Below are 100854 nucleotides of genomic sequence, written 5' to 3' on the forward strand. Positions count from 1 at the left end.
GCGCTACCAGCACGGTCATGCCGGCAGCCAGGAAGTTGATGGCGACACCGGAAATCAGCTGGTTGCCCCGGAACGTGATCGAGGCAAGCCCGTGCAGGCCAGACAGCGCCAAGGACGATGCGATGCCGGCCAGCAGGCCCAGCCATACCGACCCGGTGACCGCGGCAACGGCGGCCGAAAAGAATGCCGCCATCAGCATCTTGCCTTCCAGTCCGATGTCGAAAATGCCAGCGCGTTCCGAATACAAGCCGGCCAGGCAGGCCAGCAGCAGCGGTGTGGCCAGGCGAATGGTCGAGTCCAGAACCTGGACGATCGTCAGGAACAACTCCATCAGTTCGCCTCCTTCCGCAGGGCCAGGAACAGCTTTTCAAGCGGCATACGGACCATGTTGTCCAGCGCCCCGGTGAACAGGATCACCAATGCCTGGATCACCACAATCAGTTCGCGCGGGATCGAGGTCCACAGCGCCAGTTCAGCGCCCCCCTGATAGAGGAAGCCAAACAGGATGGCCGCGAGGAATACGCCGAACGGGTGCGAGCGGCCCATCAGGGCCACCGCGATGCCGATGAAGCCCGCGCCCTCGGTCGAGTTCAGAACCAGCCGCTCGGCCTCACCCATGACGTTGTTGATTGCCATCAGGCCCGCCAGAGCGCCCGAAATCAGCATCGCCACGATGGTGATGCGCACCGGCGAGATACCGGCATAGACCGCACCGGTTTCCGAATGCCCATAAGCCCGAATTTCATAGCCCAGGCGAGTGCGCCAGATCAGCGCCCAGACTACGATGCAGGCGATGACCGCGATGATCAGCGAGATGTTGGCCGGAGCCGCCTTGGAGAAGTTGATCGCGATCGGGGCCAGCATCTCGTGCAGGGTGGGCAGATGTACCGCCTCGGCAAAGCGGGCGGTCGCCGGGTCCTGCGAGCCGGCCGGTCGCATCACGTTGACCAGCATGTAGTTCAGCAGCGCCGCAGCGATGAAGTTGAACATGATCGTGGTGATCACGATATGGCTGCCGCGCTTGGCCTGTAGATAGGCCGGTATCGCAGCCCAAGCCGCGCCGAACAGCATGCCGGCGGCCATCGCAGCCAGCAGAGCGATGCTCCAATGCGGCCACGGCACATAGAGGCACACCATGGCTACGCCCAGTCCGCCCAACATGGCCTGACCCTCGCCACCTATGTTGAACAAACGCGCGTGAAAGGCCACTGCAACCGCAAGACCGGTGAACATGAAGTTGGTGGCATAATACAGGGTATAACCCCAGCCATAGGTCGACCCCAGCGCGCCGGTGACCATCAGGTTCACCGCCTCGACCGGGTTTTCGCCAATGGCCAGAATGACCAGTGTCGACAGGATTGCGGCCAGGATCAGACTGATGAGCGGGATCAGAATGACGTCGGCCCATTTGGGCATCTTATCCATGTTACGCGGCCTCCCCCGCAACACCGGCCATCAACAGGCCCAGTTCTTTTTCATCCGTTTCATGGGGCAGACGCTCGCCCATGATATGTCCGTCGAACATCACTGCAATCCGGTCGGACAGAGAGAAGATCTCTTCCAACTCGACCGAGACCAGCAGGATCGCCTTGCCCTGATCGCGCAGGGCGACGATCTGCTTGTGAATGAACTCGATCGCGCCGATGTCCACGCCGCGGGTCGGCTGGCCCACCAACAGCAAATCGGGGTTCCGCTCGATTTCGCGTGCAACCACGATCTTCTGCTGGTTTCCACCCGAAAAGTTCTTGGCCGACAGCCAGCCATTAGGCGGACGCACGTCGAATTTCTCGATCTTGCGTTCTGTGTCGGCGCGCAGTGCGGCGTTGTTCATGAAAATCCCGCGCTGATAGGCGGGGTCGCGGTGATAGCCGAAGGCCACGTTTTCCCAGGCGTGGAAGTCCATGATCAGACCTTCGCGTTGCCGGTCTTCGGGCACATGGGCGATGCCTTGGGCGCGCCGGGCCTGACCGTCGGCCTCGGGTCCGCTGAGCGCCAGAGGCGTACCATTCAGTTTGATCACGCCTGATCCCGGGCGCATCCCGCCCAACACTTCGAGCAGCTCGGACTGCCCGTTGCCGGCGACGCCTGCGATGCCCACGATCTCGCCCGCGCGGACGGTCAGGTCGATACCTTTGACGCGCTCGACGCCCGCCGAATCCGTCACCCGCAGGTTCTCGATTTCCAATATGGGCTTGCCGGGTTTGGCCGGCACCTTGTCGACGCGCAACAGAACCTTGCGCCCGACCATCAGCTCGGCCAACTCCTCGGGGTTGGTCTCGGCGGTCTTGACCGTGGCAGTCATCTGGCCGCGGCGCATCACCGACACGGTGTCGGTGGCTTCCATGATCTCGCGCAGCTTGTGGGTGATCAGGATGATGGTCTTCCCTTCGGCGCGCAGCCGGTCGAGGATGCGGAACAGCTGGTCGGCCTCGGCCGGGGTCAGCACCCCGGTGGGTTCGTCCAAAATCAGTATCTCCGCCTTGCGATACAGCGCCTTGAGGATTTCGACCCGCTGCTGCATTCCCACGCCGATCTCGTCGATGCGCTTGTCGGGGTCCACGAACAGCTCGTATTCTTCCTCGAGCTCTTTCAGCTCTTTCCGAGCCTTGGCCAGCGAGGGGGCCAGCAGCCCGCCATCTTCCGCGCCCAGAACGATGTTTTCCAGAACGGTGAAATTCTCGACCAACTTGAAATGCTGAAAGACCATGCCGATGCCCGCGGCGATCGCGGCCTGGCTGTCGGGGATGTCGGTCTTTTTACCGTTGATCCAGATTTCACCTTTGTCGGCCTTGTAGAAGCCGTACAGAATGCTCATCAGCGTGGACTTGCCCGCACCGTTTTCACCGATGATCCCGTGGATCGTGCCAGGGGCGACGCTGATCGAGATGTCCTTGTTCGCTTGGACTGGCCCAAAGGCTTTGGAAATCCCTTTGAGCTCGATGGCGGGGACTGTCATGTCTTGTCCTCGATTGCCGTAGAAGCTGCGCTGATTTCGCAATCATTCGGTCGTGGCGAAACAGCGGCATGAGTGGATGCGGGACGGGAGGTTTCCCCCGCCCCGCGCGATATCAGAACTGCAGTGCCGGGCAGCTGTCGTTCTCGTAGTAGCTGACGACGGTGACATTGCCGTCGATGATGTCGCGGCGCGCCTTTTCGACGGCGGCTTTCATCTCGTCGCTTACCAGCGAGGCGTTGTTTTCATCCATGGCAACGCCGACACCGTCCTGTGCCAGACCCATGGTGAACTTGCCGGTCTCGACATCTTCGCCTGCTTTCATGGCGTCATAAACGGCCACATCCACGCGCTTGAGCATCGAGGTCAGGACCTTGCCCGGGTGCAGGTGGTTCTGGTTGCTGTCCACGCCGATCGACAGGATGCCTTCGTCGGCCGCGGTCTGCAGAACACCGACGCCGGTACCGCCTGCGGCGGCGTAGATCACGTCAGCGCCTTGGCTGATCTGAGCTTTGGTCAGCTCAGAGCCCTTCACCGGGTCGTTCCATGCGGCCGGGGTGGTGCCGGTCATGTTGGCGACGACGTTGATGTCAGGGTTTACGGCCTTTGCGCCCTGGGCGTAGCCGCAACCAAAGTGCCGGATCAGCGGAATGTCCATGCCGCCGATGAAGCCGACGGTACCCGACTTGGATGCCATCGCGGCCATCATGCCGACCAGGTACGAGCCTTCATGCTCGGCGAACGAGACCTGGCGGATGTTCGGCGCGTCCAGCCAGCTGACGTCGACGGCGACGAACTTGGTGTCGGGATAGTCAGGTGCGACGGCGGCCAGCGGATCAGCCATGGCAAAGCCCATGGTGATGATCGGGTTTGCACCGGCTTCAGCGAAACGACGCAGGGCTTGTTCGCGCTGCGCTTCCGACTGCAGCTCGATTTCGCGATAAGACTTGCCGGTCTGGTCGGCCCAGCGCTTGGCGCCGTTATGGGCTGCTTCGTTGAACGATTTGTCGAACTTGCCGCCCAGATCGAAGATGATCGCTGGTTCGGCCAGCGCCGCTCCTGCGGTCAGTGCAAACGCGGCGGCCGCGCCCATCAAGGATTTCATCAGGGTCATCATATACTCCCGTTGTTTTTTATGGCTTCGGGGCAGGGGCTTTTGCCCAGCCCCGCTCAGAGCGAGCAGAACTGCTGTGATAGCGGCAATTAAGGCCGTCTGAAACAGCCATGGTCAACCGCTTTTTGACCATTTGGTCTCAGAAATGCCCGGCTTTCGTCAGGGTAGCGCGCGCTCCATCAAGATTGCATCTACTTTGTCAGCCTTGCCGCGTCGGTAATATCCCGGCCGAAGACCGCAGCGCGCATAGCCGCAACTTTGGTAGAGTGCAATGGCGGCCGCGTTGTCCGATGCCACCTCAAGAAACGCCCGGCGCGCACCCAGATCGCGAGCCCTGTCGTGCCATGCCTGCATGCAGACGCGGCCCAGACCCTGCCGCTGGTGATCGGGGTGCGTCGCGATGGTCAGCAGCTCGGCCTCGTCGCCGATGACCTGGATCAGGGCAAATGCTGTTTTGTTTCCAACGACATGGGTGAATCGGTTGGCAAGCAGCTCAGCGAATTCATCGGCGGTCCAGGGGCGGGACTGGGTGAAAGCTGCGCCGTGGGTCTCGGCCATTTCCTGTGGGGTCATGGGTCCAGAAAAGGCGGCGGCGTATCGCGCGACGGGGCGGCGTCTGCTGCACGAACGTACAGGGGGGCAGGGGGATCTGACACAAGGTCAACACGTCCAGAAGCAATCCGGGCGATGGCCCGGACGACTGCATTCGCATCGTCGCACAAAAACAGGGCGCCAAGTGATTCTGCCTCTTCCTGCGTCATCAGTTGCGGCGTCCCGTCGGGCGCTTGCACATAAACTTGGTCGCGGGGGGCTGGAATGGCTGGGATCTGCCCTTCGGGTGCCAAGGCCGCCAAGGCTTCAAGGCCCGAAACGCCGATTGCCGGCTTGTTCAATCCAAGCGCCAGCCCTCGGGCGGCAGAGACCGAGATGCGAATTCCTGTGAAATTGCCCGGACCCGTCCCGACACCGATCGCGTCGATATCCGCCCAAGAAACCCCGCCTTCTGCCAGGATGTCCTGAAGCAGAGGCATCAGGCGTTCTGCCTGGCCTCGGGTCATGGTTTCGGCGCGGCTCAAGACGATGTCTGGCCCGCGCAGCAAAGCGGCCGCGCAATGCGCGGCCGATGTGTCAAATGCCAGAATTGTCTGATCAGACTGCAACAGGGCGAACCTCGGTCACCTCGGGGATGTAATGACGCAGCAGGTTCTCGATCCCCATCTTCAGGGTCAGCGTTGAGGACGGGCACCCAGCGCAGGCGCCTTGCATATGCAGGTAGACGACGCCGCGGTCAAAGCCGTGGAAGGTGATGTCACCGCCGTCCTGCGCCACGGCGGGGCGCACGCGGCTGTCCAGCAATTCCTTGATCTGGTTTACGATTTCCGAGTCCTCACCCGAATGTTCAGCATGGCCGGACGCGGTTTCCACCCCGGCTCCCATCACCGGCTGGCCGGATTGGTAGTGCTCCATCACGGCGCCCAGGATGGCGGGTTTGATGTGGTCCCACTGCACGCCGTCGTCTTTGGTGACGGTCACGAAGTCATTGCCGAAGAAAACTCCGGTCACACCGCTGACCGCAAAGATGCGCTGCGCCAGCGGCGAGTTCTGCGCGGCTTCGGCAGTCGGGAAATCCGCTGTACCGGCCTCGAGCACGGTCTGACCGGGCAGGAATTTCAGCGTGGCCGGGTTGGGCGTGGATTCGGTCTGGATGAACATGGCGCGCTCCGTATCAGTTGGCTCTGATATGCGCGTCAGTGGCCGGGAAGTCAAGATTTGGAACGGTTCTAAATAGCTGCGGCCTGTCGGATTGCCATGTCCAGCCGGTCATCGCCCCAATAAAGCTCCTCATCCACGACAAAACTGGGGGCGCCGAAGATCCCCAGCGATTTGGCGCGGGCAACCTGTTCAAACAGAGAACTCTTGATGTCAGCGTCCGCGGTCCGGTCGATCATGTCCTCGGGGAGGCCGGCGGCGGACAGGGCGCTGCGAAGAACAGGCTCTTCGGAAATGTTCAGGCCTTGGCCAAACTGCGCGGCGAAAACGGCGCGGGAAAACGCAGCGCGCGCTTCACCCTGAGGGATGGCGAGCGCAAGGCGTGCGGCCTTCAGGCCGTTTTGCGGAAACTCGGCAGGTCGGGTCAGGGGCAGGTCACGCTGCCGGCAAAGCCGTTCCATGTCGCGCCACATGTACAGCCCCTTGGCCGGATAGATGTTGAACGGCGAGGTTATCCACCCCTGCTCGGCAAAAATGGGACCCAGAAGGAATGGCTGCCAGTCCACCTGCACGCCGCAGGCTGCCGCGTCCCGTTCGACCCGCATGGCGCTGAGGTAGGAATAGGTCGAGGCGAAATCGAACCAGAAGTGCAGGGTGGCGGGCATCAGGTGATCTCTTCGAGCTTCTCCTTGCTCAGGTCGCCCGGAACGATGGTGATCGGAATCGGCAAGCTGCCGGAATTCCGCGTCAACTGAGTGACCAGTGGACCCGGGCCCTTCTTGTCGGTACCCGCACCCAGAACAAGGACGCCGATCTCGGGATCCGAGCGGACATGCTCGATGATCTGCGGAACGGGCTCACCCTCGCGGATCGCCAGTTCCGGCTCGATCCCCTGCTTGTCGCGCATCCACTTTGCAAATACCTCGAAATGCGCATGGATACGCTCGCGGGCTTCTTCCCGCATCACTTCGGCCACGCCGATCCAGTGATTGAACTCGTCCGGAGGAATGACCGAGAGGATGGTCACCCCCCCGCCCGTATGCGCAGCACGCATCGCGGCGAAACGCATGGCGTTCAGGCACTCGCGGCTATCGTCAAGAACTACAAGGAACTTGCGCATGAATGTCCTCTCCGGTTTTCGGGATCATGCCCGAGCATTCGGTGTCTGGCAACTCGGGCCGCGACGGGCCTTCGCTTATTGGTTGCTGGCCGCCCAGTCCCAGTAGAGCGCGCGCGTGCGGCGCGTGATAGGGCCAATCTGATATTGCGTGTCGTCCAGTGCGGTCACGGGCGTGACCTTGTTCATGTTGCCGGACATGAACACTTCGTCGGCGTCGTGGAAATCGTCGAAGGTCAGAACAGTTTCGTGAACCGTCACACCGTCGCGCCGCAGATTGTCGATGTGCCGCGCACGGGTGATGCCTGCAAGGAAGGTGCCGTTCGGTGCCGGAGTAAACACCTCGCCATCCTTGGCCATGAAGATGTTGGCCGTTGCGGTTTCTGCCACGTTGCCCATGGCATCGGTCACCAATGCGTTTGAGAACCCCTTGGATCGTGCTTCCGCCAGCATTCGGGCGTTGTTTGGATAAAGGCACCCGGCCTTGGCGTTGACAACCGCGCTTTCCAGAACCGGGCGGCGGAAGCGGGTGGTCGTCAGCGTGACCGAGGCCGCCTCGGGCGCCATCGGGATTTCTTCGAGGCAGATGGCAAAGCCTGTGCTGTCACCCTGCGGCACGATCGCCGTCGCGTCTCCGTCGATCCCCCAGTACATAGGGCGAATGTAGACGGCGGCCTCGGTCGGGTAAGCTTCAAGACCTTCGCGGATCAGTTCGACCATCTGTTCGGTGGTCACGGTCGGAGTGAGCATCAGCGCCTCGGCCGAGCGGTTCACCCGGTCGCAATGCGCGGCCAGATCCGGGGTCATGCCATCAAATCGGCGGGCTCCGTCAAACACTGACGAACCCAACCAGGCCCCGTGGTCCGCAGCCCGCATGATCGGGGCATCGCTATCGTGCCATTTGCCATCGAAATAAGTGCGGATATTCTTGCCGACTGCCATTTTGCCCTCCGTCAATTCCGCCGAACCGTAGGAGCGCGCGCGCCTGAGGTCCAGCAGATTATCCCGTCGCCATAGGCAACACGTCGCGCTTGACCATTGCGCGCAGGGCGAAGTTGGAGCGCAGGTTGCGGATGCCGGGAATCTGCATCAGCCGATTTTCCAGAAACGCGTCAAAGGCGGTCAGGTCACGCGCCACGACACGCAGCAGGATGTCGCGCGAGCCGGTCATTAGGTAACACTCCATCACCTCATCGCATCGCAGGATGGCGCGTTCGAAGGCGTCGACGGCGTTGCGGTCCTGTTTCTCCAGTTCAACAGACACGAAAATCGTGACCCCAAAGCCCAGTTTCTCGGGGTCGACCTGCGCCGAATATCCGGTGATCACCCCGTCGCGGCGCAGGCGGTCCAGGCGTCGCGCGCAGGGCGTCGGCGACAGGCCAACCTTTTCGGCCAGGTCCAGAACGGTCATGCGCCCGTCCTGCTGCAGCGCGCGCACGATCTTGCGGTCGATCTGGTCCATGGAGAGAATCCCTAAAATGATCGGCTCAGATTACTATTATCTCCAAGAGAGATAAGTTGGCCAGCATGTATTGGCGAAAATCGCTCGGTCGGATGTGGCAGAATCCATCTGTCTTTCCGGAGGAGCAAAATGGAACTAACCACGATTGACGCGCCAGATCACGAGCGTGTGGTCGAATTCAAAGACGCCGCCAGCGGGCTTTCGGGCTTTGTGGCGATCCACTCCACGCAATTGGGGCCGGCAGCGGGCGGCGTGCGGATGCGCACCTATGGCCACCCGTCCGAAGCGCTGGACGATGCGCTGCGCCTGTCGCGGGGCATGACCTACAAGAACGCCGCGGCCGATCTGCCGCTGGGCGGGGGCAAGGCCGTGATCATCGGCGACCCGAGCGCGGACAAGACGCCCGGGCTGCTGCAAGCCTTTGGCCGCGTGGTCCAAAGCCTCGGCGGCCAGTACTGGACGGCCGAGGACATGGGGATGACCCCGGCCGACATGGCCCAGATCGGCACCGAAACCGAGTATGTCGCCGGTCTGCCCGATGGACCGTTCGCCAGCGGCGACCCGTCGCCCATCACTGCCCGCGGGATCTTCAACGCCATCCGCGTCACCGCGCGGCACCGGTTCGGGGCCGACGACCTGAGCGGCAAGACCGTCTCGGTGCAGGGGCTGGGCCATGTGGGCGAACATCTGTGCGCGCTGTTGCACGACGCCGGGGCGAAACTGGTGATCACCGACATCGATGCGGGCCAGACCGCCCGGCTGGCGGACCGGTTCGCGGCGCAGGCCGTCGCGCCCGATGCGATCTATGCGGCCCAGGCGGATATTTTCGCGCCCTGCGCCATCGGCGGCATCCTGAACGAAACCAGCATTCCGCTGCTGAAGGTCGGCGCGGTGGCCGGAGGGGCCAACAACCAATTGGCGACCGATGCCGACGCGCAGCGCCTGCATGACCGCGGCATCCTCTATGCTCCGGATTTCGTGGCCAATGGCGGCGGGATCGTGAACGTCGCGACCGAGATCCTGAAGATCAAGGATCGCGAAGCTTGGGTCGGTCAGCGGCTTGAGGCGCTGGAGCGGACGATGGACCGCATCCTGACCCGCGCCAAGGTCGATGGCGTCAGCCCCCATGCGGTGGCCGAATCCATCGTCGAGGAAAAACTGCACCCGCAGGCCGCCTGACCTGTAACGCAAAACGCCGCCCCTTGCCGGGGGCGGCGCTGCAGTTTCTGTCTGGTGCTCAGGCGCGGCCGGCGCCCACCATCCCCACGATTTCGTAGGTGCGGCTGAGGATCGGAGCCGCGATTTCCCGCGCCCGTTCCGCGCCACGGTCCAGGATCCTGTCGATCTCGGCCTGATCGCCCATCAGTCGCGCCATCTCGGTCGAGATCGGCGACAGCTTTGCGACCGCCAGATCGGCCAGCATCGGCTTGAATTCACCGAACTGCTTGCCCCCGACCTCGGCCAGAACCTGCTCGACCGTCTGATCGCTGAGCGCGGCATAGATGTTGACCAGGTTGCGCGCCTCGGGGCGGTCTTCCAACCCGTCCACCTCCGAGGGCAGGGCGTCGGGGTCGGTCTTGGCCTTGCGGATCTTCTTGGCGATGGTGTCGGCATCGTCGGTCATGTTGATCCGGCTCATATCGGACGGGTCCGACTTGGACATCTTCTTGGCCCCGTCGCGCAGGCTCATCACGCGGGTCGCCGCGCCCTCGATCACCGGCTCGGTGATCGGGAAGAAATCGACGCCATAGTCGTGGTTGAACTTGATGGCGATGTCGCGGGTCAGCTCAAGATGCTGTTTCTGGTCGTCGCCCACCGGGACATGGGTCGCGTGATAGACCAGAATGTCGGCGGCCATCAGCGAGGGATAGGCGAAAAGGCCCAGCGAGGCGTTCTGCTGGTTCTTGCCCGCCTTGTCCTTCCACTGGGTCATGCGCTGCATCCAGCCCATGCGCGCAACACAGTTGAAGATCCAGGCCAGTTGCGCGTGCTCGGGCACCTGTGACTGGTTGAACAGGATCGACTGCTCCGGGTCGATGCCGGCGGCGATGAAGCCCGCGCACAGCTCGCGCGTGGAATGCGCCAGTTCTTTGGGGTCCTGCCAGACGGTGACCGCGTGAAGATCGACCATGCAGTACACGGTCTCCATCTCCGGCCCCTGCATATCCACAAAACGCTTGAGCGCACCAAGGTAGTTGCCAAGATGCAGGTTTCCCGAGGGCTGAATGCCGGAAAACACGCGCGGCGTGAACTTGGTTTCGGTCATGGAAGGGAACTCCCGTCTGGAAAAATAAGCCTCCGTCGCTTACCCATGAGGCAAAGGGACGTCAACAGCCGCGAAAGGCCCGCCCAATGAGCAGCGAGCATTACACACCCCCCGTGAACCCCCTGCCGCCCGTGGTGGTGGCGCTGGTCTTGTTCATCATGGGGATCGAACTGGCCTTCACCCTCGGCACGCGCGGCCTGGTCGGCGGACCGGGCGCGGTGGGATGGCGGCTAGAGGCGATTCAGCGCTATTCCTTCTCGGCCGACATCTTCGACTGGATGGTGATGAACGGGCGTTGGCCGGTCGAGCATGTGATCCGGTTCTTCACCTACCCCTTCGTGTCAGGCAGCTTTACCCAGGCGCTTTTTGTCTGCGTCTTTGTTTTGGCGATGGGCAAGATGGTGGGTGAGGTCTTTGGCGGTTTTGCGATGCTGGTGATCTTTGTGCTGTCCGGCGTGGGCGGGGCGCTGGCCTATGCGGTGCTGCTGGACCCGCGCTATCCGCTGGTCGGGGGCTTCCCGCCGGTCTACGGCCTGATCGGCGCGTTCACCTGGCTGCTATGGCGCAGGCTGTCGCTGGTCGGAGAGAACCAGGCGCGGGCGTTCCAGTTGATCGCGGTGCTGATGGGTATCCAACTGTTGTTCGGGCTGATCTTCGGCGGCACCTCGGATTGGGTGGCCGATCTGGGTGGGTTCGCGACCGGGTTCGGGCTGTCGTTTTTCGTGGCGCCGGGCGGATGGGCGCGGCTGGTGGGGCGTATTCGGCGGGACTGAGGTGGTCAGGACCTTCGCAGGGCGGACCGGAACTCGGACAGGCGGAATGCGCCCAGCAGGTGGCCCAGAAGGAAGTAAGATACCGCGGCGACCACGATCAGGCCCAGCAAGGCCAGATAGCGCCAGCCCGGAACCTCGAACGTCCAACCGAACAGCTGCATCGCCGCGATCAGCAACACGCCCATTCCTATTGAGGCGGCCAATATCCTGGGCGCGCGGCGCTTGAAACGGTCGTCGAAACGGGCTTCGTCGCCCATGCGCCGGGCGCCCAGTGCCAATTGCGCCACCATGCCCCACCCGGCGGCCGAGGCCGCGATGGCCGGGGCGATCCAGCCGACGATCGGGTACAGCCCAAAGGCCAGAACAGCGTTGATGACCATCGCCACCACGGCATACCGGAAGGGCGAGCGGGTATCCTCACGCGCGAAGAACAGCGGTTGCAGCAGCTTTTGCAGCATGAAAGCCGGCAGTCCGATGCCATAGACCGCCACGGCCAGAGCGGTGGCAGCCGTGTCTTCGGGTGTGAACTGTCCACGCTCGAACAGGACCGAGACCAGTGGCGCGGGGATAAGCACGAAGGCCACGGTTGCCGGAATAGTCAGCAGTAGGGTGAACTCTCCGGCGCGGGAAAAGGCGTTGCGCGCGCCATCGCCGTCCCCCGCGCGCAGGCGGCGCGACAGGTCGGGCAACAGCACGATGCCAACGGCGATGCCGACCACGCCCAGCGGCAGCTGATACAGCCGGTCGGCGGCAAAGAGCCAGCTGATGGCCTTTTCGGTCTTTGACGCGACCAGTTGCCCAACAACGAGATTGACCTGCGTCACACCCATGGCAAGTGCCGCCGGTACCGCGATCCGAACCATGTTGCGCATTTCAGGGCTGAGCTTCGGCCGGCCGAACCGGATGCGAATTCCGGCGCGTTCGGTGGCGACCCAAACCAGCGCCAGTTGAGCGACCCCGGCAATGGGTATGACGGCGATGAGCAAACGGATGACCTCGCCACCGGTTGCCGCGCCTACGATCAGTGCCGTGCAGGCGAAGATGTTCAGCAGGACCGGCGCCGCCGCCGCGGCGGCAAAGCGGCCTGTGGCATTGAGAACCCCGGAAAACAGCGCGGCCAGGGACATGAACAGAATGTAGGGAAAGACGACATATCCGTAGTCGACCGCCAGATCGAAACGTTCGTCGCCATAAAACCCCTCGGCAGTCAGCCAGACCAGCCCCGGCATGAAGACCATGGCCAGCCCGACCAGCGCCAGAACGGCCGCCGCCAGCAGGTTGAACGCGTCCTGCGCAAACCCCTGCGCGTCTTCGCCCCCTTCCAACCGTTTCGAGAACATCGGAACGAAGGCCGCATTGAAAGCGCCCTCGGCGAAGAACCGGCGGAACATGTTGGGCAGGCGGAAGGCTGCGACAAAAGCATCCATGACCGGCCCCGGCCCGATATAGGCTGTCAGCAGAATTTCCCGCAGAAAGCCTAGAATACGGCTGGCAAGGGTCCAGAACCCGACCGTGAACAGGCCCGAGAACAGGCGGATCTGCTTCATGAGGCCGCCCGCTCGGCGCCTTCGGTGATCGCGGTGCGCAGCTTGGCTTCCAGCGTTCTCTGCTTGGCCTCCGAGTGGTATTTGAGCCCGAACATGTCCTTGACGTAGAACGTATCCACCACCTGCTCGCCATAGGTCGCGATCACGGCATTGGCGATATAGACATTGGCGGCGGCAAGGGTCCGGGCCAGATCATAGAGCAGGCCCGGCCGGTCGCGGGTATCGACTTCGATGATCGTGTAGATCTCGGACCCTTCATTGTCGAAGGTGATGTGCGTCGGGACGTTGAACGCCTTTTCCCGCTTCTTGATCTTGTCGCGGGACCTGAGCGCCTCGCGGGCCACCACTTCGCCCTTGAGGGTGCGGTGGATCATCTGGGTCAGGCGCGGCAGACGCGACAACTCGAACGGGTGTCCGTCAGCGTCCTGAATCCAGAACGCGTCGGTCACGTAGCCGTCCTTGGTGGTATAGCTGCGGGCATCAACCACGTTTGCGCCCACGAGCGCCAGTGCGCCGGCGATGCGGGCAAAGATACCTGGGTGGTCGGCCATCGCGAAGCAGGCGCGGGTGGCGTCGCGATCCTCGTCTGGTTGCAGGCGGATCTCCATCGCGCCGGGGTCACCGTCGGCTTCCAGTGCGCGCAACATCTCAGCGAATTCGACATGGGTCGAGAGGTTGAGCCCCTGCCAATACGGATCATAGTGCCGCCCGGTTTCCGTCTTGAGATCGGCCTTGGACCAGGCAGACAACGCGTCACGCAGCGCTTTCTTGGCCTCGGCGCCACGATTGGCACGGTTGAGGTCCTCCATGCCGGTTTCCAGCGCGCGCTTGGTTTCCGCATGCAAGGCCCGTAGCAGGGTGGCCTTCCAGTTGTTCCAGGTGTTCGGCCCAACGCCGCGGATGTCGCAGACTGTCAGGACAGTCAGCAGATCCAGCCGTTTGACGGTCTGAACCGCCTTGGCAAAGTCGCGCACCGTGCGTGGGTCCGAGATGTCGCGCTTCTGTGCCATGTCCGACATCAGCAGGTGATAGCGCACCAGCCATTCGACGGTTTCGCATTCTTTCTTGTTCAGCCCCAGCCGAGGCGCGACCGTCCGTGCGATCTTGGCCCCCAGGATCGAGTGATCCTCGGGGCGGCCCTTGGCGATGTCGTGCAACAGCAAAGCGACGTAAAGCACACGCCGGTTCACTCCGCCCTCGAGGATCGACGAAGCCAGCGGCAGCGCTTCGACAAGTTCGCCCCGTTCTATCTGCGCCAGGTTGATGATGCACTGGATCGTGTGCTCGTCCACCGTGTAGCTGTGGTACATATTGAACTGCATCATCGCCACGATGGGCTCGAACTCGGGGATGAAGGCCGACAGAACGCCCAACTCGTTCATGCGGCGCAGCGCGCGTTCGGGATTGCCGTGTTTCAGCATCAGATCCAGAAAGATGCGCCTCGCCTCTTTGTCGTTGCGCATTTCGTCATCGATCAGGTGCAGGTTGGCCGTGACTAGTCGCATTGCATCGGGATGGATCAGCATACCCGTGCGCAGACCTTCATCGAACAGACGCAGTAGATTCAGCTTGTCGGACAGAAAGCTTTTTGGTTCGGCCACATCCAGCCGGCCATGAACAACCTTATAGCCCGCCTTGACCCGTGGCTTGCGGCTGAAGATGCGTTCCAGCAACGGCGCGTTTTTCATATGTGCTGCTTCAAGCTTGGTCAGGAAGATCCGTGTCAGCTCGCCCACTTGAGTGGCTTCTCGGAAATAGCGCTGCATGAAGATTTCGACGGCCCGGCGGCCCGCTCGGTCTTCGTAACCCATCCGGTCGGCCACCTCGACCTGCAGATCAAAGGTCAGCTGTTCGGTTGCGCGCCGTGTCACCAGATGAAGATGCGAACGTACGGCCCAAAGGAAGTCTTCGGCCTGCACGAACGTGTTGAATTCGTCTTGGGTGAACAGCCCCAGCGGGACAAGTTCAGCCACGTCGTGAACGCCGTAGATGTATTTGGCGATCCAATACAGCGACTGCAGGTCACGAAGGCCGCCTTTGCCTTCTTTCACGTTCGGTTCGACCATGTAACGCTCGCCCTGCTTGTGGTGGCGTTCGTCGCGTTCATGCAGTTTGGCTTCGATGAATTCGCGTTCGGTTCCTTTGAACAGCTCGGATTTCAGCCGGCTTTCCAGCTCATCGGCCAGGTCCCGATCACCGGCCAGATAGCGCTGTTCCAGCATCGCTGTCCGGATCGTGAAATCCTCGTCTCCCAGACGCAGGCAATCACGGATCGTGCGCGAGGAATGCCCGACTTTCAGCCGCAGATCCCAGAGAATGTACAGCATCGACTCGATCACGCTCTCGGCCCAGGCCGTGATCTTGTAGGGAGTCAGAAACAGCAGATCGACATCCGAAAACGGCGCCATCTCGCCGCGCCCATAGCCGCCCACCGCCAAAACCGCCATCTTCTCGCCCTGGGTCGGGTTGGCCAATGGATGCAGATGCTGTCCGGCCACAGTCATCGCGGCGCAGACCAGCCCATCGGTCAGATAGGTGTAGGACCGCGTTAACGGCCGGGCGTCGAAGGGCCGGGCGGCGAACGCCTCCTCGATGGCCTGACGCCCAGATTTCTGAGCATCCCGCAGAATCCGGACGGCCTCGTTTCGGGCTGCGGCCGTTTCCGGAATGTCTTTCAGGGCCTTCGACAGCAGCGCGTTGACCTTTTCGCCATCGAAGATTTCGCTGGCGTCGCAGATCAATGCGCCAGCCGGCGCGGGGATCGTCACAAGCTGATCAGAAACCGGCGCCAGAGAAGCTTTGCGGGGCAGGGTCAATCACAACTACCTGTTTGTTCTGGATCGTGGCCACGGCCAGACCTCGTTCATTCGTACCGTTCGGGCGCAGACGGAAAATTCCGCCAACACCTTGGAACCCGGCATTCTGGGTCAGGGCCGCAGCGGAAAGGGCATTGGACTTGCCTTGGCTGGCCAGAGCGCCGATGGCAGCGATGCCGTCATAGGCCAGGCCGCTGATCGGATGCGGTGCCTCGCCATAGGTCGCGTTGTAGCGCACGCGATAGGCCTGGGCCTTGGCGGGGTCGGGCAAGGCAAACCACCCGCCCTGCACGCCCGGTAGTTCCAGCGTCTGGGCCGGAATATCCCAGCGGGTCAGGCCAATATATTGCACGGTTGCCGGAGAGACACCGGTCTCGGGCAGCAACTGGCTGAAGAGCGGCAGCGCACCGGCGGTCGTGGCGGTCAAAAAGAGTGAATCCGCCCCCGTCGAGTCCACAGTTGCCTTGATTGCAGGGATGGCGTCGATCACACCCTGCTGAGATCGATCAAAACCGACCACACCCGCATTCGCCACTCGGCTGTTGCCAAGGGCGTTCGAGATTGCCGCCTGGCCCAATTGGCCTGCCGCATCATTGCTGTGCACGATGACTGTGCTTTTCTTTCCCTGTTTGCCGGCGTAGCTGACAAGCCGGTTAGCCGTGTTGTCGAAGGTCGGGCCAAGGACAAACACGTTTCCGCCGGCAATGCTTGTATTGTTCGAGAAGGACAGAACGTTCACATTCTTGCTCAGAACCGCAAGGCCCGCAGCATTTGCAGCCTGCGCGTAGACCGGCCCCAGAATGACCTTTGCGCCGTCGGCAACGGCCTGCTGCGCAACTGCGGCTGCCGTGTTCGGATTGCCGGCAGTGTCATAGACGCGAAGATCGATCTTGACGTTGTTCAGATCGGCCATGGCCAGCCGGGCAGCGTTCTCAAGGCTTTGCGCCAACGCGGCGTCGCCCGATTTGGGCACCAGCAGGGCTACGGGGATCGGCTCTGATGTATCTATCGACGGTCCGCGCCCGGTGGCGCCGGGTTCGCAGGCGGCCAAAAATGCCGCCGCGGTCAGGCCGATGGCGATTTTCGCCAGTTTGCGAACGGGCTTGCAAACGGTAAACATCTAAATGAAAACTCCCTGATCCGGCGGCAAAGAACGCTGCTGTTCTATCACGCCGCGATAATAAACGTCACGCTGCGAGGGTCCAGCTTTGAATTTCCAAAAGGTAAGATTGGCTGGGGGGCTGTATTTTGTTGCCACTCCGATCGGAACGGCGCGCGACATTACGCTCAGGGCGCTGGACGTTCTGGCCTCGGCGGATGTGATTGCGGCGGAAGATACACGCAGCCTGCGCAGACTGATGGAGATTCACGGTGTACCCCTCGAAGGGCGGCGCATCCTGGCCTATCACGACCACAGCGGCACGGCTGCGCGTGAAAAACTGATTGCCGAACTGTCAAAGGGCAAGTCCGTGGCCTACGCGTCCGAGGCCGGCATGCCCCTGATCGCCGATCCGGGATACGACCTGGGCAAACAGGCGGCCGAGGCCGGATTCACCGTGACCTGCGCGCCGGGACCCTCGGCGGCGCTGACCGCCCTGACGCTTGCCGGGTTGCCGACCGATGCCTTCTTCTTTGCAGGGTTCCTACCGAATGCGGCCGGCGCGCGCCGGTCGCGGATCGACGCGCTGCGGGACATTCCGGGGACACTTGTGTTTTACGAATCCCCCAAACGCCTGGCGGCGTGCCTGGCGGACCTGGCGCAGGTTCTGGGCGGTGATCGGCAGGCGGCCATGTGCCGGGAACTGACCAAGAAGTTCGAGGAAGTCCGGCGGGGTAGCCTGGCAGAGCTGTCCGAACAGTATCGAGATGCCACTGTGAAGGGCGAGATCGTCTTGCTGGTGGACCGTGCCCATTCACAAGCCGTTAACGATTCAGATGTAGAAGAAGCGTTGCGACAGGCTCTGGAAACGCACTCGGTCCGGGATGCGGCAGATCTGGTGTCCAGGATGTATGATTTGCCAAGGCGGCCGATTTACCAGAAGGCCTTGCAACTGGGAAAGGGATGACATGGCGCGACGGTCGGTCCAAGGCTCGGTTTCCTATCACGCCGGGCAGGCGGCCGAGCACAGCGTCGCTGCCGACTACGAAAGCCGAGGGTTCAAGGTCTGTCACAGGCGCTGGCGCGGCGCCGGGGGCGAGATCGACCTGATCGTTCGGGATGCGCAGGGCCTTGTTTTCGTCGAGGTCAAGAAAAGCCAAAGCTTTGACACTGCCGCCGCGCGGATCAGCAAGCGTCAGATCGACAGAATATATGCCTCGGCGGCGCAGTATTTGGCGCAGGAACCGGGCGGGCAGCTGACCAATGTCCGGTTCGATGCGGCGCTGGTGGATGCAACAGGCGCAGTGCAAATCGTCGAAAACGCCTTTGGTCAGGGCTGATCGCCATTGAACACCCGTCCCCGCTGGGCCATGTATCTGGCGTGACTACGAGGGACACGCCATGAAAATCGCCTTTCAGATGGACCCGATCGGGGCCGTGGACATCAATGCCGACAGCTCGTTCCGGCTGGCCGAAGAAGCCCAGGCCCGTGGGCACCAGCTGTTTTACTACGGACCTGATCAACTGGCCTATCAAGAGGGGCGCATCACCGCCCGCGGTCACGACATGACGGTGCAACGGGTTGCGGAGCAGCCGGCGGTTCTGGGACCTGAGCGCGAGGTTGATCTGGCGGATTTCGATGTCGTCTGGCTGCGGCAGGACCCGCCGTTCGACATGCACTATATCACCTCGACGCACCTGCTGGATCGGTTGCGCGGACAGGCGCTGGTGGTGAATGATCCGTTCTGGGTGCGCAACTACCCGGAAAAATTGCTGGTTCTGGATTTTCCCGACCTGACACCGCCCACCACGATCGCCCGCGATCTGCGGACCATCAAGGCGTTCAAGGAAAAGCATGGAGACATCATCCTCAAGCCGCTCTATGGCAACGGCGGGGCCGGCGTGTTCCGGCTGGATGCCGATGACCGCAACCTGACCTCGTTGCACGAGCTGTTCACGGGCTTCTCGCGAGAGCCGCTGATCGTTCAGAAATTCCTGCCGGATGTGCGCAACGGCGACAAACGGGTGATCCTGGTCGATGGCGAGCCGGTCGGTGCGATCAACCGCGTTCCGGCCGAGGGTGAGACCCGGTCGAACATGCATGTGGGCGGCCGTCCCGAAAAGATCGGGCTGACCGACCGCGATCTTGAAATCTGCGCGGCCATCGGCCCACTGCTGAAGGAAAAGGGCCAGATCTTTGTGGGTATCGACGTGATCGGAGATTATCTGACAGAAATCAACGTGACCTCGCCCACCGGAATCCAGGAATTGGAGCGGTTCAACGGTACAAATATTGCCGAAAAGATCTGGCAGGCGATCGAGGCCAAGGTCTAAGCCGAAACTCGCGCGCTGATCCTGTAGCTCAGCGCCTCGGCCACATGCGGGCGGCGCACATCGGGCGCGCCCTCGAGATCGGCAATGGTGCGGGCCACGCGCAGGATGCGGTGGTAAGCCCGTGCCGACAGGCCGAACCGCTCGGCCGCCTTGACCAGCAGGTCCTTGCCCTCGGCATCTGGTGCGGCGACCTCTTCCAGCAGATTGCCCTCGATATCGGCGTTCTGGCGAATCCCGGGCGTGTTCTGAAAGCGCCGGGCCTGAACACCGCGCGCCTGTTGCACCCGCGCGGCGACGGTGGCCGAGCTGTCGCCGGATGGCGGCAGGTCAAGGTCGGTAAAGCCCACGGGCGGCACTTCGATCCGCAGGTCGAACCGGTCCATCAGCGGCCCCGAGATGCGGCCCAGATAGTCCTCGCCGCAGACGGTTGCGCGCGAGCAGGCGCGGGACGGGTCGCTGAGATATCCGCATTTGCAGGGGTTCGCCGCCGCCACCAACATGAACCGGCAGGGGTATTTTACATGGGCGTTGGCGCGGGCGACCATGACTTCGCCGGTCTCGATGGGCTGGCGCAGGGTTTCCAGAACCGTGCGTGGAAATTCGGGGAATTCGTCCATGAACAGGACGCCGTTGTGGGCCAGGGAAATCTCGCCGGGTTTCGCGCCTTTTCCGCCGCCCACGATCGCCGCCATCGACGCCGTATGATGCGGTTCGCGGAACGGGCGGGTCCGGCTGATGCCGCCTTCGTCCAGCATGCCGCACAGCGATTGGATCATCGAGGTCTCGAGCGCTTCGGTGGGCGTCAGCGGCGGCAGAATGCCGGGCAAGCGGGCGGCGAGCATGGATTTGCCCGATCCCGGCGTGCCGATCATGATCATGTGGTGACGGCCGGCCGCTGCGATTTCCAATGCGCGTTTTGCCCGTTCCTGCCCTTTTACGTCGCGCAGATCGCGGGTCGAGGGCTCCAACCTGACCTCGCCGGGCTGGGCGACCGGCAGGGGCGACTGGCCGGTGAAATGGCGCACGACGTCGGCCAGGGACGCGGCCCCGATCACCTGGGTCGCGTCGACCCAGGCCGCCTCGGCACCTGACACGCGCGGACACAGCAGCGTGCGGCCCTCGGCCGCGGCGGTCATCGCGGCGGGCAGGGCGCCGGCCACGGGCACCAATGAGCCGTCCAGCGAAAGCTCGCCCAGAGCCATGGTGGCTTCGGCGGCGTCGGCGGGCAGGATGTCGATGGCACAGAGCAGGGCCAGCGCGATCGGCAGGTCGAAATGGCTTCCCTCCTTGGGCAGGTCAGCGGGCGACAGGTTGATCGTGATACGTTTGGAGGGCAGCGCAATGGCCATCGCGCTGAGCGCACTGCGCACGCGTTCGCGGGCCTCGGACACGGCCTTGTCCGGCAGGCCGACGATTGAAAAGGCGGGCAGCCCGGGAGAGACGGCGCATTGCACCTCGACCGGGCGGGCCTCGACCCCCTGAAAAGCAACGGTATGAGCGCGGGCGACCATGGCGATCCTGTTCTTGGTTAATAGGACCTTGCTGCCATGGCGTCGGTTTAGGAATGGTTAACGGTCACACCGCTTGCCGGATCATTTGCGTGAATTTCGGCCACGCTCCGGGGTCGGCCACGGTTTTGTCGCGGCAGAAGGTGTTGCAGAAGCCCCATCGTTTGCCATCCAGCTCCAGAAATGCGGTCACCGGCTTGCCGGAATAGGGGCAGCGGTCATTGACCGAAGGCCCCGCCTCAACCGCGCGGGCCGTCGAGGCTCCGCCGACCGGCCAAGGCTCGGCGTCGAGCGGCTGGTCATAGGGGAAAGGGTCGTGGTCGACAGTCAGCCCCATCGCGCGCCATTGCCGAACTGCCGGGTCCGACAACAATTCCATGCAGTAGTCGTGGTTCTGCACGGATACGGGCAGACCGTAGCCGATGATCCGGGCCGCGATCGGCGTATAGAACACATCGGCCAGCGAATAGCTGCCGAACAACGGGCCGGACGTCGTGCCCGAGATCTTGCGCGCATGCGCCCACAAGGTCTCGATCCGGGTCAGATCGGCGCGGGTTTCGGCGGACGCCTCGAACCCTTTCCAGCGGTGTTTGAGTTGCATGGGGCAGGCCGACCGCAGCGCATGGAACCCGGCGACCATCTCGGCACACAGCCAACGGGCGGTTGCGCGGGCGGCGGCGTCCTGCGGCCAAAGCTCCGCATCGGGGTGGCGTTCAGCCAGCGTCTCGGCCATGGCGAGGCTTTCGCCGACCACCGTGCCTTCGGGCAGGCGTAGCGCGGGGACCAGACGGGCCGGGGCCAGCGGCTGCATGTCCCGGGCCATCGTGCCCGAATACAGGCCGATCATGTGGGTCGTGTAGGGCAGGCCGAATTTTTCCAGCATCAGCCAGCCGCGCATGGACCAACTGGAAAACAGGCGGTCCCCGATGAAAAGGTCATATGTCATGGCCCGAGGATGGCCGAACTTCTGGAATCAGTAAAACGCCGATTTGTGCGTGTTGCGTTCACGGAAGATGATTGATCCGGCCGGTCGACCAAGTTCTGCCGTCAAAGGCCAGCTCGGTCACCGACAGGTTGTCGATGCGATGGGCAAAGGTCCGTTGCGCGTCCAGGTCAAGGGCGCGCTGTACCTGGGTCAGGATTACGCCGAAATGGGCCACGATCACCAGATCGGCGCCTGTGTGCATACCGATCAACCCGTCGATCGCCGCGTCGACCCGCGCGCGGACCGCGTTCCAGCTTTCGCCGTTGGGCGGGCGCACGTCGCCGGGGCTGTCCCAATAGGCAAAGGCCAGTTCGGGGTCTTCGGCCTCGATCTCGGCGAATGCGCGCATCTCCCACGTGCCGAAATGGATCTCGCGCAGGTCGGGATGGTGCGGCAGCCGGCGGCGCGTGCCCTGAATGGCCGTGGCCGTATCCGCGGCGCGCGACAGGTCCGACGAAATGACCAGCGCATCATGCGGCAGGTGGTCATGCAGGCGCGCGAGGGCCGCGTGGTCGCTCAGGTCGGCGGGAATATCGGACCATCCCACCATCGTTTTGGCATGGGTCGGGCCGTGGCGGACAAGGTGCAACCGGGTCACGGCAACTGGCCTTTCAAAACCTGCGGTAGTCCCGCGATGACCTGAACCACAAGGCCGGCTTGGGCGGCGAGGGCGATGTTCAACCGCCCCTGCGCCTCGCGGAACTTGCGGGCCAGCGCATTGTCGGGGACGATACCGTGCCCCACTTCGTTCGAGACGATAATGACCTGCGCGGGGCAGGTCCGTAGCGCGGCCAGAAGGGCGGCCTGTTCCTGTTCAAGATCGCTGTCGGCCAGCAGGTGATTGCTGAGCCACATCGTGGCGCAATCGATAAGACAGACCTGATCCCGGCTCAGCCCCGCCAGCGCCGGGCGCAGATCCATCGGGGCTTCGATCGTGGCCCAGCCGTCGCCTCTTTGGTCCACATGGCGCCTGATTTTTAGGCGCATCTCATCATCAAACACTTGTGATGTTGCCAGATAGACGCGGGTTTTTCCTGTTGAAACAACGAATTGCTCGGCAAATGCAGATTTTCCCGATGCCGCGCCTCCCAGCACAAAGGTTAAATCGGGATGCATTTTTTACTACCTTTACAGTGATCCACCCGGTGCGCCCTTGCGTATCGACCATACGTCGGCAAGGCAAGACCGGCGGCGCCTACGACAGATGGGAGAGCTGCATGGCACTGGATAACCCGAACGACTTCTCGATGTCACGGCAGGCTATGAAAGCCGAATTGCTGGATGCGGAAACCGAATTGCGCCTGGCCTATGCCTGGCGAGACGAGCGCGACGAACAGGCCCTTCACCGGTTGATAACGGCCTATATGCGTCTGGCCATTTCAATGGCGGCCAAGTTCAAACGCTACGGCGCGCCGATGAATGACCTGATCCAAGAGGCCGGGCTGGGCCTGATGAAGGCCGCTGACAAATTCGACCCGGATCGCGGAGTCCGCTTTTCGACCTATGCGGTGTGGTGGATCAAGGCCAGCATTCAGGATTACGTGATGCGCAACTGGTCGATGGTACGGACCGGTTCGACATCGTCCCAGAAATCCCTTTTCTTCAACATGCGTCGCGTGCAGGCCCGCCTGGAGCGCGAAGCCGCGACCGATGGCGTTGAATTGGACCGCCATCAACTGCACCAGATGATTGCGGCCGAGATCGGTGTGCCGCTGCGCGATGTGGAAATGATGCACGGCCGGTTGGCCGGCTCAGACTTTTCCCTGAACGCCGTTCAATCGGCTGACGAGGATGGTCGCGAGTGGATCGACGCGTTGGAGGATGATCGCGAGCAAGCTGCGGAAACTGTCGAGAACAGCCACGATACCCGCCAATTGCGCGAATGGTTGATCACGGCGATGCAGGCGCTCAACGATCGGGAACGGTTCATCGTGCGCGAGCGCAAGCTGCGTGAGCCGGCGCGCACATTGGAAAGCCTGGGTCAGGAACTGGGTTTGTCCAAGGAACGCGTGCGACAGCTTGAGGCAGCGGCGTTCGTGAAGATGCGCAAGAACCTTGAAGCTCAATCGCGCGAGGTGCAACACTTCTTCGCATGAGACATCTTGCGATTCTGACGACGGCCGTGCTGTCGCTGACACTTTTGACCCGGCCAGTTCTGGCCGGGGACCTTATCCCCGACGATATATTGGCACAGATGAGGGACGCCGATGTCGTGATCCTTGGCGAAATTCACGACAACCCCCTACATCACCTGGTCCAGACCGAAGCGATTGCGGACATCGATCCGTCTGCAATGGTCTGGGAAATGGTGACCGAGGAAGGGGCTCAGAGACTGGCGCAGACTGCCGCCTCGAACCCCGAGGAGCTGTCACGCATCCTGAGATGGGCCGAAACGGGATGGCCGCCGCTCAGCATGTATTACCCTGTTTTCCAAGCATCAGAGGCTCCGGTATACGGAGCGATGGTGCCACGCGCGGCTGCGCGTGCGGCGATGGAACGGGGTGCCGCAACGACTCTGGGCGCGGATGCGGCGCGATATGGGTTGAACATTCCGTTGGCTCCCGAGGATCAAGCGGCGCGCGAGGCCGAGCAATTGGCAGCGCATTGCAACGCACTTCCCGCCGAGGCCTTGCCGCAACTGGTGGCGATCCAGCGTCTGCGCGATGCTGTTCTGACCCGGGCCATTCTGCGTGCAATTGATGAAACCGGCGGTCCGGTGGCGGTGATTACCGGAAACGGGCATGCGCGCAAGGATCAGGGCATTCCGACCTTTCTGTCGCGCCTGCGTCCGGGCCTGAAGGTCTTTGTTCTCGGTCAGGCCGAAGACGGTGTCGTGACCGGTGAATTTGACGCGGTGATTGACAGCCCCGCGGCCGAACGCGAAGACCCTTGCAAGGCCTTCGAGTCCCAGAATTAAGCGCTGGAACTCGGGGCATGGGTTGCATAGTGTCGAGGCCGAGCACGACCGGGAAGGGCTGAACATGCTGGCATCCAAACGGATCCTCCTGATCCTTGGCGGTGGGATCGCGGCCTACAAATCGCTGGATCTGATCCGAAGGTTGAAGGAGCGCGGGGCGGCAGTGACCCCGGTCCTGACCCGCGCTGCCGAAGAATTCGTGACCCCTTTGTCCGTGTCTGCACTTGCCGGTGAAAAAGCTTATCGTGATCTGTTCGACCTGACGGACGAGGCCGAGATGGGACATATCCAGCTGTCACGTTCGGCTGATCTGATCGTCGTGGCCCCGGCGACTGCGGATTTGATGGGAAAGATGGCCGGGGGTCTGGCCAATGATCTGGCATCGACCCTGTTGATGGCCACGGATACCCCTGTTTTATGTGCGCCGGCGATGAACGTGCGGATGTGGAACCATCCGGCAACTCGCCGGAACCACAAGCAGTTGATCGCGGACGGCGTCCGGTTTGTCGGACCCAATGACGGTGACATGGCTTGTGGCGAGTTCGGCCCCGGCCGCATGTCAGAACCTCTCGAAATCGTGGCGGCGGTCGAGTCTGCCTTGTCGGATGGCCCACTGAAGGGTAAGCGGATTCTCGTGACGTCGGGGCCGACGCATGAGCCGATTGATCCGGTTCGGTACATCGCAAACCGATCCTCGGGGGCGCAGGGGACGGCGATTGCCAACGCTTTGGCGGCCCTGGGGGCCGAAGTCGTTTTCGTAACCGGCCCCGCGGATGTGCCACCACCCCAGGGCGTCCAGGTTGTGCAGGTTGAGACTGCTCAACAAATGTCGGATGCGGTGGACGCGGCTCTGCCGGTGGATGCGGGCGTGTTTGCCGCAGCCGTGGCCGATTGGCGGGTAGACGGGGCATCAGACCGCAAGTTGAAGAAAAGCCGCGACGGAATGCCTGCACTGCAATTTGCCGAAAACCCGGACATCCTCAAACGGATTTCGCATCTGGAGACCGGCCGACCTAGCTTGGTCGTGGGTTTCGCCGCCGAGACGGATGATGTGATCGCCCACGCAACCGCCAAGCGGGCGCGCAAAGGGTGCGATTGGATTCTGGCCAATGATGTCAGTCCGGTGACCGGCATCATGGGTGGGGCCGAAAATGCGGTCGTGCTGATATCGGATGCGGGTGCCGAGGAGTGGCCGCGCATGGGCAAGGACGCAGTGGCCGTACGGCTGGCGGAAAAGATCGCGGCCGCGCTGGCGCTGTGATGCGGTTGTTTGACAGAAGATGAAGGTTGGGATGCGCTGATGGTGGCAATCCGGGTGATCCGAGAAGACGGGGCCGATCCGGCCATTGCATTGCCGTCCTATGAAACGGCCGGGGCAGCCGGCGCGGATGTGCGGGCCAACCTGCCTGATCGAGGATCGATCACCCTTCAACCCGGTGAGCGCGCCTTGGTTCCGACCGGCCTGCGGGTAGAGATTCCGGATGGATATGAGATCCAGGTGCGTCCGCGCTCGGGACTTGCGTTGAAACACGGGATCACGCTGCCGAACGCACCGGGCACGATCGACAGCGACTATCGCGGTCCCTTGGGGGTGATCGTGCTGAATGCGGGTCAGGAAGCCTTTGAAATCGGACATGGCGACAGAATTGCGCAGCTTGTCGTGGCCCCGGTGATCCAGGCGCGGTTCGAGATGGCGGACAGCCTGCAGGAATCGCAGCGCGGTTCCGGTGGGTTCGGATCCACGGGGCGCGCCTGATGGTTCTGGTACTGGCACTGGCAGCGGGGCTGTGGGGGCTTGGCTACCTCGCTGGTGCCTCGCGTACTGCCCGTTGGGTGTCGGTTTTGGTGTTGCTGGCAGGTGTGGTTCTGTCTCATCTGGTTTTGCCCGACGGGAACCCACTGCGCGAGGCCACAGGCGGCTCGGCCGCGATGTGGCTGATCCTGGGTGGCTTCGTTCTGCTGGCCATGGGTTATGGCGCTGTGGTGAAAGCCCTGAGGCGCCGGGCCAATCCACCGTCGGATATTCGACCGCACAGCCCATCTGACCAGTTCAGCGAAGCCGAACTGGAGCGCTATGCCCGTCACATCGTCCTGCGCGAGCTTGGTGGACCCGGGCAGAAACGGATGAAGACCGCTCGTGTATTGGTGATCGGGGCAGGTGGATTGGGCGCACCGGCGCTGCAGTACCTTGCCGCCGCCGGCGTGGGCACGATTGGCGTCATTGATGATGACGTCGTCGAGAATGCCAATCTGCAGCGGCAGGTCATCCACCGGGATGCAGACATCGGAATGCCCAAAGTCTTTTCTGCGCAGCAAGCAATGGAGGCGCAGAACCCCAATGTCATCGTTCGCCCCTATCACCGCCGCCTGACGGACGACATCGCGGCCGACCTGTTCGCGGATTATGACCTTATCCTCGACGGCACCGACAATTTCGAAACCCGGTATCTGACCAACCGCACCGCGGTGGCTTTGGGCAAGCCCCTGATCTCAGGCGCGCTGTCCCAATGGGAAGGCCAACTGAGCGTGTTTGACCCCGCCAACAACGCTCCCTGCTACCAATGCATTTTTCCCGAAGCGCCTGCGCCGGGTCTGGCGCCCTCCTGCGCCGAGGCCGGGGTGGTCGGGCCACTGCCGGGCGTGGTGGGGTCGATGATGGCGGTCGAGGCGGTCAAGGTAGTCACGGGGGCAGGTCAGGCCTTGCGTGGCGAGATGCTGATCTATGACGCGCTTTATGGCGAAAGCCGCAAGATCACCCTGTCCCGGCGGGACGATTGCCCGGTTTGCGGGCAACCCGTTTGATCGCGGCCACTGGACGAGCTTGCCCGGCATTCCTAGCTTGACGCTTGAAGGAGACCCCAATGACCAATCCGATCCTGTCCGACTGGACGACCCCGTTCGAAATCGCGCCCTTTGCCGAAATCTCGGATGACGATTTTGCCCCGGCACTGGAAGCTGCTCTGCAGGCCCATGCCGACGAGATCGACAGCATCGCGACGAATACCCAGCCCGCGAGTTTTGCCAACACGATCGAAGCGCTGGAAGCGGCGGGCGAGGCCTTGAACAAGGTTCTGTCGGTGTTTTTCACGGTCGCTGGCGCTGACAGCAACCCGGAGCGCGAAGCGTTGCAACGGGAGTTTTCGCCCAAGCTTGCAGCCCATTTCGCCGCGATTTCCTCGAACAAGGCGCTGTTCCAGCGTGTGGACGACCTTTGGGCGAAACGAGATACGCTGGATCTGACCGAGGAACAGGATCGGGTTTTGATGCTCACCCATCGCGGGTTCGTCCGCTCGGGTGCGGCGCTGCACGGTGCGGAAGATGCCCGGATGCAGGAGATCAAGGCGCGTCTGGCGTCATTGGGCACCGCGTTCACGCAAAACCTGCTGGCGGACGAGCGTGGCTGGTTCATGGAGCTGACTGAAGATGACCTGGCGGGACTGCCGGGTTTCGTGGTTGATGCGGCACACGCGGCCGGTCGGGAAAAAGGGGCCAAGGGGCCGGTTGTCACGCTGTCGCGGTCTCTGATCGTGCCGTTCCTGCAGTTCTCGCCACGTCGTGACCTGCGGGAAAAGGCTTACCGTGCCTGGGCGTCACGCGGGGCAAACGGAGGCGAGACCGACAACCGAGCGATTGCCGCCGAAATCCTTCAGCTACGCGAGGAACGGGCCAAACTGCTGGGCTATGACAGCTTTGCGGCCTTCAAGCTCGAGACCGAGATGGCCCGAACCCCCGAACGGGTGCGCGACTTGCTGATGCAGGTCTGGGCACCCGCCAAGGCCCGGGCCGAGGCCGACGCGGAGATCCTGACGCGGATGATGCAGGAGGACGGCGCCAACGGTCCGCTCGAACCTTGGGACTGGCGGTACTATGCCGCAAAACGGCGCAAGGCCGAGCATAATCTGGATGAGGCAGAACTCAAACCCTACCTGCAGCTGGAGCGCATGATCGAGGCTGCCTTTACCTGCGCCAACCGCTTGTTCGGGTTGGAGTTCGCGCCGTTGGACGTGCCGCTGTACCATCCGGATTGCCGAGCCTGGGAGGTGACCCGGCGTGGCAAACACGTTGCCGTATTCATCGGAGACTATTTTGCGCGTGGATCGAAACGGTCGGGTGCGTGGTGCAGCGCGATGCGGGCGCAGGCCAAGTTTCCCAAGGTCCAGACGCCAATCGTCATCAATGTTTGCAACTTCGCCAAGGGCGATCCGGCGCTGCTGTCATATGACGACGCACGGACCCTGTTTCATGAATTCGGGCACGCACTGCACCAGATGCTGTCGGATGTGACCTATGACAGCATCTCGGGGACCAGCGTTGCGCGGGATTTCGTGGAGCTGCCTAGCCAACTGTATGAGCATTGGCTGGAAGTACCGGAGGTTCTGGCCGAGTTCGCAACTCATGCCGAAACCGGAGCTCCGATGCCTCCGCAACTGCTGGACAAAGTTCTGGGTGCCGCCAATTTCGATCAGGGTTTTCAGACGGTCGAATACGTCGCCTCGGCACTGGTCGACCTGGCCTTCCACGACGGTCCGGCCCCGGCTGACCCCATGGCGAAGCAGGCTGAGGTTCTGGCCGAGATCGGGATGCCGCATGCCATTGGTATGCGCCACGCAACGCCGCATTTCGCCCATGTATTTGCGGGTGATGGCTACAGCTCGGGTTACTACAGTTACATGTGGTCCGAAGTGATGGATGCCGACGCATTTGCTGCCTTCGAAGAGGCAGGAGGCGCGTTTGATCCCGAGCGGGCGCAGGCTCTGGAGGACAACATTCTGTCCAAAGGAGGCTCGAAGGAGGCCGAAGATCTCTATCTGGCGTTCCGGGGCCGGTTGCCGGGTGTCGAAGCCCTGCTGAAAGGTCGGGGACTGGTGGACGCATAGCGCTCGGCAAGACGGGGGCGGCGGTCCCCGATGGCCCTAGTACCCGAGTGCGCGGTCGACGAGATGCAGCAGCGGCCGTCCGGATTCGCTGCGTTGGATGTTTTCGCAGATCACCTGCGCAGCCGTTTCGGGCCGGGTTTCCGACGCGATATGCGGCGTGACGGTCACATTTGGATGCGCCCAGTACGGATGATCGGGGGGCAGCGGCTCGGCGCGGAACACATCCAGCGTGGCATGCCCCACTTGGCCGGTGTTCAGCGCCTGCAACAGCGCTTCGTCGTCAATCAGTGGGCCGCGGCCGGGGTTCAGAATGCGCGCACCTTTTGGCAGAAGTGCCAGAGTGTCCGCGTTCAGAGTGTTCTCCGTGGCTGCCGTTTCAGGCAGCAGCAGGACGAGTATCTCGGCCTGGCTCAGGGCCACGCGCAGCCCGTCTGGTCCGTGCAGGCACGTGACACCAGACACGTCCTTGGCCGAACGGCTCCACCCTGTCACGTTGAAGCTCAACGCCGCCAGCGCCTGTGCCGCAGCCTGCCCCAGGGCGCCAAGTCCCAGAACGCAGACCGATCGCTGTGTGGCAAGCGGAGGCGGATCCGGGGCCCATTCCCCATCCTGGACCGTGATGTGTCGATCCATGCCCAGATGGTAGCGCAGAACGTGCCCCACGACCCATTCGGTCATGCCCTGGGTAAGACCGTGATCGACCATCCGGGCCAACGGCACGGTCAGCATGTCGTTCGAGGCTATCTTTTCGACACCGGCCCATAGGCTGAGCACGGCCTTTGCGCGCGTGTAGGGCGTGAAATCAAGCAGCCCGCCATTGGGTGCATAGACGATGTAATCCACCTGATCGGGCGGCAGGTCGGTGGCGATAGTGGCTTTGATCCCCGCATCGGCCAGCCCGATGTTCAGCAAGGGCTCGTAAACCGGCCAAAGTGTCGGGCGGGCGGAAAACAGGACGTTCACAGACATGGTCGGCCTTTCGGATCAACGAGGACGGTGAATATGCGCGCTTTGCACGATGCCGAAGGCGGCCATCAGAACCAACATGGCCGAGCCCCCATAGCTGACCATCGGCAACGGAACACCGACCACCGGCGCCAGCCCCATGACCATCGACATGTTGACGGCGAAGAACAGGAAGAAGTTCAGCGAAATGCCCAGTGTCACCAACGATGAGTACCTGTCCTTGGTCGACAGCGCCGTGACGAGGCAGAAGATCAGGATCAGTCCGTAAAGCAGCAACAAGGTTGTGCCCCCGACAAAACCGAACTCTTCGGCCAGTGTCGTGAAGATGAAGTCGGTGTGCTTTTCGGGCAGGAAGTTCAGGCGCGACTGGGTGCCTTGCATGAAGCCTCGACCGTTCCAGCCGCCGGATCCCAAGGCAATCTTGGACTGGGTGATGTGATACCCCGCGCCCAGCGGATCGGTCGAGGGGTCAAGGAATGTGTCGATGCGCCGGAATTGATAGTCCTTTAGCAATTGCCAATCGGTGCCACGGCTTTTGAACACCGTTGAAATCAAGCCGACACCCGCCGCGATGACCGCTGCGAAATAGGCCCAATGCACGCCCGCCAGAAACATCAGGCCTCCTCCGGCCGCCAACAGCAGGATTGCGGTTCCCAGGTCGGGCTGGCGCAGCACCATGAAGGTCGGGATCAGGATCAGGACAACCGGGATCAAGACCCAAACCGGGCGCGAGGTTTTGTAGGAGGGAAGCCAATCGTAGTAGGCCGCCAGCAACATGACCAAAGTCACCTTTGCCAGTTCGGAGGGCTGCAGGCGCATGAAGCCCAGGTCGATCCAGCGTTGCGCGCCCATGCCGATGGTGCCGAACAGCTCGACGAACAGCAGAAGCCCCAAAGATACAAGATAGGCGACGACGGACATGTTGCGCCAGAACCAGATCGGAACCAATGCGACGATGAACATGACCGTCAGGCCCAGGCCAAACCGTTCCATCTGTGGTTCCGCCCATGGCGACCACGAGCCGCCGGCCACCGAATACAGCATCAGAAAACCGGCACTTGCGACGCTGATCAGCAAAAGCGTCAGTGGCCAGTTCATGTACAGAACTTTGCGGATCCCCGTCGGCGTGGTCTTGACCGCATATTCAAGATAGCTCATGCGCGGTCCTTTTCGTCAGGGCGCGCTTTCGGGCGGCGATCGCCTTCCAGACGTTTCTGCTGTTCCTTGATGCGGTCGCGGTCGGCCACGGGATATGCTTCCAGCGGAGGGGTGCCGTTGTAAAGAGCCTGCAGCATCACGTCCCGTGCCACGGGGGCTGCAGCCTTCGAACCGCCGCCGCCATGTTCGACCACGACGGCCACGGCATATTTCGGGTTGTCGTAAGGGGCAAAGCTGACATACAGCGCGTGGTCCCGCCGTTCCCAGGGCAGATCTTCGTTGCGGATGACCCCGGCGGCCCGTTCGGCCTTGGTGATGTTGCGCACCTGGCTGGTGCCCGTCTTGCCGGCCATCCGGAATTCGTCTGCGATGATCCGGCTGCGATAAGCGGTTCCGCGACGGTCGTTCGAGACCTTGTACATCGCCTTGCGCACCTGATCCAAGTTGGCCGGATTGACGTCCAGCGACTCGCCCGCGCCCGAAGGCTGTTCGACCCCGTCGACACTGCGGATCAGACGCGGTGTCACCGATCGGCCGGTCGCGATGCGCGCAGTCATGACGGCCAGTTGCATCGGCGAGGCCAACATGAAGCCCTGCCCAATCGAGGCATTTGCCGTGTCGCCGACCAGCCAGTCCTGTCCGTGGGTGGTCTGTTTCCATTCCTGGTTCGGCGCCAGGCCGGCCGCCACGGCAGACATCGGCAGGTCGTGTTTGATGCCCAAACCGAACTTGCGCGCCATGTCCGAAATCTTGTCGATCCCGACCCGCAGGGCCACGTCGTAATAGTAGACGTCGCAACTGCGCTTCAACGAGGTCTCCAGATCGACCATCCCGTGTCCGCCGCGCTTCCAGCAGTGGAACCGCCGGCTGCCCACCTTCAGGTAGCCGGGACAATAGACGGTGTTGCCCGGACCGACGACACCGGCCTCGAGCGCGGCCAGCGCGGTGATCATCTTGAAGGTCGAACCGGGCGGGTAGGTGCCCTGAACCGTCTTGTTGGCCAGCGGGCGGTGATTGTTCTGGGTCAGGGCTTGGTAATCCGCCACCGAGATTCCGCGCACGAACAGGTTGGGGTCGAAGCTGGGGGTCGAACTGATGGCCCGCAGATCGCCCGTCTCACAGTCGATCACGACAACGGCGGCGCTTTCGCCGGCCAGCCGGGCCTGCGCGTATTCCTGCAGGTCGGCGTCGATGGTCAATTGCAGGTCAGCGCCGGGCTGGCCTTCGCGGCGGTCAAGTTCCCGCATCACCCGACCAGTCGCGTTGACCTCGACCCGCTTGGCGCCCGCCTTGCCGCGCAGCAGGTCTTCCTTCTTGGCCTCAAGCCCGACCTTGCCGATCTGAAAGCGCGGGATCATCAGAACCGGCTCGGGGTCTTCCATCTTGCTCAGGTCGTAGTCGCTGACCGGACCCACATACCCGACCACATGGGCGAAATCCTCGTAGCGGGGATATTGGCGGGTCAGTCCGACCTCGGGCGTGACGCCGGGAAGGGCGGGGGTATTGATCGCCACCTTCGAGATATCTTCCCAGGTGACCTGGTCGGCCAGCGTAACCGGCAGAAACGGCGCTGTACGTTTCATCTCGGCTTTGGCCCGCTCGATCTCGTCTTCGTTCAGCGGAATCAGTTGTGACAGTTTGGCAATGACCTTGTCGACGTCGCCCGCATCCTCGCGCACGATCACGATGCGGTAGGACGGCGCATTCTGCCCGATGATCTGACCATTGCGGTCATAAATGCGCCCTCGGGTTGGCGGAATGAGCCGGATGTTGATGCGGTTTTCTTCGGCCAACAGGCGATATTGGTCGGCCTGATCGACCTGCATGTAACGCATGCGGGCCGCCAGGCCGCCGACGAATGCGAATTGCATGCCACCCAGCACCAGCGCGCGCCGGGTCAGCCTTTTGTATGCGGCACCTTGTGTTTTGGGTGTGCGTTTCATGAGCGTGTTCCCACAGTGGCAACATCTACCGCAGATGGCCTGCGGACGCCAAATATGGTTTGGCTGAATGCAACGACAAGCGGGTAGGCGAGGACCGTGAAGACCACTTGGACAAATACCGGGCCAATGCTGGCCTGACTGACGGACAGCAGCGCCAGAACTGTCCGGTTGAAGGCAAAGATTGCCGCGATGACGACGCCCACCGTCGTCCACTCGCCCACGAATCCGACGTCGCGCATTCCGGGGCCTGCCGATCGCAGATAGGCAGAACCGATGACGACGGATGCCGCCAGCAGTCCCGGCGGCCGTTGCAGCAACAGGTCGGCCATCAGCATGACCGCAGCTATGCTGAGTGTCGGTACATATTCCGGCCGCCTGAGGACCCATGCAAAGGTCAGGCAGATCAGGAAGTCAGGAAAGGGCAGACGACCCGGTTGCGTGTTCAGAGGCAACAGGTGAAAGAACATCACCGTCAGAGCGAGGAACAGGTACAGGCCCCGCATCAGCCATAGACGTGACGCGGCGCTATCCATCGGCGGCCTCCTCGGTCGGGAGAAGAGCCTCGGGGCGCGGAGGTCCGACGATGCCGCCCGGGTCTCGGATCGGGGCGGCCGAGTGGTAGCGCAGGACGCGCAGGAATTCCAAACGCTCGAAATCCGCTGACAGTCGGACGCGCAGACGCCCCCCCGGATCGGCGGCGATCTGGCCGATCAGAAGGCCCGCAGGAAATACGCCGCCATCGCCTGAGGTCACCACACGGTCGCCGGGCCGCACCAGTTCGCGGCTTTCCAGAAACTCGACGGCTGGGGCAGGGGTATTGTCACCGGTAATCAACGCGGTCTGGCCGGAGGGCTGGATGGTGGCGGGAATCGCGCTTGAGGCGTCGGTCAACAGGATGACCCGCGCGGTATCCGGACCAACGCCAGATATCCGGCCCACCAGCCCGATGCCGTCCATGGCGGCCCATCCGTCGACGATCCCGTCACGCTCGCCGACATTCAGCAAAACAGATTGCCGAAACGGCGAGCCGCTGTCGGCCATGACGACCCCGGTTATATAAGTCAGACGGGGATCCAACCGAACATTGTTCAGGTCCAGAAGCCGCGCGTTTTCCTGCTCCAACTGCAGGGCCGCCTCTTTCCAGGCGCGCATGCGGCGCAGTTCACTGCGCAGTTCCTGGTTCTGCTCGCTCAGCCTTTGGTAGCTTTGGAAATCCCGTACAAGGTTTATGGCGGCCGTGACCGGAACCATCGCCCATTCCATCGAGGGCACAACGGCATCCACCACTTGGGCCCGGAACCTTTCGACCCGCGGGCTGTCGATGCGCCAAATCAGGAATATGCCAAGCAGGCACAGAACAACGATCCCCATGAACAAGCGGCGCAGGGGGGTGGTGTAGTCGTCGCGCTGTGCTCGGTCTTTTGCCACAGGACTCCTTCCCGTGCTGCTCGTGCCCGATCTTGAACCCTCAGATCAGAGGGTGCGCGCCTTAGCTTTCGTAGTCAATCGCGTGGCGCAGCTGTTTTTCGTATTCCAGCGCCTTGCCGGTGCCCAAAGCCACACAATTCAGGCTTTCGTCGGCAATCGACACGGCCAATCCGGTCTGCTCGCGCAGGGCCAGGTCCAGATCACCCAGCAGCGCGCCGCCACCGGTCAGCATCACGCCACGGTCCACGATGTCCGCGGCCAGATCCGGCGGGGTGGTTTCCAGCGCGGTCATCACCGCTTCGCAGATCTGCTGGACGGGTTCCGACAGAGCCTCGGCCACCTGGGCCTGGCTGATCTCGATTTCCTTGGGGACGCCGTTCAGAAGGTCGCGCCCGCGGATGTGCATCGACTGTCCGCGCCCGTCATCGGGCATGCGGGCCGTGCCGATGGTGGTCTTGATCCGCTCGGCGGTGGATTCGCCCACCAGCAGGTTCTGCTGACGGCGGAGGTACGAGATGATCGCCTCGTCCATGCGGTCGCCCCCCACGCGGACCGAGCGGGCATAGACGATGTCGCCCAGCGACAGGACAGCCACTTCGGTGGTGCCGCCGCCGATATCCACGACCATGTTGCCGGTGGGATCGGTGATCGGCATCCCGGCTCCGATGGCGGCGGCAATCGGCTCGGCGATCAGACCCGCGCGCCGCGCGCCTGCTGACAGAACCGACTGACGGATCGCGCGTTTTTCAACCGGCGTTGCGCCATGCGGAACGCAGACGATGATCTTGGGCTTCGAAAAGGTCGAACGCTTGTGCACCTTGCGGATGAAGTGCTTGATCATCTCTTCCGCGGTGTCGAAATCGGCGATCACACCCTCGCGCATGGGGCGGATGGCCTCGATCGAGCCGGGGGTGCGGCCCAGCATTAGCTTGGCGTCCTCGCCCACGGCCAGAACCTTCTTGACGCCGTCCTTGACATGGTAGGCGACAACCGAGGGTTCAGACAGGATCACGCCACGCCCCTTGACGTAGACCAGCGTGTTGGCCGTCCCGAGGTCGATGGCCATATCCGCTGTGAACAGGCCGCCCAAACTGTCAAAGATCCCCATATTCCCCTGATCCTGTCTGTCAGATGTTTTCTACTGCCCGCGACTCGACGGTTCCGGGACGGATGACTTATAGGGTGCCATGACGCCCGGTTAAAGGCCTGATTCCGCGTAAATCAGCACCTTTCCGCCTCTTTGACAGGGACTTTAGAAGGCAACATGCTCTCATATCAACACATTTACCACGCGGGAAATCTGGCGGACGTGCAAAAGCACGCTTTGTTGGCATGGATGCTGGACTACATGACCCGCAAGGACAAGCCGATCAGCTATCTCGAGACCCATTCGGGGCGTGGTCTGTACCACCTGAATGCGGCCGAGGCCGAACAGACCGGCGAGGCGGCGGCAGGGATCGGGCGCGCGCTGAGCAACGGGTGGTTTGCCGACGATCACCCGCTGGCACGCGCGTTGCGCTCGGTGCAGGCGCAGTTTGGCGAAACGGCCTACCCGGGCTCGCCGATGATTGCGGCAAGCCTGCTGCGTCCGCAGGACAGTCAGCATTTCGCCGAGCTTCATCCGCAGGAATACGCAGCGTTGAAAAAAGCGCTGACCGGGCGCGGTGCCAAGACCTACAGACAGGACGGGTTCGAGCTGGCTCAGTCGGTTCTGCCGCCCACGCCTCGGCGCGGGGTGATGCTGATTGACCCTAGCTACGAGGTAAAGGCGGACTATGGCCGCCTGCCGGGGCTGATCGCCAAGTTGCACCGCAAGTGGAACGTGGGTCTCATTGCGCTGTGGTATCCGATCCTGACAGACGATCGGCATGTTCCGATGGTGTCGGCACTGAAGGGCTTGGACCTGCCCAAAACGTTCGTGCACGAAGTTCGGTTTCCGCCTGCGCGTGAGGGTCATCGGATGATCGGTTCGGGTATGTTCCTGGTCAACGCGCCCTTCGGGATCGAAGACGAGGCGGCGCGCCTTTCCGACCTGTTCGCAAAGATCTGACGGCGCTTCAGGGGGCGAAGGCCTCCCGCCCCGTTTGACAGCATCCGAGATGCCGCCAAACGTGTTGGGTCCGGCACCGCGCCTTGGCGCGGTGCCGGGCCCAAGTCCATCAGGCTGCGCGGCGAAGCCGGGCTGCCGCGGGCGCGGGAGCCTTGCCTTCCAATTCAGATCAGGTCAGATCCTTGTAGCTGATCTCGCGCGCATCCGCGCCGGGGCCGGCCTTTTCGCGGCGCATGATCAAACGGTTCAGTGCGCTGATATAGGCCTTGGCCGACGCCACCACGGTATCCGTGTTCGCGGATTGGCCCGTGGCGATCATGCCGTCTTCCTCCAGGCGGACAGAAACCGTGGCCTGTGCGTCGGTGCCTTCGGTCACGGCATGCACCTGATACAGCTGCAGATGCGCCTTGTTCGGGTAGATGGCCCGGATCGCCTTGAAGGTGGCGTCGACCGGTCCGTCGCCGTGCTCGGTGGCGATCACATCCTTGCCGTCGACCTCCAGTTCGACCGTCGCTTCGGCCTGACCGCCGGTGCCGCAGGTGACTTTCATCGAGACCAGTTGCAGGTGGTCGTTAGCCTCATCATCTGCACTCATCAACGCGATCAGGTCGTCGTCGAACACCTCTTTCTTGCGGTCGGCCAGATCCTTGAACCGCACGAAGATGTCCTTGAGCTGGTTGTCTCCGATCTCGTAGCCCAGCGTTTCCAGCTTGTCGCGCAGCGCGGCCCGGCCGGAATGCTTGCCCAACGGAAGCGAGGTGCCCGAAAGGCCGATATCCTCAGGGCGCATGATCTCGAAATTCTCGCGGTTCTTCAGCATGCCATCCTGATGGATGCCGCTTTCATGCGCGAAGGCGTTCTTGCCGACGATCGCCTTGTTGAACTGCACCGGAAAGCCCGAAACCGTCGCCACCCGACGCGAGATGTGCATGATCTTGGTGGTGTCGATGCCCGTCTTCCACGGCATGATGTCATTGCGGGTGCGCAGGGCCATCACGACCTCTTCCAGCGCGGTATTGCCCGCGCGTTCGCCCAGTCCGTTGATCGTGCATTCGATCTGCCGGGCCCCGCCTGCAACGGCGGCCAGTGAGTTGGCGGTCGCCATGCCAAGGTCGTTGTGGCAATGGGTGGCGAAAATCACTTCGTCTGCGCCCGGAACGGTTTCGATCAGTCGTTTGATCAGGTCCGCGCTTTCAATCGGGGCGGTGTAGCCTACCGTATCAGGTATGTTGATCGTGGTCGCGCCCGCCTTGATCGCAATCTCGATCACGCGGCACAGATAGTCCCATTCGGTCCGGGTCGCGTCCATCGGCGACCATTGCACATCTTCGCACAGATTGCGGGCGTGGCTGACGGTCTCGTGGATCTTTTCGGCCATCTCGTCCTGCGTCAGGTTCGGAATCGCCCGGTGCAGCGGCGAGGTGCCGATGAAGGTGTGGATCCGGTTCTTTTCGGCGTGTTTCACCGCTTCCCAGCAGCGGTCGATATCGGCGAAATTCGCACGAGCCAGGCCGCAGATGCGGGCGTTCTTGGCGCGCTGCGCGATTTCCGAAACGGCCTTGAAATCACCCTCGGAGGCGATCGGAAAGCCGGCCTCGATGATGTCGACGCCCATGTCATCCAGAAGCTCGGCGATTTCCAGCTTTTCGTCATGGGTCATTGTTGCGCCGGGGCTTTGCTCGCCGTCGCGCAAAGTGGTGTCAAAGATCAAGACGCGGTCTTGGTCGGTCACGTTGGTCATGGGAGTCACTTTCTTGTCTGTCCTAAAGCCATTGGCGCGCAGGCGTCCTCCTCTGAGCGGGCGCGCCGGATGGCACGCTCAGAGGCGGATTAGGATCAGTAGGCCACGCAGAGCAGCGCCGGCGGACGCGGCGAAAGCAAAAGGGATATCTGCGCGGTTGATCATGGGTCCGAGGTTATACACCCCGAACCGGGAATGAAAAGAAGGAAAATGCGCGGCCGTCCGATTTCGCGAAAGGATTGGAAACGGGGATTGATTGCGTGGGCAACTCCGCTAGATGGAGGGCGATGAGAAACGCATTGGTCATAGGTGCGAGCGGCGGGATCGGCCGGGCCGTCTGCAATGAACTGCTGTCGCGGTCGGTTCACGTGGTTGGTCTGTCGCGGTCGGGAAACGGGCTGGATCTGATGCAGCCGGAACTGGCCGATGAGATGCTGGGCCGGATCGAAGGACCGTTCGACCTTGTTCTGGTCGCGTCCGGCGCGCTGGAGATCGACGGGGCGGAACCGGAAAAGACCATTCGGGCGGTTTCGGCCAAGGCCATGATGGATCAGTTCGCCTTGAACGCGGTGGGACCGGCCCTGGTGCTGAAACACGCGCATCGCCTGTTGCCGCGCAACGGGCGGTCGGTTTTTGCCGTGCTGTCTGCGCGTGTGGGTTCGATCGGGGAAAATCGTCTGGGCGGTTGGGTCAGCTATCGCGCGGCCAAGGCGGCGGTGAACCAGATCGTGCATACGGCCGCAATCGAACTGGCCCGAACCCACAAGGATGCGATCTGCGTCGCCCTGCACCCCGGAACGGTCAAGACCCCGTTCACGCAGAAATACCTGGGCCGCCATCCCGCGGTCGAGCCGAGTGACGCCGCCCAAAGCCTTCTGCAGGTTGTGGATGGTCTGACGGCTGATCAGACCGGCCAGTTTTTCGACTGGGCCGGTCAACCGGTTCCCTGGTAGCGGGCTATCCGTCCGATGGGGTGACTTCCGGGGCCTGTTCGGCCTCCGGCGCCTGCGGCTCGTTGCCCGATGGTTGCGCCGCGCCTGCTTCCGACAGAGCGCCGTTTTCCCAGGTGCCGCTTTCCTCTTCGCCATTGGCATAGCGCATAGTTCCAGAGCCCTGGCGTTTGCCGTTCACGAAGTTGCCTTCATAGACATCGCCATTTGCATATGTCGCGACACCCGAGCCGGTGATTTTGCCCTCGGTCCACTGGCCGGAATACTTGAAGCCATTTGCCATCACGACCTCGCCCTGGCCATGGCGCTGACCGTTCTGGAAATCACCGGTATAGACCGTCCCATCCGCGTAGGTGGCGGTACCCTTGCCTTGACGCACGCCGTCTACCCACTCGCCATCGTAGCGAGAGCCGTCGGCCCGGGTCAGAACGCCGGTGCCATGCGTTCGAGCATTCTTGAACTGTCCTTTGTAGATCGTGCCATTTGTGTAGGTCGCGGTGCCCTGACCTTCGATCACCCCCGCAACCCAGTCGCCGTCATAGGACGAGCCGTCGGGATAGGTGATCCGGCCTTTGCCATCGGCGAGGTCCGCCTTGAAGTCACCGACATAGACCGAGCCGTCGGGATAGGTCAGTTCGCCCAACCCTTCGATCTGACCGTTTTTCCAGTCTCCGGTGTACACATAGCCGTCGGTGCCAGTGAACGTACCCTTGCCGTGTCGGCGGTCGTCAACGAAATCGCCTTCGTAGGTATCGCCGTTCGCGTAGGTCGCCTTTCCCTTGCCCTGCCGGCGCCCGTCCACCAAGGCGCCTTCGTAAACGTCACCGTTGGCCTGTTTCAGTACGCCGGTTCCGGTGATCCGGTCCTCGGTCCATTCGCCGGAATAGATCATGCCGTCGGGCAAGGTCAGCGATCCGTTGCCCTGACGCTGGCCAGCAACGATGTCGCCTTCGTATACCGCGCCGTCCGCATAGGTGATCTTGGCCTTGCCCTGGCGAACGCCGTCCACCCAGTCGCCATCATAGACATAGCCGCCGGGGTCGGTCATGACGCCTTTGCCGTCATGCTGGGCGTTCTTGAAGCCACCTTCGTAGCGCATTCCGTTTGCGTATTGCGCGATGCCGGTTCCGTTTATCGCGCCGTCGGTCCAGTCGCCCTCATAGGTGCCGCCGTCGGCAAAGGTGATCTTACCCTTGCCGTGCGGGCGACCTTTGACGAAATCGCCCTCGTAGACCGACCCATTGGCGTAACGTGCCACGCCCTTGCCCTGAATTTCTCCTTCGACCCACTCGCCGGTGTATTCAAAGCCGTCTGGCAGGCGATAGGTGCCGGTTCCGTGACGCAGCCCGTTTTCAAAGGTGCCTTCGTAGACCCCGCCCACATCGTCATCCGCGGTGATGATCTGGCCCTGCTGCGCGGACGCGCTCTGTGCGGCGATGCCCATTGCGGCAACGGCAATCGTTGTACGAAAAGCGTTCATGGTAGTCCCTGCCTGCCCGATTGTCCCGTGGTGCATTGGTTCGTGCAAAACTATGACACTGATGAAGGTCGGGCAACGGGTTTTGCCGCATTGGCCTTTCACTTGCGGCCTGATCTGCTAAATGCCTTTTCAGGTGACGAGGGCAAGAGGGCAAAGATGGCCGACCATTTCCGCATCACGCTGGCGCAGCTGAACCCGACGGTGGGCGACATTGCAGGCAACGCCAAAAAAGCCCGTTCCGCATGGGAGCAGGGCCGCGCAGCGGGGGCCGATCTGGTGGCTCTGCCAGAGATGTTCGTCACCGGTTACAACACTCAGGACCTGGTTCTGAAGCCGTCGTTTCACAAGGCTGCCATGGCGGCTGTGCAGCAGTTGGCGGAATCCTGCGCGGATGGTCCGGCGATGGCCATCGGTGGGCCTTGGGTCGAGGGTGGCAACCTCTACAACGCCTATCTGATCCTCAGCCGGGGGCGGATCGTCAGCAAGGTGTTGAAACACCATTTGCCCAACGAGACTGTGTTCGACGAGGTTCGGTTGTTCGACGCCGGGCCGTTGGGTGGCCCCTATGCGGTGGGCAACACCCGCATCGGCAGTCCGATCTGCGAGGATGGCTGGCACGAGGATGTCGCCGAGACGCTGCAGGAGACGGGCGCCGAGTTTCTTCTGATCCCCAACGGATCACCCTATTTTCGCGACAAGCACGATGTGCGCCTGAACCAGATGGTGGCCCGTGTGGTCGAAACCGGGCTGCCGGTGATTTACCTCAACATGGTGGGCGGTCAGGACGATCAGGTTTTCGATGGTGGGACATTTGGCCTGAATCCCGGCGGCGAACTGGCCTTTCGAATGCCGGTCTTCGACGAGGCGGTGATGCAGATCGATCTGCGGCGCGGTGATGAAGGATGGGCTATCGTCCCCGCCGAAATCGCCGAGCATCCTGACGCGTGGGAGCAGGACTATCGCGCCATGGTGCAGGCGCTGCGCGACTATATGGGCAAGACCGGGTTTTCCAAAGCATTGCTGGGACTGTCCGGAGGGGTTGATTCCGCGCTTGTTGCGGCCATCGCGGTTGACGCTCTCGGGGCTGACAATGTGCGTTGCGTGATGCTGCCGTCGGAATACACCAGCGCCGAGTCGCTGGAGGATGCCGAAGCCGTCGCCAAAGCACTGGGCGTGCGATACGACTATGTGCCGATCAGCCAGTCCCGCGCCGCCGTCACCGAGACCCTGGCGCCGCTGTTTGACGGTCTTAAGGCTGATATTACCGAGGAGAACATCCAGTCCCGTCTACGCGGTCTGCTGTTGATGGCAATGTCCAACAAGTTTGGCGAGATGCTGCTGACCACCGGCAACAAATCCGAAGTGGCGGTCGGATATGCCACGATCTATGGCGATATGAATGGCGGCTACAATCCGATCAAGGATCTGTACAAGACCCGGGTGTTCGAAACCTGCCGCTGGCGCAATGCCAATCACCGCGACTGGATGAAAGGACCCGCCGGCGAGGTCATTCGCCCCTCGGTCATCGACAAACCGCCCAGTGCCGAGCTGCGCGAGGATCAGAAGGACAGCGACAGCCTGCCGGATTACCCGGTGTTGGACGGTATTCTCGACATCCTGGTTGATCAGGATGGCTCGATCGCGGATTGTGTGGCAGCCGGGTACGACGAGGCTGATGCCCGACGTGTCGAGCACCTGATCTATATCAGCGAATACAAACGCTTTCAGTCCGCGCCGGGCACGCGCCTGACACCTCGGGCCTTCTGGTTGGATCGGCGCTATCCGATCGTGAATCGCTGGCGCGATCCGAGCTGACGGAAACTGCGGCTGAGCGCCCTTTGTCCGGGCCCGGGTGTTTGTTTACAAATCGGCAGCAATGAGGGGTCTCCACCCTGACTGTTCTGCAGGTGGGGCGGTATCGCTGACGGAACTTGGCCGTGTCCTTGTTTTTTGGACATTTTTTTGCCATAGTTTAGGACCGATCTTGCCACATATTTTGAAAGATCGGCGCGCGGGGGCCGGGCATTGATCTGTCGGCCGAAGCGCAGTTGAAGACCAAGTTTTCTGGTGACGCATCCGTGGTGGGGTGCCGGTTATAAGGTTTAGGTGGTCCGATGGTTGATGGATATGACAAACCGCTGCATGCGCCGTTGAGGTACAAGACAATGGAGACGCCGGCGCGCGAATTGGATGAGGCGCGTCTGGAAGCGGCAATCGCCGGTGTGTTGGCTGAGGCTGACGCAGACAGCGAAGAACCGTCCGAAGAGTTCTCAGCCAAACACCCGGAATTGCCCGAGCTTCAACCCGAAGAGACCAGGGCAGAGACCCAAAACTCGGGTGTCGCAGCTTTGTTGCGTCAGAAATGGGCCGAGTTCTCGGGCGCGGCCTGAACCGCGTGCCGGTCTAGTTCCATTGTGGCGTTTGCATCGACGCCACACAGCCGAACAAAGTGGTGCCTTTTCCGTTATTCAGGATTGCCGGATGACATTTGCCAAGGCTCGATGAAGCTCGTGTCTGACTAGCAAGTTCCGTTGATGCCCGGCCCCAAGCCCAACCCTGTTGAATCCGATCTTTGTCTGCCCAAATCCGTTGACGTTGTGATCGTCGGCGGAGGGATTATCGGTGTCTCAACCGCGCTGGAACTGGCGGAACGTGGCAATTCCGTCCTCTTGTGTGAAAAGGGCCAGATTGGCGCCGAACAGAGTTCAAGGAACTGGGGCTGGGTCCGCTTGGGGCTGCGCGACCCGCGCGAAATACCTTTGATGACCGAGTCGCTCAGGATCTGGCAATCACTTGATGAGCGGATCGGGCGCAAAACCGGCTATGTGCAATCCGGCATTCTGTTCGGTGCGCGGACCGACCGGGCCGCAGCTGATATGGAGCGCTGGTTGCGAAACCTCAAAGGCTACCAGACCGGAGCGCGCATGGTTTCCGGATCCGAGTTGGAACAGCACGTGCCTGGCCTCAAGACCAAGCTGAAGGCCGCGCTTTTCACGCCACAGGACGGACGGGCCGAGCCGCAATGGGTTGCTCCGGCGTTGGCCGAGGCGGCGCGCGACCAAGGCGCGGTCATCATGACGAATTGCGCGGTACGCTGCCTCGACCTGCAAGCTGGTCGTGTTGCCGGGGTTTATACGGAACGGGGGCGGGTCGCTTGCGATCAAGTGGTTCTGGCCGGGGGGGCTTGGTCGCGGTTGTTTGCCGGTAACGAAGGAATTGCCCTGCCACAGCTGAAGGTGCTGAACACGGTTCTGCGGACCTCGCCTGTGGAACCGGGTCCGGAAACAGCTCTGTGGTCGGATGATTTTGCCATTCGCAAACGCGCCGACGGCGGGTACACGATCGCCTCGGGCCATGAAAACACGGTGGATATTGTGCCTGACAGTTTTCGGTTGGCCGCGAAATTCCTGCCGGCATTCGCGCAGGAATGGAAATCGCTCAGATTCCGCCTGTCGCACCGCTGGACCATTGAGGCGCGTCAGCGCAGATCATGGGCGTCCACCGACGTAACACCGTTCGAACTCTGTCGGATACTGGACCCCGAGCCGTCGCAGAAGGCGCTCCGCAAATCATGGGCCAAGGCCCGTCAGGCGCTTCCGGCATTGGTTGGTGCCGAGATCGTGCAGAGCTGGGCCGGGATGATCGATGTGACCCCGGATGCAATCCCGGTCATCTCGAACGTGCAGGAAATCCCGGGACTGGTGATTGCAACCGGATTTTCTGGACATGGATTTGGCATAGGCCCTGGTGCCGGCCGCTTGGTGGCCGATCTGGTGACGAACACAGCGCCTTGTGTGGACCCGGCCGCCTTTCGACTGTCGCGGTTTTCGGACGGTACGAAAGTACGGCCGGACCCGGGGTATTGATCAGCCCATCATCTGATAGCTGACAGGTACAAAGCGGAAGCCTTCGCCGCGCGGCTCGACATAGCCGGCGGCCGGGAAAGGCATGTGGTACCCGATCATCGGGACCTTGTCCGCGGCCAGCATACCCAACACGTTCCTACGCGATGCGGTGGCCGCCGCCTTGTCCATGTCAAACCGGACTTCCCATTCCGGATGCGCGAAGGACCAGACATAGTGATTGGCAAGATCGGCGGTCAGGATCAGCCGCTGACCGTTGCTTTCTAGATGATAGACCATATGGCCAGGCGTATGCCCGAAGGCCGCCATGGCGGTCACGCCGGATGCGACCTCGCCACCGTCCTCGATGAACGACATCTTTTCAGCCATCGGGGTGACCTTGGCTGCCACAAGGTCGCCGACGCGGTTGCCGGCCTCCTGTGCTGACCAGAAATCATACTCGGCCGCGGCGGTCACATAGCGTGCGTTCGGAAAGGTCGCAGCATCGTTGGTCGTCATGCCGCCAATGTGGTCGGGGTGCATGTGGGTCAGGACGACAACGTTGATCGCCTCGGGGCCAACGCCCGCATCGGCCAGAGCAATTTGAATACCGCCTTGGCCCAATCCCGTGTCAAACAGGATCAACTCGGATCCGGTATTGACGAGCGTTGGCGTGAAGAAGAACTGGGCAATGTCGGGCGAGATGAAATTGTCGGCCGATACCTTGGCAAACTCCTCGTCTGACGCGCCACCGCCGAAAATCTCCTGAGCGCCGTCTCGCGGCAGGCTGCCATCCAGCAGGGTCGTGACCGTGAAATCGCCCAGTTGAAAGCTGCGGGCGACGGTCGAGTTGGCCTTGGTTTCGGCCCCGGCAGCCAGTGACTGTGTCGCGATAGATGCAAAAGGTAACGCAGCGGCCGTGCCCAAAGCGGCCCGGCGGGTCAGTTTCATGGTCATTTCAAAGTCTCCCTGTCAGATTACGTGCGACGAATTAGAACGCTTTCGGATAATTGCCACTTTTCAACTCTACCATATGGGCTGCGCGTTGGCCGATCGCATGTTAAATCTTGTTCATGTCCCGCTCAGGAAACAAAACCGTTCCGACGGATCAAAGCGTCCACGAATTCTTGGCGGCGATCCTGCCGGCCGCGCGCGCTGCGGAGGCGCAGAGGCTGAACACCCTGTTTGAAACCGTCACCGGGTTTCGGCCAGTCATGTGGGGGCCATCCATCGTTGGATACGGGCGGTATGACTACCGCTACAAGTCCGGGCGGGAAGGCACGTTTCTTGCCACCGGGTTTTCCCCACGCAAGGCCGCGTTTTCGATCTATATCATGCCGGGCTACTCCGATTTCGGCAGTATTCTGGCGCGCCTGGGCAAGCACAAGACCGGCAAGTCATGTCTGTACGTGAACAAGCTGTCGGACATAGTCGAGGACGTGCTGGCCGAATTGATCCGCGCAGGGTTGGATGACCTGTCATCACGTTGGCCGATCAAGTCCGAGTAAACGGCAAGCATTCGCACCGCCTTCTGGACAAAAACGCGCTCATGTGACATGAGCCGCGCCAACAGGAGACATCCATGACAACCACCCGTTTCGCCCCTTCGCCCACCGGTTATATTCATGTGGGCAACCTGCGCACCGCGCTGATGAACTATCTGATCGCCCGCAAGGCCGGCGGCACATTCATCCTGCGCATCGACGACACCGACCCCGAGCGGTCGAAGGAAGAATATGTTGATGCGATCAAGCAGGATCTCGAGTGGCTGGGTCTGCACTGGGATCGGGTCGAACGTCAGTCGGACCGGCTGGACCGCTATGCGGAAGCCGCCGACAAGCTGCGCGAGATCAGCCGGTTCTACGAAGCCTTTGAAACCCCGACCGAGCTGGACCTCAAGCGCAAGAAGCAGCTGAATATGGGCAAGCCGCCGGTTTATGACCGCGCTGCCCTGAACCTGTCGGAGGCGGGAATAGAGGCGCTGCGGGCCGAACGCGGCAATGGCGTGTGGCGGTTCAAACTGGATCATGAGCGCATCGAGTGGACGGACGGCATTCTGGGTGACGTGTCGATCGACGCGGCCTCGGTATCGGATCCGGTGCTGATCCGCGGCGACGGGCAGGTGTTGTACACGCTGGCCTCGGTCGTGGACGACACCGAGATGGGCGTGACCGACGTGGTGCGCGGCGCTGACCACGTGACCAACACGGCGACCCAGATCCAGATCATCAAGGCGCTGGGCGGAACCGTCCCGCGTTTTGCCCATCACTCGTTGCTGACCGGCCCGCAAGGTGAGGCGTTGTCCAAGCGCCTTGGCACGCTGGCGCTGCGCGATCTGCGCGAGCAGGGTGTGCAGCCGATGGCGCTGCTGAGCCTGATGGCGCGGTTGGGCTCGTCCGACCCGGTGGAACTGCGCAGCGACATGGCCGAGTTGATTGAAGGTTTCGACGTCACCCGGTTCGGGTCGGCGCCGACCAAGTTTGATGTGCAGGACCTGTTCCCGCTGACGGCCCGGTATCTGCAGACGCTGCCGCTGGAGAAGGTTGCCGACGCGGTGGCCGCGGCCGGTGTGCCCGATAAACTGGCCGAACCGTTCTGGATGATGGCGCGTGAGAACATCACCACGCTGAACGACCTGAAAGGCTGGTGGGAGCTGTGCCGCGACGGGGCCGAGCCGCTGATCGACGAGGAAGACCGCAAATTCGTTGCGCAGGCGATGGAACTGCTGCCCGAGGGGCCGTTTGACGGCGAGACCTGGGGCAAGTGGACGGCGGCCGTGAAGGAAGCGACCGGGCGCAAGGGCAAGGGCCTGTTCATGCCGTTGCGCAAGGCGCTGACCGGGATGGAGCGTGGCCCCGAGATGGCGACCTTTCTGCCGTTGCTGCAGGTCGTGCGGGCGCGAAAATAAGACACCGCGCGGCGGTGCCGCCTTTGATCTGAACAAGAACCAGAGGCGGGTGCTGCAGGCGCCCGCCTTTCTCACGCGGTTTGAACGATCCGGGCCGAGACCCGGGACAGGTGCTCATCGACCAAGGCTGTTTCGTCGGGGTGAAGCTGTTGGTGGCGCGGATAACGCGGCTCGTGCCGGTCATTCAGGATCGGCGCGTCCCACCCGTCGGTCGTGGCGAAGAAACGCTCGACACCCGGCAGGCCGAAGGCGCGCAAATACCCCTGCACCACGACGTCTACATAGCTGAGCAAAACCGGATGGCTGTGCGTCGGGTCCTTGCGGTGCTGTTCCGGAACCGCATAGACCGCAATCTCGACCTCTGTCTTCAGAGGATGAGTTATGGCGTGGGTGGCGGGGATCCGATCATAGGCCCACTCCCGTTCATCCAGTGCCGCCCAGTCGTTTTTGGGGACATGTGCGATCATGCCGTCGATCTCGCAGTCGGGATCCGGCACCGCGGTCAAGAAGGCGACCGGGCGCAGATCGGTATGCCGCCACGCCCGGCGCCAGCCCTTGAGTCGCGCCGGTCGCGGGTCGGGAAAGTCATGCGTGGCAAGGTTTACGAGGCTGCCATAGCCAAAGAAATAGGGCTCTGCCATTTCGCGTGCTGTCCTTCTTGACGATTGATGTATGTCAAACCGTTTTTTTGCGGCCTGTGCAATAAGGTTGCATCTTGAAATTCGGGGGGAGGATCTGATGCGGATCACCAAACGAACAAATATCGCCGTACGGCTGTTGATGTATTGCGCTGCACATCCCGACCGGCTCGTCACGAAATCCGAGATTGCGGATGTCTGCAACATTTCGGAAAACCATCTGGCGCAAGTCATCAACCAACTGGGTCAGCTGGGGTATCTGAGCACGCAGCGCGGTCGCAACGGTGGCATGACGCTGGGTCGGCCGGCGGACCAGATCCGGATCGGATCCGTCTTTCGCCATGTCGAGGGCAGTTTGCCGATCGCCGAGTGTTTTGCGGATGCCGACAACACCTGTCCGTTGACCGATGCCTGCCGCCTGCGTCTGGCGCTGCAGGACGCGGCCGAGGTCTTCTTTGCGTCGCTGGATGAAATATCGCTGGATGCTTTGGTTTGCGACAACGATCCACTGCTGAAAATTCTGCAACCCGTTACCTGCGCGCGTTGAATTCAGTCGCTGGCCCGCAGGACGCGGGCCGGGCTGACGGATAGGGGGCGGAGGGCGAAGAATAGCCCCGCCAGCAGCGTGACGGCCAGCCCGGCAGCGACGATACCCAATGCCGAAGGCCATATCACCGCAAAGCTGGTATCGAAAATGAATGTGGCCACAGCCCAGCCGCCAAGGATGCCGGCCAGCAGCGCCACGCAGCCGGCGGCCGCACCCAGAAGCGCCGAGCGCAAGCCAAAGCTGAGAAGTATCCGTCGGCGATCTGCGCCGATCGTCTTGAGGATCGCAGCCTCGTAGCGGCGCGCGGGCTCTCCCGCAGCAGCAGCGCCGATCAGAACCAGAAAACCGGTCAGCAAAGACACACCGGCGCCGTAGGAGGTGGCCGAGGCCAAACCGGCAAGCAGGCCCGAGACACGGTCGATCGCGTCCCGAACCCGGATCGCGGTGATGTTGGGGAACTGGGTCGCAAGGTCTTGAAGGATGGCTGCCTCGGCCTCTTCCTCGGCGTAGACCGTTGCAATGAAACTATGAGGGGCGCCGGCCAGCGCGGACGGATTCATCGACATGATAAATCCCATCCCCGCGTTCGAGAAATCCACTTCGCGCAGCGATGTTACGGTCGCGGTGATATCACGCCCGAGAATATTCACCGTCAGTTCGTCACCAAGCTTGAGACCCATTTCCTCGGCCTCTTCCGCGGCAAAGCTGATCTGGGGCGGGCCTGAATAGTCCTCTGGCCACCATTCCCCGGCGGTGATGCGGGCGTTTTGTGGCGCGTTGTCCGAATAGGTCACGCCGCGATCGCCTTCCAGGACCCAATGATCGCCTGCGACCTGATGTGCTGGTTGGCCGTTGATCTGCGAGATGATTCCGCGCAGCATTGGTGCGCTTTCTACACGTGTGACACCGGGGTCGTTTTCAAGCCGGCTGCTGAAGCCGGGCATCTGGTCTTTTTGGATGTCCACGAAAAAGTAAGACGGCGCCACGTCCGGCAGGTTACCGGAAATTGCATTGCGCAGAGTGCCGTCGATCTGTCCGACCGCAGCCAGAACCGACAGCCCCAATCCCAGAGACAGGACCACCGATGCGGCCCCTTCGCGGGGGTCGGAAATTGCCGCGAGTGCCCAACGCAACGCCGGGCGGCCACGGGCGCGTGTTGCGGCCCTTTTTGCGACATAGCGGATGCCATGGGCCGACAGCGCCAACAGCACCAATGCGCCGACAAATCCCCCACCGGTCCAGAGGGTCAGCCACGGGGAGCCGCTGAACCAAGCGGCGGTGGCGATCAGTGTCGCCAGGGCTAGGCCTGTCGCCAACAGGTAAGCGGCGCGGGGCAACCTGCGGGCACTGCTCAGCGCATCGCGGAACAGGGTCGCTGCCCGGACGTCCTCTGCCCGGGCAAGGGGCCACAGAGTGAACAGCAAGGCGGTCAGCAGGCCATACAGTGCCGCCTCGAACAGCGGTTGCGGGTAGACAGAAAAAACGGCCGGTACGGGAAGCCGGCTTTCAATCAGGGGTGCCAGGAGAATCGGGGCCAGCCCGCCAAGGGCTACACCAGCGGCGATCCCGACAACCGAAAGGACGCCGATCTGGATCAGATAGGTCTGAAAGATCGTGGCGCGGTCTGCGCCCAAGGTGCGCAGTGTGGCGATGGTTTCGGTTTTTCGGGCGAGATAGGCGCGTACGGCCGCGGACACGCCGATGCCGCCCACAGCCAGACCCGAGAGACCCACCAGCACCAGGAACGCGCCGAGGCGCGAGACGAATTCGGCAATTCCGGGTGCGCCGTTGCGCGCATCGGTCCAGCGCAGCCCAGAGCCTTGCAGAACGCTCTCTGCTTGTTGCGAGAGTTCTGCGAGGTCGGCCCCGACCGGCAGGTCCATACGGTATTTGGTGGAAAACAGCGTGCCGGGCTGCAATAGGCCCGAGTCCTTCAGATCGGCTGTGCGAACCAATGTGCGCGGCCCCAAGGTGAACCCATCTCCGGCCGCGTCGGGTTCGGATATCAGGGCGGCGGACAACACAAAGTCCTGCGTGCCCAGTGCAAAACTGTCGCCGATGTCCAGCCCCAGCCGCTCGATCAGAACCGGGTCCATCACTGCCCCGGGGAGGGTGGCATTTCCGTCCAACGCCTCGGACAGCGAGATTTCGGGGTTCAACCGGACGGCACCGATCAGAGGATAGGCCTCATCGATGGCCTTGACCTGAGTAAGTCCGCGTTGCGGTGCGTCGCTGCGGGTCACGGCCATCGAGCGGAAATCGACGACTTCGGACACGCGATCGGCGTTTTGCTCCATCCACGCGGTTTCTGCTTCGTCCGCAAAGCGATAGGTCAGCTCGATCTGGGCATCGCCGCCCAGCAAGGCTGCCCCCTCCTGTGCAAGGCCGGTCATGATTGCTTGCCGCACCGATCCAACCGCAGCAATGGCGGCAACCCCCAGGGTCAGGCAGGCCAGAAAAACCCGAAAACCGCGTAAGCCGCCTCTGAGTTCACGTCGGGCCAGGCGCGTCGCCAGGCGCAAGCTCATTCCCCTGCCTCTTGGCTGGCCTCTTCGGTGATGCGGCCGTCGCGCAATCGAACAACCCGGTCGCATCTTCGGGCCAGCGAGTGGCTGTGTGTGACCAGAACCAGCGTTGCCCCGTGCCGGTCACGCAGGCCGAACAGCAAATCAACGATAGCCGCGCCATTCGCCTCATCCAGATTGCCGGTCGGTTCGTCCGCCAACAGGATCCGAGGCCTCGGGGCCGAAGCGCGGGCCAGCGCGACCCGCTGTTGTTCGCCGCCCGACAGTTGCGCCGGGTAGTGATCGCGCCGATGCGAAAGCCCCACCGCCGCCAATTCGGCCTCGGCCCGATCGAAGGCATCGCGGTGACCGGCCAGTTCCAGCGGGGTGGCCACGTTTTCAAGCGCCGTCATGGTTGGGATCAGATGGAAATTCTGGAAAACGACGCCCATCGCGTCGCGCCGAAACCGGGCAAGCGCATCCTCACTCATCGAAGTCAGGTCTTGTCCCAATGCAGTGATGCGACCCGCGGTCGTCTGCTCCAGTCCGCCCATTAGCATCAACAGCGAGGATTTGCCCGAACCTGACGGACCGACGAGGCCCAGCGTCTCTCCCTCTTTCACGGTCAGATTGATGTCCCGCAAGATTTCGACGGGTCCGGCATTGCCATCCAGCGACAAAGCGGCATTTTGGAGTGTCAGAACGGGTTCAGTCATTAGTCTTTCCGAAAGGGGCAGTCATTTGGGATATGGAGCGGTCAGGAACTTGCGCAAGGCTCTGGCGGCGGGGCTGTTGTCGCTCTGCGGCATTGCTGCCACAGCCGACCCGTTGGTCCTGGCCGCTCTCGGAGACTCGCTGACTCAAGGCTACGGCCTTGTTGAGGAAGACGGGTTCGTCCCTCAACTAACCCGGTGGCTGGATGCGCAAGGCGTCGAAGTGAAGATAATCAACGCCGGTGTTTCCGGGGACACAACGGCCGGCGGTGCGGCGCGTGTGGGCTGGACCCTGACACCAGAGGTGGACGGGATGATCGTGGCGCTGGGCGGAAACGACGTTCTTCGTGGGATCGATCCGGCCGTTTCGAAGTCGAACCTGGAAAAAATTCTGACCGAGGCGCGAACAGCCAAGGTTCCGGTTCTGCTGATCGGCATGCAAGCCCCGGGCAATTATGGCGCGGACTACAAACAAGCGTTTGATGCGATGTATCCGGATCTGGCCACCCAGTTCGGCACGCTCTATGCCTCCAGCTTTTTTTCCGGGTTGCAGGCGGATGGCGACCCCGGAGCCGTGCAGACCTTCATGCAACCAGACGGGATCCACCCCAATGCGCGCGGCGTTGCGCTGATCGTGGATGATCTGGGACCTGCTGTCCTTGATCTGATCGCTGCCGCAAAACAGCGGCAGTAAACCGTGCCCGGGCGTTTCTTTCTGACGCGGCCGTTCTCCCAGATTTCCGAATTCCTAGGTCGAGAAACTGCTTGGCCGGATGAACAGCCGCGCCAGAACATACAGCCCGGTCAGGAAGTGATCGTTCTGACCGCTGAAGGCACGAGGCGCATGCGGTGGGGCATGATTCCCGTAGGGCGCGTCAATGCCCGGGGGCGACCGGTCATGGAAACGATCATCAATGCGCGGTCGGAAACGGTTTTTGACAAATCTGCTTTTCAAGGTGTCGGTCGCGCGGTTGTTCCGGTTGATGGCTGGTACGAGTGGACCGGCGAAAAGCGCTGCAAAACCGCGTGGCGGATTGAAACCGCCGATGGAACCCCCCTGTTGTTTGCCGCGATTACGGACAGGTGGACTGCACCCGGTGGTCAGCATGTCGATCAGTTCGCCGCAGTGACCTGCGAACCGAACGATGATCTGCGGCCGATCCACCACCGTATGGGTGTCCTGTTGCGGCCCGAAGACGTCCGGACCTGGCTGAACGGATCAGACAAGCAAGCAGCAAGCCTTTGTGTACCGTGGCCAAACGGACGGCTGAAGATTGAAAAAGCCGAAGGGGTGGATTGGTCGGGGCCTTGACCGCTGTCTTAGACGACGGTGACGACCGTTCCGATCGGGACGCGGTTGTACAGGTCGATCACGTGCTCATTCAGCATTCTGATGCACCCGTTCGACACGGCTCGTCCAATGGTCTGCGGCTGGGTCGTTCCATGGATGCGGAAATACGTGTCGACGCCATTCTGAAACAGATACAGGGCACGGGCGCCAAGCGGGTTGTCTCCTCCACCGGGCTGGACATAGTCATTGTCCTTGAATTTGGCATAGGCAATAGGGTCCCGCTCGATCATCTCTTCGGTGGGGCGCCAGGTGGGCCATTCCTTTTTCACGTCGATCGTCGCAGTTCCGGTAAATTCCAGCCCGGCCTTGCCGACGCCACAGCCGTAACGGATGGCTTTGCGAGGCTCGGTCACGAAATACAGGTAGAACGAACGTGGCGCGACCAACAATTGCCCGGGCAAAAACTGCTTCTTGATCCGAACGATTTGCGGAGTCGGGTCGTACTCGACTGGCTTCTTCTTCGCGTGGGCCGTGCCAGGCACGGCACTGATAGCGGCGGCAGAGATCAGAAAATTGCGGCGTGAGAACATGGCAATACTCGGCTAATCAACAAAGAAAACAGGATAGCAGTCTGTTCAGAATAGCCGATCGGGTCAATTCCCGCGCGGGTTTCACCGGAAAGTGATGTTGTTTTCCTGCCCCACCGGGTCTGGAAAGCGCGATCGGAAATCGGGCAAAAAAATGGGGGCGACGGCCATCCGTCGCCCCCAGAGACCTGGTTTAGGCCAGTTCGATGTTGTCGGCGCTTTCGCGACCGTCGCGACCAGCGCGCAGTTCATAGGTGACTTTCTGGTTGTCGGCCAGGCCGGTCAGGCCCGAACGCTCGACGGACGAAATGTGCACGAACACGTCTTTGCCGCCCTCTTCGGGTGCGATGAAGCCGAAACCTTTGGTGGTGTTGAACCATTTTACGGTGCCTGCGGGCATATCCGTATCTCCTGTTTGAGTGCTGCCCACGGAATTGCGGCAGCCCGGCGTCGTTGTCTGGATCGATAGACTGAACGCCGAAAACGGAGACAGTAGGTCGAAGTAGAATAACGTAAGCTCTTTGCATATGGCACTGAGAGGGCCATATGGCAAGGGTCAGTTGGGCAGAATGTGTTGTGCTTTCAGGGGCCAGCGGGCGTTTTGAACATAAATCCGCCGAACTGAATTCGAATCCGCTACGGACTTTTCGGTGTCAGATTATCGCGTCCCATCCGGGCAGAACGGACACGAATCCATTAGCGGATCGGCCAAGAAATAGGATCGGTCACCTGTCTGATAGTCGACTCCAGTCAATGTCATTCGGACGCCCGAGAGCCCGTATCGGCACAAGCAATCAGCCAGATGCCGGGATGTCGTTTTCTAGATTCGTGCAGAGATGATGTTGAACATCGCGAATGCAGCGACCCACAGGAACACGGTAAAAATCAAGGTCGCAAGTGCCAAGAGAAGCATGCGAAAAAGGTTGCGATTTGGAGTGGTTTTGAGTGCCCCCGGTGCAGGTGAATCGTACCCCCAATCAATCCTAAAGAAATAGCTGTTAGCCCCGTAATCCGTCAGAAGCAGACGAAGACGGGTGAGCGGTGCGCCGCTTACCCTCAATAGATACTCGGTATACTCTTTCTTGAAGTTGAAGAATGGAAACACAGACGCCAAGATCAGCGAAGACACCCACGCCGAAATGCTTGCGAGCACAAAGAAGCCAATCAACAGTAGCGCTTCCGCCATACCGTTCTCCAACTGTCCATCATCCCGGTGATAGTATGGGCTGATTTCTGCCCACACTATCCATCCGGAGATGTGTCAGGAGTGTTATCGCGCAAATTTCTTGTGCTTCAACCGTTTGGGCTCCAGCGCATCCGGACCCAGGCGGCGCTTCTTGTCTTCTTCGTAGTCTTCGAAGTTGCCCTCGAACCATTCCACATGCGCATCACCTTCGAAGGCCAGGATGTGCGTACAGATCCGGTCGAGGAAGAAACGGTCGTGCGAGATCACCACGGCGCAGCCGGCGAAATCGACAAGGGCATCTTCCAGCGCGCGCAGGGTTTCGACGTCCAGATCGTTGGTGGGTTCGTCGAGCAGCAGGACGTTGCCGCCCTCTTTCAGCAGGCGGGCCATGTGGACGCGGTTGCGCTCACCCCCTGACAGCAGCGAGACCTTTTTCTGCTGGTCGCCGCCCTTGAAGTTGAAGGACGAGCAGTAGGCGCGGGAATTGACCTGCGCGTCGCCCAGCTGGATGATCTCGGCGCCGCCGGTGATCGCCTCCCACACGGTGTCGTTGTCGTTGAGGTCGTCGCGCGACTGATCGACATAGGACAGCTGCACCGTATCGCCGTATTCGATGGTGCCGGCGTCGGGCTTTTCCTGGCCGGTGAGCATTTTGAACAGGGTCGATTTACCGGCGCCGTTGGGGCCGATCACGCCGACGATGCCACCGGGCGGCAGGCTGAACGAGAGATTTTCGATCAGTTGCTTGTCGCCCATGTGCTTGGCCAGCCCACTGACCTCGATCACCTTGCTGCCCAGGCGCGGGCCGTTGGGGATGACGATCTGGGCGCGGGTCAGCTTTTCGCGCTCGGACTGTTCGGCCAGCTCGTTGTAAGCGTTGATCCGGGCTTTGGACTTGGCCTGACGCGCCTTTTGACCCTGACGCATCCATTCCAGTTCGCGCTGTAGCGTCTTCTGCTTGGATTTGTCCTCGCGGGCTTCCTGCTCCAGCCGCTTGGCCTTTTGTTCCAGCCACGAGGAGTAGTTGCCCTCGTAGGGCATGCCGCGGCCGCGGTCCAATTCGAGAATCCAGCCGGTGATGTCATCCAGGAAGTAGCGGTCGTGGGTGACGATCAGGATGGTGCCTTTGTAGTCGATCAGGTGCTGTTGCAGCCAGGCGATGGTTTCCGCGTCCAGGTGGTTGGTCGGTTCGTCCAAGAGCAGCATGTCGGGCGCTTCCAGCAGCAGCTTGCAGAGCGCCACGCGGCGTTTCTCGCCGCCCGAGAGGTTGGCGATGTTGGCATCGTCCGGCGGGCAGCGCAGCGCCTCCATCGACACGTCGATCTGGCTGTCGAGGTCCCACAGGTTTTCCGCGTCGATCGCGTCCTGCAGGGCGGTCATCTCTTCCATCAACTCGTCCGAGTAGTTCTCGGCAATCTCCATCGCGATCTCGTTGAAACGGTCGACCTTGGCCTTTTTCTCGGCCACGCCCAGCATGACGTTTTCACGGACGGTCAGGGATTCGTCCAACTGAGGTTCCTGTGGCAGATAGCCGACCTTTGCGCCCTCGGCGGCCCACGCCTCGCCTGTGAAATCGGTATCGAGGCCGGCCATGATCTTCATCAGGGTCGACTTACCGGCGCCGTTCACGCCGACGACACCGATCTTTACGCCGGGCAGAAAGCTCAGGTGAATGTTTTCAAAGCACTTCTTGCCACCGGGATAGGTCTTTGAGACACCCTGCATGTGGTAGACATATTGATAGGCGGCCATGTCGCGTCCTCTGGGTCGGGGAATTCAGGTTGACCCGCTTGATAGCCAAGCGGGACGGGCGGGGCAAGCTGGTGCTTTGGCGAATTTCTGGCTGGCCTTATGCGCCGGCCTGACCGGACTGGGAGGGATGCTGGGAATGCCGGAACTTGCGCAATTGGTATCGGGTTGGGCCAAGGCCGGACGGATCGAATGGATCGGCGTCAGACCGGGGCGACGATTGGACATGATGGCGCTGGGTCAGGCGATGATCCGGGAAGACGGGGTTGAGGGCGATCGGAGTCGCCCGGGGAAGCGTGCGGTGACCCTGATTCAGCACGAGCATCTTGCCGCGATCGGCAGCTATTTGGGACAAGGTCCGGTCACACCGGACGTACTGCGGCGCAATCTGGTGGTTTCCGGCATCAATCTGGGCGCTCTCAAAGGGCGCGAGGTTCAGGTCGGCACAGCCATTTTGCGGATCACGGTTATCTGCGCGCCTTGCAGCAGGATGGAAGAGGCGTTGGGCAGCGGAGGCTACTCTGCCGTGCGTGGGCATGGCGGCTGGTGTGCCGAAGTGGTGCGATCGGGGATGGTCGGTTTGGGCGATGCTGTGCAACCTGTTGATTGACAAGGCTGCCGAGTTCTGGACTACAGCAGGGGATGTTGCGAAGCGCGATACCATATGCGCGGCCCGGTCAGGTCGTGGGGCTGTTCGGGGGATCGTTTGATCCACCGCATCAGGGGCATGTGCACGTTACACTGGAGGCGATGAAGGCTTTTGGGTTGGATCGGGTCTGGTGGTTGGTGTCGCCGGGGAATCCGCTGAAATCTCGCGGCCCGGCTCCGATCGATCAGCGTGTCGAGGCCGCACGGTCCATTATGCGGCATCCCAAGGTTGAGGTGACTGACATAGAGGATCTGACCGGCACCCGCGCCACGGCTGACACACTTGCTGCCTTGCGGCGGCTCTATCCGCAGGTTCGGTTCGTTTGGCTGATGGGGGCTGACAACCTGGCCCAGTTTCACAAATGGAAGGACTGGCGGTTGATCATGGACACCGTTCCTGTGGGCGTGGTGGCGCGCCCCGGAGATCGGATTTCGGCCCGCATGTCACCGGCGGCGCGTGTCTATGCCAAATACCGGATTGACGGAACGGCGCGGCATCTTTTGGGTCGGGCCGATGCGCCTGCCTGGTGTTTCGTGAACGTGCCGATGGTCGACGTCAGCTCGACTCAGATACGCTCCAAAGGCGGCTGGACCTGACAGGTGTTGCCTGAACAGCCCCGATGGGCACATAATTCTGGTGCATGGTTGTTTGCCTGTGATCTCTGGGATTTTATTTGACCCATGACTGATCGTATTTCGAGACGTTTCTTTCTGGCCGGCGCCGGTTCGCTTCTGATCCCCACCGCGGGTTTTGCCGGGGCGCCAACGGTCTCGTTGCGGCCCGTTGCCCGTGGCGCCGAGTTGAGCGGTGCCGAACGCATCATTCAGGCGGCGCGATTGAAAGGCGAAGTGGTCTTCGCCGTGGCCGACGTGAAAACCGGCGTGCAACTGGAGGAATTCGGCGGAGCCAGCGGCTTGCCGCCGGCCAGTGTCGCCAAAGCCCTCACCGCGCTTTACGCGCTGGACGTTCTGGGCCCGGACCATCGGTTCGAAACAAAGCTGATCGCAGATGGTCCGATCGAAAACGGGATCCTCAAGGGTGATCTGATACTGGTCGGAGGCGGCGATCCGGTATTGGATACCGATGCTCTGGCCACGATGGCCGCCAACCTGCGCAAGGCCGGACTGACCGAGGTTCGGGGTGCGTTCAAAGTGTACAGCGGCGCATTGCCCTATGTATTCAGCATAGACCCCGGTCAGCCTGATCATGTGGGCTATAGCCCTGCGATCAGTGGAATTTCCCTGAACTTCAACCGTGTGCATTTCGAGTGGAAGCGCCAGGGGGCCAGCTATGACGTGACCATGGACGCGCGCAGTGCCAGTTATACGCCGTCGGTGGACATGGCCACGATGCGGATCGAAAACCGCAACCTTCCGGTCTACAGCTATCAACCCAGCGCGCGGCAGGACCGCTGGACAGTTGCCAAGGGCGCGCTGGGCAGCGGCGGCGCCAGGTGGTTGCCAGTGCGCAAACCGGGTTTGTATGCCGGAGATGTGTTCCGCACTCTGGCCCGGGTCAACGGCATCGTCCTGGGGCGGGTTCAAGTCACGCGCGAGGTCCCCAGCGGCACCGTTCTGGTCAGGCATCAGAGCGATGAATTGACCAGCATCGTGAAAGGGATGCTGAAATACTCGACCAACCTGACGGCCGAGATGGTGGGGCTGGCTGCGACCGTTGCGCGGGGTAGGCAACCGCAAACACTGGCAGAGTCCGCGGATGAGATGAATCGCTGGTCGGCTCAGACCTACGGCGCGTCCGGTATTGCGATGGTGGATCATTCGGGGTTGGGCGATGCTTCGCGAATGGTACCGTCTGGTCTGGTCAAGGTTCTGGTGGCCGCACAGCAGCATGAAACGCTGCGACATCTGTTGAAGCCGTTTACCCTGACCGACACCAAAGGCCAGCGGATCCAAGGGCACCCGATCAAGGTCGACGCCAAAACCGGGACCCTTAACTTTGTATCTGGCTTGGGCGGGTATCTGACCACCGCCGGGGGATCAGAACTGGCCTTTGCGATATTCACTGCCGATCTTCCGCATCGGGCGACCATCGCGCGTGAAAGCCGCGAACGCCCGGAAGGCGCGCGCAGCTGGAATCGCAGGTCCCGCAAACTGCAGCAGGCCCTCATCGAGCGCTGGGGCGCGCTTTACGGCAGCTGAAACCAATCAGACGGTGTGACGCGCCCGTGCGCCGCGCTCGATCGCTGCGGCGTGCAGCCGATCGATCTCCAACTCATACCGGATCTCCTCCAGCAGCCGCAGTTCGGTCTCGGCCAGCGAGCCATCGGCGGCGGCGACATCGCAGGCCAGAGCATAAGCCGTTTCGTTCAACCGCTCAGGCAAGTTGTCCCGGATCAGGCCAAACAATGCGTCCAGACCATCTTCCTGCTCGAACAGGTCAAACACGATCTGCGAAACCCGGCGCATACGGTCGATATCGTAGTCGGCAAAAACAGGCAGCATGTTCACGGCTGTCTCGATCTTGACCAGTTCGACGGTGCGGATGTTCTCGTCCGAGGCTGAAACGGCCACCATGATAGCTACAAGGCAATCCTGCGGCGACATCGGGTGGGAAACGGGTTGGGTCATGGGAACGTCCTGCTTGGCTGTCTTTGATCGCGCACGATATGGGGCGGGGCGCGCGGGTTCAACATATTGTTTCGCCAGCCACCTTAGTCTGGAATTGCAAGTACGGCGAATGCGTTGACCAGCAGAGTTGCGCGTTTGCCGCCTATCGGTCACAACATGGTAAGTGTTTCGTAGTCGGTCCGCGCAGGGGCCAATTCACCCTGAGCAACAGATCTGGCGGAAACGGTTGAACGAACGTCATTGAGCAGCAGAAAAATCAGGAAACTCTTTGGAAAGGCGCCGACGGACCCAAGGCGATTCTTGACTCAATGTATGACTACCAAATCTGCGGGCGCTGAAATCGGCGTCTGGATGGACAATTTTTTCGGAGATGGTTCTGAGTGCGGGCAGCATCGCAAAATATTTTCTGGTTGATCCATACGAGTGCATGCCGCAATTCCCGAACAGGATGTATGGGGGGAAGGTCGCGCAAAATCAGGGCGACATGGACGAAATTTTTGAGTGGACGCAGTCTAGACGGGCACATTTGCCTAACGAAAAGATCTTTGTTCGGAAGAGATCCGCGGAAGCGGCATCCGCGGTGCCCGACAAAAGCCTGGATTTTGTCTACGTTGACGGCAACCACTACTATGACGGTGTTCAGGCGGATATATTGTCGTACTTGAGGAAGCTGAAAACCGTTTGTTTTCTTATCTTCGATGACTGGAACTGGCATGATGACGAGGGGAAAGCCTCGGTGAAGCAGGCCGTCTGCGATTTTATTGCAGCCAATCCTGGATGTCTGCAGTTGGTCGATCTGCAAGCGGGTCAGGCCGTGTTTCTGGTCACGAGCAACCGTCTGAAATCGTAGCAGGGGCGGCGTTTCTCGCCTGCGGTCATTGACTCACGCTGCATCTGCACAATAGGAGATGCCGATCGGTCGCATTGCGCGACCGTCGCTGATTTCCCGATGGAGAACGAACGAAATGTCTGAACTGCGTGAAACCGCCATGACGTCAAAGGCCTGGCCTTTCGAAGAGGCGCGCCGGTTGCTCAAACGCTATCAGAAGTCTCCACCGGAAAAGGGCTTCGTTCTGTTCGAAACGGGATATGGCCCGTCGGGCCTGCCGCATATCGGCACTTTCGGTGAGGTGGCGCGGACCACGATGGTCAAACGCGCCTTCGAGGCCCTGTCGGACATTCCCACTAAGCTGATCTGCTTTTCGGACGATCTGGACGGGATGCGCAAGGTCCCCAGCAACGTGCCAAACCCAGAGGCCCTTGAAGCCTATCTGCAGCAGCCACTGACTTCTGTCCCTGATCCGTTCGGTGAGTATCCCAGCTTTGGTGAACACAACAACGCCATGCTGCGTCGGTTCCTTGATACGTTCGGGTTTGAATACGAGTTCTATTCGGCGCGCGACTTTTATCGTTCGGGTCAGTTTGACGAAATCCTGAAGCGTGCAGTCGAACGTTATGACGACATCATGGCCATCATGCTGAAAAGCCTGCGGGAGGAGCGTCAGCAGACCTATTCGATCTTTCTGCCGATCCATCCGGAAACGGGCCGGGTCCTTTATGTCCCGATGAAAAAGGTGTGCGCCGAGACCTACACGGTCACCTTCGATGACGAAGATGGCAAGGAGTGGACGCTGCCCGTGACCGGCGGCAATGTGAAGTTGCAGTGGAAGCCGGATTTCGGGGCGCGCTGGGCGGCGTTGGGCGTCGATTTCGAGATGTATGGCAAGGAACATGCGACCAACGAAAAGATCTATGACGCGATCTGCCGCGCGCTGGGCGGCCGTGCGCCCGAGCATTTCTCGTATGAGCTGTTCCTCGATGAAAACGGGCAGAAAATCTCGAAGTCGTCCGGAAACGGTGTTTCGATCGACGAGTGGCTGACCTATGCGCCGACCGAGAGTCTGGCCTATTTCATGTATCAAAAGCCGAAGACGGCAAAGCGGATGCACTTTGACGTCATCCCCAAGGCGTATGATGAGTACCATCAGCAGTTGCGTGCCTACCCCGGGCAGGATCTGAAGGCTCAGTTGAACAACCCGGTCTGGCACATTCACGGCGGTGACGTGCCGGAATCGACGTTGATCGTACCCTTTGCAATGCTGCTGAACCTCGCGTCGGTTTCAGGTGCCGAGGACAAGGAGACGCTGTGGGGCTTCATCCGCCGCTATGCGCCCGAAGCCACGGCCGAAAGCCACCCGGACCTCGACAAAGCCGCCGGTTTTGCAGTGCGCTACTTCAACGACTTCGTGAAGCCGACACGCAAGCATCGGGCGCCGACGGAGCAAGAGCGCGAGGCGCTTGAGGCCCTGAAATCCGCGCTTGAAGCCTATGACGGTCCGGTCGAGGACGAAGCTCTGCAATCGGTGGTCTATTCCATCGGCCGCGAGCGCTTTGACCCGATGCGCGGCTGGTTCACAGCCCTTTACGAGGTGTTGTTGGGCGCCAGCCAAGGCCCTCGGTTCGGCGGCTTCATCGCCCTTTATGGCGTCCCCGAAACGATTGCACTGATCGACAAGGCCTTGGCCGGAGACCTGGCCTGATTTGACCACATACTGCATGGGGCTACCTTTCCGGCAGGAGGTGGCCCCATGCGTCGACTTTTGCTTGCAGTTTCCTTGAGCGCCGGTTTGGCAACAGCCGCAGTTGCCCAAAGTGGCGACATCGAAGCCAATATTGCTGCGCAGATTGAAGCCTTCAAGGCCGATGACTTCGCCACGGCCTTCAACTTCGCCAGCCCCAACATCCAGACAATGTTCCGCACGCCTGAGAATTTTGGCGCGATGGTGCGCAACGGCTATCCAATGGTCTGGCGCCCAGCTGAGATCCGATTTCTGGAATTGCGGCAGATTTCTGGTTTCTGGTGGCAGAAAGTGATGGTGGTGGATGCGAACGGCCGGGTTCACATCCTGGACTATCAGATGGTTCAGCTGGAAAACGGCTGGAAGATCAACGGAGTGCAGCTGCTTGGCAACTCCGACCCATCGGCCTGATGCAACACCCACCGTTACGATGATATGAGCGACGGTTAATCCCTTTCCGATACTCAGACCAGCGTGTCCGGGCGGCTTCCGGATCCGGAATTTGGCATGCGCCATAGCCTGAAGAGTGGGCGCGTTTGGGAAAGGGTATTCAATGAACAAGGCAATCACCGATGGCATCGTTTTCACGCCGCCGCAATTCGCGAATGGTCTGGATGTGTGGTCCAGCGGCGACGGCACTCCGGGCTCACCGACCTATGACGGATCGGGGACTGGAGTGTTCGTGCCTGCTGATGCGGAGTTTGGCGGCTGTCTTGAGATACTGAAGGTCAATGCCACGCAGCAACTGAGGTACATGGGGCGGACGCCGCTTCTGCCGGGCTGCTATTTGCAGATCAAGGCGCGGGTCAAAGCGATCAGCGGGCCATTGCCGCAGGTCCGGATCGCTGGATGGGCCGGAGGGGCCGGCGACGTGCACCTTTCTGGACTGACCGAGAAGGGCCCGGCCATTCAACTGTCGGCCTATGGCGTGGTGCACGAGGTCACCGCCATCGTTGGGATTGGGCAGCGGCCGGGCGTGGACATGCCTTGGGGCATTTCGGCCCTATACGGGCATTTCGGCCTCGATATCGAGGGGGCAAACGGCGCGCTCGTTCGGATTGATGATATCGAAATTACCGATGTCACCGGGGTCTTCTTGCGCGATATGATCAGCCTTGTGGACGTGCGGGACTATGGCGCGATTGGAGATGGTGTGACCGATGACTCGGCCGCGTTCGAGGCGGCAGACCAAGCCGCGGGAGGTCGCCGCATTTATGTGCCGCAGGGAACCTACCACCTGGCACAGGATGTTGGGCTGGACGCGGAGGTCGACTTTGAGGGCACGGTCACGATGCCTGATGACAAGATGCTTCTTCTGACCAAGAATTTCGATCTGCCGACTTACATCTCCGCCTTCGGCGATGAAGCCCTGGCCTTCAAAAAGGCGTTTCAGGCGCTGCTGAACAACTCGGATCATGAATCGCTGGACCTGGGCGGCCGCAAGATCTCGGTGTCCGAGCCGATCGACATGCAGGCCGCCGTGCCCAATCGCGGCAGCTACTCCACTCGCCGCGTGATCCGCAACGGGCAGTTCGACGTCAAGAGCAGCGCCTCATGGGACACCGAGACCTTTACCTCTGTCGCAACATACGACCCGGCGGATCCCTACAAGTTGTCCGGTGTGGCCAACGTGGCCAATATCCCGGTCGGGTCGTTGGTTCAGGGCAGCGGCGTTGGACGTGAGATCTATGTTCGGTCCAAGGATGAAGGTGCCGGTGAGATCACCTTGAACGCACCCATCTATGATGCGGCTGGCACGCAGACCTTCACGTTCGTTGATTTCAAGTACCTGTTGGATTTCTCGGGCTTCAGTGCGCTCCAGAAATTCGCCATGGAAGACATCGAGTTTCAATGCAACGGGCGCTGCAGCGCGATCCGCCTGTCGCCGGGCGGGAACACGTTCGTTTTGAAGAACTGCTTTGTCAGCCGCCCGTTGGACCGCGGTATCACTTCGATCGGGGTGGGGTGCCAGGGCATGTTGATCGACGGTTGCCAGTTCCTGTCCAGCGAGGAGTCTCTGGACGTGCCCGACCGCAGTTCGATTGCCATCAACGCCAATGCCAACGACGTCAAGCTGCGCCACAACAGGGCCGTTCGTTTCCACCACTTCGCGGTTCTGGGTGGAGACAACAACCTGGTTCTGGGCAACCATTTCTTTCAGGGCGACAGCGTGTCGAACGGTGTGCGCAATGCAGGTTTGGTGATGATCGGGGCCTACAACAGCTCTTCGATCGCCGACAATTATGTCGACAACTGTTTCATCGAGTGGAGCAATGAGCGCGATGCCGAGCCCGACTACACCTCGGGCTATTCCTTCAGCGCCATGAGCATCACCGACAACATCTTCTATTCAAGTGATGTTGCCCCGTGGTTCGCCTATATCGTCGTGCGCCCGCATGGCGTCGGGCATTTCCTGAACGGAATGACGGTCACGGGCAACAAGTTCCGAACGGCGAACGGGTCAATCGACCGCGTGGAAAAGGTTGATACAACTTTTGCCGATCTGAATTCTGATCGGCATGTGAATGTCACGTTCGCAGACAACACGTATCACAACGTGACACTCAAGACCGCGAACCCGCTGCGGGTCCGACACGAACAGAATACGGCGGCCTCTGCCTGGACGGTAGACTCGGATGGTGCATTCCCCTTTGGTGGGCAGGCCCGCAGCTGTGACAGCGTCGTCGTGCTGGACGGGCTGAGAACCGCCTTTGGAACCCTGCGCTATTCGGCCCCCTATGTTCAGTTGCAGCAGGGGACAAACCAGGACCAGATCAAGTTGCGTTGGTCCGAGGCCTTGAGCGGTGAAGTTTCGGTGATCATGCGGATCGAGGTCTGATCCGGGTCGGCCGGTCGCTTTTGGAGCGGCCGGCGCGCTGCATTCAGAACTCGCGCCACAGCGCGAATCTCAGGCCTTGCCCGTCCTCGGCGGCGTTACGCTCGACCCCGATTATCCAGGTGTTTGGGCCGCTTTCGGATCGAAACATCGCCGAGGGCCGCGCGCTCCAATAGAGCGGGCGGCCAGGTACATAGGACGTTTCGATCTGGAGCAGGGGATTGACCCGACGGTGCGACGACAAACCCACTGTCAGGTCCAGTTTGCGGATCAGAGCGTCATGGCTTCGGTATTCCAGCGCGGCATCAGCCGCCAGCCAACCACTGCCATATCGGGCCTGAAATCCTTTGCCCCAAGACAGGGTTGCCTTGTACATCGCCCATGCGCGGGTTTCACGGTGATGCGCGCCGACACCCAACTCGGCCGCCAGCCGCCCACCGTTGGAAAATTCGGCAACCGGTAGGCGCGCAAACACCACGGCATGACCGTAGAGGTCCTGATGCTCTTCCGCGTCCAAACCCAGCGTCAGGTTTGGGCGCATGCCCCATTCCCCATAGAGCGAGGACTTGAAGCGGATGTCCTTCCCGGGCTCGGAAAACGCCGTCAGGGCCAACGAGGTGAACGAGGCGCCTTTTTCACGCAGCCACGCCCCGGCGACGGCCGGAGTCGAAAACACAAGGCTTGCACACAGGAAGGCGATTAGGCGGGCCATTGGCGCAGGATCATCAACCTTGGTTAACGGAAGGTTAGCGCTCGGTTCATTTTTCGGAAACTTTTTCGCGCCAGCTCAACGAAAGGCAGGACGTTTGAAAAACCTGTGCTAGGCTTGGGTCAGACAAGGGAGATGACCGATGCCGAAGATATCAAAAGACGCCAGTGTTCAGACCGTTATCACCACTTTCGAAATGACCCCCGGAACCTGCCAGGACCTGCTGGAAGCGTTGACCGACGCCTATGCGAACTTCATTTCCAAGCAGCCCGGTTTTGTCGCGGCCGGACTGCATGTCAACGATGCCCAGACCCGCATCGCGAACTATTCGCAGTGGGAGCGGCGGGAAGATTTTCTGGCCATGCTGCGAACGCCTGAAATGCGCGAGCGTAACCGCAAGATCAACGAATTGTGCAAAAGCTTCGAGCCGGTGATGTACGACGTGGCCGAAACATTTGACTGATCCTGACCTGAATCAAGGTCAGAAGACTTTGACTACTGCTATCTGAACGCGAAACTCAAGGAGGCGCCAACCATGTATCACAATATTCTTGTCCCGATTTCCTTCGATGCCGAGCGTGACACGTCGGGGCCGCTGAAGCTGGCCAAGTTGTTGGCGACGCCAGATGCCAAAGTGACCCTGTTGCATGTTGTCGAGCATATTCCGGACTACGCAATCTCTTACATGCCGGCCGAATACCTGACCGAAGCGCGGCGCGCGATCCAGGATGAGCTGAACACTCTGGCCGCCAAGCTACCGAACGCCAAGGGCGTTGTGGTCGAGGGCCATTCGGGGCGCACGATTCTGGATTGGGCGGAAACCAACAAACCTGACCTGATCATCATGGCGTCGCACCGACCGGGGATGCAGGATCTGTTGCTCGGCTCGACCGCGACGCATGTGGTGCGCCACGCCAGTTGCGCAGTTCACGTCGTTCGCTGATCTGATGGCGGGCAAAGGTCTTCGCGTGTCATCTTCCACGCTTTGCCGAACCCGCCATTGAGAAGCCCATCGACAATCTCAAAACGCACAAAACGGAAATCCGCGAAGTCGACATATAGCCCGGCCTTCGGGCGCTGTGACAAGTAGCGTGCCCGAAGCGCGGTATGCTCCTCGGTCGCCCGTGGGATCGGGCGCGCCGTGCAGTGCAGGGTCAGCCGGGGGTGGGTCAGTGGATCACCTTTGTCAGCGGGCTCGCCGATCAGCAACGCGCAGGCCGGATTTGCCTCCAACGCGCGTGAGTGCTCCGCTAGGTCCGAGATCAGGGTCAGCGGCCATCCAGCACTGTCGGTGGCCAATGCGATGCGGCTTATCGACGGCAGTCCGTTGTCTGGATGTACCACGGCCAGGGCGGCAAAACGGGCCTGCGCGATAAGATCAAGGGCCAGTTCCCACGCAGTCTCGTCGACCGGGCGAAATGGGTTTCGAGTGTTCACGTGGCGCCCTCGCTGGATTGCGTCATTCCGATGCCTCGGCTTTGCCACATAGTTGGTGTATCGCCAAGCTTATGAAGCTGAAGACAACCGTATACAACGAACCCGCACCAGATCCACGCTTGGCACGTCGCCAGCGCAAGGCTGATGCCCTGCGCCGACATGCGCTGTCCCCGCTGCGCATTCTGCTGATGGTGCTGGCCCTGCCGCTGACGACTGGGATGATCGCGCTGGGCGTATATCTCCGGACCTCGGATCTGGAGCGGACCGAAGCCGTGATGCACCTTGTGGCGCTGGCTGGTTGCGACGCGGCTCGCTCCGTTGGTCTTGGACCGATGCGCGAGGGACAGCTTGGGTACCACAAACGCAACGACCCTGACGGCGACGGGATCGCATGCGAGTCCAGTGTCCGGGCCGCGACGCGGTCGGCTGTGCCGGTCCAGGCTCCTGCGTCCACGCAAAGCGCGGCGCCCAAACCCCGGGCTGTCGGAAACGCCAAATTTGTCCGCCCGTGACGGTCCTTGAAGACGCCTATCTTCATGGTTGAACCTTTTCTCGCAGATGACCGCGTTGCCTGTGTCCCTGCGTGATTTGGGCAGGACGTGGTAGGATCATACCGTCCGCTGGCAGTTTGCCGCGGTTCGGGGTCTGGACCCCATGCGAGGGAGGATAACCATGTTTGCACGCGTTACCCAGTTCAAGATGAAGCCCGGCACCCGCGAGGCCGCCACGGCCCGAATGAACGATCTGAAGGATCAGATCATGGGCATGCCCGGTATGCACTGCTTTACGAATGTGATGAACGAGGATGGCAGCGGCTATGTGATCTCGATCGTCGAAAGCGAGGCGACATCAAACGCAAACGCCCCCAAGGTTGCCGAGTTGTGGGGCCAGTTTGCCGAGTATCTTGAAGGACCTCCGACGCCGATGGGCTATGATGTCATCGCCCATTGGGACAAGGGGTGACATCGGCCGCCACTCGGGGATGGCCTGATGCCTTACAAGATCACGCCGCGTATTGCAGCCGAGCTTATCGCGCACGAAGCGATCGTGCGCGAGGCCTATCTGGATTCCGTTGATGTCTGGACCTGGAGCGTGGGGATCACGTCGGCCTCGGGCCACACGGTCTGGCCGCGCTATCTGGACAACCCTCAGACCTTGCGGCGCTGCTTTGAAGTGTATGAGTGGGCCATCCGCACCAACTATCTGCCTGCGGTGGAAACGGCCTTTTCCGGCCACGCCCTGACCGAGGCGCAGTTGGGCGCGGCCTTGTCCTTTCACTACAACACCGGGGCCATAGACCGGGCCGTATGGGTGCGCAGGTGGAAGGCCGGGGATGTGGCCGGCGCTCGACGCGCGATCATGTATTGGCGGCGGCCACCTGAAATACGCCCCCGGCGGCGCAAGGAGCGCGCTCTGTTCTTCGATGGCGTCTGGTCGGGCACCGGCACCGGAACCGAGTATCAGGTGCGAAAACCGTCCTATCGGCCAGACTGGTCCAGCGCGGCGACGGTTGAGATCGGCGACGTTCTGCAAGACCTGTTCGGTTAGGCCCGACAGGTCATGTTTGCTTGCGAAATCCTTGCCGGCCGGTCAGGATCGGCGTCATGACCCGAGACGAATTCAACGCCTTCTGCGCCTCTCTCAAGGCCACAAGCCACGTCGTGCAGTGGGGCAATGCGGATGTATGGAAAGTGGGCGGCAAGGTGTTCGCGATCTGCGGCTGGAACGACGGCAAGGACGCCTTTACCTTCAAGGCCACCGATCTGGCCTATGAGGTGCTGCAGGATCAGCCCGGCATCCGCCCCGCGCCTTATCTGGCCTCGCGCGGCATGAAATGGTTGCAGGTTTACGACGAACGCGGGATGAGCGATGCGTCCCTGCGCGACCACATCGTGACGTCCTACGAGATGGTCGTGGCCAAGCTGACGAAAAAGATGCGGGCGGAACTGGGGCTTTAACCCTTCATCGCCTGCAGCAGTTCGATCAGCCGCTTGCGGTCATCGTCATCGGCGTAATCGCCCGCGGCCAACCGTTCAGCGATGCGCAGGCGCAGACGCTCGTGCTGGGTGCGCACCTCTTCGCCTGCGGTTTCGGCCAGGGTCTTCATGATCGTCGCCACCGCCTGCTGGCGCTTGGTGGTGGGGTTGGCGATGTAGTCGACCAGGCTCTGCTGCCCGGAATCGAGGATGTTTTCGGCCAGCGCTCGCAACTGTTCGCCATTCGGCAGCAGCGGGGCGGGGGTGCCTTCGGGCGGCAGGATCTCGGGCGCGCTACGCGGGGTTTCAGCCAGGGCGTTGGCGCCGTCGACGAAGGCCTCGGTGATCATCCGGGTGATCTTGATCGCGCGCGGGTCCTTGAACAGGGTCGAGGCGATGGCCACGCCGTAATCGGTATAGACCCAAGGGTTGACCCGCCGCCCGCCGCGGCCTTTGGGCTTTGAAATCACATTCCGTGATATCAAATCGGCCACCTCGTCGTCGGTCAGTTGAAAGCGGTAGCCCTCGAACAGGTCCTTGTTGCGCGAGACGGCCTGATTGAAGGCGCTGACGGATTTTCCGTAGAACCGCGCCAGATCCTCGGCCAGCACCACGCGGGTGCCACGCACCCGGTGAATGGCGCTTTGGACCGCATGCGTGGAGGGCAGGTTCTTGGCGTTCGTCATGGCACCCGTTTGGAATCACAATTTGTGATTTCAAACGTGGAGGAGGGAGGGGTGCGTGGCAAGGGATGAGTGAGGGGCGTAAACTAAGGGGCGGACAAAACGCAATAACAGAAATTCTAAAGAAAGGGCTCTTTACGGAAGCAAAGTCACCTCTATTGCGGGGTGTGCAAAACTTGCTATCAATCTCTGTATGATTGGGTTTGCTTTCTTGTTAATTTTTTCCTTAGCAGCGGTGTTATTGTCGGTGACGGCTTTCGGTCCGGTCATAACACTTCCAATGTTGGCCGGGGTCGTCGGTTCAGTTCTGGCAATTTTACTATTATTTAGAACCAAGCTGCGCAAACAAGCCAATTGGGTCGTGATAGACGGGTCAAATGTTCTGTATTGGAATAACGACAAACCGGGCCTGGACTCTGTGAGAATAGTAATTGACGAGCTGATCTCGGAAGGGCTTGAACCTGTAATCTGGTTTGATGCAAATATCGGTTATTTGGTTGCCGGCCGTTACCTAGATCCCGCGAAGCTGTCCAAAGCACTTCGGTTTCCCGCACGTCGTATTTGGGTTGCGCCGAAAGGAACGCCTGCTGATCCGCTGTTGATTACGGATGCTCAAAAACTGAACGCGCGGATAGTATCAAACGACAGATATAGGGATTGGGAACAGCAGTTCCCGAATATATCTCAGAAGGATGTCTTCGTGCGAGGCAAAATAAAGGACAACCGTGTAGAGTTCAGATAAATTCACCGCTTCCGCCTCTTGACATTCCCACCCCGCTGCCCCGGCCGTCCGGCCGTTGACCGCCCCTGCGACCGGACCGCGTCTTCCGAGGCCTTCTCGACCGCCCATTGCCGCGCCATGGGGTCGTCGGCGACGGCCAGATCGACCGCTTCCAGGCGCTTGATCTCATCCCGGATGCGGGCGGCTTCTTCGAATTCCAGGTTCTCGGCCGCCTTGCGCATCTGCTCGCGCAACCCGTCCAGATGGGCCTCGAGGTTGGCGCCGTGCATCGGTTTGTCGATGGTGGCGGTGACGCGGTTCATGTCCACGTCGCCGGCATAAAGCCCGGCCAGAACGTCCTCGACATTCTTCTTCACAGTCTCGGGCGTGATGCCGTGTTCCTCGTTATAGGCGATCTGCTTGGCGCGGCGGCGGTTGGTTTCCTCCAGCGCGCGCTCCATGCTGCCGGTGATGCGGTCGGCATACATGATCACGCGGCCCTCGGCGTTGCGCGCGGCGCGGCCGATGGTCTGGATCAGCGAGGTTTCCGAGCGCAGGAAGCCCTCTTTGTCGGCGTCCAGAATGGCGACCAGCCCGCATTCGGGAATGTCGAGCCCCTCGCGCAGCAGGTTGATGCCCACCAGCACGTCGAACGCCCCCAGCCGCAGGTCGCGCAGGATCTCGATCCGCTCGATCGTGTCGATGTCGGAATGCATGTAGCGGACCTTGATGCCCTGTTCGTGCATGTATTCGGTCAGGTCCTCGGCCATGCGTTTGGTCAGCGTGGTGACCAGCGTGCGGAACCCCTTGGCCGAGACCTTGCGCACCTCGTCCAACAGGTCGTCGACCTGCATCTCGACGGGGCGGATTTCGACCTCGGGGTCCAGAAGGCCCGTGGGGCGGATCACCTGTTCGGTGAAGACGCCGCCGGTCTGCTCCAGTTCCCACTTGGCCGGGGTGGCGCTGACGAAGACCGACTGCGGGCGCATGGCGTCCCATTCCTCGAACTTCAGCGGGCGGTTGTCCATGCAGGAGGGCAGGCGGAACCCGTGTTCGGCCAGCGTGAACTTGCGCCGGTAGTCGCCGCGATACATGCCGCCGATCTGCGGCACGGACACGTGGGATTCGTCGGCAAAGACGATGGCGTTGTCGGGGATGAATTCGAACAGGGTCGGCGGCGGCTCCCCCGGTGCCCGGCCGGTCAGATAGCGCGAGTAGTTCTCGATCCCGTTGCAGACGCCGGTGGCCTCCAGCATCTCGAGGTCGAAATTGGTGCGCTGTTCCAGCCGCTGCGCCTCGAGCAGTTTGCCCTCTCCGACCAGTTGGTCGAGGCGCTGGCGCAGTTCCTGTTTGATGCCAAGGATCGCCTGCTGCATCGTCGGTTTCGGCGTGACGTAGTGCGAGTTCGCATAGACGCGGATCTGCTCCATCGTGTCGGTGCGCTCGCCGGTCAGGGGGTCGAACTCGGTGATCGCCTCCAGTTCCTCGCCGAAGAACGAGAGTTTCCACGCGCGGTCTTCCAAGTGGGCAGGCCAGATTTCCAGGGAATCGCCCCGCACCCGGAAGCTGCCGCGCTGGAAGGCCTGATCGTTGCGGCGGTATTGCTGGGCCACCAGATCGGCCATCACCTGTCGCTGGTCGTATTCTTCCCCGACCTTCAGATCCTGCGTCATCGCCCCGTAGGTCTCGACCGAACCGATGCCGTATATGCACGAGACCGAGGCCACGATGATCACGTCGTCGCGTTCCAGCAGCGCCCGGGTGGCCGAGTGGCGCATCCGGTCGATCTGTTCGTTGATCTGCGATTCCTTCTCGATATAGGTGTCGCTGCGCGGCACATAGGCTTCGGGCTGGTAGTAGTCGTAGTACGACACGAAATATTCGACCGCATTGTCCGGGAAGAAGCCCTTGAACTCGCCGTAAAGCTGGGCCGCCAGCGTCTTGTTGGGGGCCAGGATGATGGCGGGGCGCTGGGTTTCCTCGATCACCTTGGCCATGGTGAAGGTCTTGCCGGTGCCCGTGGCACCCAGCAGCACCTGATCGCGCTCGCCGTCCAGGACACCGGCGGCGAGTTCCTTGATGGCCGTTGGCTGGTCACCCGCCGGTGCAAACTCCGTATGCATGACGAACCGCTTGCCGCCCTCGAGCTTCAGGCGGGCGCGGACATCGTCGACGGTCAGCTGGGTTTTGTCAGAATGTGCATAGGGCATCGGCAGGCTCCGCTTGGGCTTCTTACATTTGTTCTTATTTTGTCCGCATGCAACCCCTGCAGCGCCGGTCATTTGCATGGCCCTGCGGCATTTGCAATCTTGTCCCCGCCCGCACTCTGACGCATAAACGGTCGCGACCAACCGAGTATGGAGAGGCGACATGCGCGCACGGATTTACCAGCCTGCAAGAAATGCGATGACGTCGGGTATGGCCAAGACCCGCAAATGGGTTTTGGAATTCGCGCCTGCGTCGGCGCGCGAGGTTGATCCGCTGATGGGCTGGACATCGTCTTCTGACACGCAATCCCAGGTTCGCCTGAAGTTCGACACCAAGGAAGAAGCGTTGGACTATGCCAAGGATCATGGCATCGAAGTTCTGGTCAGCGAACCGCACAAGCGCAAACCCAACCTGCGCCAGCGCGGGTATGGCGAGAATTTTGCAACAGACCGCCGCGGTCCCTGGACCCACTGAATGATTGACATCCGCGAAGCGGATCCGACCTCGGCTGCCCTGCGGCCGGTGGTCGAGGCGCATTTCGCGCACAGCGAAACCGCGGGACCCGCCGAAAGCAATCACACGATGGATGCCGAGGCGCTCTCTGGGCCGGGTATTCGGTTCTGGGCCCTGTTTGACGACGACGAGCCTGTGGGGTGCGGCGCATTGAAGGCTTTGCCGGACGGGACGGCCGAGGTGAAGTCGGTCCATATCCTGGCCAAGGCGCGCGGGCGCGGTTTGGCGCGGACGATGATGAACCACCTGGCCGAATGCGCACGCGCCGACGGACTCTCTGCTCTGGTTCTGGAAACCGGCGCTGCCCATCTGGCCGAGTACGACGCCGCACGCAAACTCTATGAAGCGTTGGGATACAGCTATTGCGGTCCGATCTTTGGGTATCGGGACGATCCCAACAGCGCGTTCATGCGCTTGGCTCTTGAACCCCGGCCCTAAACCGATCAAGAAGGGCCCAGCGGTCCCGTAGCTCAACTGGATAGAGCAGCTGACTTCTAATCAGCAGGTTGAGGGTTCGAGTCCTTCCGGGATCGCCAGTTCCTGATCCTAGTTGACGTTTGACATCCAAAGTCCGTTTTTGCGACAAAAAACGGTTTTTTGAATTGCCCCCGAATCTACCTTCCTTTTAGCGCAGTTCTTTCAACAACTTGTGTGTCGTGGATCGGTTCGTTCATTCCGGCCGGGTTCGATGGCGCAACCCAACCAGGATGCGTTGACACACAGCACGTTAGTTGTTCCCTAATCGTTCCACAGGTTCCGGAACCTTTCATACCCATCAGCCCGCCCGCCCCGGCGGTGTGGACACCAGCGCGGCAAGCCCCGTCGCGCCTCGAAAGGATTCTGCGATGCCCCGTGCCACGACCACGATTCCATTTCACGCGCTGCGTTTCGAAGACGACCTGCCGACGCTGCACGAGGTCGAGCGGCGCCTGAAGACATTTCTGCGCGGCCTCCGCAGGCAACGCCAGGCGGCGCAGACCGGTGACGATGAAGGCGGCCGCGACAAGATGGATCAGTTTTTCGACTATCTGAATGAGGCCGAGCGGCGGAAGATCCGGCGTCGCGCGCACCGGTACGTGCAGCGGCTGGACGCCCTGTCTGATCTCAGCGAGGAGAACCGTGCGAAGCTGACGCCCATTCGTGGCGGACTGCCGGTTACCCGCGTCACCTCCGAACACGAGGCGGACGAGATCGCCGCCGCGCTCCACGCCGAGATGCCCTGGATAGCGCCCGCCACCGAAGCCGTCTGGCACGGGCTGCGGGCCTCGGCACGCGAAGGCCTGCCCGGTGTTCGGTTCACCCCGCTCGTCCTGATCGGCCCGCCCGGCGTCGGCAAGAGTTTCTGGGCCCGGCGACTGGCCCACCATCTGGAGGTGCCCGGGACAAAGATTGACGCAACGGGCGAGCCGGCGTCGTTCGCGCTCACCGGATCCCAGCGCGGCTGGGGCAGCGCCCATGCGGGCAAGCTGGTCAACACGGTCCTGACCCACCGGCATGGCGGGCCGCTGGTGATCATCGACGAGATCGAGAAGGCCGACGAGGTCCGCTCCAACAAAGGCACGCGGCACACGCTGACGGATGCGCTACTGCCGCTGCTGGAGCGGATGACGGCGGCGACCTGGGAATGCCCGTTCTTCCAGGTCAAGATGGACATGTCCTGGGTCAACTGGGTGATGACGGCGAACAGCCGGCAGGGCCTGCCGGAACCATTCCAGAGCCGCTGCGTGGTGCTGGACCTGCCGGATCTGACCACGGCGCAATTGAGAGACTTCGCTATGAACGAAGCCGCCCGGCGGCGACTTCCCGCGCCTGCTGTCGACGCCCTCGCCGCCATCTTCGAGACCGGCGCATTGTCCCACCGCCGCCTGAGCCTGCGCACCGTCGCCCGGATGCTCGACCGCGCCGAGGCGCTGGCGAAGCACCCCGTGCTGCACTGAGGCGACCGCCGTGACCCATGTGACCATTCCGTATCAGACCGGTACCCTTGTGGTTCTTGGTGATCTGCATTTCGACGGCTATCAGCGCCATGGGCTCGATCCGATCAAGACCTGGGGGCTCGAGGACATCGTTTGGGAGGCCGATGCGCTCATCCTCGCGGGCGACCTGACCAATGGCCCTGCGCGAAACTGGGCCGATGTGTTTCAGTACCTCTCCACCTTCTTTCCGCCGCAGCAGATCTATGCGCTGCCCGGCAACCACGACTGCTACCACGGCTGCTTTGACGACGATCCGTACCTGGCGGATGCGGCTCGAAAGGCCGGGGCGCAGTTCGTTCAGAAACAGGTTCTGCAGCATGGCCACACGCGCCTGCTCTGCTGCACGCTCTGGACCGACTTTGCCCTGTCGCAGGATCGGCCGGGCGCGATGCGGATGGCCCGGCGGGTGATGCGCGACTACGATCTGATCACGGCGCCGGAGGATCCGCAGCTGTTCCTTGCCAAGGACGGAACCATCCGCCCGCCCCGGCGGATCCGGCCCATCGACACCCTGAACGCCCATCTTGACCACCGCGCCTGGCTCGAGAGTGCTCTTGGCGAACCGCACCCCGCGGGTGCCGCCGGGTGCACCGTTGTCGTCACCCATCACGGTCCGCACCCGGCCGTCGCAGGCAGGATCGATGGTCTGACGGCCAGTTTCCATTCCGACCTGAGCGACCTGTTGAAACGTTTCCGGCCAGAGGCCTGGTTCTTCGGCCATTCGCACCGCAGGCTCCGCGGGCACGTCCACGGCACGGACATTCGCAACGTTTCGATCGGATATGCCGGGGAGTTGATGGATGAACCCATCTCCTATCTGCGTGAGGCGTGCGTCTGGGAGAGTTCTCCTGCGAAGAGTCTGGGGCAGGAATCATGAGAAGTACATCCGGGTCGCGGCCGCATAGCCGCCCCCGCGCAGCGGTGCTCGATCTGAGGTCGCCCGCGCCCCTGAACTATCCATTCCCGATGCCGAAGGAACCGCAGGTTCGCGGAAACCCGGAGTATGACTTCGAAGGCATAGATCCAGCCCGAATATGGATGGGCACCGGAACGGGTGGAAAGTGTGAATTCGCGGCCGTGCAGCGTGCAACAGAGGAGATCGCAAAAGGAGACCTTCATTCCCGCGACCTGTGGCCCGTCCTGCCCAGAGATAGTGCGTACAAGGCACACCCAGAAAGGCCTTCTCGGCTTTCAATCCCTAAGAGCCGACAAAGTCTTTTCTTGTAGTTTCTCCGCCGGGCCAATCTGGGATGCGAGCGGTTGAACGGGCGCACTCCATGATGTGAGGAACAAAAGCACTCCGACCACGGTCACACAGGTCGCACCGGCGACTTGGGCAACGCTTTCAAAGCGTTGGTGGGTGGCTGCATTCGCACCGATCCGCTGCGCAACTTTCGCGCGTCCCCAGATGGCCGCGACGCCGATCAGAGACATAGAGATCGCCATGCCCAGCGAAATCGCGGCCACCATGGCGATCGCAGGCCATACAAGGTCATTTGCAAACCCGAACAGCATTACGATCAGCGCGCCGGTACAAGGAACGATGCCCACCGCTGTCGCAAGCCATCCGTCGGATCGGCTGGACGATTTTTCGGCAATTGCGCAGGCAGCGCAGCCGCTGTGGGTATTGTGGTCATGCGGGTGCGTGTGATGCGGACCGTGTTCATGGGTCGCCGAGGCCGTTCTTCGGAGGTCATGAATTGTCCGAAGGCTTTTCCAAAGCATCAAAAGGCCAATTGCAATGATCAGCGCATAGCTGCCCAGCCGGATGAGCCTGTAATCGGAGGGTGCCCCGCCGGTGGTTTGCCGGATCGCAAGGTCGAGCAGGAATACAGCCGCAACGGCCGAGAACACGTGTACGATGGCGATGCGAACCCCCATCCCGACACCGCGGCGCAGGCTACCCCCTTCACCGACGAAATAGGAAATCACGACGGCCTTGCCGTGCCCCGGCCCAAGGGTGTGCAGGACCCCATAAAGAAACGCGACAAGAAGAGCGAACGCTACCGTCGCCAGCGACTTGCCCTGATCCATCGACGTCATTGATGTCGTGAAGAGATTGCTGATCCAGGCCTGGGTTCGGACCACGATATTGCCCTGAACAGGCGCAGCGGCAGACGCCTTGATTTCACCCGGTACGCCCCAAACCTGTGCCTCTTTCAATGAGTAGGATGCTTCGACCATCCTCTGCCCGTCGACGAGGAACAGATTGCTGACAGACGGTTCATGTTCCAGAATGCCGCGCAGCCGAATTGCGTGAAACGCTTCGTCTATTTCAATGCCTTCGGGTACATCGACACGAACCATCTGGTTGGGCGGCGGCGGCGGCGTGTGAATGCAGGCCCCCACCCACGGCACCAGCAGAAAACTGAATACGCGCCCGTTATCCCCGCGCAGCGGCAGGACGTATCCATCAAGCGAAACTTCGTGCCCGAGATACTGCCCGGTTACGCCGGTCGCCTCTTCGCGCCGTTTCTCCATCACCACAAGGCGCTGGGTCAAAAGCTCGTCCGCGTCATAGCCTTGGTCGCGCAGCCGCACACGGGCCTCCTGTGCCCGCTGGCCGAGTTCGGCGTCATCCACGCGGCGCGCGGCATCCAGGATCGTTCGCAGGTCATCCTTCTGCTTGTAGGACATCTCGAGGAACGGATCGTCATAAGGCGCCGTTGACGGCGCCAGATCATGCCAATCTACATGCGGGGGCTCATTGGCCAGCGCGGCCGAAGGGTGCAGCCCCAGCGCAAGCAATAGCAAAAGCACCATATGCCCGAAAAAGGTGATGACTTGTTGCGCGTCCATAGCAGGCCTTTCCATGTCACACCGCGTTCTTGAAGTTGACGCTGCCCATCATGATCAGATCAATGTTTCCCCACGGGTTGGCGGCCAGCCTCAAATCCTCGAGAGGGTTGACGACAACCATGATCAGGTCTCCGTCGGTTACGAAACTGGTGATGTCGATCATCTTCGCGGACAACCCGTCATGGACATTTGCGTGTATTATGATGATTGGACCGGGGGGCGTCCCGCGCCCCCGCGACCGAAGCCGCGAGGACGAAAGCAAAGGTAGTCAGCGTTCGGCCACGCATGACCGGTCACTCCATGTCGAACTTGTAGATGGTGCCGTCCTTCATGATCATGCCGAAGTTCGCCTTGGCATCGCTGATCAGTTGCAGATCCTCCAGAGGATTGCCGTTGACGAGGATCATGTCCGCATAGGCGCCTTCCTCGATCACGCCGAGCGGGCCGAGCGGATAAGGGGTCACTTTTTGCGACATCTTCAGCAGTTCGGCATTGTCGCAAGTTGCCATTTTCAGCGTTTCATACGGCGTGAACCAACGTTCCATCTTGGCCAGCACCGCGCCCTGGCGTTTCGCGAGGTCCGCGCTGAACAGCGTATCGGTGCCGAAGGCGATCTTCATACCCAGTTCCTTGGCGGTCTTGTAGACGAAGTCGGTGCCATCGGTGACAAACTTGTACTTGGCCTTCTGGAACTCGTTCAGAGCCGGTGCGTCTTCATCATCCATGAACGGCTGCATGCTGAGCCAGACATCCTTGTCCTTCATCATCTGCAGGGTCTCACGGGTGGCCATGTGGCCGTGTTCGACGCTACGCGCGCCATTCTCGACTGAGTGCCGAACCGCTTCATCATTGATCGCATGGGTCGTCACATAGGTGCCCCAGGCTTCGGTCGCCTCGACGGCGGCCTGGAATTCCTCGTCGGTGAACTGGATGACATGGATCGGGTCATAGGACGATGTCACGCCGCCACCCGCCATTAATTTGATATGGGTAGCCCCCTGCATCAGGTTTTCCCTGACGCGCTTCAGAACCGCCGGAACGCCATCCGCGAGATAGAACATGTTGCCTTCTTCGAAAGAGTGCAACTCACCCAGCGGAGTTGGCACGTCCCGGGTGATGCGGAAATCCTGGTGGCCGGCGGTGATTGACAAGGCTGGCCCTGATGGAAAGACCCGCGGCCCGTCGATCAGCCCCTCGTTCGTTGCACGTGCGATGTCGAACATCGGTCCGGCCACGTCACGCACTGTTGTGAACCCGCGCGACAGCGCGTTGTTCTGGGCCTTGGCGGCCAGAAGGTTCCAGTAGCCCTCGCCCGTCAGGGCCAGTTGCGCGATCGTCGCCTCGGCAAAGACCCCATGCCAGTGGTTGTCGATGAGACCCGGGATGAGCGTATAGCCCTCGGCATCGATCTCGAAAGCGCCTTCGGGTGCCTCAAGATCGGAACCAATGGCGGAGATCAACTGACCGGAAACCAGAACGTCAACATCCGCGAGTTCTTCGTCACACCCGTTGAAGACCTGTGCGCCCCTGATCAGGACATTGTCGAATTTCATCTTTACGTTGGTGGTTTCAATTTCACCGACGACACCGGCCGGGACGACCTCATGGTTGGCCTCATGCGCCAGAACGCTGACCGGAGTCGCGGCGAGCGTCGTGCAGAGCAGATAGGTGAGTGTTCTGTTGGTCATGATGTACATCCTCATTTTCAAGCGATGAATGAATTTGGTTTTGGTCGCGCAAACCTGTTTTTTGGGTGCGCAGCCTGGGTTTTCAAAAATTGCGGATCGCGGTGAGTGGACCCGCTGGGTTTTCTTGTGCTCCCGCGGCACTGAAATGTTCAGTCACATGAGGGCGTGAACAGACCCAAGAAGTCAACAGCGACATCGCCCCGCATCAGAAGTTCAGCACCTTGTATCCAACCTGGACAGACCACTCCGCGGGCCTGTCGCCGCCAAACAGAATGCCAGGCTTGATGAACACTTGACCGTCACCGCCAAATGCCTTGCCCGTCAGCATGCCCGCGGTCACCTGCAGGCTGCCGAAGGTAGCATCCGTTTCCCAATCGTGGATGATGGCCGGGTCGAAGGTCAGGTAGAAACGCGGATTTTTCAGCTTGGGAACATAGTAGAAGTCGATCGTGGTCGTGTTCACATTCTGACCTTGATCATTTCCGCCCTCCAGTCCGAATGTCTGAACCCAGGCCGGGGCGAAAATTGCTCCGTTGTTGAGAAACCACGCGTAGAAGGCCGAGGTTTCACCGGCAAATTGCCCGTAGCCGGCGGCTTCGGTTTCTGCTGTGTCCAGGAACAGTTCAAAAGTGAAAGCGGCCCCGTTTTTCTCGGTAAGGTAAAAAACGTCAATGTAGGTAACGCTGATGTCGCCCAGCGTGAATTCAACCCCTGGCTTTCCGCCGAAGATGGGGTTTGCGTTGAACGGGCTGTCCGATCCGGGCACGGTGATCCGGAACGCCCGTTTCCCACCCTCACCAAAAGGCTGCGTATAGAAGGCCTCGAACAGACCGGTGTTCAGGTCGGAATTGATCTGGTTGAACTGATACTGAAGCCCAAACTGCGTCGTGAGCAGCGTTGGATTTGTTCCGTTGTTGATCTCGCTGAGGTCTTCCTGAGCTTTGGCAGGTGGTGCAATGGTGGCTGCAAAGAGAGCTGCCATTGCAGGTAATCTGCGCAGCTTCGGTGCAAGCGATGTGCCCGAGGCTCGATACATGGATTTGATTTCGACGGTGTCCACTCGGCTGTTCCCCATCTTGAGTTGGTTCCGATCTCGTCAGCCTTTCGACACGCGCTGACACTCCCGCATGAGACAAGCCCAAAGCTCAAATTTCAACCTGCAAAAATTTTTTGACTCTGATGAGGGATCATGAGGGATGATGTGCTACCCAACGCGTCCTCGACCGTTGTCAGATTTTCTGCCGATCTGGCCGGAGGTTTCTGTTCCATTGGTCTATGCTGCCAGTTCGGCCACCATACTCAAATCCGTTTCGACGACCCTGGCTGTGAGAATGGTCCTATTGATGGGTTTTAATTGGACACGGCTATCCAAAGCCGGCCTTCACCCATAGCCGGGCACCGGCGGTTCGGTCCGCACTGTGTAATTCGCCAATCCGCAGATTTAGCCGTAGCAGCGAATATCAGGTTCGGCGGGCCGCACCGCAGCATGCCGTGCTACGAGTGAACGGCAGGTCTGGGCCGAAACCTTCTAAACGCCTTTCATGCCGGGCAAGACATTCTGCAACATTGCGATATAGTTGCGCTCAACTTAAACGAACTAGGATAGTGCCTTGACGTCATTGAATGACGAAGACTTGCCTCAGCTACAGCAAGAAGTTCAGCGATTGCTGGGGCGGTGTATGTTGTGGCTGCAGCAGTATGAGCGGCTGATCAAGATCTTGGTCGCGCATCATAGCCTCTCAGGACCGATTCATGACTTGAAGCGGGTTCGCACTGCACGAATTGACGGCACGGCCCGCAAGACACTCGGCTCCTTAGTTAGCGAGCTCATCGGATCGTATGTTGTGCCAGATGAAATCAAGCCGACTGAAGACGCGATGACCGACACGCCTGAGGCCCCTGTGTCGTTCGCCATGTATATGACGGTTCGCTATCCGTTTACAGACTTCGCGCGATTAGAGCGTGAACTGAGGGAAATGGTCGATCTGAGGAACAATCTTGTTCATCATTTCATAGACCAACACGACATCGGGAGCTCAGATGGATGCCGTGGAGCGCAAGATGCCTTGGTGGCGGCCTACAGTAGCATCGACAGGCACCTCACACAGCTTCGGGAATGGGTTGAAGATATGGAAAAGCCACGCTTGGCGGCGGCGGAAGTCATGCAGACCCAAGCCTTCAGAGACTGTTTCATCAATGGTATTTCTTCCGACGGATCCGTAAACTGGTGTGCCTCGGGCATAGTAAATGCTTTGCGAGAGGCATTCCAGGAATTGGCTGGAGATGGATGGGCCTCGCTGGCAGAGGCTGTGAAATGGATCACCGTACGGCATCCCCAGCAACTGCCTTCCAAGTATGGATGCAAGAGTTGGCGGCAGGTTGTGCATGAGGCACCGCCCTTGGAACTCCGGTATTTTGTGGTCGACGGAGAACGCTCTGCCTTCTATCGGCCAAACACAAATCCATAGAAATTACGTTGAAACATGCGCCTCGAATGAACGGCATGCCTCACTCCATGGCAGTTTGCGATTAGCCGCACGGCAGCATGCCGTGCTACGAGTGAACGGCAGGTCTGGGCCGGGCTCCACCGTTGCCAAACAGCGCATGACTGCAGGTCATGCGAGAAATCGTGAAGTAGTCACTCATTGCTGCGCCGCACAAATGTCAGGGCACAACCCAGGGTGATGAGCAACCCTCCACAGGTCCGGTCGATCCAGCGCGCGCCCCGGTGGCTCAGAAATTGCATCGCCTTTGCCCCAAGACCGGCATAGGCCGCCATAGTGGCCACGTCGACCGCGATGAAGACGAGAGCGAGCAGGGCGTATTGCGCCAGAAGCGGTTCGGACGGGTCAAGGAACTGCGGCAGGAACGCAGTGAAAAACAGGTAGCCTTTGGGGTTCGTAAAGGCGACCAGAAAGCTCTTGCGGAACAGTGTCAGTCTGCGCCCGGTTACGCCCGAGATTTGTCTATTCGAGTGTGCCGGAAAAGATCCCAACTCCCCCGAGGACCGCAACATCTGAACGCCGAGCCACATAAGATAGCCGACGCCAATCATTTTCACGACGGTGAACAGAACCGCGGATGTGGCTAGTATCGCGCCCAACCCCAGACCAGCCGCGGCGATCAGAACACCGTCGGAGAGTGCGGCGCCCGCGATCCCATAGCCCGCGGACACAAGGCCGTAGCGAGACCCGTTGGACAGGGCCAGCAAAACCGTCGGTCCGGGTGTCATCACGACGACCAAGGCCAACAGGGCGAATGTCACAATCGAAATTTCCATCAGGTCGTCTCCGGTTTCAGGGCATGAATTGCGAGGCCGGTCAGGATCAGGGCCAGTCCGCTGACAAGGGTTCGGGTCGTATTCCAGATCTGCCACGGCGCGGAATAGTCCTTCCAGATTTGGGCGGCGTCCGCCCTGTCCGTCGGTACCGGCACTGTTGCAAGGGCCTCATTCATCGGCACGTTGATCAAAACCGTGACCAGAAATGCCCCGATGAAATACACGGCGGCCCCTGCCGCGAAGAGAGCGGCTGACCTCGTCCTTTCCTGATGGATCGCGACAAACGCGGTCAGCATCAGCATGACCGGTGTCAGAAAGAAGGCCGGGAAGAACACCGGATTCCGAACAGAGGCGTTCATCGCCTGCATTGCCGTGATTGCGACTCGGGGGTCGGTCGCATCGAGGCCCCACATGGTCGAGCAGACCCAAGCATAGAAGAAGCCGAAAACAGCGCCGATGTTCAAAAGGGAGAGCATCGACATCGGCACGAGTAGTCGGGCCATCAAACCTGTCCCGCAGGTGCGGCCGGGCGTTGGCGTGTTTCATCAGCTTGACGGGACGCATTCAGGACGCGGACAAAGATCACGATGGCTGCAAACTGCCCGAGCACTACGGCGGGCCAGATCAATGCGAACTGCGCGTCGAAATACTTCTGCGGCCCGAACGATACCAGCGCCATCAGCGCAGCCATCACGCTCAGGCCACGCCCGACAGCGTTCGTGAGCGGCTGCACGATCATTGCCGACAGCGCGATTGATACCGAAGCGCCAAGAAACGGGGCGATGCCAAACAGCGGAGTCGTAATCGGCGGATGGGGCTGGATGCCGGCATAAAGCGCAGAAAGCATGATGAGTTGCAGCAGGATCAGTGTGGCCAGTGCTGCAATGGCCTGTCGGTCGTGGTGAGACATTTTTCCTCCAAAAGCGTAATTTAAGTTACGGTTGAAAATATCCGTAATTGCAGTTACGGATTATGTCAACACGCAGGAGACAGGAATGCGCAAAGAAAAGAGATCACTGCGCCAACGACAGATCGAAGACGCCGCCTGTGAGGTGTTGGAGGCCAAGGGCTATGGCGGCACATCGATGCGGGACATTGCGAAACAGGCGCGAGCGTCGAACGAAACGCTTTACAGGTGGTATGGCGACAAGCAGGGCCTGTTTCAGGCCCTTGTCGCGCGTAACGCGGAAGAGGTGAAAGACCATCTCGCATCGGAATTGGAGACCGATCACGACGCGCTGTCCATCCTGCGCACGCTTGGCCCGAAGTTGTTGACCCTGCTCACTGGAGACAGGGCCGTTGCACTGAACCGGGCAGCGGCGGCAGACAGTAGCGGAGAATTGGGCGCCGCGCTGTCAAAGGCGGGACGCGAGGCGGTGTTCCCGCTTTTGGAACAGGTGTTTCTGCGCGCCCGGGAGGAGGGCGTGCTCAACTTTGAGCACTCTGGCGAGGCTGTGGCGCTCTATCTCGATCTCTTGATTGGCGATCAACAGGTCAGGCGCGTCATCGGGCGCCTGCCGAGTCCATCGAAAACCTTTTGCCAAGAACGGTCTGAACGTGCCGTCAAACTCCTCTGTAAACTTCTGGGCTAAATTCAATAAAAACCAAAGGAATTCAAAACATGACGACCCTCATCGCGCCCAAGGCCTGCCAGACCATGACCGATCTTCGCGCGCAAATCGACGCAATCGACGTCGAACTCATAAACCTGCTCGCCACGCGAAGCCTCTATATCGACCGGGCAGTGGACCTCAAGAAAATCGAAGGTCTGCCGGCGCGTACCACAGATCGTGTGGCTGAGGTGCTGGACAAAGTTGGCTCAACCGCGTCCGAAAAGGGTCTGGACCCGGACCTCGCGCGCAAGCTTTGGGCCGAGCTGATTGAATGGTCGATACGGCGCGAAATCAGGGAGCTTGGCGAATAGAGCCATTCGGAAAGACCAAGGGCGAAACTGGTGGGGGTGGCCATTTGAAACTAATCCGGAATATCAGAGCCGCGGGGGTCTTCCACATGGCTGTGAAGTCAATGCAGGCTGGGGAATACCCGGCTGTTCTTGACCGCTTGGATGGGCTCCAAGCGCAACCATATTTCATGGCCAAGGCGGAACTGTTTCGCGCAATGGCGCGGCATCGGCAAGAAAGGTTTGCAGATGCGGTTCACCACTATGACAATTTCCTGATCAATCATCTCGCGGACATGCCGCGAAAGGACCGTCCCTACGTGGAAGAGTATTCGAAATTCTTCAGAAGCCGTGCCCAAGCGAGAATTGATCCGTCAACGCCGCTGTATTCATCTCTTGAAGAACTGAGAAAGCATGCGGCCTCGGCACCATTCCTTACCAGGGCTGAATTCTCAGTCTAAACCCCGGGCAGGTGCCGACGGGTCTTGAAGGAGCCTGACCTTCGATTGAATGCGTCAAAAGGAACCTTTGCCTGCGGGCCGGGGTTCCGCGCTCGCGAACAGGTATTTTCCCACAGAATCGGCCGTTTATGCCATTTGGTTGCCGATTTCGAAGCAGCAGCTTCGCCTCGTATGAGTGACCATCACAATTTGCGGACAACTCAAGGCTTTTATGCCATCGAAACTGAACGATCGAAGACCACACGAAGAGGCGTGCGTCACGGATGATGAGCTTGACCTGCTCTTCGTCATCTTTATCGCCGAATACCACAACACGCCGCACCGGGGACTGAATGGGAAAACGCCTGCGACGGCTTGGGAAGAACTGACCCGGGATATCGCTTATGATCCAATGCAGATCCCAGGTCCGCAGGACCTTCGTGAAGCTTGTGGGTTCTCGACCACTGCAAGGGTAACGCATGAATGCATTCGCTTCGCCGGTACGACTTACCTCAATGAATTTATTCGGAACGATCGCAAAACACGGGTAGCAGATCGGGTCGCCGCTCCAGATGGAACGGTGGAAATCATCGTCGATCCGATGGACATGGGTGCCATCTCCGTAGTGGGTCATGGTGATACGATTTCCGTTCCTGCATTGGACAGCTCATTGCGTGGGAAGACCCTTCGGCAGTGGCAGGAAGAACGCCAGCTGAGGCGTGCCGAGGCGGCTTTGGACGGCCAACGTCGCAGTGGCGCGCGTGACGAAGCACAGCGGCTTCGCGCGGAACTCGTCGGCAAGATTATGCGTGGCAACGACATGGGCATGACCGGCTACACCCAAACCGAATTGGATCGTGCGAGCCTCGAGTTGTCTTTCGGAAAGGGCTCGAATGAGGAACCTTTCGTCGGACGGGATGAATATCAAGATCCTGTCCACGGGGACTTCGAGATTGCCGCCGATGACATGCATGATGAAGGAGAATTGGCGCAGGAAGATGCCATCGGAGACGAACACAGGGTCAACTCGGTGGTTCTCCCGGACGAGCCCGGAAGTCTTGATCGTTTCCGGACCAGCAAGAAATTCTCCCGGTAGATGTGAGGGGAGGGATAGTCATGCCATCGACAATCGACGCAGAAAAATTCGCCGCACTGAGAAGCAAGGCGCGGTCAAAGATCGACTTTGAAACCGAGTTTTTCGAAACGGAGGACTTCAAAAAATTCAGGGATCGTATTTTTAAGGTTTTGGTCGAACGGGAAAAGCGGCTTAGCCGCGGGTATACCGAATTGCGCGGCGCAGCGTTGATCGGTCCGCCGGGAATTGGCAAGACGCGCATGGTCAGGCGCATTGCCGCCGAATTCAAGGAAGTCGTCGATGCCACAGGCGGGCTGAAATACGGGTCGTTGATTTGGAGTGTCACGGTACCAAGTCGGGCAACTGTAAGAGAGACCTGCGAACTGATTTTGCACGATCTGGGCTATCCGATCTCCGCTCGTCGCGATGAGGGCTACTTCGTCAGTTTGGTTGTAGATAGGCTCCAGCAAAAAGGGATTGCAGCGCTTCATCTCGATGAGGTTCAAGACAGCGGTCGCTATGTGACAAGCGATAGCATGAAGCACTTTACCGGTAGGTTCCGCAATTTCATGCAGAAAGGAGCTTGGCCAGTTTCAGCAATCATTACTGGCACAATGGAAGCAAAAACAATCATCAATCAGGATGGGACAATGCTACGTCGGGTCGAGCCGATCGAGGTTCTTCCGATGGCCTTTGGAAAAGACGGTCCACTAATTAAACGCTCCATCAAGGAACTGTTGGAGAAAGCGGGACTTGAAGATGACGGCTTGCTGGACGAAAGCGAGTTTATCAAGATCCTGATGCATGCATCGGCACAGCGTTTTGGCATGGCGATCGAATTGTTTATCGGTGCGACTGGCATTGCAAAGAAGTACGAGAGCCAAAGGCTTGGTATCGAGCATTTCGCGGAGGAATACTACGAAAGGATGAACTGCGATGATGCGCTTAATCCCTTCCTCAGCCATGATTGGCGAAGCAGCGATACAACGATTGCGATGGACAGACACATCAAAGAATCACGGCAGACCCGCAGGAGACCTCGGCAGAGATAACCCGCCAAGATCAAAGCTATTCAAGCCGCTCAGGGATGAGCGGCTTTTTTCTTGAGAATATCGAAGAAAACGAACGGTTCATAAATGTCGCAAGACAGAATCTAGGTGTCGTGGGGCCGGAAAAGAGAATGTCGCACCGAAAATATTATCGTTTTATTACAATGGGGTGATATTGTTTAGGAACGGACTTTGGATGTCGAACGTCACCTAGTGGGCGGCAAATGCCCTAGAATCGGTAGGTTGCGCCAATGACCGGGCCGGATTGGTGGAAGCTGAAGTCATTGCCATTGATGTCGTGATCAAAGGAAATGTAGCGGTACCCGCCGCGTAGCAGCCAGCGGTCGTTGATCGCATAGTCCGCAGTCAGCAGGACCTGCCAGGTTTCGCTGCCGCTGCGGAACCCGCCATAGTCCAGGAACCCGGTTCCCGACCATTTGTCCGAAAACGCGACTCGGGCACGGACGCCGATCACCGGATCGGTCCAGCTGCTGTCGACCGAGGTCTGGTTGCCGGGCGCTGTTCCGGGCAACAGGTTGAACTCTGTTTCCGTGCTGAACCATCTGAATCCGCCAGCCAGATCGACGCTGGCTGTCGGCGTTTCGTGGACGCGGTAGCCGACATAGCCGCTCAGGAACTGCGTTTTGAACGATGTGTCCAGACCCGAGCTAGCCGGTCCCGGAGTCTCGTTCGAGAAGGACAGGTTCGTATAGTTGTAGTCCGCAAGGAACGACCAGCGGCCGTTCGATGCGGTAAACGTGCCCATGAAAGCAAGGTCGAGGTTTTCCAGCGCGTCAGAGAAGCTGAGCGTGCTATCCAGGGTTCCCGCGGGTGTGTCCAACGACACTTCGGTTTCAGGGGTGAACAGGTAGATCGTGGCCGAATAGGACCAGTCGGACTGCTGAGACAGTGCCGATGTCGCTGCTGAAATCGCAAGCGACAGGCCAAGCATCAGGGGTTTCGCGATCCGTACCGTCTTCATGATGTCCCTCCGGTGAGCCCGTTTTGGCTTTGACCCACAGTAAAGGAGGCTGCTGGCAAACCAAAATGGTATTTTGATTTGTGCATGGGTTGGGCAACGCGCCAGAGATTGGCAGGTCACATCCGCGCAAATACTGAAGACGTAGAATGGGTTAGCATGGTGGGTGATGAGAGACTCGAACTCCCGACATCTTCGGTGTAAACGAAGCGCTCTACCAACTGAGCTAATCACCCGTGAGGGGGGATTTAGCCAAGCTGGTGGGCCGGCGCAAGAGGGTCTTTCAGAATTTCTGCGCCGGTGGCCATGTGTCTCAGGGATTTATGTCCTTCAATGCGGTCAGCAGCTGCGCAACTTCGTGCTCGGTGTTGTAGTGGCACAGCGAAATCCGGATGCAATCGGACAAGCCCAACGGGTTCAGCACGTTCCCGCTGTAATGGTCGGCCTTGCGGGTGTGGGTTCGGATGCCCTGCGCGTTCAGGCGCGAGACCACGTCGGTCGAGGGCATGTCGCGGACCACGACCGACACCAGTCCTTCGCGGGCGGGGTTGTCTTCTCCGGCCAGAATCGCGACGTGATCCATATCGCGCAGGCCGGGCAGGTTGCCGACGCCGTTGATCATCGCGTTGGTCAGATGGGTCTCATAGGCATGAATCGCCTGGCCGGCGGCCTCGATTCTGGTGCGTTGGTCAGGGGCATCCGACACCTGGCCGCCCAGCCAGTCGAAATAGGCAACCACGTCGGACATCGTGGCGTAGGCACCGGTATCGCGCGTGCCGAATTCCCAACCATCAGCGGGCGCGTCAATCAGTTGGTCATGGGGCAGGGCGGTCAGCCGGTCGGAGATCCAGGCAATGCCGTAGCCATGCCGGGAAAACACTTTGTAGGGTGAAATCGCATATCCATCGACTTCATAGCTGTCGATATCCAACTGTCCGTGTGCTGCGTGCTGGATGCCATCGACGATGATGAAACAATCCCGCGACACCGCCCGGATCGCGCGCGAGATTTCAGCCACGTCCATTCCCATTCCCGTCACCGGCGAAGCGTGCAGGATCGTGGCGACCGCGACGTCCGGTGTCATGTGGGCCGAATAATCTGCGGCCGTAACCAAACCTGTCGCGTCGTTATGCGGCACGTTCACATAGTCCAATCCGGCAAGGCCCGCCCAGCGGCGCGCGGCGCTGCGGCTGGCGGGATGTTCGATCGAGCTGCCGATCACCTTTGCCCCTTTTGGCGCATTCACGCAGGCCGTGCGGATCATGCGGAACAGCAGCTCTGTTCCGCTTTCACCCACGAAGAACTGCCCCGAAGGCGCATTCATAAACACGGCAAGATCTGCCTTGGCACGGCTGATGATGTCGACCAACGCGTGACTGGCGGGGTTGTCCCGCCCCTGATTGTCCGGGATGGCCGCAAAACGGGCCGAGGTTTCGACCACCGAGTTCAAGGTCAGTGCGCCGCCGGCATTTTCGAAAAAGACGCGGGGACCCTGAAAGGGGCAGCTGTCCACATGGGCAAACCGCGCGCGAACGGTGTCGATCAATCCCGGGGTTTGGTGCAGCATGGTGTACGTCCTGTTTGGTTCATGCCCAGACTCGTCTTGCGAGTTCGCGACATCAATTTCGTTTGCGACAGATTGCGGGTTTGGGATGCCGCCTTTTTCTCCGGGCTTACTCTTTCGACGCCGGAAAGACCAATTGATTCCGGACTCTGCATGGCACGCCGGCGGGAATACACCTTGCCTGCGGCCCGCTGCCTCCGATATGCCAAAAGCAGTGCGACCGTCCGAACAGGAGAGCCGGGGATGCAGTTCGACACATGCCGCCGTCTTGTTGCGGTTGCCGCCGTTTGCGGCGCGTTGGTTGCCCCGGTTCGGGTTGCGGCGGCTGAGGTCCTGGTGTTCGCGGCGGCCAGTCTCAAGACCGCGCTGGACCAGATCGCTCCGGAATTCGAGGCCGCGACAGGTCAACAGGTTACGGTTTCCTTCGCAGCCTCTTCCGTTTTGGCCCGGCAGATTCAGCTGGGCGCGCCGGCCGATCTGTTTATCTCTGCCAATACCGCCTGGATGGATGTTCTTGAGCGGAACGGAGACATCGACCCGGCGTCGCGCGTCGATCTTGTGGGCAACGGGCTGGTGCTGATTGCGCGCGCAGGGCAGCCCAGCGAACAGACGCTTACGCCGGACTTCGATCTGAGCGGTCAATTGAAAGGCGGCTATCTGGCGATGGCTCTCGTTGATGCGGTTCCCGCCGGAAGCTATGGCAAGGCCGCGTTGACTGCTCTGGGCCTGTGGGACGATGTTCAGGATCAGGTGGCTCAGGCCGATAACGTGCGCGCGGCGTTGGCGCTTGTCGCAAGTGGCGCGGCACCAATGGGTGTTGTCTACCGATCCGATGTGCAGGCCGAGGCCCGGGTGGATGTGGTCGGAGTTTTCCCTGAAGGCACGCACCCGGTGATCGTCTATCCTGCGGCCCTGACCGCGACCGCACGGCCTGAGGCGCAGGTCTTCCTCGACTACCTGCAGAGCGAACCGGCGACCGGCATATTCAAGGCGCAGGGTTTCACCCTGCCGCACGGATAGCGCCATGGGTTGGTTGGGCCCTGCCGAGATCGAAGCGTTGCGACTGTCTCTGCGCGTCTCTTTCTGGGCGACGATCGTTTCGCTGCCACTCGGTATATTCGTGGCCTACGCACTGGCCCGCTGGAGGTTTCCCGGTCGACAAGTGCTGAACGGTCTGGTGCATCTGCCGCTTATCCTGCCACCGGTCGTGACCGGTTATCTGTTGTTGCTGACCTTCAACGTACAAGCCCCGGTTGGTCGGGTGCTGGCTGATCTGGGCGTCGTTGTGGCCTTCCGCTGGACCGGAGCCGCACTGGCCGCCGGGATCATGGCATTTCCGCTGATGGTTCGGGCAATCCGCCTGTCGATCGAGGCGGTTGATCCAAAACTGGAGCAGGCGGGAGCGACGCTTGGGGCATCGCAACCTTTTGTCTTTGTCACCGTGACTTTGCCTATGATCTTGCCGGGGATCATTGCAGGGGCAATCCTTGCCTTCGCAAAGGCGATGGGCGAGTTCGGAGCCACGATCACCTTCGTGTCGAACATTCCGGGCCAGACCCAGACCTTGCCGTCGGCGGTTTATGCTTTCCTTCAGGTGCCGGGCGGCGAGAGCGCCGCGATGCGGCTGGTCATCATCTCGATCGTCATCGCCATGGGGGCGCTGCTTCTGTCGGAATATGTGGGGCGTCGCGCTGCGGCCCGGGTGGCCGGAACATGAGTCTGTCCGTGCAGATAAGACACCGCCTGCCGGGCATTGACCTGGACATCTTGTTTCAGGCGCCGCGGGGTGTGACGGTTCTGTTCGGACGATCGGGGTCTGGCAAAACCACCATCGTGGATGCCGTGGCCGGTTTGCTGCGCCCCCAGGCTGGGCGGGTCGCGGTGGATGATTGGGTGCTGTTCGATACCGAGCAAGGCCATTGGCTGCCGCCGCATCGCCGCCGGCTGGGTTATATCTTCCAGGAAGGCCGCTTGTTCCCGCACCTGACCGTGCGCCAAAACCTGTCGTACGGCCGGTGGTTTGCTCCCCGGGACGCGCGCCGTGAAAACCCCGATCACGTGATAGAGATGCTGGGCATCGGCCACCTGCTGGACCGTCACCCCGCCCACCTGTCAGGCGGTGAAAAGCAGCGTGTCGCCATTGGCCGTGCTCTGCTGGCAAGCCCGCGGTTGATCCTGGCCGATGAACCTCTCGCTGCGCTGGACGAAGCCCGAAAGGCCGAGATCCTGCCCTATTTCGAGCGATTGAGGGACGAGGTCTCAGTGCCGATCCTCTATGTCACGCATTCTGCGGCCGAAGTTGCCCGCCTTGCTACCTCGGTCGTAGCGTTGCAGGACGGCAAGGTGCTGCGGCAGGGGCCGGCCTCCGAAGTGTTGGCGGATCCTTCGGTTGCGCCGACAGGTGTGCGGGCTGTGGGTGCGGTGCTTGAGGTCACTGTGGCCGCGCATCACGAAGACGGCCTGACGGAATTGGCGGCAAACGGTGTCCGACTGTTCCTGCCGCGCATCCCGCATTCGGTTGGCGATGCGCTTCGGATCCGCATCCCCGCCCAGGAAGTCATACTGTCGGACCGAAAGCCCGAGGGCCTGTCGGCGCTGAACGTCCTGCAGGGCACCGTCGAGACCGTGCGCGCGGGCGAAGGTCCGGGGGCGATCGTTTCGGTCCGAACACCGGCCGGCACCCTGCTGGCCCGAGTGACGCGCCGGTCGGTCGAGGCCCTGGCGTTGCAACCCGGCAAACCGTGCCACGCGGTCGTCAAGACCGTAGCGCTGGCACCGCAGGATGTCGGTGGACGGGTCGCCAAGTCTTAGGTGGCAGGGTCAGCCACCCTGTTCTTTCAGAAGCTGTGAGAACTCTTTTTTCCGGTACAGTTTCATGTGGACCTTGCCGGCCTCATCCCGGGTCCATTCGACGATGCGGTTTCGGGTCATGTCGCTGTCCATGCGGTTCGTGCGCACCCTCGGGTGCGGAATCTCGCGTTTCAGAATCTCGACCATCTGGTTGGTCTGCCCGAAAGGCGCGACCAAGTCGACGATCCAGAAAGATGAACCGCTGGTGAAATCCGTATCCATCAACGGCTTTTCCTGCACCGCATATCGGTATTCCGCTTCAGGGCTGAGCCCGGCAAAGGTCACGAACCCGCGCGGGAATCCGTTTTGGCGAAAGATGTGATACTGCCCCAGCCGCAAAGGCGTTTCGAACGCTTACAGAACCTAGGCGAGGCTGCGCTGCTGGTGGGTTTTGGTCAGTCCGGCAAGGTAGAAGAGCGCGCCGAAGTCGGCGTATTTCTCGGGAGAGATATCAAACCAGTCCTTTGGAAATTTTCTGCTCAAACCTGACCTCAACCCCTTGGGACATCGGCAGTATATCGGGCAAAGTCTTGAAATGGTATTCGTTTTCTGTCGCCTCCGCAGCTGAGCGGGCTTGTGGGCGTGGCCTGTTCCCAAAGGTAACCGGGTTTGGCTTTACTCAATGGACATGCGGCCTATGATTGGAGCAACCCGGTTTTTTGGCGGATAGTTTTGATGAAGCATTTGATTTCAGCCCTGGTTCTGTCTGCAACTCTGTTGGCTCCGATCGCCGCACAAGCTGTCGGGTTCGGCATCGGCGTCCGCCCGACCTACCGCACCGAGATAAGATCCGTCGGAGACGGTGTGTATGAGGTCAAGGCAATCGGGTCGTCAGCCCCTGTCAACTACTGGTGCGGTATCGGCGATTTCGCCATTCGGCAGTTGGGTGTCCCCGGTTCGCAACGGATCTACATCTGGAGGGCGTACGAGCCGGGTGTACGAACTGTGCAATTCTCGTTGAAGCCGCCGCCAGGCGTGGATACCAGCCCCGGCTATTCAATTACCGTCAAGCGGGTGGGCGAGAACATGTCAGCGTCCTCCGCGCAGAACTACTGCTACGACAACTTCATGGATTTCGGGTTCTGACGTCTCAGACCCACTTGGCCAGTGGGGGCAGGCTCATCAGCACGGCGTCGGGGTCATGCCCGGTTTCCAGGCCGAATTTCGTGCCCCGGTCATAGACCAGATTGTATTCGGCATAGAGCCCGCGGTGCACCAGCTGGGTGTTTTTGTCTGCCTCGGTAAAGGGTTGGGTCCGCCGCTTTTTGATCAGCGGCAGAAAGGCCGGCAGGAAAGCGCGGCCAATGTCCTGTGTCAGCGCAAAATCCGCCTGCCAGTCGCCGGTGCAGTAGTCGTCCATGAAAATGCCGCCCACCCCACGCGCACGCTTGCGGTGCGGAATGTAGAAATACTCGTCTGCCCATTCTTTGAGCCGCGGATAGTGACCCGGCCCGTGCGGGTCTAGATGCGCTTTTTGCGTGGCGTGGAAATGGGCCGTGTCCTCGGCATATTCGATGCAGGGGTTCAGGTCTGATCCACCGCCGAACCACCAAGCATGCGGGGTCCAGAACATGCGGGTGTTCATGTGAGCGGCCGGTGCGTGCGGGTTTTGCATATGCGCCACAAGGCTGATGCCCGAGGCCCAGAACCGCGGGTCGTCTGTCATCCCGGGGATACCCTTGCGCGCGGCCATTGCCTGTTGCGCCCTTTCGCCGAGCGTGCCGTAGACCGTCGAGACATTGACACCGACCTTCTCGAACACGCGGCCGCCGCGCATGACCGACATCAGCCCACCACCCGCGTCCGAGCCGTCCTCGGACTGGCGTCGGGTCTCCTTGACCTCGAACCGTCCGGCGGGGGCATCGGAAAATGGCCCCACCTGGTGGCTGTCTTCCAAAGCCTCGAAGGCCGCGACGATTTCGTCGCGCAACTGGCGAAACCAAGTCGAGGCGGTGGATTTTTCCGTTTCAAACATCGTCAGGCTCAATGCGCGGGAGCGGCAACCGGGTCCAGAAGGGTCCGTCCACCGTCGATTGTGAGGACTTGCCCGGTAATGAACGCAGCCGCGTCCGAGGCAAGGTATTGCGCCGTTTCGGCCAGCTCGGCCGGGGCGGCAATGCGGGCCAGTGGGGTATGATCCTCAATGTCCCGCCGATAGTCCCGATTGTCTTTCAGGGTGGCCTGCAGTGACGCGCTCATGACCGACCCCAACGCAATCGAGTTCACGCGGATCCGATGAGGCGCAAGCGCCACTGCAAGGGACCGGGTCAACTGGTCCTGCGCGGCGCTGGAAACCGAATAGGCCAAAAGGCCTGGATGCGCGCGCTGACCGGCGATCGAGGACAGGTTGATGATCGAACCATTCGGCCCGTCTTCCTGATCCTCGGATTGTTTGATCATCCGCTTGGCCACAAGCTGGCTCAGCCGCAGGGCTGGCATCAGGTTCTGGTTCAGAAGGGTGCGAACCGAGTCGTCTTCCAGGTCCAGCGGATCCGTCGAGATGACCTGTCGCGCTCCGTTTACAAGAATGTCGACCTGATCGAATGCATCCAGAGTGGCCGAAAGGAGGTTGGCGATCGTCAGCTTTTCGCGCAGATCACCGGCGAAGTAGCGGACGTTGCTGTCATCGGCCTGTTCGCCCAGTTCTTCGGCCAGACGTTTCTCGTCCATGTCGGCGAACATCACGTTGGCGCCCGCGTCGGCGAAGTGACGGCCGATGGCAAGGCCGATGCCGTTGGCGCCTCCGGTGACGATGGCGGTCTTGCCGGCTATGGAAAAGGACATGTGTTTCCTCCTGAGTCGCGGCGCAGGTTAATCGGCTTCACCGCCGAGGGCGAGAGGCGTGGAATACCTTGAACCGGTTGTCGCCTGCAATTTCCTCGACCCGCGCGAAAGCGTCAGTCAAAGTCGTTTCGTAGGGGAGATGCCGGTTGGCGACCATCCACAAGTCGCCCGAGCGGGACAGGTTGCGCGCGGCGGCGGTGATGAACCCGCGCCCCAAGCCGGGATCGGCGCTGCGCGAAGTATGAAATGGCGGGTTCATAACAACGGTGTCCATGGGTTCTGGTGCAGACCATGTCACCGCATCTGCCCAGTGGAACTGTGCCCTTGGGTCGGGCACGTTGATACGTGCGCATGTCAGGGCAGTATGGTCGGCTTCGACAAGATGAATCGTGCGTACAGTGTCACCCTGCAGCAGCCCGGCGGACAAATAGCCCCATCCGGCACCCAGATCGGCGACCCGAGGTCCAAGCCCTGACGGAAGGGTCTCGCGCAACAGTGCCGAAGCAGGATCGACCCCGTCGGCCGAAAACACCCCGGGCGCGGTTTGGAAGCCGTCCGCCATCTGTCCTGCGGGCGCGGCCCAGTCTGCAAATGCGTCGGGGTCGGCCTTGAACCAAAAGATCTTGCCATGCGCCTTGGCGATGGGGCCCTCGATCTCGACCCGCTTGCGAATGTCCTTCAACAAGCTGTCCACGCCATCTGTCTTGGCGCCATCCACGACAACCGTTCCCGAGGCCCGGCTGCACGCATGATGTATCATGGCGCGTGCCTGTGCTTTGGCGCGGGGCAGAAACAGAACCACGTCTTCACAAGCGCTGTCGGTTTCGGGCACAGTTGCAAAGCCGCGGTCCCGGAAATGGTCGTGGAACGGTTTGAAAGGTTGAACAACCTCGACACCGTTCGGCAGCGCCGACAGGTCATGATCCGGCGTCGGTCCAACGACCGATATCGGTTCCGACAGGGTCAGGCCCGAGTCGAGGGCGAGAGACAATCGAGAGGACATCAGAGCGGGTTGAAGGGGGCAGAGTCGCGCGTCGCGGCCCTACTCCTCTTTCTCCATGGTGCACTGAAGCGGGTGTTGATGCCGACGAGCGAAATCCATCACCTGCCCAACCTTGGTCTCGGCAATCTCGTGGCTGAATACGCCGACCACGGCCACACCTTTCTTGTGCACGGTCAACATGATCTCGAAGGCCTGCGCATGGGACATCCCGAAGAACCGCTCGAGCACATGAACCACGAATTCCATGGGCGTGTAGTCGTCGTTCAACAGCAGCACCTTGTACAAGGGCGGTCGTTTGGTCTTGGGCTTGGTCTGAACAAGGATTGACGTGTCGCCATCGTCTTCCGATTTGCCAGCCATCATCCAACGGGCTTCAATCATGTCGCGAGATTTTCCGATTCACACTTCGGGTCGTTTCAGGGCTTATATAACGTCGACCCACCCAGAGGAAAGAGCAACCGGGCGGATTCGAAATGGATGAAAACCTGACCATCGTCGCTTTCGACGCTGACGACACCTTGTGGCACAACGAGCGTTTCTTTCAGCTGACCCAAGCGCATTTTGCTGCGCTACTGGCGGATCATGCGGACCGTGACCATCTGATGGAGCGGTTGTTGGCGGCCGAGAAGCGCAACATCCGCCACTATGGGTATGGCATCAAAGGTTTCGTCCTGTCGATGATCGAAACCGCAATCGAGGTGACGGAAGACAAAGTCCCGGCCAGGGTCATCCGCGAACTGATCGAAGCCGGGCAGGAGATGCTGTCCCACCCGATCGAGCTGTTGCCTCACGCGCGGGAGACGGTCGAGACAATCGCAGGCACCCATCGCATTGTTCTGATCACCAAGGGTGATCTCATTGATCAAGAGCGCAAACTGGCCCAATCGGGATTGGGTGAACTGTTCGACGCGGTCGAAATCGTGTCGGAAAAGACGCCCGACACCTATAGCGAAGTCTTTCGGCGGATGGGGCAGTCACCTGCCGGTGCCATGATGGTCGGCAATTCGATGCGGTCGGATGTGGTCGCGCCGATCCAGGCGGGGTGCTGGGGCGTGCACGTACCGCACGGTCTGGTGTGGGAGATCGAGCAGGCCGAGATCCCGACAAGCCATCCCCGTTTCCGGGAGATCCGCGATTTGGGAGATCTTCCTGATCTGGTCCGGCAGATTTCCTGACCTGTGACAGATTGGCCCCAGTTTCAAACTTTTACGACGAAGCCGCGCCAACTTTTTGACACCTTCGCCGTTTTGGTGGCGGCCATCCGTTGGGCCGCAACATCTAGACGCCACCGAGCGGAGCCGCTGCCGCGGATTTTTCAGCTTTCGGTTTATTTCAACAGTGCTGTGTGTTAGCCTCGACCAAATAATCAAAAAGGCTGACCGGGAAAACTCGGCGGCGCGAGGCAGACAGAGGCAAAGATCGTGCAGATTCGGCGGATAGTTCCGGCGCGGGCGGGCTTGCTCGTAGTCACAGTGGTATGGATGGCGCTGGTCCTGGCGACTCAGGCGCTTGCGGCTCCTTATGCGGCAATGGTCATTGACGCCAGAACCGGTGAGGTTCTGCACTCCCGCAACGCCGATACCAGGCTGCACCCTGCTTCTCTCACCAAGATGATGACCCTCTATATCGCCTTCGAAGCGGTGCGGAACGGTGAGATCACGCTGGACACCCAGGTGCGGATCACCAAGGCCGCGGCGGCCGAGCCGCCCTCCAAGCTGGGCCTGCGGGCGGGCCAGACCATAGCGTTCCGTTATCTCATCCGCGCGGCCGCTGTGAAATCGGCCAATGACGCCGCGACCGCGATCGGCATCGCTCTCAGCGGATCCGAGGCCGCCTTTGCGCGCCGTATGACCCGCACAGCCAAGGCCATGGGCATGAGCCGCACAACCTTCAAGAACGCACACGGGCTGACCGAAGCGGGCCATCTTTCGACTGCGCGTGACATGACCACGCTGGGTCGGCACCTGCTTTATGACTATCCTGAGTATTACAACCTGTTTTCACGCCAATCGACACATGCGGGCATCAAGACTGTTCCGAACACCAACCGGCGGCTGCTGGCAGCCTACCGGGGCGCCGACGGCATCAAAACCGGGTACACGCGCGCTGCGGGCTTCAACCTTGTTGCTTCGGCCAAGCGTGGGGACAAACGGATCATCGCAACCGTGTTCGGTGGCAAATCCAGCACTTCGCGCAACGCCAAGGTGGCCGAGCTACTGGACATGGGATTCCGGCGCGCCCCGTCGCGCGCTCCGATCCGCAAACCTGCCCGTCCGGCATATGCCGGGAATACCGGGCTGGGTGGAGCCACCCAATTGGCCAGTGCGGTCCGCGCACCACAGCGCAGCCTTCGACCTGTGATGCGACCCGGGGCTGGGGTGGCCATCCAGGTTGCCGGCGCCGTGGCTGAAACCGCAGCCAAGAACGGTGCACGTATTCAAGACGGCATCGCCGCGGCGATCGCCGCAGCGGATATCGCGCCGACGGCGCCTCCGGTCGAGAATGCCGACACGCGCCCGGCCCTGCGCCCCGAGAACCTTGTGCTTGCATCGACCGAGCCCGCAGAAGTCGTGGCCGAGCCCGAGCAGGAGGTCGTTACCCGTCTGTCCACGTCGGGCGGGCATCTTTGGGGCGTCAATGTCGGGCGCTACACTACCCGCTACGAGGCCGAGAAGGTTTTGCTGAAAACGGCTTTGTCGGAAATGACGACACTGGAAGGCACTTTGCGCAAAGTGAACCAGAGTTCGCGCGGGTTCGACGCGACCTTCCAGGGCATGACCCGCGAGCAGGCGGATCTGGCCTGTCGCCGCCTGAAGGCGCGCAATGTCACCTGTTTCATGGTCGGGCCATCATAAGGTCCGACACTCTCTCCTGGATCGTTGCTGGCCGCGAATGGATTTCGCGGCCTTTTTTTGTGCCTTAAATGGGGTGGTCATTCGGTCCGGCCGGAGGCCAATGGCGCTGTGCGCGTCAAGTACATGGGGGAGGCGCAATACGCTGTGTTCGGCGCACCAACGCTTGTGCGTTCCGAGCCGCCAATCGGGCACAGAGTGAGTCGACTCATGGGGCGCGAGTCGAGTGTTCTTGTGGTGATGTCCGGGCGCTTTCGCTATATATAGTGGTCTGGTGAGGTCGGGCTTAGAAACCAAAGGGTCGGGCTTGATCTACGGGGGTGAAATTCCCAACGGTGGAGCTAGGTGGCTGTTGTCTAAGTATCTGACAAGCATTGATAAAAATAAAATCAGCAAAAAAGTTCGGCAGTTTGTCATTTTCTGCTTGCGGTGATTTGTAGTTATCCTTAGAACGCCCTTCACCGGCGCTGCTGAGGCGGTGTTGGTTGGTCGGATGGACGGCCTGACGGACTGGAAAGACGGTTGAGACGCCTGGGAGAGACCGGGGGCATCTTGAG

General features: G+C 60.9%; 107 protein-coding genes and 2 tRNA genes (1 of these 109 cut by a window edge). 53 read left to right on the forward strand and 56 right to left on the reverse strand.

The window, feature by feature from the left end:
• The 11 genes from ACR0FC_RS17120 to ACR0FC_RS17170 all read right to left on the reverse strand — a co-directional run.
• On the reverse strand, positions 1-331 hold the start of the coding sequence (locus tag ACR0FC_RS17120; RefSeq protein ID WP_093963457.1) for an ABC transporter permease. It extends 638 nt beyond the left edge of the window; the window shows 331 of its 969 coding nt (coding positions 1-331); its start codon is at positions 329-331; its stop codon lies beyond the left edge, outside the window.
• A complete protein-coding gene (locus ACR0FC_RS17125; protein WP_170342161.1) occupies positions 331-1425 on the reverse strand; it encodes an ABC transporter permease in 1095 nt (364 codons plus the stop codon). The genes ACR0FC_RS17120 and ACR0FC_RS17125 overlap by 1 nt, the downstream gene beginning before the upstream one ends.
• Position 1426: 1 nt before the next feature.
• Positions 1427-2956 carry an ABC transporter ATP-binding protein gene (locus ACR0FC_RS17130; RefSeq protein WP_093963455.1) on the reverse strand — a complete coding sequence of 510 codons (1530 nt, stop codon included), beginning with the start codon at positions 2954-2956 and terminating at the stop codon, positions 1427-1429.
• Positions 2957-3068: 112 nt separating this feature from the next.
• The gene (locus ACR0FC_RS17135; protein WP_093963454.1) at positions 3069-4067 is read right to left on the reverse strand and encodes a BMP family lipoprotein; all 999 of its coding nucleotides are present in this window, start codon (positions 4065-4067) and stop codon (positions 3069-3071) included.
• 159 nt (positions 4068-4226) lie between these two features.
• On the reverse strand, positions 4227-4640 hold the full coding sequence (rimI, locus tag ACR0FC_RS17140) for a ribosomal protein S18-alanine N-acetyltransferase (RefSeq protein WP_170342159.1): 414 nt from the start codon (positions 4638-4640) through the stop codon (positions 4227-4229).
• Positions 4637-5227 carry a tRNA (adenosine(37)-N6)-threonylcarbamoyltransferase complex dimerization subunit type 1 TsaB gene (gene tsaB / locus ACR0FC_RS17145; RefSeq protein ID WP_170342157.1) on the reverse strand — a complete coding sequence of 197 codons (591 nt, stop codon included), beginning with the start codon at positions 5225-5227 and terminating at the stop codon, positions 4637-4639. Before tsaB ends, rimI begins: the two co-directional genes overlap by 4 nt.
• Entirely contained in the window at positions 5217-5780 is a 564-nt protein-coding gene (locus ACR0FC_RS17150) for a NifU family protein (RefSeq protein WP_093963451.1), read from the reverse strand. Before ACR0FC_RS17150 ends, tsaB begins: the two co-directional genes overlap by 11 nt.
• Before the next feature lie 68 nt (positions 5781-5848).
• Positions 5849-6442: a 2-hydroxychromene-2-carboxylate isomerase gene (locus ACR0FC_RS17155; protein ID WP_170342155.1), complete on the reverse strand. Its 594-nt coding sequence runs from the start codon at positions 6440-6442 to the stop codon at positions 5849-5851.
• Complete coding sequence (locus ACR0FC_RS17160; RefSeq protein ID WP_170342153.1) at positions 6442-6897, reverse strand: universal stress protein; 456 nt, start codon at positions 6895-6897, stop codon at positions 6442-6444. Before ACR0FC_RS17160 ends, ACR0FC_RS17155 begins: the two co-directional genes overlap by 1 nt.
• A gap of 75 nt (positions 6898-6972) precedes the next feature.
• Positions 6973-7836 (reverse strand): branched-chain amino acid aminotransferase, encoded by an 864-nt coding sequence (locus tag ACR0FC_RS17165; protein ID WP_170342152.1) that lies wholly within the window; start codon positions 7834-7836, stop codon positions 6973-6975.
• A gap of 58 nt (positions 7837-7894) precedes the next feature.
• Complete coding sequence (locus ACR0FC_RS17170) at positions 7895-8356, reverse strand: Lrp/AsnC family transcriptional regulator (RefSeq protein WP_170342150.1); 462 nt, start codon at positions 8354-8356, stop codon at positions 7895-7897.
• Positions 8357-8485: 129 nt separating this feature from the next.
• Here ACR0FC_RS17170 and ACR0FC_RS17175 point away from each other — a divergent pair, with 129 nt between their 5' ends.
• Positions 8486-9535 (forward strand): Glu/Leu/Phe/Val family dehydrogenase, encoded by a 1050-nt coding sequence (locus ACR0FC_RS17175; protein WP_170342148.1) that lies wholly within the window; start codon positions 8486-8488, stop codon positions 9533-9535.
• Positions 9536-9593: 58 nt separating this feature from the next.
• On the opposite strand, the gene trpS is transcribed toward ACR0FC_RS17175, so the two are convergent.
• Positions 9594-10622: a tryptophan--tRNA ligase gene (gene trpS / locus ACR0FC_RS17180; protein WP_170342146.1), complete on the reverse strand. Its 1029-nt coding sequence runs from the start codon at positions 10620-10622 to the stop codon at positions 9594-9596.
• 86 nt (positions 10623-10708) lie between these two features.
• Between trpS and ACR0FC_RS17185 the strand changes: the two genes are divergently transcribed.
• Positions 10709-11395, forward strand: coding sequence for a rhomboid family intramembrane serine protease (locus tag ACR0FC_RS17185; protein WP_170342144.1), 687 nt, complete (start codon positions 10709-10711; stop codon positions 11393-11395).
• A gap of 5 nt (positions 11396-11400) precedes the next feature.
• Here ACR0FC_RS17185 and murJ read toward each other — a convergent pair whose 3' ends face one another.
• From murJ to ACR0FC_RS17200, 3 genes are read right to left on the reverse strand one after another with little or no spacing between them, the layout of a single operon-like run.
• The gene (gene murJ, locus ACR0FC_RS17190) at positions 11401-12942 is read right to left on the reverse strand and encodes a murein biosynthesis integral membrane protein MurJ (protein WP_170342142.1); all 1542 of its coding nucleotides are present in this window, start codon (positions 12940-12942) and stop codon (positions 11401-11403) included.
• A complete protein-coding gene (locus ACR0FC_RS17195; protein ID WP_170342140.1) occupies positions 12939-15758 on the reverse strand; it encodes a [protein-PII] uridylyltransferase in 2820 nt (939 codons plus the stop codon). Before ACR0FC_RS17195 ends, murJ begins: the two co-directional genes overlap by 4 nt.
• Entirely contained in the window at positions 15718-16878 is a 1161-nt protein-coding gene (locus ACR0FC_RS17200) for a penicillin-binding protein activator (protein WP_093963441.1), read from the reverse strand. Before ACR0FC_RS17200 ends, ACR0FC_RS17195 begins: the two co-directional genes overlap by 41 nt.
• Positions 16879-16966: 88 nt before the next feature.
• On the opposite strand from ACR0FC_RS17200, the gene rsmI reads away from it, so the two are divergent.
• The 3 genes from rsmI to gshB all read left to right on the forward strand — a co-directional run bounded on the left by rsmI (position 16967) and on the right by gshB (position 19191).
• Complete coding sequence (gene rsmI / locus ACR0FC_RS17205) at positions 16967-17824, forward strand: 16S rRNA (cytidine(1402)-2'-O)-methyltransferase (protein WP_170342138.1); 858 nt, start codon at positions 16967-16969, stop codon at positions 17822-17824.
• Between the two features lies 1 nt (position 17825).
• A complete protein-coding gene (locus ACR0FC_RS17210; RefSeq protein ID WP_170342137.1) occupies positions 17826-18197 on the forward strand; it encodes a YraN family protein in 372 nt (123 codons plus the stop codon).
• Positions 18198-18258: 61 nt separating this feature from the next.
• Entirely contained in the window at positions 18259-19191 is a 933-nt protein-coding gene (gene gshB, locus ACR0FC_RS17215) for a glutathione synthase (protein WP_170342135.1), read from the forward strand.
• Here the strand turns inward: gshB and ACR0FC_RS17220 are convergent.
• The 4 genes from ACR0FC_RS17220 to cobU form a co-directional block, all read right to left on the reverse strand.
• Complete coding sequence (locus ACR0FC_RS17220; protein ID WP_170342133.1) at positions 19188-20702, reverse strand: YifB family Mg chelatase-like AAA ATPase; 1515 nt, start codon at positions 20700-20702, stop codon at positions 19188-19190. The two genes, gshB and ACR0FC_RS17220, sit on opposite strands and share 4 nt — an antisense overlap.
• A gap of 64 nt (positions 20703-20766) precedes the next feature.
• Entirely contained in the window at positions 20767-21645 is an 879-nt protein-coding gene (locus ACR0FC_RS17225; RefSeq protein ID WP_170342131.1) for a glutathione S-transferase, read from the reverse strand.
• 58 nt (positions 21646-21703) lie between these two features.
• Positions 21704-22282, reverse strand: coding sequence for a histidine phosphatase family protein (locus ACR0FC_RS17230; protein WP_170342129.1), 579 nt, complete (start codon positions 22280-22282; stop codon positions 21704-21706).
• Positions 22279-22800 carry a bifunctional adenosylcobinamide kinase/adenosylcobinamide-phosphate guanylyltransferase gene (cobU, locus tag ACR0FC_RS17235; RefSeq protein WP_170342127.1) on the reverse strand — a complete coding sequence of 174 codons (522 nt, stop codon included), beginning with the start codon at positions 22798-22800 and terminating at the stop codon, positions 22279-22281. The genes ACR0FC_RS17230 and cobU overlap by 4 nt, the downstream gene beginning before the upstream one ends.
• 101 nt (positions 22801-22901) lie before the next feature.
• Between cobU and ACR0FC_RS17240 the strand changes: the two genes are divergently transcribed.
• From ACR0FC_RS17240 to ACR0FC_RS17265, 6 genes are all read left to right on the forward strand, one after another.
• The gene (locus ACR0FC_RS17240) at positions 22902-23780 is read left to right on the forward strand and encodes an RNA polymerase factor sigma-32 (RefSeq protein ID WP_093963433.1); all 879 of its coding nucleotides are present in this window, start codon (positions 22902-22904) and stop codon (positions 23778-23780) included.
• Entirely contained in the window at positions 23777-24601 is an 825-nt protein-coding gene (locus ACR0FC_RS17245) for a ChaN family lipoprotein (RefSeq protein ID WP_170342125.1), read from the forward strand. The genes ACR0FC_RS17240 and ACR0FC_RS17245 overlap by 4 nt, the downstream gene beginning before the upstream one ends.
• Positions 24602-24665: 64 nt before the next feature.
• Entirely contained in the window at positions 24666-25862 is a 1197-nt protein-coding gene (coaBC, locus tag ACR0FC_RS17250; protein WP_170342599.1) for a bifunctional phosphopantothenoylcysteine decarboxylase/phosphopantothenate--cysteine ligase CoaBC, read from the forward strand.
• A 39-nt stretch (positions 25863-25901) separates the two neighbouring features.
• The gene (dut, locus tag ACR0FC_RS17255; protein ID WP_170342597.1) at positions 25902-26357 is read left to right on the forward strand and encodes a dUTP diphosphatase; all 456 of its coding nucleotides are present in this window, start codon (positions 25902-25904) and stop codon (positions 26355-26357) included.
• A complete protein-coding gene (locus ACR0FC_RS17260; RefSeq protein ID WP_170342123.1) occupies positions 26357-27403 on the forward strand; it encodes a HesA/MoeB/ThiF family protein in 1047 nt (348 codons plus the stop codon). Before dut ends, ACR0FC_RS17260 begins: the two co-directional genes overlap by 1 nt.
• 59 nt (positions 27404-27462) lie before the next feature.
• Positions 27463-29478 (forward strand): M3 family metallopeptidase, encoded by a 2016-nt coding sequence (locus tag ACR0FC_RS17265; RefSeq protein ID WP_170342121.1) that lies wholly within the window; start codon positions 27463-27465, stop codon positions 29476-29478.
• 36 nt (positions 29479-29514) lie between these two features.
• Here the strand turns inward: ACR0FC_RS17265 and ACR0FC_RS17270 are convergent, their stop codons facing one another.
• From ACR0FC_RS17270 to ACR0FC_RS17295, 6 genes are all read right to left on the reverse strand, one after another.
• A complete protein-coding gene (locus tag ACR0FC_RS17270) occupies positions 29515-30447 on the reverse strand; it encodes a 2-hydroxyacid dehydrogenase (RefSeq protein ID WP_170342120.1) in 933 nt (310 codons plus the stop codon).
• A gap of 15 nt (positions 30448-30462) precedes the next feature.
• Complete coding sequence (rodA, locus tag ACR0FC_RS17275) at positions 30463-31602, reverse strand: rod shape-determining protein RodA (protein ID WP_170342118.1); 1140 nt, start codon at positions 31600-31602, stop codon at positions 30463-30465.
• On the reverse strand, positions 31599-33545 hold the full coding sequence (gene mrdA / locus ACR0FC_RS17280; RefSeq protein WP_170342117.1) for a penicillin-binding protein 2: 1947 nt from the start codon (positions 33543-33545) through the stop codon (positions 31599-31601). The genes rodA and mrdA overlap by 4 nt, the downstream gene beginning before the upstream one ends.
• Positions 33542-34078: a rod shape-determining protein MreD gene (locus ACR0FC_RS17285; protein ID WP_170342115.1), complete on the reverse strand. Its 537-nt coding sequence runs from the start codon at positions 34076-34078 to the stop codon at positions 33542-33544. The genes mrdA and ACR0FC_RS17285 overlap by 4 nt, the downstream gene beginning before the upstream one ends.
• Entirely contained in the window at positions 34071-34973 is a 903-nt protein-coding gene (gene mreC / locus ACR0FC_RS17290) for a rod shape-determining protein MreC (protein ID WP_093963424.1), read from the reverse strand. Before mreC ends, ACR0FC_RS17285 begins: the two co-directional genes overlap by 8 nt.
• Before the next feature lie 61 nt (positions 34974-35034).
• Positions 35035-36081 (reverse strand): rod shape-determining protein, encoded by a 1047-nt coding sequence (locus ACR0FC_RS17295; protein WP_093963423.1) that lies wholly within the window; start codon positions 36079-36081, stop codon positions 35035-35037.
• 156 nt (positions 36082-36237) lie between these two features.
• Here ACR0FC_RS17295 and ACR0FC_RS17300 point away from each other — a divergent pair, with 156 nt between their 5' ends.
• Positions 36238-37023, forward strand: a complete 786-nt coding sequence (locus ACR0FC_RS17300; RefSeq protein ID WP_170342113.1) for a 23S rRNA (adenine(2030)-N(6))-methyltransferase RlmJ — start codon at positions 36238-36240, stop codon at positions 37021-37023.
• Between the two features lie 169 nt (positions 37024-37192).
• On the opposite strand, the gene ACR0FC_RS17305 is transcribed toward ACR0FC_RS17300, so the two are convergent.
• Complete coding sequence (locus ACR0FC_RS17305) at positions 37193-38764, reverse strand: 2-isopropylmalate synthase (RefSeq protein WP_170342111.1); 1572 nt, start codon at positions 38762-38764, stop codon at positions 37193-37195.
• A gap of 287 nt (positions 38765-39051) precedes the next feature.
• Between ACR0FC_RS17305 and ACR0FC_RS17310 the strand changes: the two genes are divergently transcribed.
• Positions 39052-39717, forward strand: coding sequence for an SDR family NAD(P)-dependent oxidoreductase (locus ACR0FC_RS17310; protein ID WP_170342109.1), 666 nt, complete (start codon positions 39052-39054; stop codon positions 39715-39717).
• Between the two features lie 4 nt (positions 39718-39721).
• Here the strand turns inward: ACR0FC_RS17310 and ACR0FC_RS17315 are convergent, their stop codons facing one another.
• Positions 39722-41194 carry an MORN repeat-containing protein gene (locus ACR0FC_RS17315; protein ID WP_170342107.1) on the reverse strand — a complete coding sequence of 491 codons (1473 nt, stop codon included), beginning with the start codon at positions 41192-41194 and terminating at the stop codon, positions 39722-39724.
• A 156-nt stretch (positions 41195-41350) separates the two neighbouring features.
• On the opposite strand from ACR0FC_RS17315, the gene ACR0FC_RS17320 reads away from it, so the two are divergent.
• The 3 genes from ACR0FC_RS17320 (at position 41351) to ACR0FC_RS17330 (ending at position 45060) form a co-directional block, all read left to right on the forward strand.
• Positions 41351-43009: an NAD+ synthase gene (locus ACR0FC_RS17320; RefSeq protein ID WP_170342105.1), complete on the forward strand. Its 1659-nt coding sequence runs from the start codon at positions 41351-41353 to the stop codon at positions 43007-43009.
• Positions 43010-43308: 299 nt separating this feature from the next.
• Entirely contained in the window at positions 43309-43584 is a 276-nt protein-coding gene (locus ACR0FC_RS17325) for a hypothetical protein (RefSeq protein ID WP_170342103.1), read from the forward strand.
• Between the two features lie 144 nt (positions 43585-43728).
• Positions 43729-45060 (forward strand): NAD(P)/FAD-dependent oxidoreductase, encoded by a 1332-nt coding sequence (locus ACR0FC_RS17330; protein ID WP_170342102.1) that lies wholly within the window; start codon positions 43729-43731, stop codon positions 45058-45060.
• On the opposite strand, the gene ACR0FC_RS17335 is transcribed toward ACR0FC_RS17330, so the two are convergent.
• Positions 45061-45993, reverse strand: a complete 933-nt coding sequence (locus tag ACR0FC_RS17335; RefSeq protein ID WP_170342100.1) for an MBL fold metallo-hydrolase — start codon at positions 45991-45993, stop codon at positions 45061-45063. It lies immediately after the preceding gene.
• A 116-nt stretch (positions 45994-46109) separates the two neighbouring features.
• Here ACR0FC_RS17335 and ACR0FC_RS17340 point away from each other — a divergent pair, with 116 nt between their 5' ends.
• Together ACR0FC_RS17340 and gltX are read left to right on the forward strand one after the other, a co-directional pair.
• Positions 46110-46544 carry a DUF1801 domain-containing protein gene (locus ACR0FC_RS17340; protein WP_170342098.1) on the forward strand — a complete coding sequence of 145 codons (435 nt, stop codon included), beginning with the start codon at positions 46110-46112 and terminating at the stop codon, positions 46542-46544.
• 74 nt (positions 46545-46618) lie between these two features.
• Positions 46619-47944: a glutamate--tRNA ligase gene (gene gltX, locus ACR0FC_RS17345; RefSeq protein ID WP_170342096.1), complete on the forward strand. Its 1326-nt coding sequence runs from the start codon at positions 46619-46621 to the stop codon at positions 47942-47944.
• A 71-nt stretch (positions 47945-48015) separates the two neighbouring features.
• On the opposite strand, the gene ACR0FC_RS17350 is transcribed toward gltX, so the two are convergent.
• Complete coding sequence (locus ACR0FC_RS17350; protein ID WP_170342094.1) at positions 48016-48585, reverse strand: gamma-glutamylcyclotransferase family protein; 570 nt, start codon at positions 48583-48585, stop codon at positions 48016-48018.
• A 97-nt stretch (positions 48586-48682) separates the two neighbouring features.
• Here ACR0FC_RS17350 and ACR0FC_RS17355 point away from each other — a divergent pair, with 97 nt between their 5' ends.
• Positions 48683-49129 (forward strand): RrF2 family transcriptional regulator, encoded by a 447-nt coding sequence (locus tag ACR0FC_RS17355; protein ID WP_093963764.1) that lies wholly within the window; start codon positions 48683-48685, stop codon positions 49127-49129.
• Positions 49130-49131: 2 nt separating this feature from the next.
• Here the strand turns inward: ACR0FC_RS17355 and ACR0FC_RS17360 are convergent, their stop codons facing one another.
• Positions 49132-51657 carry an ABC transporter permease gene (locus ACR0FC_RS17360; protein WP_170342092.1) on the reverse strand — a complete coding sequence of 842 codons (2526 nt, stop codon included), beginning with the start codon at positions 51655-51657 and terminating at the stop codon, positions 49132-49134.
• The gene (locus ACR0FC_RS17365) at positions 51654-52349 is read right to left on the reverse strand and encodes an ABC transporter ATP-binding protein (protein ID WP_170342090.1); all 696 of its coding nucleotides are present in this window, start codon (positions 52347-52349) and stop codon (positions 51654-51656) included. The genes ACR0FC_RS17360 and ACR0FC_RS17365 overlap by 4 nt, the downstream gene beginning before the upstream one ends.
• A gap of 49 nt (positions 52350-52398) precedes the next feature.
• On the opposite strand from ACR0FC_RS17365, the gene ACR0FC_RS17370 reads away from it, so the two are divergent.
• Both ACR0FC_RS17370 and ACR0FC_RS17375 read left to right on the forward strand, forming a co-directional pair.
• Positions 52399-53040 (forward strand): arylesterase, encoded by a 642-nt coding sequence (locus ACR0FC_RS17370; protein ID WP_254437839.1) that lies wholly within the window; start codon positions 52399-52401, stop codon positions 53038-53040.
• A gap of 3 nt (positions 53041-53043) precedes the next feature.
• Positions 53044-53658: an SOS response-associated peptidase gene (locus ACR0FC_RS17375; RefSeq protein WP_170342086.1), complete on the forward strand. Its 615-nt coding sequence runs from the start codon at positions 53044-53046 to the stop codon at positions 53656-53658.
• An 8-nt stretch (positions 53659-53666) separates the two neighbouring features.
• Here ACR0FC_RS17375 and ACR0FC_RS17380 read toward each other — a convergent pair whose 3' ends face one another.
• From ACR0FC_RS17380 to ettA, 4 genes are all read right to left on the reverse strand, one after another.
• A complete protein-coding gene (locus ACR0FC_RS17380) occupies positions 53667-54227 on the reverse strand; it encodes a L,D-transpeptidase (protein WP_170342085.1) in 561 nt (186 codons plus the stop codon).
• Positions 54228-54417: 190 nt separating this feature from the next.
• Positions 54418-54624 carry a cold-shock protein gene (locus ACR0FC_RS17385; RefSeq protein ID WP_093963409.1) on the reverse strand — a complete coding sequence of 69 codons (207 nt, stop codon included), beginning with the start codon at positions 54622-54624 and terminating at the stop codon, positions 54418-54420.
• Positions 54625-55044: 420 nt separating this feature from the next.
• Positions 55045-55410, reverse strand: a complete 366-nt coding sequence (locus ACR0FC_RS17390; RefSeq protein WP_170342084.1) for a hypothetical protein — start codon at positions 55408-55410, stop codon at positions 55045-55047.
• An 84-nt stretch (positions 55411-55494) separates the two neighbouring features.
• Positions 55495-57162 carry an energy-dependent translational throttle protein EttA gene (gene ettA / locus ACR0FC_RS17395; protein WP_170342082.1) on the reverse strand — a complete coding sequence of 556 codons (1668 nt, stop codon included), beginning with the start codon at positions 57160-57162 and terminating at the stop codon, positions 55495-55497.
• On the opposite strand from ettA, the gene ACR0FC_RS17400 reads away from it, so the two are divergent.
• The 3 genes from ACR0FC_RS17400 (at position 57161) to dacB (ending at position 59967) form a co-directional block, all read left to right on the forward strand.
• On the forward strand, positions 57161-57769 hold the full coding sequence (locus ACR0FC_RS17400; RefSeq protein WP_367646664.1) for an MOSC domain-containing protein: 609 nt from the start codon (positions 57161-57163) through the stop codon (positions 57767-57769). The two genes, ettA and ACR0FC_RS17400, sit on opposite strands and share 2 nt — an antisense overlap.
• 32 nt (positions 57770-57801) lie before the next feature.
• Positions 57802-58404 carry a nicotinate-nucleotide adenylyltransferase gene (locus tag ACR0FC_RS17405; RefSeq protein WP_437342522.1) on the forward strand — a complete coding sequence of 201 codons (603 nt, stop codon included), beginning with the start codon at positions 57802-57804 and terminating at the stop codon, positions 58402-58404.
• An 84-nt stretch (positions 58405-58488) separates the two neighbouring features.
• Positions 58489-59967 (forward strand): D-alanyl-D-alanine carboxypeptidase/D-alanyl-D-alanine endopeptidase, encoded by a 1479-nt coding sequence (dacB, locus tag ACR0FC_RS17410; RefSeq protein ID WP_170342080.1) that lies wholly within the window; start codon positions 58489-58491, stop codon positions 59965-59967.
• A 6-nt stretch (positions 59968-59973) separates the two neighbouring features.
• Here dacB and ACR0FC_RS17415 read toward each other — a convergent pair whose 3' ends face one another.
• Entirely contained in the window at positions 59974-60396 is a 423-nt protein-coding gene (locus tag ACR0FC_RS17415) for a tellurite resistance TerB family protein (protein WP_093963405.1), read from the reverse strand.
• A gap of 370 nt (positions 60397-60766) precedes the next feature.
• On the opposite strand from ACR0FC_RS17415, the gene ACR0FC_RS17420 reads away from it, so the two are divergent.
• The 4 genes from ACR0FC_RS17420 to ACR0FC_RS17435 all read left to right on the forward strand — a co-directional run bounded on the left by ACR0FC_RS17420 (position 60767) and on the right by ACR0FC_RS17435 (position 65814).
• Entirely contained in the window at positions 60767-61246 is a 480-nt protein-coding gene (locus ACR0FC_RS17420; protein WP_170342079.1) for a class I SAM-dependent methyltransferase, read from the forward strand.
• A 115-nt stretch (positions 61247-61361) separates the two neighbouring features.
• Positions 61362-62936, forward strand: coding sequence for a lysine--tRNA ligase (locus ACR0FC_RS17425; protein ID WP_170342077.1), 1575 nt, complete (start codon positions 61362-61364; stop codon positions 62934-62936).
• A gap of 48 nt (positions 62937-62984) precedes the next feature.
• Positions 62985-63386 (forward strand): DUF4864 domain-containing protein, encoded by a 402-nt coding sequence (locus ACR0FC_RS17430; RefSeq protein WP_170342075.1) that lies wholly within the window; start codon positions 62985-62987, stop codon positions 63384-63386.
• Between the two features lie 142 nt (positions 63387-63528).
• Positions 63529-65814, forward strand: a complete 2286-nt coding sequence (locus tag ACR0FC_RS17435; RefSeq protein WP_170342074.1) for a glycosyl hydrolase family 28-related protein — start codon at positions 63529-63531, stop codon at positions 65812-65814.
• A 43-nt stretch (positions 65815-65857) separates the two neighbouring features.
• On the opposite strand, the gene ACR0FC_RS17440 is transcribed toward ACR0FC_RS17435, so the two are convergent.
• Entirely contained in the window at positions 65858-66523 is a 666-nt protein-coding gene (locus ACR0FC_RS17440; protein WP_170342073.1) for a hypothetical protein, read from the reverse strand.
• A gap of 139 nt (positions 66524-66662) precedes the next feature.
• Here ACR0FC_RS17440 and ACR0FC_RS17445 point away from each other — a divergent pair, with 139 nt between their 5' ends.
• Both ACR0FC_RS17445 and ACR0FC_RS17450 read left to right on the forward strand, forming a co-directional pair.
• Entirely contained in the window at positions 66663-66983 is a 321-nt protein-coding gene (locus ACR0FC_RS17445) for an antibiotic biosynthesis monooxygenase family protein (RefSeq protein WP_093963400.1), read from the forward strand.
• A gap of 72 nt (positions 66984-67055) precedes the next feature.
• Positions 67056-67463 (forward strand): universal stress protein, encoded by a 408-nt coding sequence (locus tag ACR0FC_RS17450; RefSeq protein ID WP_170342071.1) that lies wholly within the window; start codon positions 67056-67058, stop codon positions 67461-67463.
• Here the strand turns inward: ACR0FC_RS17450 and ACR0FC_RS17455 are convergent.
• A complete protein-coding gene (locus ACR0FC_RS17455; protein ID WP_170342069.1) occupies positions 67448-67957 on the reverse strand; it encodes a HugZ family pyridoxamine 5'-phosphate oxidase in 510 nt (169 codons plus the stop codon). The genes ACR0FC_RS17450 and ACR0FC_RS17455 overlap by 16 nt on opposite strands.
• A 119-nt stretch (positions 67958-68076) precedes the next feature.
• On the opposite strand from ACR0FC_RS17455, the gene ACR0FC_RS17460 reads away from it, so the two are divergent.
• The 4 genes from ACR0FC_RS17460 (at position 68077) to ACR0FC_RS17475 (ending at position 69915) form a co-directional block, all read left to right on the forward strand.
• Positions 68077-68469 (forward strand): excalibur calcium-binding domain-containing protein, encoded by a 393-nt coding sequence (locus ACR0FC_RS17460; RefSeq protein WP_254435647.1) that lies wholly within the window; start codon positions 68077-68079, stop codon positions 68467-68469.
• 160 nt (positions 68470-68629) lie between these two features.
• A complete protein-coding gene (locus ACR0FC_RS17465; RefSeq protein WP_170342066.1) occupies positions 68630-68920 on the forward strand; it encodes a hypothetical protein in 291 nt (96 codons plus the stop codon).
• 27 nt (positions 68921-68947) lie between these two features.
• Positions 68948-69505, forward strand: a complete 558-nt coding sequence (locus ACR0FC_RS17470) for a lysozyme (protein ID WP_170342064.1) — start codon at positions 68948-68950, stop codon at positions 69503-69505.
• 56 nt (positions 69506-69561) lie between these two features.
• Complete coding sequence (locus tag ACR0FC_RS17475; protein ID WP_170342062.1) at positions 69562-69915, forward strand: MmcQ/YjbR family DNA-binding protein; 354 nt, start codon at positions 69562-69564, stop codon at positions 69913-69915.
• On the opposite strand, the gene ACR0FC_RS17480 is transcribed toward ACR0FC_RS17475, so the two are convergent.
• Complete coding sequence (locus tag ACR0FC_RS17480; protein ID WP_170342060.1) at positions 69912-70619, reverse strand: ORF6N domain-containing protein; 708 nt, start codon at positions 70617-70619, stop codon at positions 69912-69914. The two genes, ACR0FC_RS17475 and ACR0FC_RS17480, sit on opposite strands and share 4 nt — an antisense overlap.
• Before the next feature lie 190 nt (positions 70620-70809).
• Here ACR0FC_RS17480 and ACR0FC_RS17485 point away from each other — a divergent pair, with 190 nt between their 5' ends.
• On the forward strand, positions 70810-71358 hold the full coding sequence (locus tag ACR0FC_RS17485) for an NYN domain-containing protein (protein WP_170342058.1): 549 nt from the start codon (positions 70810-70812) through the stop codon (positions 71356-71358).
• 2 nt (positions 71359-71360) lie between these two features.
• Here the strand turns inward: ACR0FC_RS17485 and uvrB are convergent, their stop codons facing one another.
• A complete protein-coding gene (gene uvrB, locus ACR0FC_RS17490) occupies positions 71361-73547 on the reverse strand; it encodes an excinuclease ABC subunit UvrB (RefSeq protein WP_170342056.1) in 2187 nt (728 codons plus the stop codon).
• A gap of 160 nt (positions 73548-73707) precedes the next feature.
• On the opposite strand from uvrB, the gene ACR0FC_RS17495 reads away from it, so the two are divergent.
• The 5 genes from ACR0FC_RS17495 to ACR0FC_RS17515 all read left to right on the forward strand — a co-directional run bounded on the left by ACR0FC_RS17495 (position 73708) and on the right by ACR0FC_RS17515 (position 76911).
• Positions 73708-74019 (forward strand): ETC complex I subunit, encoded by a 312-nt coding sequence (locus ACR0FC_RS17495; protein WP_093963390.1) that lies wholly within the window; start codon positions 73708-73710, stop codon positions 74017-74019.
• Positions 74020-74496, forward strand: coding sequence for a GNAT family N-acetyltransferase (locus ACR0FC_RS17500; RefSeq protein WP_170342054.1), 477 nt, complete (start codon positions 74020-74022; stop codon positions 74494-74496).
• Positions 74497-74517: 21 nt separating this feature from the next.
• A tRNA-Arg gene (locus ACR0FC_RS17505) sits at positions 74518-74594 on the forward strand.
• Between the two features lie 309 nt (positions 74595-74903).
• A complete protein-coding gene (locus ACR0FC_RS17510) occupies positions 74904-75995 on the forward strand; it encodes an AAA family ATPase (protein ID WP_170342052.1) in 1092 nt (363 codons plus the stop codon).
• A 10-nt stretch (positions 75996-76005) separates the two neighbouring features.
• On the forward strand, positions 76006-76911 hold the full coding sequence (locus tag ACR0FC_RS17515) for a metallophosphoesterase (RefSeq protein WP_170342050.1): 906 nt from the start codon (positions 76006-76008) through the stop codon (positions 76909-76911).
• Positions 76912-77225: 314 nt separating this feature from the next.
• On the opposite strand, the gene ACR0FC_RS17520 is transcribed toward ACR0FC_RS17515, so the two are convergent.
• The 4 genes from ACR0FC_RS17520 to ACR0FC_RS17535 all read right to left on the reverse strand — a co-directional run bounded on the left by ACR0FC_RS17520 (position 77226) and on the right by ACR0FC_RS17535 (position 81581).
• Positions 77226-78833, reverse strand: coding sequence for a HoxN/HupN/NixA family nickel/cobalt transporter (locus ACR0FC_RS17520; protein ID WP_170342048.1), 1608 nt, complete (start codon positions 78831-78833; stop codon positions 77226-77228).
• A gap of 16 nt (positions 78834-78849) precedes the next feature.
• Positions 78850-78996 (reverse strand): hypothetical protein, encoded by a 147-nt coding sequence (locus tag ACR0FC_RS17525; protein WP_170342046.1) that lies wholly within the window; start codon positions 78994-78996, stop codon positions 78850-78852.
• Between the two features lie 130 nt (positions 78997-79126).
• Positions 79127-80521 (reverse strand): metal-dependent hydrolase family protein, encoded by a 1395-nt coding sequence (locus ACR0FC_RS17530; RefSeq protein ID WP_217354973.1) that lies wholly within the window; start codon positions 80519-80521, stop codon positions 79127-79129.
• 205 nt (positions 80522-80726) lie between these two features.
• On the reverse strand, positions 80727-81581 hold the full coding sequence (locus ACR0FC_RS17535; RefSeq protein WP_141138478.1) for a hypothetical protein: 855 nt from the start codon (positions 81579-81581) through the stop codon (positions 80727-80729).
• Between the two features lie 550 nt (positions 81582-82131).
• Here ACR0FC_RS17535 and ACR0FC_RS17540 point away from each other — a divergent pair.
• The gene (locus ACR0FC_RS17540) at positions 82132-82989 is read left to right on the forward strand and encodes an OST-HTH/LOTUS domain-containing protein (RefSeq protein WP_254437838.1); all 858 of its coding nucleotides are present in this window, start codon (positions 82132-82134) and stop codon (positions 82987-82989) included.
• Positions 82990-83159: 170 nt separating this feature from the next.
• On the opposite strand, the gene ACR0FC_RS17545 is transcribed toward ACR0FC_RS17540, so the two are convergent.
• From ACR0FC_RS17545 to ACR0FC_RS17555, 3 genes are read right to left on the reverse strand one after another with little or no spacing between them, the layout of a single operon-like run.
• Complete coding sequence (locus ACR0FC_RS17545; RefSeq protein WP_217358664.1) at positions 83160-83801, reverse strand: LysE family translocator; 642 nt, start codon at positions 83799-83801, stop codon at positions 83160-83162.
• Positions 83801-84304: an anthrone oxygenase family protein gene (locus ACR0FC_RS17550; protein ID WP_093963720.1), complete on the reverse strand. Its 504-nt coding sequence runs from the start codon at positions 84302-84304 to the stop codon at positions 83801-83803. Before ACR0FC_RS17550 ends, ACR0FC_RS17545 begins: the two co-directional genes overlap by 1 nt.
• The gene (locus tag ACR0FC_RS17555) at positions 84304-84711 is read right to left on the reverse strand and encodes a hypothetical protein (RefSeq protein WP_170342044.1); all 408 of its coding nucleotides are present in this window, start codon (positions 84709-84711) and stop codon (positions 84304-84306) included. The genes ACR0FC_RS17550 and ACR0FC_RS17555 overlap by 1 nt, the downstream gene beginning before the upstream one ends.
• An 85-nt stretch (positions 84712-84796) precedes the next feature.
• Between ACR0FC_RS17555 and ACR0FC_RS17560 the strand changes: the two genes are divergently transcribed.
• The 5 genes from ACR0FC_RS17560 (at position 84797) to ACR0FC_RS17580 (ending at position 88268) form a co-directional block, all read left to right on the forward strand.
• Entirely contained in the window at positions 84797-85393 is a 597-nt protein-coding gene (locus ACR0FC_RS17560; protein WP_170342042.1) for a TetR/AcrR family transcriptional regulator, read from the forward strand.
• 29 nt (positions 85394-85422) lie between these two features.
• The gene (locus ACR0FC_RS17565; protein WP_170342040.1) at positions 85423-85725 is read left to right on the forward strand and encodes a chorismate mutase; all 303 of its coding nucleotides are present in this window, start codon (positions 85423-85425) and stop codon (positions 85723-85725) included.
• An 86-nt stretch (positions 85726-85811) separates the two neighbouring features.
• A complete protein-coding gene (locus tag ACR0FC_RS17570; protein ID WP_170342038.1) occupies positions 85812-86162 on the forward strand; it encodes an outer membrane protein assembly factor BamD in 351 nt (116 codons plus the stop codon).
• Positions 86163-86337: 175 nt separating this feature from the next.
• Positions 86338-87237 (forward strand): hypothetical protein, encoded by a 900-nt coding sequence (locus ACR0FC_RS17575; protein WP_170342036.1) that lies wholly within the window; start codon positions 86338-86340, stop codon positions 87235-87237.
• Positions 87238-87257: 20 nt separating this feature from the next.
• Positions 87258-88268, forward strand: a complete 1011-nt coding sequence (locus ACR0FC_RS17580; protein ID WP_170342034.1) for a TniB family NTP-binding protein — start codon at positions 87258-87260, stop codon at positions 88266-88268.
• Between the two features lie 226 nt (positions 88269-88494).
• Here ACR0FC_RS17580 and ACR0FC_RS17585 read toward each other — a convergent pair whose 3' ends face one another.
• The 3 genes from ACR0FC_RS17585 to ACR0FC_RS17595 form a co-directional block, all read right to left on the reverse strand.
• The gene (locus ACR0FC_RS17585) at positions 88495-89247 is read right to left on the reverse strand and encodes an outer membrane protein (protein WP_170342032.1); all 753 of its coding nucleotides are present in this window, start codon (positions 89245-89247) and stop codon (positions 88495-88497) included.
• A 157-nt stretch (positions 89248-89404) separates the two neighbouring features.
• Positions 89405-89480: transfer RNA gene (locus tag ACR0FC_RS17590), tRNA-Val, on the reverse strand.
• A gap of 77 nt (positions 89481-89557) precedes the next feature.
• Positions 89558-90811, reverse strand: coding sequence for an aminotransferase class V-fold PLP-dependent enzyme (locus tag ACR0FC_RS17595; protein ID WP_170342030.1), 1254 nt, complete (start codon positions 90809-90811; stop codon positions 89558-89560).
• Between the two features lie 240 nt (positions 90812-91051).
• Here ACR0FC_RS17595 and modA point away from each other — a divergent pair, with 240 nt between their 5' ends.
• From modA to modC, 3 genes are read left to right on the forward strand one after another with little or no spacing between them, the layout of a single operon-like run.
• On the forward strand, positions 91052-91828 hold the full coding sequence (gene modA / locus ACR0FC_RS17600; RefSeq protein WP_170342028.1) for a molybdate ABC transporter substrate-binding protein: 777 nt from the start codon (positions 91052-91054) through the stop codon (positions 91826-91828).
• A 4-nt stretch (positions 91829-91832) separates the two neighbouring features.
• Complete coding sequence (gene modB / locus ACR0FC_RS17605) at positions 91833-92525, forward strand: molybdate ABC transporter permease subunit (RefSeq protein ID WP_170342025.1); 693 nt, start codon at positions 91833-91835, stop codon at positions 92523-92525.
• Positions 92522-93619, forward strand: coding sequence for a molybdenum ABC transporter ATP-binding protein (modC, locus tag ACR0FC_RS17610; RefSeq protein WP_170342024.1), 1098 nt, complete (start codon positions 92522-92524; stop codon positions 93617-93619). Before modB ends, modC begins: the two co-directional genes overlap by 4 nt.
• A gap of 9 nt (positions 93620-93628) precedes the next feature.
• Here modC and ACR0FC_RS17615 read toward each other — a convergent pair whose 3' ends face one another.
• The gene (locus ACR0FC_RS17615) at positions 93629-93943 is read right to left on the reverse strand and encodes a toxin-activating lysine-acyltransferase (RefSeq protein WP_367646663.1); all 315 of its coding nucleotides are present in this window, start codon (positions 93941-93943) and stop codon (positions 93629-93631) included.
• 21 nt (positions 93944-93964) lie between these two features.
• On the opposite strand from ACR0FC_RS17615, the gene ACR0FC_RS17620 reads away from it, so the two are divergent.
• Together ACR0FC_RS17620 and ACR0FC_RS17625 are read left to right on the forward strand one after the other, a co-directional pair.
• Complete coding sequence (locus ACR0FC_RS17620) at positions 93965-94147, forward strand: hypothetical protein (RefSeq protein ID WP_254437848.1); 183 nt, start codon at positions 93965-93967, stop codon at positions 94145-94147.
• 186 nt (positions 94148-94333) lie between these two features.
• Positions 94334-94744, forward strand: a complete 411-nt coding sequence (locus ACR0FC_RS17625; RefSeq protein WP_170342022.1) for a hypothetical protein — start codon at positions 94334-94336, stop codon at positions 94742-94744.
• Between the two features lie 4 nt (positions 94745-94748).
• On the opposite strand, the gene hemF is transcribed toward ACR0FC_RS17625, so the two are convergent.
• From hemF to clpS, 4 genes are read right to left on the reverse strand one after another with little or no spacing between them, the layout of a single operon-like run.
• The gene (hemF, locus tag ACR0FC_RS17630; RefSeq protein WP_170342021.1) at positions 94749-95633 is read right to left on the reverse strand and encodes an oxygen-dependent coproporphyrinogen oxidase; all 885 of its coding nucleotides are present in this window, start codon (positions 95631-95633) and stop codon (positions 94749-94751) included.
• A gap of 8 nt (positions 95634-95641) precedes the next feature.
• A complete protein-coding gene (locus ACR0FC_RS17635) occupies positions 95642-96442 on the reverse strand; it encodes an SDR family NAD(P)-dependent oxidoreductase (protein WP_093963056.1) in 801 nt (266 codons plus the stop codon).
• A gap of 37 nt (positions 96443-96479) precedes the next feature.
• Positions 96480-97445, reverse strand: coding sequence for a class I SAM-dependent methyltransferase (locus ACR0FC_RS17640; RefSeq protein ID WP_170342019.1), 966 nt, complete (start codon positions 97443-97445; stop codon positions 96480-96482).
• A 39-nt stretch (positions 97446-97484) separates the two neighbouring features.
• Positions 97485-97826 carry an ATP-dependent Clp protease adapter ClpS gene (gene clpS / locus ACR0FC_RS17645; protein WP_170342017.1) on the reverse strand — a complete coding sequence of 114 codons (342 nt, stop codon included), beginning with the start codon at positions 97824-97826 and terminating at the stop codon, positions 97485-97487.
• Positions 97827-97918: 92 nt separating this feature from the next.
• Here clpS and ACR0FC_RS17650 point away from each other — a divergent pair, with 92 nt between their 5' ends.
• Positions 97919-98620 carry an HAD family hydrolase gene (locus ACR0FC_RS17650; RefSeq protein ID WP_170342015.1) on the forward strand — a complete coding sequence of 234 codons (702 nt, stop codon included), beginning with the start codon at positions 97919-97921 and terminating at the stop codon, positions 98618-98620.
• A gap of 306 nt (positions 98621-98926) precedes the next feature.
• Complete coding sequence (locus ACR0FC_RS17655; RefSeq protein ID WP_170342012.1) at positions 98927-100300, forward strand: D-alanyl-D-alanine carboxypeptidase family protein; 1374 nt, start codon at positions 98927-98929, stop codon at positions 100298-100300.
• A 283-nt stretch (positions 100301-100583) separates the two neighbouring features.
• Here the strand turns inward: ACR0FC_RS17655 and ACR0FC_RS17660 are convergent.
• Positions 100584-100854 (reverse strand): hypothetical protein (locus ACR0FC_RS17660; RefSeq protein WP_480656826.1); only part of this gene is annotated, 271 nt, incomplete at its 5' end.

It is taken from the genome of Ruegeria sp. BB9 (assembly GCF_056539345.1).

Coding starts and splice junctions, on each gene's coding strand:
- ACR0FC_RS17350 (WP_170342094.1), bottom strand. CDS start 48,585: ATGGCAGAGCCCTATTTCTTTGGCTATGGCAGCCTCGTAAACCTTGCC.
- ACR0FC_RS17580 (WP_170342034.1), top strand. CDS start 87,258: ATGCCATCGACAATCGACGCAGAAAAATTCGCCGCACTGAGAAGCAAG.
- ACR0FC_RS17585 (WP_170342032.1), bottom strand. CDS start 89,247: ATGAAGACGGTACGGATCGCGAAACCCCTGATGCTTGGCCTGTCGCTT.
- ACR0FC_RS17385 (WP_093963409.1), bottom strand. CDS start 54,624: ATGCCCGCAGGCACCGTAAAATGGTTCAACACCACCAAAGGTTTCGGC.
- dut (WP_170342597.1), top strand. CDS start 25,902: ATGGTGGCAATCCGGGTGATCCGAGAAGACGGGGCCGATCCGGCCATT.
- ACR0FC_RS17315 (WP_170342107.1), bottom strand. CDS start 41,194: ATGAACGCTTTTCGTACAACGATTGCCGTTGCCGCAATGGGCATCGCC.
- ACR0FC_RS17305 (WP_170342111.1), bottom strand. CDS start 38,764: ATGACCAACGTGACCGACCAAGACCGCGTCTTGATCTTTGACACCACT.
- ACR0FC_RS17465 (WP_170342066.1), top strand. CDS start 68,630: ATGTTTGCACGCGTTACCCAGTTCAAGATGAAGCCCGGCACCCGCGAG.
- ACR0FC_RS17335 (WP_170342100.1), bottom strand. CDS start 45,993: ATGACCATGAAACTGACCCGCCGGGCCGCTTTGGGCACGGCCGCTGCG.
- ACR0FC_RS17170 (WP_170342150.1), bottom strand. CDS start 8,356: ATGGACCAGATCGACCGCAAGATCGTGCGCGCGCTGCAGCAGGACGGG.
- ACR0FC_RS17595 (WP_170342030.1), bottom strand. CDS start 90,811: ATGCTGCACCAAACCCCGGGATTGATCGACACCGTTCGCGCGCGGTTT.
- ACR0FC_RS17270 (WP_170342120.1), bottom strand. CDS start 30,447: ATGTCTGTGAACGTCCTGTTTTCCGCCCGCCCGACACTTTGGCCGGTT.
- ACR0FC_RS17510 (WP_170342052.1), top strand. CDS start 74,904: ATGCCCCGTGCCACGACCACGATTCCATTTCACGCGCTGCGTTTCGAA.
- ACR0FC_RS17480 (WP_170342060.1), bottom strand. CDS start 70,619: ATGACGAACGCCAAGAACCTGCCCTCCACGCATGCGGTCCAAAGCGCC.
- ACR0FC_RS17220 (WP_170342133.1), bottom strand. CDS start 20,702: ATGGTCGCCCGCGCTCATACCGTTGCTTTTCAGGGGGTCGAGGCCCGC.
- ACR0FC_RS17165 (WP_170342152.1), bottom strand. CDS start 7,836: ATGGCAGTCGGCAAGAATATCCGCACTTATTTCGATGGCAAATGGCAC.
- ACR0FC_RS17625 (WP_170342022.1), top strand. CDS start 94,334: ATGAAGCATTTGATTTCAGCCCTGGTTCTGTCTGCAACTCTGTTGGCT.
- ACR0FC_RS17430 (WP_170342075.1), top strand. CDS start 62,985: ATGCGTCGACTTTTGCTTGCAGTTTCCTTGAGCGCCGGTTTGGCAACA.
- clpS (WP_170342017.1), bottom strand. CDS start 97,826: ATGATTGAAGCCCGTTGGATGATGGCTGGCAAATCGGAAGACGATGGC.
- ACR0FC_RS17210 (WP_170342137.1), top strand. CDS start 17,826: ATGGCGCGACGGTCGGTCCAAGGCTCGGTTTCCTATCACGCCGGGCAG.
- gltX (WP_170342096.1), top strand. CDS start 46,619: ATGACAACCACCCGTTTCGCCCCTTCGCCCACCGGTTATATTCATGTG.
- coaBC (WP_170342599.1), top strand. CDS start 24,666: ATGCTGGCATCCAAACGGATCCTCCTGATCCTTGGCGGTGGGATCGCG.
- trpS (WP_170342146.1), bottom strand. CDS start 10,622: ATGACCGAAACCAAGTTCACGCCGCGCGTGTTTTCCGGCATTCAGCCC.
- mrdA (WP_170342117.1), bottom strand. CDS start 33,545: ATGAAACGCACACCCAAAACACAAGGTGCCGCATACAAAAGGCTGACC.
- ACR0FC_RS17440 (WP_170342073.1), bottom strand. CDS start 66,523: ATGGCCCGCCTAATCGCCTTCCTGTGTGCAAGCCTTGTGTTTTCGACT.
- ACR0FC_RS17300 (WP_170342113.1), top strand. CDS start 36,238: ATGCTCTCATATCAACACATTTACCACGCGGGAAATCTGGCGGACGTG.
- ACR0FC_RS17380 (WP_170342085.1), bottom strand. CDS start 54,227: ATGTTCTCACGCCGCAATTTTCTGATCTCTGCCGCCGCTATCAGTGCC.
- ACR0FC_RS17425 (WP_170342077.1), top strand. CDS start 61,362: ATGTCTGAACTGCGTGAAACCGCCATGACGTCAAAGGCCTGGCCTTTC.
- ACR0FC_RS17525 (WP_170342046.1), bottom strand. CDS start 78,996: ATGATCGACATCACCAGTTTCGTAACCGACGGAGACCTGATCATGGTT.
- ACR0FC_RS17185 (WP_170342144.1), top strand. CDS start 10,709: ATGAGCAGCGAGCATTACACACCCCCCGTGAACCCCCTGCCGCCCGTG.
- ACR0FC_RS17175 (WP_170342148.1), top strand. CDS start 8,486: ATGGAACTAACCACGATTGACGCGCCAGATCACGAGCGTGTGGTCGAA.
- ACR0FC_RS17420 (WP_170342079.1), top strand. CDS start 60,767: ATGGTTCTGAGTGCGGGCAGCATCGCAAAATATTTTCTGGTTGATCCA.
- ACR0FC_RS17655 (WP_170342012.1), top strand. CDS start 98,927: ATGGCGCTGGTCCTGGCGACTCAGGCGCTTGCGGCTCCTTATGCGGCA.
- ACR0FC_RS17550 (WP_093963720.1), bottom strand. CDS start 84,304: ATGGCCCGACTACTCGTGCCGATGTCGATGCTCTCCCTTTTGAACATC.
- rodA (WP_170342118.1), bottom strand. CDS start 31,602: ATGAGCTATCTTGAATATGCGGTCAAGACCACGCCGACGGGGATCCGC.
- ACR0FC_RS17435 (WP_170342074.1), top strand. CDS start 63,529: ATGAACAAGGCAATCACCGATGGCATCGTTTTCACGCCGCCGCAATTC.
- ACR0FC_RS17555 (WP_170342044.1), bottom strand. CDS start 84,711: ATGTCTCACCACGACCGACAGGCCATTGCAGCACTGGCCACACTGATC.
- uvrB (WP_170342056.1), bottom strand. CDS start 73,547: ATGCCCTATGCACATTCTGACAAAACCCAGCTGACCGTCGACGATGTC.
- ACR0FC_RS17445 (WP_093963400.1), top strand. CDS start 66,663: ATGCCGAAGATATCAAAAGACGCCAGTGTTCAGACCGTTATCACCACT.
- ACR0FC_RS17340 (WP_170342098.1), top strand. CDS start 46,110: ATGTCCCGCTCAGGAAACAAAACCGTTCCGACGGATCAAAGCGTCCAC.
- ACR0FC_RS17265 (WP_170342121.1), top strand. CDS start 27,463: ATGACCAATCCGATCCTGTCCGACTGGACGACCCCGTTCGAAATCGCG.
- ACR0FC_RS17545 (WP_217358664.1), bottom strand. CDS start 83,801: ATGGAAATTTCGATTGTGACATTCGCCCTGTTGGCCTTGGTCGTCGTG.
- ACR0FC_RS17330 (WP_170342102.1), top strand. CDS start 43,729: ATGCCCGGCCCCAAGCCCAACCCTGTTGAATCCGATCTTTGTCTGCCC.
- ACR0FC_RS17355 (WP_093963764.1), top strand. CDS start 48,683: ATGCGGATCACCAAACGAACAAATATCGCCGTACGGCTGTTGATGTAT.
- ACR0FC_RS17155 (WP_170342155.1), bottom strand. CDS start 6,442: ATGCCCGCCACCCTGCACTTCTGGTTCGATTTCGCCTCGACCTATTCC.
- modB (WP_170342025.1), top strand. CDS start 91,833: ATGGGTTGGTTGGGCCCTGCCGAGATCGAAGCGTTGCGACTGTCTCTG.
- ACR0FC_RS17260 (WP_170342123.1), top strand. CDS start 26,357: ATGGTTCTGGTACTGGCACTGGCAGCGGGGCTGTGGGGGCTTGGCTAC.
- dacB (WP_170342080.1), top strand. CDS start 58,489: ATGACTGATCGTATTTCGAGACGTTTCTTTCTGGCCGGCGCCGGTTCG.
- ACR0FC_RS17475 (WP_170342062.1), top strand. CDS start 69,562: ATGACCCGAGACGAATTCAACGCCTTCTGCGCCTCTCTCAAGGCCACA.
- modC (WP_170342024.1), top strand. CDS start 92,522: ATGAGTCTGTCCGTGCAGATAAGACACCGCCTGCCGGGCATTGACCTG.
- ACR0FC_RS17135 (WP_093963454.1), bottom strand. CDS start 4,067: ATGACCCTGATGAAATCCTTGATGGGCGCGGCCGCCGCGTTTGCACTG.
- ACR0FC_RS17125 (WP_170342161.1), bottom strand. CDS start 1,425: ATGGATAAGATGCCCAAATGGGCCGACGTCATTCTGATCCCGCTCATC.
- ACR0FC_RS17400 (WP_367646664.1), top strand. CDS start 57,161: ATGTCGCGTCCTCTGGGTCGGGGAATTCAGGTTGACCCGCTTGATAGC.
- rimI (WP_170342159.1), bottom strand. CDS start 4,640: ATGACCCCACAGGAAATGGCCGAGACCCACGGCGCAGCTTTCACCCAG.
- murJ (WP_170342142.1), bottom strand. CDS start 12,942: ATGAAGCAGATCCGCCTGTTCTCGGGCCTGTTCACGGTCGGGTTCTGG.
- ACR0FC_RS17285 (WP_170342115.1), bottom strand. CDS start 34,078: ATGGATAGCGCCGCGTCACGTCTATGGCTGATGCGGGGCCTGTACCTG.
- ACR0FC_RS17470 (WP_170342064.1), top strand. CDS start 68,948: ATGCCTTACAAGATCACGCCGCGTATTGCAGCCGAGCTTATCGCGCAC.
- ACR0FC_RS17360 (WP_170342092.1), bottom strand. CDS start 51,657: ATGAGCTTGCGCCTGGCGACGCGCCTGGCCCGACGTGAACTCAGAGGC.
- ACR0FC_RS17160 (WP_170342153.1), bottom strand. CDS start 6,897: ATGCGCAAGTTCCTTGTAGTTCTTGACGATAGCCGCGAGTGCCTGAAC.
- ACR0FC_RS17245 (WP_170342125.1), top strand. CDS start 23,777: ATGAGACATCTTGCGATTCTGACGACGGCCGTGCTGTCGCTGACACTT.
- ACR0FC_RS17570 (WP_170342038.1), top strand. CDS start 85,812: ATGGCTGTGAAGTCAATGCAGGCTGGGGAATACCCGGCTGTTCTTGAC.
- ACR0FC_RS17130 (WP_093963455.1), bottom strand. CDS start 2,956: ATGACAGTCCCCGCCATCGAGCTCAAAGGGATTTCCAAAGCCTTTGGG.
- ACR0FC_RS17320 (WP_170342105.1), top strand. CDS start 41,351: ATGGCCGACCATTTCCGCATCACGCTGGCGCAGCTGAACCCGACGGTG.
- ACR0FC_RS17450 (WP_170342071.1), top strand. CDS start 67,056: ATGTATCACAATATTCTTGTCCCGATTTCCTTCGATGCCGAGCGTGAC.
- ACR0FC_RS17325 (WP_170342103.1), top strand. CDS start 43,309: ATGGTTGATGGATATGACAAACCGCTGCATGCGCCGTTGAGGTACAAG.
- ACR0FC_RS17225 (WP_170342131.1), bottom strand. CDS start 21,645: ATGACATATGACCTTTTCATCGGGGACCGCCTGTTTTCCAGTTGGTCC.
- ACR0FC_RS17240 (WP_093963433.1), top strand. CDS start 22,902: ATGGCACTGGATAACCCGAACGACTTCTCGATGTCACGGCAGGCTATG.
- cobU (WP_170342127.1), bottom strand. CDS start 22,800: ATGCATCCCGATTTAACCTTTGTGCTGGGAGGCGCGGCATCGGGAAAA.
- ACR0FC_RS17565 (WP_170342040.1), top strand. CDS start 85,423: ATGACGACCCTCATCGCGCCCAAGGCCTGCCAGACCATGACCGATCTT.
- gshB (WP_170342135.1), top strand. CDS start 18,259: ATGAAAATCGCCTTTCAGATGGACCCGATCGGGGCCGTGGACATCAAT.
- ACR0FC_RS17640 (WP_170342019.1), bottom strand. CDS start 97,445: ATGTCCTCTCGATTGTCTCTCGCCCTCGACTCGGGCCTGACCCTGTCG.
- ACR0FC_RS17530 (WP_217354973.1), bottom strand. CDS start 80,521: ATGACCAACAGAACACTCACCTATCTGCTCTGCACGACGCTCGCCGCG.
- ACR0FC_RS17295 (WP_093963423.1), bottom strand. CDS start 36,081: ATGGGGATCTTTGACAGTTTGGGCGGCCTGTTCACAGCGGATATGGCC.
- ACR0FC_RS17365 (WP_170342090.1), bottom strand. CDS start 52,349: ATGACTGAACCCGTTCTGACACTCCAAAATGCCGCTTTGTCGCTGGAT.
- modA (WP_170342028.1), top strand. CDS start 91,052: ATGCAGTTCGACACATGCCGCCGTCTTGTTGCGGTTGCCGCCGTTTGC.
- ACR0FC_RS17495 (WP_093963390.1), top strand. CDS start 73,708: ATGCGCGCACGGATTTACCAGCCTGCAAGAAATGCGATGACGTCGGGT.
- ACR0FC_RS17415 (WP_093963405.1), bottom strand. CDS start 60,396: ATGACCCAACCCGTTTCCCACCCGATGTCGCCGCAGGATTGCCTTGTA.
- ACR0FC_RS17310 (WP_170342109.1), top strand. CDS start 39,052: ATGAGAAACGCATTGGTCATAGGTGCGAGCGGCGGGATCGGCCGGGCC.
- ettA (WP_170342082.1), bottom strand. CDS start 57,162: ATGGCCGCCTATCAATATGTCTACCACATGCAGGGTGTCTCAAAGACC.
- ACR0FC_RS17650 (WP_170342015.1), top strand. CDS start 97,919: ATGGATGAAAACCTGACCATCGTCGCTTTCGACGCTGACGACACCTTG.
- ACR0FC_RS17560 (WP_170342042.1), top strand. CDS start 84,797: ATGCGCAAAGAAAAGAGATCACTGCGCCAACGACAGATCGAAGACGCC.
- ACR0FC_RS17200 (WP_093963441.1), bottom strand. CDS start 16,878: ATGTTTACCGTTTGCAAGCCCGTTCGCAAACTGGCGAAAATCGCCATC.
- ACR0FC_RS17485 (WP_170342058.1), top strand. CDS start 70,810: ATGATTGGGTTTGCTTTCTTGTTAATTTTTTCCTTAGCAGCGGTGTTA.
- ACR0FC_RS17390 (WP_170342084.1), bottom strand. CDS start 55,410: ATGGCGGAAGCGCTACTGTTGATTGGCTTCTTTGTGCTCGCAAGCATT.
- ACR0FC_RS17405 (WP_437342522.1), top strand. CDS start 57,802: ATGTTGCGAAGCGCGATACCATATGCGCGGCCCGGTCAGGTCGTGGGG.
- ACR0FC_RS17635 (WP_093963056.1), bottom strand. CDS start 96,442: ATGTCCTTTTCCATAGCCGGCAAGACCGCCATCGTCACCGGAGGCGCC.
- ACR0FC_RS17520 (WP_170342048.1), bottom strand. CDS start 78,833: ATGGACGCGCAACAAGTCATCACCTTTTTCGGGCATATGGTGCTTTTG.
- ACR0FC_RS17500 (WP_170342054.1), top strand. CDS start 74,020: ATGATTGACATCCGCGAAGCGGATCCGACCTCGGCTGCCCTGCGGCCG.
- hemF (WP_170342021.1), bottom strand. CDS start 95,633: ATGTTTGAAACGGAAAAATCCACCGCCTCGACTTGGTTTCGCCAGTTG.
- ACR0FC_RS17150 (WP_093963451.1), bottom strand. CDS start 5,780: ATGTTCATCCAGACCGAATCCACGCCCAACCCGGCCACGCTGAAATTC.